Raw genomic sequence first — 115,343 nt, 5'->3', positions numbered from 1 at the left:
CTTGCGGTCGAACGGACCGAGGATCGACAGCGGGTCGGAGATGTTGGTGCCGCCCCAGCCGGTGCCGGGCTCGGCGACCTGGAAGTAACGGCCCGGCGTCGAACGCCGGCCCTTGATCTTGATGCCGGTGTCGGGCACGCCGAGCACCTTGCCGGCCTGGTGCTCGGACAGCACGCCGGTGATGTGATCGTCGACCACCACCACGTCGTCGACGAGGCCGAGCCATTGCTTGGCGAACATGCCGATGGTCGCCGAGCCGCAGCCGACCCGCATCCGCTCTTCCTTGACGCCGTTGACGATCGGCGGCTGGCCGGCCTGCACGACCACGGTCGAGCCGCCGTCGATGGTGAGTTCGACCGGCTTTCCGTTGCACAGGTCGAGCAGGACCTCGCAGGTGACGCGGCCTTCCTTCTTGCTGCCGCCGGTGAGGTGATGCACGCCGCCGAGCGACAGCATCTGCGAGCCGTATTCGGAGGTGGTGACGTGGCCTACGGCTTCGCCCGAAGCGCGCACGGTGGACTGCTCGGGGCCGAGGAAGCGGTCGGTGTCGATCTTCACCTTGACGCCGCAATAGCTGAAGATGCCCTCGGTGACGACCGTCACCATGTCGACGCCGTCGACTTCGGACGAGACGATAAACGGCGCGGGCTTGTAGTCCGGATAGGTGGTGCCGGCGCCGATCGCGGTGACGAAGGTCTCGGGCGGCGCGATCAGTTGGCCGTCCCAGGAGCCGTCGCGGTGAAACGGCACCACGGTGCCGCCATGCGCCAGCGCGCGATCGAGCACGATATGCGGATCGACGCGCACAAGGTCGCCGTCGTGATTGGCGTAGCGATCGCAGGCGCCGCTCATGCCGGGCTTGATGTAGCACATCACCGGACAGGCATCGCAGCGGATCTTTCCGTCGCTCGCTCCGTCGGTCCCGGCAGTGGTTTCGTCGGCCATGTGGCTCTGCTCTTCGCTCCGGTCGCCGGCCCGACGTCGTCGTCGCCGCCGCAGTTTGTATGTATACTAATGAAAAGCGGGACCCGATCCAAGTCAAGCATAAGGAATGGGCAGCGTCTGCCCAAACCATCATCGCAGTGCAAAACGGCGCTTGACGAGTTTTGTTGGTATAGAAACAATCACGACAGCAGGATCGCCGCGAATGCAGGGTGTCGGACGTGTCGGGACGAAGTAGATTTGCAGCGCACACTGCCCGAACCGGTCACATGCCGTTTGCTGCAAGGCACAATTGACATGGCGTCTTCGGCTCTCACCGGCGAACCCGTCGTGCTGATCGTCAACGGCAAGACGTGCAGTTTCGATCTGCCGCGCGACACCAGGCTGATTTACGTGCTGCGCAACGATCTCGGGTTGAACGGTCCGAAGTTCGGTTGTGGGCTCGGGGAATGCGGCGCGTGCACGGTGCTGATCGACGGCGTCGCGGCGCGGTCATGCGTGGTGACGCTCAGGACCGTCGAGGGACGCGCCGTCACCACGCTCGAGGGCCTGGGCGAACTCACTGCATTGCACCCGGTGCAGGCGGCGTTCATCGAGGCGCAGGCGGCGCAGTGCGGCTACTGCCTCAACGGCATGATCATGACCACCGTGGCGTTTCTCGCCCGCAATCCGGCGCCGACGCTCGAGCAGGTGCGCGAGGCGTTGCGCTACAATCTGTGCCGCTGCGGCACCCATGTGGAAATCATGCGCGCCGTCATGGCCGCTGCCGGCCTGACGGCGATCGACGCAGATCCTGATACGAGCGATGCAACGTCGGGTGGCCGACGATGAGCGAGCCCACGCCGGTCGCCTCGGAGCTCCTCGCGCGCATCGGCACGCTGGCGGTGCTGCGGCCGTCGCAGCACGTCAAGGGCCTGGTGCCGACAGCGCCGCCGCCGGAGGGCGCGCGCGACCTGTTCCTGTTTCTCGACGATGCCGGGCAGGTGCTCGCCTTCAATGGCCATGTCGACCTCGGCACCGGCATCCGCACCGCGCTGGCGCAGATTGTCGCCGAAGAGCTCGACGTTCCGTTCGCAGCCGTCACCATGGTGCTCGGCCACACCTCCGGCACGCCGAACCAGGGCGCCACCATCGCCAGCGACAGCATCCAGGTTTCGGCCTTGCCGCTGCGAGCGGCCGCAGCGCAGGCGCGGCATCATCTGATCGCTTTGGCCGCGGCTGAACTCGAGATTCCGCGAGACGAACTCGCCGTCACCGACGGCGTCGTGCATCCGCGCGGCGGCTCCAATATCGGCGTGTCCTACGCGACGCTGCTGCAAGGTCGAAGCGACCGGCTGATGCTCGCCGACGATGTGGCGGTGAAATCGGTGGCCGAGCATCGCATCGTCGGCCAACGCATCGCGCGCTCGGATATTCCTGCCAAGGCGACCGGCGATTTCGTCTATGTGCACGACGTGCGCGTGCCCGGCATGCTGAACGGTCGCGTGGTGCGGCCGCCTTATGCCGGAATCGATGCCGGCGAGTTCATCGGCAACAGCCTGATCGGCGTCGATGAGGCATCCATCGCCCATCTTGCCGGCGTGGTCGGTGTCATCACCATGGGCGACTTCGTCGGCGTCGTCGCCGAGCGCGAGGAGCAGGCGGCCGAGGCCGCGCGCATATTGAAGGTGGAATGGAAGCCGCCGCCGCCGCTGCCGGATCTCGATGATCTTGCCACGGCGCTGCGCGCCAATCCGGCGACGACGCGCACGCTGCACGACAAAGGCGACGTCGATCGCGCCCGTGCCGATGCCGCGGTGCCGATGGATCGCAGCTATGTCTGGCCGTATCAGATGCACGGCTCGATCGGCCCGTCCTGCGCGGTCGCCGACGTCCGCGATGGACGTGCGACGATCTGGTCCGGCACGCAGAATCCCTATCCGCTGCGGCTCGATCTCTCGGTGCTGCTCGGCATCCCCGAGCCCGATATCGAAATCCTGCGCTACGAGGCGGCGGGCTGCTACGGGCGCAATTGCGCCGATGACGTTTCTGCGGATGCGGCGCTGCTGTCGCGCGCGGTGGGGCGGCCTGTCCGCGTCCAACTGACCCGCGAGCAGGAGCACGCCTGGGAGCCGAAGGGCGCCGCGCAACTGATGGAAATTTCCGGCGGGCTGAACGCCGACGGCAGCCCCGCCGCCTATGATTTCGCGACGCGCTATCCGTCGAATGCGGCGACCACGCTGGCGCTGCTGCTCACCGGGCGCGTGCCGGCGAACAATCCGGTGTTCGAGATGGGCGACCGCACCGCGATCCCGCCTTACGCCTACGACAACATCCGCGTGAAGGTGCACGACATGGCGCCGATCGTGCGCGCCGCCTGGCTGCGTGGCGTGTCGGCGCTACCGAATTCGTTCGCGCATGAGAGTTACATCGACGAACTCGCCGCCGCGGCCGGGGTCGATCCGGTCGACTATCGCCTGCGCTATCTGCACGATCCGCGCGCGGTCGATCTGGTCAAGGAAGTCGCCGCGCGCGCCGGCTGGGTGCATCGCACCGGCCCGCGGCAGGAAGTCGTCGATGGCGACGTCGTGCGCGGACAGGGCATGGCCTATGCGCTCTACGTCCACTCGAAATTTCCCGGCTATGGCGCGGCGTGGTCGGCGTGGGTCGCCGATGTCGAGGTCAACAAGGCGACCGGCGACGTCGCGGTCAAGCGGGTCGTGGTCGGCCAGGACTCCGGATTGATGATCAATCCCGCCGGGATCGAGCACCAGATCCACGGCAACGTCATTCAGTCGACCAGCCGCGCGCTGAAGGAGCAGGTCAGCTTCACCGACACCGCGGTGGCCGACAAGGAATGGGGCGCGTATCCGATCCTGACGTTTCCGGAAGTGCCGGTCATCAATGTCGTGCTGATGCCGCGCCCGAACGATCCGCCGCTCGGCAGTGGCGAGTCGGCGTCGGTGCCGTCGGCGGCCGCAATCGCCAATGCGATCTTCGACGCCACCGGCGTGCGGCTACGCGAGCCGCCGTTCACGCCGGAGCGGGTGCGGGCTGCGCTTGGCAATCCGATGCTGCCGCCGCCGCCGGCGCCGGCGCCGGAGAGGCGGTCGTGGTTCGCGCTGGCCGGCGCGGCGCTGGTCGGCGCGCTCGGCATGGCGAGCGTCGCGCTGCCGATCCGCAGCGCGCTCGCGCCGATCGCGCCGCCCGATCCGGCGAGCTTCTCGGCCGAGATGATCTCGCGCGGACGGCAGCTCGCCGCGCTCGGCGGCTGCGCGGTGTGTCACACCGCGATCGGCGGCGTCACCAATGCCGGCGGTCGCCCTGTCGAAACGCCGTTCGGCACGGTGTATTCCACCAACCTCACGCCGGATCCGGAGACCGGCATCGGTCGCTGGTCCTACGCGGCGTTCGAGCGCGCGATGCGCGAGGGCATCGCCCGCGACGGCCGGCATCTGTATCCCGCGTTCCCCTACGCCTCGTTCACGCGAACCAGCGACACCGACCTGCAGGCGCTGTACGCGTATCTGATGTCGCAAACGCCGGTGGTGGCGCCGACGCCCGAGGCGCGGATGGCATTTCCGTTCAACATCCGGCCGCTGATGGCGGGCTGGAATACGCTGTTCCTGCGCACCGGCCAGATGCAGGCGGACCCCGCCAAAGCCCCACAATGGAATCGCGGCGCCTATCTGGTCGAAAGCCTCGGCCATTGCGGCGCCTGCCACACCCCGCGCAATGCACTCGGCGCCGAGAAAACCCGAACGTCCTACTTGAGCGGCGGGGCCGTCGACGGCTGGCACGCCCCCGCGCTGAATACGCTCTCCAGCGCGCCGATTCCGTGGACGGAGGCCGAATTGTTCTCCTATCTGCGCACCGGCTTCTCCCAGTTCCACGGCACGGCGGCCGGGCCGATGGCGCCGGTGGTGGAGCAACTCGCCGCGCTGCCGGATGCCGATATCCGCGCGATGGCGACCTATCTGGCCTCGTTCGCGCCGGCGCCCGAACAGCAGCCGGCCGAACGCGCCGCGGCGTTGCAGGCCGAGGCGGCAGCCACGCTGCGGCCGCTGGATTCGCTCGGCGGCAGGCTCTATGAGGGCGCCTGCGCCTCCTGCCACAGCGACAGCGGGCCGACGCTGTTCGGCGTGCGCCCGGCGCTGGCGCTCAACACCAATGTCCACGCCGCGACGCCGGACAACCTCATTAGGGTTATTCTAGACGGCATTCCGCGGCCAGCGGCCGCCGAACTCGGGGATATGCCCGGGTTCCGCCACAGTTTCGACGATAACCAGATCGCGGCGCTGGTCCGTTATCTCCGCGCCTCCTTCGCCCCCCAGGCGCCCGCCTGGGGCGGCGTGGAACAAACGGTGTCGCGCCTGCGCGCTCACCAGGGATCTCACTGATCGTCGTTTTTCCCTTCAGGTTGCCCGTTAATTCGGCGCGATTGCCTGAAATGTCCGCGCGGCACGGGCGTTTGCCGCGTTGACAGGGGCCGGGCGCCGATCCTATTTTCATTCGTGTACAAATGAATTGGCCGCGACCCGCACGCACTGTTCTGCCGTGCCCTCCCGGCCGATCACACACCAACTCCGGAGTTCTCCCGTGAGCAATCTGATGGAAGAGCGCGTTCTCTCCGTTCGCCACTGGACCGATCGTCTGTTCAGCTTCACCACCACCCGCGAGGCCGGCTTCCGGTTCAGGAACGGCGAATTCACCATGGCCGGCATCCGGGTCGATGGCCGCCCGCTGCTGCGCGCCTATTCGGTGGCGAGCCCGAACTACGAAGAGACGCTGGAGTTCTATTCGATCAAGGTGCCGAACGGGCCGCTGACGTCGCGCCTGCAGCACCTGAAGGAAGGCGACACCATCATCGTCGGCCGCAAGGCGACCGGCACGCTGGTGATCGACAATCTGCGCCCGGGCGCGACGCTGTATCTGCTCGCGACCGGCACCGGGCTCGCCCCCTTCCTGTCGATCATCCGCGATCCCGAGACCTACGATCGCTTCGAGAAGATCGTGCTGGTGCACGGCTGCAGGCAGGTGGCCGAGCTGGCCTACGGCGAGTCGATGGTGGCTGCGCTGCAGGATCACGAGTTCCTCGGCGACGACGTCAAGGCCAAGCTGATCTACTACCCGACCGTCACCCGCGAGCCATTCATCCACGAGGGCCGGATCTCGAAGCTGATGGACAGCGGTCAGCTCTATTCCGACATCGGCCTGCCGCCGCTCGACAGATCCCGCGACCGCGTGATGCTGTGCGGCTCGACGCTGATGATGGGAGACCTGAAGAGCCGGCTGGTCGAGCTCGGTTTCGAGGAAGGCAACCACGGCGAGGCCGGCGATTTCGTGCTCGAGAAATCTTTCGCCGAGCGCTGAGTGATTTCTTCGGCACCGCGTCAAAGCTGTTTTCAAGCGCCGTGCGGCCGCCTACAATTCGTATGCTTGCAAACGAACGGGCTCACCATTTTCGGAGACGTCAGACATGGCTCACGATGCCGCAGCTGAACCCAAGGGACCCACCAAGCTCGTCATTCGCAACATCGGTCTTCTGATCAGCGGCGACCTCGACAAGCCGATCCTCGATGCCGACACCATCGTCGCCGAGAACGGTCGCATCACCGCGATCGGCCGGCTGAAGGACGTCGACACCGAAGGCGCCACGACCATCGTCGATGCGCACGGCGCCGCGGTGACGCCCGGCCTGATCGACAGCCACGTGCATCCGGTGGCCGGCGACTGGACGCCGCGGCAGAGCCAGCTCAACTGGATCGACTCCTCGCTGCACGGCGGCGTCACCACCATGATCTCGGCGGGCGAGGTGCACTATCCCGGCCGGCCGCGCGACGTCGTCGGCATCAAGGCGCTGGCGATCACCGCGCAGCGCAGCTTCTCCGCCTTCCGCGCCAGCGGCGTGAAGGTCCATGCCGGCGCTCCGGTGATCGAGCACGAGATGGAAGAGAACGACTTCAAGGAACTGGCGGCGGCCGGCGTCAAGCTGCTCGGCGAGATCGGCCTCGGCGGCGTCAAGGACGGCCCGACCGCGAAGAAGATGGTGGCGTGGGCGCGCAAATACGGCATCCAGTCCACCATCCACACCGGCGGCCCGTCGATCGCCGGCTCCGGACTGATCGACAAGGACGTCGTGCTGGAAGCCGGCACCGACGTCGTCGGCCACATCAACGGCGGCCACACCGCGCTGCCGGACGGACAGATCCGCTGCATCTGCGAGGGCTGCAAGGCGGGCCTCGAACTGGTCCACAACGGCAACGAACGTTCGGCGCTGTACACGCTGCGGATCGCGCGCGAGATGGGCGATCTCAATCGCGTCATCCTCGGAACCGACGGCCCGGCCGGCTCCGGCGTGCAACCGCTCGGCATCCTGCGGATGATCTCGCTGCTGTCGTCGCTCGGCGATCTTCCCGCCGAACAGGCGTTCTGCCTCGCAACCGGCAACACCGCCCGTATGCGCGACCTCGACTGCGGCCTGATCGAGGTCGGCCGCGTCGCCGATTTCGTCATCATGGACGCGGCTCAGCACTCGGCCAGTTCGTCGCTGCTGGAAAGCGTCCGCCTCGGCGATCTGCCGGGCATCGGCATGACCATCATCGACGGCGTGGTCCGCAGCGAACGCTCGCGCAACACGCCGCCGGCGACGCGGTTTCCGAGCATCGTCAAGGCCTGACCTGGCTGGGTCCTGTTGCGCAGCGCGGTTGATCAGCCTGCCGTGATTCTGCTCTAAGTCTCTGCGACAGCCATCGGTCGAGGACGGCCGGGCCATGGCGGCCCGGCTGAGCCGGCGGCTTGAATCCGTCCGCAATTGGAAGCGCATCGGCTTGAAATCGCTCGGCATCATCGTTCTGCTCGCTTTGGCCGCGTTCGCCTATGGTCTGTACGCGGACATCACGATGACGCGCTGCGTTCGCGGCTCGGTCACGGCGATGCTGGGCATGTGCGCCAAGGGCGACTGAACATTCGCGCGTCCTGCAACCTTGGTCGACGCCCGACGTATCTGCTCTGAGATCCGCCGCGAGAGGCCTGCCACGATGGACGGGGACGACAGCGCCGCATTTTACGACAAGGTTGCGGTGTTCAGCGGGTTTCGCAGCCTGATGGACCCCGCTTTGTACTCGGCGCTGCCCGACGACTGGATCATCGGCAGCGCCGACATCGTCGCGTCCACCCGGGCGATCGCGGCGCAGCGCTACAAGGCCGTCAACATGGCCGGCGCCTCGGTGATCGCCGCGGTCACCAACGCGCTCGAGGGCCGCGACTTTCCGTTCGTGTTCGGCGGCGACGGCGCGAGCTTCGCGGTCGCGCCGGGCGATCTCGAGCGGGCGCGCGAGGCGATGGCCGCCTCTGCCGCCTGGGTCAGCGACGAACTCGAACTCACGATGCGGATCGCGCTGGTGCCGGTCGCTGCCGTCCGGGCGCAGGGGCTGGACGTCCGCGTCGCCCGCTTCGCGCCGTCGCCCAACCTGTCCTATGCGATGTTCTCGGGCGGCGGTCTCGCCTGGGCGGAGGCGGCGATGAAGCGCGGCGAATTCGCGGTCGCGCCGGCGCCGTCCGGTACGGCGCCGGATCTCACCGGCCTGTCGTGCCGGTTCGAGGAGATCCCCTCGGCGCAGGGCGTGATCCTGTCGGTGCTGATCGTGCCCGCGGCCGGTGCTGATCCGGCGGCGTTCCGCAGCCTGATCGAGGAGGCGGTGGCGCGCACCGAGCGCAGCCCGGACGCGGGCCGGCCGGTGCCCTCGCATGGCCTCGCGTTGAGATGGCCGCCGGCGGGGTTCGACCTTGAGGCGCGCGCGGCGCGCGGCGGTCCGCTGATCAAGCGCCGCATCGTCGTGCTGCTCCACACGCTGTTCATCTACGTGGTCATGCGCCTTCGCATCACCGTCGGCGGCTTCGTGCCACAGACCTATATCGCGGAGGTCGTGGAGAACTCAGATTTCCGCAAATATGACGACGGCCTGCGCATGATCCTGGACTGCACGCCCGAACTCGCCGATGCGCTGGAGCGGCTGCTCGCCGCCGCCGCGTCGGCCGGTGTCGCGCGCTACGGCCTGTTCCGGCAGGAGGCCGCGATGATGACCTGCTTCACGCCGTCGGCGATGCGCAGCGATCATGTGCACTTCATCGACGGCGCTGGCGGCGGCTATGCCTCCGCGGCGATCTCGCTGAAAGCGATGCAAGCCTGAGCGCGATGCGCGTCTGCGGGCCCGCGCCTTGGGCCGCTCAGCGCCCGGCGAACGTCCAGGTCTCGCCGCCGCACAGCGTGCCGACGCAGCCTTCGACATACAGCGTCGTCGGCCCGGTGTGGGAGATGCTGCTCTGGTAGGTCTTGCCGTCGTCGGCGTTGTAGATGTGGCCCGACCATTTACCCTGCGACACCGGCCGCATGTCGCCGAAGATCTGCAACCCGAGCACCGGCCGTGCGGCGCGGGCGGGGTCGGGGTTCTTGTCGTCGACTTGCGGTCGGCCGGTGTTCGGGTCGGTCGGCTGCCGCAGCCAGACCACGGTGCCGCACAGCGCCGCGCCGCAGCTTTTGATCCGCACCCTGGCGTCGCCGGCCTGCGTCAGCCAGGTGCCTTGCGGTCCGGGCGCCGATTGCGCGTCGGCAGCGGCGGGCGCCAGCACAGCGAGCAGCGCAGCGACAACGAGAGCAGTTCGGGTCGTCATTCGTCCTCCAGAGTATCGTTCAGGCGCCGCGCCGACCGGTACTGCGTCGCGTCGCGCTGAATAGCAGAGCAGGAGATTCGTGCCAAAGGTGTGGCCGTGAAGGCAAGTCGTCCGCCTGAGATTCACTTGACCCAGCGTGTCAGGTGAATCGCGGCCGCGGTGCCGAGCCCGTAGACCACCATCGCCACCAGCACCAGCGCGAACAACGTCCAGGCGGGAGCGCCGGAAGCGACCAGCGCGGTGCCGCCGATCGCGACCAGGACGAGCCGCGCGGTTGCGGCGAGCACCGGGCCGCCGACCTTCGCCGCGCCTTGCGACGCGAAGTACAGCGTCACGCCGAGTCCGAAGAAAGCGAAGCCGGGACCGGCCCAGTTGAAATAGGAACTCGCCGCCGTCGCCACCGCGGGATCGCTGGTGAACAGCGACACCCACAGCGACGGCCGGATCGCCAGGATGAGCCCGACCAGCCCGAGGATCAGCGCCGACACCGCACCTGCGGTCCAGGCGACGCGCCGTGCGCGCGCCACTTGGCCGGCGCCGATCGCCATGCCGACCATCGGGATCGAGGCGACGCCGAAGGCGAACGCGATCGGAATCAGCAGGAACTCGAGACGCGAGCCGATGCCGTAGCCGGCCAGCGTCGCGATGCCGTAGGTCGCGACGATCTTGGTGAAGATCAGGATCGTCAGCACCGATTGCAGCGGCGAGAGGCAGGCCATCGCGCCGACCTTGAGAATGTCGACGAACATCGGCCGCTGAAACACGAACGACTTGACCCGCAGCGTCAACCGTCCGTGGCCGCTCGCCATGTAGACCAGCAGGAACAGCGCGCCGAGCGAAAACGCGATCAACTGGCCCGACGCGACGCCCGCCATGCCGAGCCGCGGCAGGCCGAACAGGCCGAGCCCGAGTCCGCCGCCGATCACGATCTGCAGCGCCGCGACGCCGAGCAGCGTCGCCGACGGCAGCACCATGTCGCCGGTGCCGCGCAGCACCGACGCCAGCGTGTTGACCAGCCAGATCGACACCGCGCCCGAGAACAGCACCACCGAATAGCTGCAGGCCTGTTCGAGGACTTCGCCGCGCCCGCCGAGCAGCGCGTAGAGCGACCGCCCGAACAGCAGCATCAGCAGCGTGAAGACCAGCCCGGCGGCGATGCCGATGATGATCGCGTGCAGCGCCAGCACTTCGGCGCGGGTGCGATCGCCGGCGCCGAGCGCGCGGCTGACGGCGGAGGAGACGCCGCCGCCCATCGCGCCCGCCGACATCATCTGCGTCAGCATCGCGAACGGGAACACCAGCGCGATCGCGGCGAGCGGCTCGGTGCCGAGGCGGCCGATATAGGAGGTCTCGGCCACCGCGACGATCGCGGTGCCGACCATCGCGATCACGTTCGGAATCGCCAGCCGGATCAGCGTCGGCAGGATCGGCGCGCCCAGCAGCGGCTCGGCCGGGGCGGCGGGCGGCGGCCGGTCCGCCGGCGCGTCGATGGTCATGCGGTTTCCTGCCCGTGCGGACCGCTCCCGGGCGGCGGTCGATCATTGGATTATGATCAACATATTATCGGCGCGCAAGGCGGACGGTCGTCCCCGCGCAGGCGGGGACCCATAACCCCTGGCTTCTCGCGGGAAGGAAGGCCTTTGCCACTGTGCTCGGACCGAAACGACACGGCGTATGGGTCCCCGCCTGCGCGGGGACGACACTAGGGAGGCGAGGGCAACGCACGTGCCGAGGGCAGGAACTCGAGTTTACTTGGTGAAAGCGGCGGCTCGGGTCTCACCGGCTCACCTGACCGCCACCGCCGGGCCATTTCCGGTCGCATCAATCCGGTCGTGCCGGCCAACCCCTGCGTTCCGTGCAGAACCCCGATACCGGGCGCAAGGATGGTCAAACGCCGCATTTCAGGGCATGAGTATTCTCAAAATCGCGATGCGAGAGGAAACGATCCCATGAAGGCAGCCCAGCTCAGCTCGTTTCAGCGCTGGTCGATTCTGATCGGCGCGTCCGTGCTGCTCAGCCTCGCGATGGGCATGCGGCAGAGCTTCGGGCTGTTTCAGCCGTCCGTGATTCGCGACATCGGCATCACCAGCGCCGATTTCTCGCTGGCGACGGCGTTGCAGAACATCATCTGGGGCGTGACGCAGCCGATGGTCGGGCTGATCGCCGACCGCTACGGCACGCGCTGGGTGATGCTCGGCGGCGTCGTGGTCTATGCCGCCGGACTGGTGCTGATGATGGTCGCCGAATCGGCGCTGGTGTTCACGCTGGGCGCCGGCGTCTGCGTCGGCATCGCGCTGTCCTGCACCGCTTCCAGCATGACCATGACGGTGACCTCGCGCACGGTGTCGGCGGCCAAGCGCAGCGTGGCGATGGGCGCGGTGTCGGCGGCGGGTTCGCTCGGGCTGGTGATCGCGTCGCCGCTGGCGCAGACGCTGATCACCACCGCGGGCTGGCAGATGGCGCTGATCGGATTTCTCGGCCTCGTCGTGGTGATGCTGCCGTCGGCATTGTTCGCCGGCCGCGCCGACAGGATCGAGATCGAGAAGGCCGACGACCTGCAGCAGTCCGCCGGCGAGGTGGTGCAGAGCGCGCTCGGCCATTCCGGCTTCATGGTGATGGCGATCGCGTTTTTCGTGTGCGGGCTGCAGCTCGTCTTCATCACCACGCATCTGCCGAACTATCTGGCGATCTGCGGCCTCGATCCGTCGCTCGGCGCCAGCGCGCTGGCGGTGATCGGCCTGTTCAACGTGATCGGCTCCTACGCCTTCGGCTGGCTCGGCGGGCGCTATCCCAAGCAATATCTGCTCGGCGGCATCTACATCGTGCGCTCGCTGGCGATCGCGGCGTATTTCTACTTCCCGGCGTCGGCGACCACCACGCTGGTGTTCGCGGCGGTGATGGGCACGCTGTGGCTCGGCGTGATTCCGCTGGTCAACGGCCTCGTCGCGCAGCTGTTCGGGCTGCGCTACATGGCGACGCTGACCGGCATCGCCTTTCTCAGCCATCAGGTCGGCTCGTTCATCGGCGCCTGGGGCGGCGGCGTGATCTACGATCATCTCGGCAATTACGATCGCGCCTGGCAGGCCGCGGTTCTGATCGGGCTGATCGCAGGCACCGCGCAGATGCTGATGAACGTTCGTCCGCCGCAGCGGCGGGAAGGCCTCGCGGTGCCGGCGGCCGCGTGAGGTCGCTGGTGTGCTAACGTGCTCAGGCGGCAACGGTATCTGCAGATGCGGCGCCGCCGTGACATACTGTTGCAATTCAGAATAGATATTGGGTCCGTAGTCGGAACCTTCTATAAGGAGGCTCGTTAAGACGAAGTCCCCCACCATTGTGGAAATGATGACCCATGACCTTCACGCTTCCTGAATTGCCGTATGCCTACGACGCGCTCCAGCCCTACATGTCGAAGGAGACGCTCGAATATCACCACGACAAGCATCATCAGGCCTATGTCACCAATGGCAACAACCTGCTGAAGGGCACCGAATTCGAGGGCAAGTCGCTCGAGGAGATCGTCAAGGGCTCGTTCGGCAAGAACGCTCCGCTGTTCAACAACGCCGGCCAGCACTTCAATCACATCCATTTCTGGAAGTGGATGAAGCCGAATGGCGGCGGCACCAAGCTGCCCGGCGTGCTCGAGAAGAAGATCACCGAGGATCTCGGCGGGCTCGAGAAGTTCAAGGCCGATTTCGCCGCCGCCGGCGCCGGCCAGTTCGGCTCGGGCTGGGCCTGGCTGTCGGTCAAGGACGGCAAGCTCGAAATCTCCAAGACCGCCAACGGCGAGAATCCGCTGGTACACGGCGCCACGCCGATTCTCGGCGTCGACGTCTGGGAGCACTCCTACTACATCGACTATCGCAACCGCCGTCCCGACTATCTCAAGGCCTTCGTCGACAATCTGATCAACTGGGAATACGTCGAGGAGTTGTATTCCAAGGCGGTCTGATCGGGGCTGATCAGGCCCCCGGGTTCACGATTTGGGAATCGAAAGGCGGCCGGACAACGGCCGCCTTTTTCGTCTGCGGCGGCGATCGCCGGGCTGTTCGCCGGCCTTGCGCCGATCCGCGCGCCTGACCCGGCTCAATCCCGCTGCGCCATCGTGTGCAGCAGAAACGTCAGCGCGGTGTTCGCGAACACATGCATGTTGTCGAGCCGGTCGCTGCTCGCCGTCTCCAGCGTCATCACCGCCTGCGCCGGGCCCGCGACCGCGATGCAGGTGTGGCCGGCGGCATCGCCGTAGCGGTTGCCGCCGGGCCCGGCCGCGCCGGTCTCCGACAGCGCCCAGTCGCAGGAGAACCGGGCGCGCATCTGCCGCGCCAGCAGCTCCGCATAGGGCTCCGACGACGAGCGCAGCCCCTTCATCTGCGGATCGGGAATGTCCATCAGGATGCGCCGGGCCTCGCGGGTATAGACCACCGCGGAGCCGAGGAAATAGGCCGACGCCCCGGGCACCGCGAGCAGCGCCGCCGCGATCAGCCCGCCGGTCGACGATTCGGCCACCGCGATGGTCTGCTTCCGCGCGATCAGCCGCACCGCGACCTTTTCGGCGAGGGGGACGAGATCCTGCATCATCGTTTGTCTCCAGCTGTGCCCTCGACACAGCAGCCGCGGGTGCCGGTCGATCGCCGCGCCGCCATGATGACCATGGCGGCGCGTGCTGCGAGCGCGATCTAACTCACGAACGCCGGCGGTGGCTTGAAGCCGCCGAATTCGCGCTCGATCAGTTCGGCGAGTTTCAGCGGCGTGCGATCTTCCAGCCACGGGCCGACGATCTGCACGCCGATCGGCAGACCTTCGGCCGACATGGCGATCGGCAGCGCCGTCGCGGGCAGGCCGGGCAGCGTGGCGATGCCGGGCCAGACCAGTTGATCGACGTAAGGGTAGAATTTGTTGTCGATCTGGATGCGGCGTTCTTCCTGCGGCTCGTGGTGATCGTGCGGATAGGCCGGCGTCGGCATCAGCGGACAGATCACGGCGTCGAACTGCTTGAACAATTCCTGCCATTGCGCGCGCAGGCCGGTGCGGCGGCCGTCGGCGACCAGCCAGTCGCGATGGCTGAGCACGATGCCGCGCAGCCGTTCGGCGGCGAGGCTGTCGTCGGAAGCATCGAGCTGCGCCGCCATCGTCCCGGCGCCGGCGTAGATCTCCGGCGCGAAGCCCGCCGCGAGGAACGACAGCAGCATCCGCATATAGACGCGCGAAGTTTCCGCAAGATCGGGCAGCAGCGGCGACTGGCGGATGACGCTGACGCCGGCCTTGATCAATCCGGATTCGAGCGTCTCGATCGCGCCGCGCACGCTCGCGCCGGTCGGCAGCAGCGGATGCGTATCGAGCAGCAGCACGCGAAAATCCTTCAGCGCGGTGTGGCGCGGCGCGGGCATGTCGAGCTTGTAGCCGATGCCGTCGAAAATCGGATCCGGCCCGGCCATCACCTCGAGCAGCAGCGCGAGGTCGGCGGCGGAGCGCGCCATCGGTCCGATCACCGACAGGTCGCGGTTGGAGGGCAGCGGCGGCAGCGGCGGCGGGGTGTGGCCGCGCGCGGGACACAGCCCGAAGGTCGGCTTGTGCGCGTAGACGCCGCAATAATGCGCCGGCACGCGGAGCGATCCGCCGATATCGGAGCCGAGCGACAGCGCGCCGTAGCCGGCCGCGAGTGCCGCCGACGATCCGCCGGAGGAGCCACCCGGGGTGCGGCCGAGGTCGAACGGATTGTTGGTGATGCCGTAGATGTCGTTGTAACTCTGCCAGTCGCCGAGCGCGACCGGCACGTTGGTCTTGCCGACGATCACCGCGCCCGCGGCCTTGACCCGCTCGATCGCCAGCGCATCGTCCTGGGCGATGAAATCCTTGTGCGGGACGAATCCCCAGGTCGTCGGCAGGCCCGCGACATTGAAGCTCTCCTTCACCGTCATCGGAATTCCGAGCAGCGATCCACGGCCGCCACGCGACAGCGCGAGGTCGGCGGCGCGGGCGGTCTGCAGGGCCCGGTCGAAGTCGCGCACGCAGACCGCATTGATCTGGCCGTCATGCCGTTCGATGCGGGCGATGGCGTCCTGCGTCAGTTCGACGGAAGAGACCTTCTTCGCCTTCAGCGCGGCGCTGAGTTCGGTGGCGGACGCGAAGCTCCATTGTGATGCGGTCAAAGCCGGACTCCCTTTGTTGCGGCGGCGCATCATGACGCCAGCGGAACGAATTGCAATTCGGGGGCCGGCGCCCCGCGCGCGCGGCAGCGAGTCACATTTCGGCTGGAGAATCCCGTACAGCGGGATATCGTTGACGTGAATCAAGGATGTGGCCCGCGCCTGATGCTCTGATTGCGCGAGTTTCGGATTCCGGCCGAATCGATCGGTCGGTTCGTGTCTCCCTTGACTTAAAGCTCCGGCGGTTCCGGAGCTTTCTTTATGAGGGCCTGTATGACGGGCCTGCGCGCCCGGCGTTGCCGCCGGCGCGGCTGCCGATGGCGGTCAGTTCTTCCGGTGCAATGTCCTAACCGCCGCGGAAATCACGCGGCGTGAAGTCGATGTCGAGCACTTTCCATTCCCTGTATTTGTCGGCCGGCAGCATGCCATAGGGCTGGCACGCGGTCAGCGCAGCGATCGCGCCCTGCATCAGCGCCGGGCCCTTCGCCGAGGCGCTGGCCTCGATCAGATTCGGCTCCTGGGCCAATCGTCCGTCCGGAAGCAGCGCCACGCGCAGCACGATCTTCACATTATCGGACGGAGCAACGGCGGCCGGCAATGTCGCACACGACTTCAGGCGCTGCCGCAACGCCGCAATTGCGTCGGCGCTGATATCGGCCGCGATCTCTGCGGGTGCGTCGAAAGCGGGGTCCGTGGGTAGCCCGAGCGCCACCGAATATTTCACTGTGAGGTCCGGCTCCTGCGCAATCGCGGGTGGAAACGGCGCAGGCGCCGCCTGCTGGGCTTGCTGCTGGGCTTGCGGTGTCGCTGCGGGCGGAAATGGCTGGGGCGGTTCAGGCTTGGGTGGCTCCAGCTGCGGAGCATCGGCTTGTTGCTGAACAGGCTCCGGCTCTTTCTGAACAGGCTCCGGCTTTGCGGGGTCCGGCTTTTGCGCGGCTTCGGCCTTGGCTGGCGGTTGTTGTTGCGCGGCCGGCTCGGATTCGGTCGGCTTGAATTCGGGCAGTTCCAGCGCCGGCTTGCTCTCCGGCTTCGGTTCCGGCGCCGGCGGCGCTTCGTCGGCGGTGACGACGTCGACCTCGATCCGCTGCTCCGGCACCTCGGCGAACGGCCGTACCTCCGCGAACAGCAGCACGACGCCGACCAGCCCGAGATGGGCCAGAACAGACGCGGCGACGCCGGCACGGATCGGAAAACGCAACGTCATGGGAACCGGAGCGACCAAGGGAGCCGCAGCATAGCGCGCCCCGCGCGCCCGCGGGACTCGTTATCTTGGGCGCAGTCCGATCTTGCCCGGTCCGGCAGGGCCGTTCCCGCGACGATTCATCGAGGGAACGGGCCGATCATGCCATCGCCGCTTGCTTCTTCGGCCAGTAGCGGTCCTTGAGATGCCGCTTGACCAGCTTGCCGGTCGGCGTGCGCGGCAGTTCGGCCTCGAAATCGATCGAGCGCGGGCATTTGATCGCGGAGAGCCGCTCGCGGCAGAAGCCGATCAGTTTGGCTTCGAGCTCCTTGCTCGGCGTGACCCCGTCGCGGGTCTGCACCACGGCCTTGACCTCTTCGCCCATCTCCTCGTTCGGCACGCCGAACACCGCGACGTCGGCGACGTCGGGATGCGTCAGCAGCACGTCCTCGGTCTCCTGCGGATAGATGTTCACGCCGCCGGAGATGATCATGTAGCTCTTGCGGTCTGTGAGATAGAGGAAGCCCTCGGCGTCGAGATAGCCGACGTCGCCGAGCGTCGACCAGCCCTTGTCGTTGTAGGCGTTCTTGGTCTTGTCGGGATCGTTGTGATAGCTGAACGCCGGCGCGTCGGCGAAGTACACCGTGCCGATTTCGCCCGTCGGCAGCTCCTCGCCGGCCTCGTCGAGAATCTTGACGACGCCGACCACGGCCTTGCCGACCGTGCCGCGATGGCTCAGCCATTGCTGCGAGGTCGACACCGTGACGCCGTTGCCTTCGGATCCGGCGTAGTACTCGATCAGGATCGGCCCCCACCAGTCGATCATCTTGGCCTTGACGTCGACCGGGCAGGGGGCGGCCGCATGGATCGCGCCCTTCAGTGTCGAGACGTCGTAGCGCGCCCGGATCTCGTCCGGCAGCTTCAGCATGCGGACGAACATCGTCGGCACCAGTTGCGACTGCGTCACCTTGTAGGTCTCGACCAGCGCCAAGAACTGCTCGGCGTCGAAATGCTCCATGATCACCGAGGTGCCGCCGAGCGTGATCGCCATCATGTTGAAGCGCAAGGGAGCCGCGTGATACAGCGGCGCCGGCGACAGATAGATGCTGTCCCGGTTCATGCCGCACATCCGCTCGCACAGCAAACGCAGGAAGGGCGACGGCACGTCGATGGCGTTGCCTTCGAATTCGCGCTTGATGCCCTTCGGCCGGCCGGTGGTGCCCGACGAATACAGCATGTCGTAGCCGGCGACTTCGTCGGCGATCGGCGTCTTGGGCTGCGCGCCGGCTTCCTTGTCCCAGGAGCGGAAGCCTTGCGCGGGCTCGTCCACCATGAAGAATGCGACGCCGGGCAGGGTGCTCACCAGCGGCGCGATCGCGTCCGCGCCCTGCGGCGAGGTGATCACGACACGGGCGCCGCAATCCTGCACGATGTAGGCGATCTCGTCCTGCTTCAGGTAACGGCTGATCGCCGTGTAGTAGAGCCCGGCGCGCTGCGCCGCCCAGCAGATCTCCATGAACGCCAGCCGGTTTTCCATCAACAGCGCGATGTGGTCGCCGGCCTTGAGGCCGAGCGCGCGGAACAGCTGCGCGCCCTGGTTCGAGAGCTCGTCGAGCTCGCGATAAGTGATGGCCTTGCCGGTCGACGCCATCTGATAGGCGATCTTGTCGGGCTGGGTGCGGGCGTGAATCGACGGATGCGTCATGGCGTGTCCTCGGTGGTGATGCGGCGGATTGAGTCCGCTCTGAAATTGCTTTGGCTTGCGTGCCCCGGATGCTGCGCAGCGCGCCGCCCTTCGCGGCGTGGTGCGCTGCTGATCCGGGGCCCCGGTTTGTTGTCGGCGCTCAACCGGGGTCCCGGATCAGCGGCGGCGCGCTGGCGCGCTCCGCCTTGTCCGGGACACGGAGTGGCAGCTGGCTACAGCCGCTCGACGATGGTGACGTTGGCCATGCCGCCGCCTTCGCACATCGTCTGCAGGCCGTAGCGCTTGCCCGACTGCTGCAGCGCGTGGACCAGCGTGGTCATCAGCTTGGTGCCGGAGCCGCCGAGCGGATGCCCGAGCGCGATCGCGCCGCCGTTGACGTTGAGCCGGGCCGGATCGGCGCCGGTCGCCTTCAGCCACGCGGTCGGGATCGAGGCGAAGGCTTCGTTGACCTCGAACAGGTCGATGTCGTCGATGGTCATGCCGGCCTTCTTCAGCGCGCGTTCGGTCGCCGGCAGCGGCGCTTCCAGCATGATCACCGGGTCGCCGCCGATCATCGTCATGTGGTGAATCCGTGCCATCGGTTTGACACCGAGTTGCCGCAAGCCTTTTTCGTTCACGACCATCACCCCGGAGGCGCCGTCGCAGATCTGGCTCGCGGTCGCCGCGGTCAGCCGGCCGCCGTTCTCGTTGATCAGCTTGACGCCCTTGATACCGTCGAGCGTGACGTCGAAGCGGATGCCTTCGTCGATCGCGTGGGTATCGGTCGAGCCGTCGGCGCGGGTGATCGGCAGCGGGATGATCTCGTCCTTGAACTTGCCGCCCTGGGTCGCCGCGATCGCCCGCTGGTGGCTTTGATAGGCGTATTCGTCGAGCTGATCCTTCGACAGATCGTATTTGTGCGCAACCATTTCGGCGCCGGTAAACTGGTTGAACTGGTTGTTCGGGTAGCGCTCTTCCATCTGCGGGCTCTTGTAGGTGCCCATCCCGGCCTTGGCGGCGAGGATGGCCGGCGAGCCCATCGGCACCCGCGTCATGCTCTCGACGCCGGCCGCGATCACGATGTCCATCGAACCCGCCATCACCGCCTGCGCGGCGAAATGCAGCGCCTGCTGCGACGAGCCGCACTGCCGGTCGATCGAGGTGCCGGGCACGCTCTCCGGCAGCTTCGACGCCAGCACCGCGTTGCGGCCGATATTCACAGCCTGTTCGCCGGCCTGGCCGACGCAGCCCATGATCACGTCCTCGATCTGGTCGGGCGCCGCGCCGGAGCGATCCACCAGCGCATTCAGCACGGAAGCGGCGAGATCAGCCGGGTGCCAGCCGGCGAGGCGGCCTCCCTTGCGGCCACCGGCGGTGCGTGCGGCGGCGACGATATAGGCCTCGGCCATGCGTTTTCTCCCTGTTTCGTGGTTGTTTGGCGGGGCTGGATGGTGGCGGATTTAAGGGGCGGGCGCCGATTTAGTCAATCAATCAATTAACGCTTGAGCCCGGCCGCGCGATGGGCTAATTGCGACGTCGATGGCAGCGCAACCGACCCAGATTCTGGCGACCCGGCCCCCCGCGGTGAAGAATTCCACCGCCGACAAGCTGTTGGTCGCCGCCGGCGAATTGATGATCGAGCGCAATTCGGTCGAGATCTCGCTGTCGGACATCGCGCACAAATCCGGCGTTAACGCCGCGCTGGTGAAATATCATTTCGGCAACAAGGATGGCCTGCTGCTGGCGCTGCTCGAGCGCGACGCCGCCAACGAGATGACCCATCTCGACTATCTGCTGGCGCAGCCGCTGTCGCCGACCACCAAGATGAAGCTGCACGTCGCCGGCATCATCAAGGCGTATCACCAGTTTCCGTACATGAACCGGCTGATCCACTATCTGCTGCACGGTAGCAATCGCGAGGCCGCCGACGAGGTCACCAAATTCTTCGTCGGCCCGTTGCTCGATTTTCATCGCCGGCTGATCGCCGAAGGTATCGCGGCAGGTGAGTTCCGAAACGTCGATCCGGTGCTGTTCTACACCATGCTGATCGGGGCCTGCGATCACCTGTTCTTCGGTCGGCAGACGATGATGCGCGCGGCCGGCGTCGGACCGGTCACCGACGAGGTCTGTCGCGCCTATGTCGGCCACATCGAACTGATCATCCTCGGTGGGCTGCTGCTGCCCAATCGGCAAAGCAAGCCGCGGCAGGCCGCCACGGGATAACGGACTAATAACAAGAAGAGCCGGATAACGCGCTGACAACAACAAGAAACGACCCCAAGCAACTGCGAGACTTTCAAGCAAGACCCGGGATACGCCAAAGAAAATCCGAACAACAACAATAACGCCCAAGGATCGGTTCACGGAATCTGCCCGCAAGAGGCAGACGGAATGGAACTTCAGGCACCCCGGGACATCGTTTGAATTTGACGACAGAAGAAAAGACCAGGAAACGCCCGAGATTCTTTTTCCGGACATCGGATCAGGACAACTCATTCTTCGAGACGCATCCTGCGGATGCTCCTCAGGATGAGGATCGAGCAGTTCGGACGCTCCTCAGGCCGAGGGCTGACATAAAACCGATGGCCTCGCGGTCTGCGCGAAGTACCTTCGGAGCACAACAATCGGGGAAACGCCCAGGGAGCCGTTGATCAATCCGGCCTGAGAGCGCAAGAAGGCCACGCCGCAAGGATCCGTCCGAGGTCCGTTGAACCGTTCAGGAAACGCCCAAGGACCGGACCCGCCCGGCTTCGAACACGAAACTCCGGAAGCCCCAGACAAGTCCAAGGAAAGGGAAGTTACGATGCAGTTGAAAGACGTCTCCGTTCTCATCACCGGCGGAGGGTCGGGGCTCGGCGCCGCGACGGCGCAAGCGATGGCCGCCAAGGGCGCCAAGGTCGCGGTGCTCGACATGAACAAGGACAATGCCGAGAAGGTCGCGGCCGAGATCGGCGGCGTTGCCTGCGTCGGCGACGTGTCGCAGGAAGCCCCGGTCAAGGAAGCCATCGCCAAGGCCGAAGCCGCGCACGGCATCGTCCGCGTGCTGGTGAACTGCGCCGGCATCGGCGGCGCGGTGAAGACCGTCGGCAAGAACGGCGCCTATCCGCTCGACCACTTCTCGCGCATCATCAACGTCAATCTGATCGGCAGCTTCAACTGCATCCGGCTCGTCGCCGAGCGAATGCAGAACGCACCGACGATCGGCGAGGAGCGCGGCGTCTGCATCAACACCGCCTCGGTCGCGGCGTTCGACGGCCAGATCGGGCAGGCGGCTTACTCCGCCTCGAAGGGCGGCATCGTCGGCATGACCCTGCCGGTGGCGCGCGACCTCGCCTCGATGAACATCCGCGTGATGACGATCGCGCCCGGCCTGTTCCTGACGCCGCTGCTGATGGGCCTGTCGGAAGAAGCCCGCAAGAGCCTCGGCTCGCAGGTGCCGCATCCGGCGCGCCTGGGCGATCCGTCCGAATACGCCTCGCTCGCGGTGCAGATCGTCGAGAACCCGATGCTGAACGGCGAGACCATCCGCCTCGACGGCGCCATCCGCATGGCGCCGCGGTAGTCCGCGCTACTAACCCTCTCCCCTCGTGGGAGAGGGTGGCGAGCGAAGCTCGCCGGGTGAGGGGGCCGCGAATCCTAACCCCTCACCCTGCAGCACGCGCCGCCGATGCAATCCTGCCCTCTCCCACAAGGGGAGAGGGCGCAATAACGACCGCGGTGGTCCGCGGGACAAGAACAAGAAACCGGGAGTGATGCGTGACGCAGGTTCTGCTGATCGAGCACAAGGACGGCGTCGATTGGGTGACACTCAATCGCCCGGATAGCCTGAATGCGCTCGATCCGGACCTGATCGATGCGCTGAACGCTTACTTCGGCCAGCTCCAGCGAAACCGCGACACTCGCCTCGTCGTGCTGAAGGGCGCAGGCAAGAACTTCTGCGCCGGGCTCGATCTGAAGTCCGCGATGGCCCGCCGCGGCAAGCAGCAAGAGCCGCCAGGGGTCACAGAATCTCTCGACTCGCAGCGGAGGATCGCCGACATCGTGATGCTGATGCGGCGCTGTCCGCAGCCGATCATCGCGCTGGTGCAGGGCGCGGCTGCCGGTGGCGGCTTCGCGCTGGCGCTGGCGAGCGACATCCGCATCGCCGGCCGCAGCGCGCGGATGAACTGCGCCTTCATCAAGCTCGGCCTCGGTGGCTGCGACATCGGCACCAGCTACTTCCTGCCGCGCCTGGTCGGCGTCTCGGTTGCCTCTGAACTCATTCTCACCGGGCGTTTCATCGGCGCCGAGCGTGCGCTGATGACCGGACTGGTGTCGGAACTGGTCGAGGACGATCAGCTCGACGCTGCCGCATTGCCTTATGTCGATGCGATGATGGCGGCGTCGCCGGTCGGTTTGCGGCTGTCGAAGGAATGCCTCAACATGGCGGTCGATGCCGGGTCGATCGAGCAGGTAATCGCGATGGAAGATCGCAATCAGGTGCTGTGCTCGCGTTCGGAAGATTTCGCCGAGGGCATCAGCGCCTTTCTGGAGAAGCGAAAGCCGGTCTATATCCGGCGCTAGAGCCATAAGAACATCACGGCCCGGACAAGAGGCCAGGACAGCGGGAGACGAGACCAATGACTTCAAGCGCAGCCGCGGTGCTGACCAAGCCGGCCTTCCGCAAGGTGAACTGGCTGCCGCGCGAGATCGAGGTCGATCGCCGCGCCGATGGCGTTATCGTGATGAAGTCGCGGTTCCAGCTGCAGGACCACGATCCGAACCTGACCATGGCTCTGGCGAAATGGGCCAGGCTGCGGCCGGATCAAACCTGGCTGGCGCAGCGTGCCGGCCCGGAACGGCAATGGCGCAAGGTAAGCTACGCGGAGGCCAAGCGGACGATCGATTCGCTGACCCAGGCGCTGCTCGATCTGAAATTGCCGGAAGGCCGCCCGGTCGCAATCCTCTCCGGCAATTCGATCGAGCATGCGCTGATGCTGATGGCGGCGATGCAGGCGCGGGTTCCGACCGCGCCGGTGTCGCCGGCCTATTCGCTGATGAGCCACGATCATGCGAAGCTGAAATACCTGTTCGACCTGGTGAAGCCCGCCGTTGTGCTGGTGCAGGACGGCGCTGCCTTCGGCAAGGCGCTGCACGCGCTGGATCTGACCGGCGTCCATGTCGTGCACGTCGCCAATCCGGCCGAGGGCATCGCGAGCATGTCGTTCGCCGACATGGCCGCGACCCCGGTGACCGACGCCGTCGCGGAGTCGATCGCGCAGATCACGCCGGATACCGTGGCCAAACTGCTGTTCACGTCGGGTTCGACCGGGATGCCGAAGGCGGTCATCAATACGCAGCGGATGATTTGCGCCAACGCCGCGATGATGATGCAGGTGCGTCCCCGCGATCCGAACGGGCCGCTGCCGGTCAACCTCGACTGGATGCCCTGGAACCACACCATGGGCGGCAATGCATCGTTCAATCCGCTGCTGATCGAAGGCGGCACGATGTATATCGACGACGGCCGGCCGGTGCCGGGCATGATCGAGGAGACGCTGCGCAACCTGCGCGAGATCTCGCCGACCTACTACGCCAACGTGCCGGCGGGCTACGCCGCGCTCGCATCCGCGATGGAGAAGGACGATGCGCTGTGCCGCAACTTCTTCAAGAATCTCGGCCTGATGGCCTATGGCGGCGCGCGGCTGCCCGACGATCTCTACGAGCGGATGCAGGCGCTGGCGGTGCGCGCCACGGGCGAGCGGCTGGTGTTCTACACCGGCTGGGGCTCGACCGAGACCGCGCCGACCTCGACCGGCACCTATTGGGACACAGAGCGCGTTGGCCTGATCGGGTTGCCGTTCCCGGGCGTCGAACTGAAGATGCTGCCGATCGGCGACAAATATGAATTGCGGCTGCGCGGCGTTAATGTGATGCCCGGTTACTACGGCCAGCCGGAGCTGACCGAGAAGGCGTTCGACGAGGAGGGCTTCTACAAGATCGGCGACGCCGGTCAGTTCGTCGATCCGCAGGACCCGGTGAAGGGCATCATCTTCGCCGGCCGCGTGGTCGAGGATTTCAAGCTGATGACCGGCACCTTCGTGCATGTCGGCTCGGTGCGCACCGACGCGATCGCAGCGGCGACGCCGGTGGTGCAGGACGCGCTGGTGGCGGGCCAGGACCGCGAATTCATCGGGCTGCTGGCGTGGCCCAATCTGCACGCGTGCCGACAACTCGTCGGCAATCCCGAGGCGACGTTCGAGGACGTGGTGAAGCATCCTGCGGTGCTCGCGGCGCTGAAAGCGGGCCTTGAGAAACACAATGCCGAGGTGCGCGGCGTCAGCTCGATGCGGATTGCGCGCGCGATGCTGATGAGCGAGCCGGCCTCGATCGACGGCAACGAACTCACCGACAAGGGCTACATCAACCAGCGCGCCGGCCTCGAGCGCCGCGCGGCACTGGTCGAGCGGCTGTATGCGCAAGAGCCCGACGCGGACGTGCTGGTGCTGAAGTGAACACGCGTCGCGCGAACATATTCTCCGTCATTCCGGGTTCTCGCCTTTCGGCGAGCCCCGGAATGACGGTGCCCGATATCCGAGAACAACCAACAACAACGAGACCACGCTCATGAATTTCGATTTCTCCGACGACCAGAAGCAGTTGCGCGATCAGGCGCGGCGGTTCCTCGCCGAGAAGTGTCCGCCGAAGGCGGTGCGCGCCGTGCTCGAGGGCAAGGCGGATTACGACCGCGATCTGTGGAAGGGGCTCGCCGAGATGGGTTTCCTCGGCGTCGCGATTCCTGAGGAATTCGGCGGCGCGGGTGCGGGGCATCTCGAGCTTTGCGTGATCGCCGAAGAACTCGGCCGCGCGCTGGCGCCGGTGCCGTTCGCCTCGACCGTGTATCTCGCCGCCGAAGCGCTGCTGATCGCCGGCAGCGACGAACAGAAGCAGAAATGGCTGCCGAAGATCTCATCCGGCGAGGCGATCGGCACGCTGGCGCTGTTCGAAGGCACCGGCAATCCATCGGCGAAGGCAATCAAGGTCGCAGCCACGAACGGCGCGATCTCCGGCACCAAGAAGCCGGTCGCCGACGGCGCCATCGCCGATTTCGCGATCGTCGCGGCGCGCACCGGCAACAGCGGGCGCGAGGTCGATATCTCGCTGTTCCTGGTCGATCTCAAGGCCGGCGGCGTCACCGCCAAGCCGCTGCAGAACGTCGACCCATCGCGCCAGCAGGCCGAGCTCGTTTTCGACGGTGCCAAGGCCGAGCCGCTCGGTGCGGCCAACGAAGGCTGGAGCATTCTGTCGCGCGTGCTGGACCGTGCCGCTGTGCTGATCGCGTTCGAGCAGGTCGGCGGCGCCGACCGCGCGCTGGAGATGGGCCGCGACTACGCGCTCGACCGCATCGCCTTCGGCCGGCCCATCGGCTCGTTCCAGGCCGTCAAGCACATCCTCGCCGATATGTATGTGTCGGCGACGCTGGCGCGTTCGAATTGCTACTACGGCGCCTGGGCGCTCTCGACCGACGCGGGCGAGCTCGCTGAGGCCGCGGCTGCGGCGCGGATCAGCGCGACGCAGGCGTTCCAGCATTGCTCGAAGCAGAACATTCAGGTCCACGGCGGCATGGGCTTCACCTGGGAATTCGACTGCCATCTGTACTACCGCCGCTCCAACGCGTTGGCGCTGGCCCTCGGCAGCCAGTCGTATTGGGAAGACCAGTTGATCGATCGCATGCGCCAGAAGAACGCGGCGTAAGCACGGCCCCTCATCCTGAGGAGCGGCGTCTTCGCCGCGTCAGGATGAGGCTGTACATCCTCACGGTTCGAGACGCGCGCAAGGGCGCGCTCCTCACCATGAGGTTCTGAATTCGCCTCGACTGGAAAGGCTCGAACCGATGAATTTCGACGATACCCCTCAGGAAGCCGAATTCCGCGCCCAGGCGCGCGCCTGGATCGACGCCAATGCGCCGAAGCAATATGAGGACGACCTGCGCAAGGCCTCGCTCGGCCGCGTCGTGCTGAAGGGTGCCAACATCCTCGACGTCGCCAAGGCTTGGCAGAAGAGGAAAGCCGATGCCGGCTGGGCCGTGCCGCATTGGCCCAAGGAATATGGCGGCCGTGGCGCGTCGCCGATCGAGCGCGTGATCTGGCAACAGGAAGAGGGCGCGTTCGGCAAGCTCACCGCGATGTTCATCATCGGCCAGGGCATGTGCGGCCCGACGATGATGGCCTACGCCTCGGAAGAGCAGAAGCGGCATTACCTGCCGCCGCTCGGCTCCGGCGAAAAGGTGTGGTGCCAGTTGTTCTCCGAGCCGGCGGGCGGTTCGGACGTCGCCGGCCTGCGCACCCGCGCCGAGAGGGACGGCGACGACTGGGTCATCAACGGCCAGAAGATCTGGACCTCGGGCGCGCACTACTCGGATTACGGCATCCTGATCACGCGCACCGACCCGACCGTGCCCAAGCACAAGGGGCTGACGATGTTCTTCCTCGACATGAGGAGCAAGGGCGTCGAGATTAAGCCGATCAAGCAGGCCAACGGCAATTCCGACTTCAACGAAGTGTACTTCACCGACGTGCGGATTCCGGATTCGCAGCGCCTCGGTGCTGTGGGCGACGGCTGGAACGTGTCGCTGACGACGCTGATGAACGAACGGATGTCGATCGGCGCCAATGTGGCGACCGGTTTTCCGGAATTGTTCGACTACTGCAATTCGCTTATGCTCGACGACGGGCCGGCGATCGACGACCGCGCGGTGCGTAGCAAGTTGGCGAACTGGGCGGTGCGCGCCAGCGGGCTGAAATACACCAGCTTCCGCGCGATATCGGCGCTGTCTCGCGGCGAACGCCCGGGGCCGGAAAATTCGATCGGCAAGCTGGTCGCGGGCTCGATGATCCAGGACGTCGCGATGTATGCGCTTGATCTGCAGGGCGCAAAGGGCGTGCTGAGCGGCCCGGAGGATGCGGAAGTCGCCGGCAAATTCCAGGCGATGCTGCTGCGCTCGCCGGCGACTCGCGTCGAAGGCGGCACCGACGAGATTCTGCGCAACATCATCGCCGAGCGGGTGCTCGGCCTGCCCGGCGACATCCGTGTCGACAAGGACGTGCCGTTCAACCAGATCCCGACCAAGGGCCGAGCGTAGCTCGCCCCAAGTACGAATCTCATCCTGAGGAGCCCGGCTTAGCCGGGCGTCTCGAAGGATGAGATGAAGATGAACAACTCATGGTTCGAGACGCGCGCGTTGCGCGCTCCTCACCATGAGGGCCGTGCCGATTGAGAGGAAGCCGCCATGAATTTCGACGACACCCCGCAGGAAGCCGAGTTTCGCGCCAAGGCTCGCGCGTGGATCGACGCCAACGCGCCGAAGCAGTACGAGCAGGAACTGACCAAGTCCGGCCTCGGCCGCATCAGCCTGAAGAACGCCGACATCGTCGAGGTCGGAAAGGCGTGGCAGAAGAAGAAGGCGGAGGGCGGCTGGTCGTGTCTGACCTGGCCGAAGGACTATGGCGGCCGCGGTGCGACGCCGATCGAGAAGGTGATCTGGCAGCAGGAAGAGGGCGTCTACGGCAAGCTGACGCAGCCGTTCCAGATCGGCGAGGGCATGTGCGGCCCGACCGTGATGGCTTATGGCAGCGAGGATGATAAGCGCAAATATCTGCCGAAACTCGCCTCCGGCGAAAACATCTGGTGTCAGTTGTTTTCGGAGCCCGCCGGCGGCTCCGACGTCGCCGGGCTGCGCACGCGCGCGGAGAAGGACGGCGACGACTGGATGATCAACGGCCAGAAGATCTGGACCTCGGGCGCGCACTATTCAGACTACGGCCTGCTCATCACCCGCACCGACCCGAATGTGCCGAAGCACAAGGGTCTGACGATGTTCTTCCTCGACATGAAGAGCCCCGGCGTCGAGGTGAAGCCGATCAAGCAGGCCAACGGCATGCAGGAATTCAACGAGGTGTTCTTCACCAATGTGCGAATCCCTGACAGCCAGCGGCTCGGCGCCGTCGGCGACGGCTGGAACGTGTCGCTCACCACGCTGATGAACGAGCGAATGTCGATCGGCGCGCGCCTCGCCACCGGCTTCCCGGAAATCTTCGCGTACTGCAACGATCTCGTCACGGACAGCGGCCCGGCGATCGACGATCCGGCGGTGCGAAGCAAGCTGGCGAACTGGGCGGTGAAGGCCAGCGGGCTGAAGTACACGTCGTATCGCTCGATTTCGGCGCTGTCGAAGGGCGAGCGGCCGGGGCCGGAGAATTCGATCGGCAAGCTGGTCGCGGGTCCGATGTTGCAGGACATCGCCGCGTTCGCGATGGACCTCGAAGGCGCCGCCGGAATGCTCACCGATCCGGCGGAAGCCGAGGCCGGCGGCAGCTTCCAGGCGATGCTGCTGTCGTCGCCGTCGATGCGCATCGCCGGGGGCACCGACGAAATCCTGCGCAACATCATCGCCGAACGGGTGCTCGGCCTGCCGGGCGACATCCGCGTCGACAAGGACGTGCCGTTCAACAGGATTCCGACCAAAGGGCGGTGACGTCGAGGAACTGCGGTTACCATCTTCACCGTCATTCCGGGGCGCGGCAGCGAAGCTGGCGCGAACCCGGAATCTCCGTGCAGTTGGCACCCGAGTTCACGTGCGCGTTTCAGATTCCGGGTTCGCTCACTTCGTGAGCGCCCCGGAATGACGATCATCAAGCAATGAGGCCATCACTATGACCGACGCCGCTGCGACCGCCACCCCGATCGACGTCCTCGAAGACCTGATGGCCGCGCGCTACTCGTGCCGGGCGTTCAAGCCTGATCCGGTGCCGCGCGACACCATCGAGCGCGTGCTGGCCGCTGCGCAGAAGACGGCGTCATGGTGCAACAGCCAGCCGTGGCAGGTGCTGATCACCTCGGGCGAGGCGACGACGAAGTTTCGCGATGCGATCTACAAGGTCGCAGCCTCGGGCACGCCGTCCTCGGGGGACTTCGAGTTTCCGCGCGAGTATCGCGGCGTGTATCTGGAGCGCCGCCGCGAGAGCGGTTTCCAGCTCTACAACGCGGTCGGCGTCGCCCGCGGCGACAAGGCTGCCGCCGCCAAGCAGGCGCTGGAGAATTTCAATTTCTTCGGCGCGCCGCATGTCGCGATCATCACCACCGACGAGGCGCTCGGCGTCTATGGCGCGATCGATTGCGGCGGTTACGTCACCTCGTTCATGCTGGCGGCGCAGGCGCTCGGCCTCGCCACCGTGCCGCAGGCGGCGCTGGCGTTTCATGCCGCCGTGGTGCGCGCGCATTTCGGCCTCGGCGACGACCGCCGCGTGGTCTGCGGCATCTCGTTCGGCTTCGCCGATCGCGAACACAAGGCCAACAGCTACCGCACCAACCGGGCCGCACTCGGCGAGGTCGCGACGTTCGTGGAGTCGTAGCAGGCTCAGCGCGGTCGCTGCGGACGCTCCTCGTCTGCGGGGTCTGTGGTGCCGCGTAGCGTCGCCATATAGCGCCCGGGAGAAGCGCCGAGTGTCTTGCGGAACATGGTGACGAAGCTCGCCGTGCTCTGATAGCCGAGCTCGCTCGCCAGGCGCTGGATGGAGGCACCCTCCGCCATCCTCTGCAAGGCGACCATGATGGTCAGTTGCCGGCGCCACTTGCCGAAGCTCAGGCCGGTTTCGCGTTCCAACAGGCGGGCGAGGGTGCGCTCGCTCAGCCCGGCGCGCCTGGCCCAACTCGGCATGGTCCCGCGATCGGCGGGATCGGAGATCATCATGTCGACGATCCGCCGCAGGCGCCTGTCCGCCGGCATCGGCAGGAACAGGCGCTGCACCGGGCTCGCGCCGATCTCGTCCAGGATCACCGTGAACAGGTGGGATTCGCGGCCGCCTTCAGGATACAGCACGGGAAAACCGGCGGCGCGGATCAATAGTTCGCGCAGCAATGGCGTCGCCGACAAGGTGCAGCAGACGTTCGGCATCCCCGTCATCATCTCCGGTTCGATGAAGACGTCGTAGCCTTCGATCGTTCCGGAGGCCCGAATCGAGTGCATCGCGCCCCCGGGAATCCAGATCGCGTGCTGTGGTGGCACCAGCCAGAGGCCGCTCTGCGCTTCGCAGGTGAGGACGCCGCGCAGGCTGAACAGCAACTGGGCCTTCCGATGCCGATGCGGCGGCAGTTCCAGGTCTGAGCCCGTCAACGTGATGCCGTAGGCGACGACACGGCGGGGCGCGTCGTCGGGGTCGATCAGGTCGCCGGGAGCGAGCTGCTGGTCGAAGATCGGCATCGGCGGACGAAGCTCGGGTCGGAGTGTGCTCGGGTCGGAGTGTGGCGGGTTCTCGAAATAATCTGGCACATTTGCCGAATACAGCCAATCCCTCGAGGCTTATAGGGGTAAGCTGACGCCAGGCCGCATCTGGCGCTTATCACGAAGGGAGCGCTGAGATGAATGATCGCATCTGTTCGGTCGCCGACCTGGAAGCCGCTGTTGGAACCCCGCCGGATCTGATGAACCTCAAGGTGATCGATCACCTTGACGCCGGTGCCCTGCGTTGGCTTGCGGCTTCGCCGGTGACATTCGCCGGCTTTGCATCTGCGGGTGCGGTGGCGATCACCCTCGGCGGTGGCGATGCCGGTTTCGCGAGCGGCGACGCGGAACGGCTGCGGCTGCCCAAGGCCCTGCTCGACGATCCGGCTTTGGCGCAGCCCGGACTGGGATTCGGTTCGCTGTTCCTGCTTCCAGGCACCGTCGAGATGTTGCGCATCAACGGCACCATCGCGGAGGTGCGCGAACACGAGATCTGCATCGCCGTCGAGCAATGCTACGGTCATTGCGGCAAGGCGTTGCTGCGCTCGGAGTTCTGGACGGCGATGCCGCGCGTGACTGCGCCGCAGGACACGGCAGGCTTCGCCGCGGAGAGCCGCCTGATGGCGCTGGCGACGTGCGACGCAGCGGGGCGGACCGATCTCAGCCCCAAGGGCGATCCCGCCGGGCTGCTTCGGCTCGATGAGGGCGCCGCCTGGTTCGCCGATCGTCCCGGCAATCGCCGCACCGACAGCTTCCGCAATATCCTTGTTCAGCCGCGCGTCGCTGCTGTGTTGCTGATCCCCGGCGCGTGTACGATCGCTCGGTTGTCGGGGCGGGCGCGAATTACATCAGATGCGGCCAGACGGGCCGCGTTCGCGGTCGACGGCAAAGCCCCGAAGCTGTTGACCGCGATCGACGATCTGACGATCGAATTGCACGACAGTCCCGCGCTTCGCCGCGCCAAGCTCTGGCCGCTGCAGCCGCAGACCCACGGGATCGAGGCGGCCAAGCTTTTCGTCGAGCACATCAAGCTGAACAGGAACGCCGGCTTCGGCGCCCGTCTCGCGAGCGCCGCGCTGTCCGTACCCGGCGTGTCCGGTCTGCTGAAGAAGGGGCTCGACAAGGAGTACAAGGACAATCTGTACTGACGGACGACCGTCGCCGACCGTCCGTCATGTCGTACGATCCGAGGTGGCGCGCCGTCCTCAAAACCGCGGAGCGCGCTTCTCCTTGTAGGCGGCAATGCCTTCCTTGATCTCGTCGCCGCGCATCGACGCGCGGGCACGGCTGTCCGCGGCACCCTCGTCGAGGGCTTGTCTGGCGAACTCGTTGATGGCGCGTTTCATGCCGGCGACGGCCGTCGGCGCGTTGCCTGCGAGCGTCGCGGCCAGCGCCTCCACTTCGCGGTCGAGGCGGTCCATCGTCACCATCGCCGTCAGGTAGCCGATCCGCAGCATCTCGGCGGCGTCGATGCGTTGTGCAGTGAGAAACAGCCGCTTGGCATTGTCGATTCCGAGCCGCGTGACGTAGCGCTTGATGCCCGACGGGTAGTAATGCAGCCCGAGCCGCGCCGCCGGCATGAACATCTCGGCGGTGTCGACGCCGATGCGAAAATCGCAGGCGAGCGCCAGGTCGGTCGAGCCGCCGTAGACGCCGCCATTGAGCCGGCAGATCGTCGGCACCCGCAGATCCTCGAGCCGGTTGGCGACCACCTCGAACGCCGAGCCCGAGGATTCCCCCTCGACCTCGCTGGCGGCGCGCTCGGCGACCTTGCCGAGATCGAAGCCCGCCGAGAATGCGCGGCCCGTGCCGGTCAGCACCAGCACGCGAACCGAGGCGTCGCTCTCGATCCGGTCGAACTGCGCCAGCAGCGTTGCGAGGTCGTCGGGCTGCAATCGGTTGAGGTGGTCCGGCCGGTTCAGCCGAATGGTGGCGCGCGCGCCGTCGATGCTGAGGATCGGCGCGCTTGCGCTGTCCGTGTCCGACATGGATGGAGATCTCCGGGAAGTCGTGCTTGTGACGGCGTCGGGAGCGCGGCGGAAACGCTCCTGAAAACGGTCCGGCAAAGGGGGCGTGTCGTCAGGGCATGACGATCCGTGCAAACTGCCCGCGCCGGCCGCGGTCGTCAATGATGCCGCGGGCCGCTCCTCCGGTGCCCGGGCCGGTGGCGTTCCGGGTCCCGGATTGTTTATAATCCCGTCGGCTTCAACGTGTATGGCGTGCAATCCGTGACGGCGATCACCGTCCCGCCGTCGCCGCAGCATCTTATCGGTGTCGACGTTCGCATCTCGAAGGCAGGTTGATCCTCATGGACATGTCCCACATCGCTCAGCATGCCGGCATGGCCGGCAGTCTGTTCGCAACGATCTTCGTCGTCGCGACGGCCACGATGCGGACCATGATCCCGCTGCGCGTTTTCGGCATCCTCGCCAATGTCCTGCTGATCGCAATATCGATTCCGACGCACAACTATCCGACGATGGCGCTGCACGCGGTGCTGCTGCCGGTCAACATGTGGCGGCTGCACCAGATGCTGCAACTGGTGCGTGACGTGAAGAAGTCGGTCAACAGCGACCTGTCGATGGAGTGGCTGAAGCCGTTCATGTCCGAGCGCAAATGCGCGACCGGCGAGGAGCTGTTCTACAAGGACGAGAAGGCCGAGCACATGTACTACATCGTCAGCGGCCGGTTCCGCCTGGTGGAGTCCGGCATCGAGTTGCCGGTCGGCGCGATCGTCGGCGAGCTAGGCATGCTGTCACCGTCGAACACCCGGACGCAGACGCTGGAGTGCATCGAGGCCGGCGTCGTGCTCGGCGTCAGCTATCGTCAGGTCGAGGAACTCTACGTGCAGAATCCGGAATTCGGCTTCTACTTCCTGCGGCTGGCCAGCGCGCGGCTGTTCCAGAACATCGAGACGCTGGAGGCACGGCTGGCGCAGGCCCATGTGCCGGTCCCGGCCCAGGTCGTCAGCGATACGGCGTAGCGGCGAGGGCGGCAGCGGTGGCAGGTTATATCGATGCGATGCGCTCCACACTCGCCGAAATCATCGGCGAACGGGATCGCGTGGTGCCGCTCGCGCTGCCGGACGGCCTGTCGCCGGCTGTCGAGCCAGTGGTGAGCGATGCGATCGAACGATTGATCGTGTATCAGGGCCGGCGCTATGCGCGACTGTATCTCGATCGCATTCGCCGCTTCGTCGGGCGCCGCGACATCAGCGACGATCTGATGATCCGGATCGCGGAGCTGACGGCGGAGCGGATGGCGTACGAGGATCCGATCCGGATCGCGCAACTCGCGCTGATCGAAGCGGCGATTGGTCAGAGCGGCGTCGCCGCCGTCAGGGTCGACCGCAAATGCCGGTTTCGGATCGACGAGATGGTGTCGGCGCTACCGATCGTTTTGGCCAATCCGATGCTCAGGGTGCTGGGCGCTTTCGGCTGGCAGCACATGCACGTGAGGATGCGCTTCAACGCCACGTGGTGGCTCGGCATTCGCCGGCTGAAAATGGAGGCGTGGCTGCGGCGCTGGCGGATGCTGTCGATCCGTTATACGCGAGAGCGGGTCTGGGTCGAGCGCTGGCTGCATATGATCGACCGCTGCCTCGCCAAGCGGCCCGAGGCGGTGTGGGCGATCGTCGAGAGCGCCACCATGATCCGAGGCCATGGCGACACCTATCGTTACGGCATGGCGAACTGGACCCTGATCATCGACAGCCTGGTCAAGCCGGTGTTCGCCGGCACGCTGGCGCTGGACGATCTTTCGGCCGCGATCGCAGAAACCCGTGCGGCGGCGCTGCCCGACGGCCGGCAAACTGCATTGAAGCGCGCTATCGCCACGATCCGCACTCAGGCCAGCGCCGGAACGGTGCCGGCGTCGGCAATGCCCTGAAGGATGGGTCTACCCGGTTGCCGAGCAATCGACCATTCACTCCCGCCCGCAGTTCCGCCACGTGCATTCCGGAACCGAAAATGTCATAAAGGGACCCGCTGGCCGGTCCCCTGGCCGGTTGCGATGCTCAGCGCTCGCACGGGAACTCCGAGACATCAAACGGCGCGGTGCCGGTTGACGTCGTGATGCTCCCGTCGGGCCCAGGCAAAGGGCGTGAGCTTGATCCTTCCCGAATTGTCGTCGACGGTCGCCGTTGGTGCGCTCACCGGTTGGATGCTGATACTCACCGTCAAGCACGTCTTCGCGGATTTTTACTTGCAGAATGCCTGGATGGCGCTCGGCAAGGACAAGAAGACGGGCTGGGCACTGCCGCTGCTCGCGCATTGCGCCGTGCATCTGGTCCTCACCACCGCGGTGATGCTGATCCTCGCTCCGGGCTACTGGTTTATCGGGCTGATCGATTTCGTCATTCACCTGGCGATCGATCGCGCCAAGGGCTTCACCGTTGCGAAGTTCGACGTCACCCCGGACAGTCGGTGGTTCTGGTGGCTGATCGGAACCGACCAGGCGCTGCATCATCTCACCGGCTTCGGCTTGTCGGTGTTGCTGGCCGCGAACGTGTGATGACGTTGCGGATGTGCCGGCAGGACTCCGAGCCGCCCCCCTCCGCCCGCCCAGGTAGTTTTACGGAGTGCGGCATTAACCGCCGGATGAGCAGCTTCGCGTAGTATCCACGCGGACCGCCGCCCGGATATCCGCCGGCGTGCCGACCCAGTTCGGGATCCGATGGCCAGCTATCTCGAATCACAACTCGATTTTATCTATTTCTTCTACGGTCTGGCGTTCATTCTGCTGGGCGCGCTCGGTCTCGCCATCGCCCAAGGCCTGCCCGGCCGATTTCGCAATGTCCGTCTGATTGGTCTGTTCGGCTGCCTTCACGGAGCAACCGAATGGATGGACATGGCCGCCTTGACGGCGGGCAATTCCGACGAGTTCGCGGTCTTTCGCGCGGCGGCGATGACGCTGTCCTTCGTGCTGCTTAGTGAATTCGCCCGCAGGGGGCTGGTGAAGCTCGGCGTCTGGATGCCGGGTCCGTGGATCTACGTGCCGCTGTTGTTGTTGCTGTGCGGCGTCGGCTATGTCGGCGGACTGGATACGGCCGAGGCGTTGGCTCGCTATGGTTTCGGCGCGACCGGTGCGTTCGGCGCGGGGGTGGTGCTGTTCGCGCGGCGTGGCAGGGCTTCCAGAGCGGCACGGCCGATGGTCGTCGCGCTGGCGGCGACGTTCTGTCTCTATGCGGTCGCCGCCGGCATCGTGGTCGAAGCCTCTCCGTTCTGGCCGGCCAACACAATCAACCAGACCTGGTTCGTCGAGGCGACCGGTGTTCCAATTCAGCTGGTTCGCGGCCTGATCGCCGTCCTGCTGGTGGCGCTGATGTGGGGGGCATGGGGCAAGCGGCTGAAGCGCACCTTCGACTCGCCGCGCTACTCAGCCTACCTGCGTCGGCAGTTTTTCAGCGTTCTGATGACGATGGCCGCGGTTTTGGTTTTCGGGTGGTTGCTGACCAATTTCCTCGGCGGCATCTATCGCAATGACGTCGAAAAGGAAGCAACGGCCGATGCCGACCTGCTGGTCAGCGGGATCGTCGGCGCGGTCGGAACCACTGACGCGATGATCAGGCTGTTGGCCGGCTCTCCCGCGATTGCGCTCGCCCTGACGAAGAAGGACGCGGCAAACCGAGCGGAAGCAAGCTCCATCCTCGACCTCCATGTCGAAGCGGCCGGCGCATCGCGCGGGCTTATCGTCGACACGGCGGGGCACGTCGTGGACAGGTCCGACCGGAACACTGCGCAAATCGGCGGGCCTAATCGGCAGGCCGCCGAATGGTTCGAAGGGTCGATCAGCGGCGGCGGGAGCCGCGAACTCGAACTCGACCCGGTGAGCGGCCAGCGTTCCTACGTAACCAGTCAGCCGGTTCGTGACGGGGCTGGGTCGATCGTGGGCGTGGCGGCGCTCGAGGTGCCCCTCGATCGGCTCGGTTCCCGTGTGCGCGGCTTCGATCGGGCGTTTTTCCTGATCGATGCCCGTGATGTCGTCGTGCTGACCAACCGTCCGTCCGAACTATTCCGGACGTTGTGGCCGCGACCGGAGCTTGCGCCAGTGGCTCTGAAACAAAGACTCGGCGCGCCTGACTCACCTCCGATGCTCCGACGCCAGATCATCGGCGGCGATTGGACCAGCTTCGCCGGCTGGCGCGCCTATGTGATCCGCCGGGAGGTCGGCGATACGCGCTGGTCGCTGGTGTTGGTGCAGCCGGTCACCGGAATTGCCGCGAGTCGCTTGCTCGGCATCATCATCACATTGCAAATGGCGATCACTGCGCTGTTCTATTTCTTCGGCCGGGAGCGGGGCGTCCGTGACCGCATCCAACAGCTGCACCGGGTCGAATTGCAGGAGCGCGCCTTCACGCTGGCGCGCCAGGCTGCCACCGATCCGCTGACCGGTCTTCACAACCGGCTTGGTTTCAATGAGCGACTGGAGGAGGAACTCGAGGGCGCGGTCCGCACCGGCCGGCCGGTGGCGTTGATCATCTATGACGTCGATCACTTCAAGGAGGTCAACGATCGGTTCGGGCATCCGACCGGAGATCAGGTGTTGATCCGGCTTTCGATGAAGGCGGCAGCCAGCGTGCGCCAGACCGATCTACTGGCGCGCTGGGGTGGAGAGGAATTCGCAATCCTGCTGATCGACACTAACCTGCTCGCTGCCGCCGAGGTCGCCGAAAAGCTGCGGCAATTGTTCGCAAGTACATCGTTCGGTGAGGTTGGTCGCGTTACCGCAAGCTTTGGCGTTGCCGAGTCTCGGGTCGGGGATTCGGCCGAAAGCTTGATGGCCCGCGCCGATATCGCGCTCTACCGCGCCAAATACAACGGACGCAATCGCGTGGAACTCGATGCGCCGGTGATGGAAGATGTCGGGCTTTCGCCGGCCGCGGACCGCGACGATCTGCAGCCACGTTCGGACCACAAGAACCCTACGCGCGCATGAATCATGCGCGCCGTTCAATGTGACAACAACGTCAGACGTCCATCGCCGAGGTCAGGCGCTCAGGCGGCCGTCCTCTTCTGGCGCCGACGCCGGCGCTTCTGCGCTGGCGGCGTGCGGCAGATGGGGCGCCAGCCGGGCGTTGGCTTTCATGAAATGCTGCTGACAGGCCATGCCGTCTTCCAGAACGCGGGCCATCGCGCCACTGAGCCAGTCCTGATACTCGCGGACCGCATCCAACGGCGTGGCTGCTTCTCCCATCCGGCGCGCCGTTTCCAGCGCAGCGTGGGTTCCAATCCGCCGGCGCTCGAACCAGCCGTCGGAAAACTCCTTCATTCCGGCGAGGATGGCTTCCTCGCCTTCCCAGAATTTCACGCCGACGGGGGCATAGCTTCTGGCGGCAGGCTGTAACAGGTTCGGGAACAACGACACGGGATCGCTCATCTGAAATCTCCGTCGTGACCGGTGAACTCAATATCGCTTGGCCGAAGCCAGGACATTAAACGCCGATTGCGGCCTCTAAGTGATCACAACCCGGCGATCGGAAATTCCCTGCTCGCGTTTTCGTTCCATGCGATTCGCGCAAGCCTCAGAAGAGGTATCAGGAGGCATAGTTAAGTGCTCATTAATAAGTTCGGCCGCATCCTCATTATCGAAATCGCCTCGGAGTAACGCCGATGTTGTCGAGCCGTGAAGCCTTCGAAAACGACCTCTGCCCGGTCCGCGACGATCTCCTCGGTGCGATGTATCGTGCCAATGAGAACGGTCTGCCGGCGCTGGTGGAAAGTGTATCGTCCGACGTTCGTGCCCAACTCGCATTGTTCTGTTATCGCCGCGCCCATTTGCACGCACTTGCGCTGACGATCGCCGCGAGCTGCGACGCGCGCGATCTGATCCATCACGGTGGCCGGGTCGGTTCCGTCCTGGTCGCGCTGTCGCGCGAGAGCGCGGCGCCGCGGCATCGGACGCCTGCGGCGAACTATAGTCATCGCAAAGCGATCACCCTGTCGACGAAGCCGTTGTCCAGCATCGCGCCGCTCGACCAGGACGATCCCGAGGACGACGAAATCCTGCCGACATCTAACTAGTCGGCTGTGTCGGTCAGTCGCCGCCTCTCAGCGGCGGCAGCCCGTGCCTGCGCCGAGCCATCCCGCACTCGGGATCGCCCGGCTGACATTCGCGGCACACCTCCGGTCGCAATGCATAGATCGTGCAGGCCGTCGCTTGTCCGATCGTCCCGCTCAACGCACAGCAGCGATCTTCCTCGCAACGCATCCCCGACAGGCGCGCATTGACGAGTTCCGCCGGAATCGCGTCGAGAGCGCTGTCATCCTCCACGGTGAATCGGGGCCAGTTCGCCGAATAGGCGCAGCACGCGCCGCAGCCCTGGCACGGGCTCGCCGGGTCGATCGGGGCGGAACTGATCATCGCTTTGCTTTAGCCCGACGCGGCCGACCGCGAAACCGCCTTTCCGGGTTTTCGTCAGGCTCACGCCGGGCGGGGCCCCGGTGCAGCGAGTTCGGCTTCGAGCTGGGCGATCCTGGCGTCGCGTTTGGCAAGTGCCTCGGCGACATCGGCGGCGTCGAATTTCTGCGGAATGTGCTGCGGACAGTTTGTGTCCCACGCCTCGACCTTGAACAGGATCGCCTGCTCCGGCCGCGCCTTGTAGCCCTTCGGCATCAGCGATGCGATCAGCGCCGGGTCGTCTTCGATCACCCGGGCACTGCCCCAGATCTTGATCCGGCGGCGATGCGCGTAGTCGATCACGAAGATATAGGCCTTCGGGTTTTCTGCGAGATTGCCCTGGGTAATGAACTGCTTGTTGCCGGTGAAGTCGGCAAAGCCGAGGGTTTGCTCGTCGAGCACGTGCAGAAAGCCCGCCGGTCCGCCGCGATGCTGAATGTAGGGCTGGCCGTCGGCGCTGGCCGTTGCTAGCAGGATGCTGGTCTGCGCCGACAAATAGGCGGCAAGATCGTCGTCGATCACGTTGCGCCAGCCGCCGTTCTGTTCAACCCGGGCATAGGCGCTGCGTGAGCCCTTGCGGGCCTGGATCGCCTTGACTTGTGGCGTGAAGGCAATGTCGCTGGTGAAGTGGAGTGCGTCACTCATGAAAGCCTCCCGGCCGACGTCGCTGGAATTTGTTTCTCTGCCAAGGTGCGCATTGTCCTCAGCCGCGGCAATAAGTTGATTTGACACTTCATTGTTGCGCGTACTGGAATAATGCGATGGATCGCCTCGACGCTATGGCTGCCTTCGTGGCGGTTGCCGATCTGCAGGGCTTCGCCCCTGCGGCGCGCAAACTCGGGCTCTCGCCTTCGGCGGTGACCCGGCTGGTTGCCGCGCTCGAGGAGCGCGTCGGTGCAAGGCTGCTGCAGCGGACCACCCGTTCGGTGGCGCTGACGGACATTGGCGCGCGCTATCTCGAGCGGACGAAGCGGATCCTGTCCGATATCGAGGAGGCGGAGGCTTCGGTTTCCGCGGAGCGCAGCAAGCCGTCGGGGCGGCTGGTGGTGTCGGCGCCGGTGGGGTTCGGCCGGCTGCACGTCGCGCCGCTGCTGTCGGACTATCTGAAGCGGTTTCCAGACATCACCGGTGAACTGCGGCTGTCGGACCTGATGATCAATCTGGTCGAGGACGGCGTCGATTGCGCGGTTCGCATCGGGAAACTCGCCGATTCCAGCCTGGTGGCGAAGCAGCTCGGCGCGATGCGGCGGATCGTGGTGGCGTCGCCGGACTATCTGAACGCGCGTGGTTCGCCGACCACGCCGGCGGACGTCGCCGCGCACGACATCCTCCATTTCGGCACGAGCGCGTCCGCGGTGACGTGGCGTTTCGTGGTCGATGGGCGCGACGTCCGTGTGAGCTGTACGCCTCGCCTCGCCACCAATTCTGCCGACGCCGCGATCCTGCATGCCGAGCGGGGCGGTGGTCTCACGCGCGTGCTCGCCTATCAAGCCGCCGATGCGATCCGGGGCGGACGCCTGCAGATCGTGTTGGCTGACTACGAGGAGCCGCCGCTGCCGATCGCGATCGTCTACCCGACATCGCGGTTGCTGTCGGCCAAGGTCCGTGCCTTCGTCGATCTCGCCGCGGAGACCTGCGACTGGCGGTTCGGCGCATGACGATGTGATGAAAGGAAATTTGCATTGGTGGCAGATCTGTTCGAGAATCTGTTCGATGAGCTGCGGCGCGAGGACATCGCGCCCGGCGCGGCGCTGCTGCACGGCTTCGCACGGGCGCAGCAGCACGAACTGATCGCGGCGATCGACGCCATTGTCGCGCGCGCGCCGTTCCGCCACATGATGACGCCGGGCGGCCACACCATGAGCGTGGCGATGACGAGCTGCGGCAGCGCCGGCTGGGTGACCGATCGCGGCGGCTATCGCTACGCGGCGAACGATCCGGCCAGCGGTCAGCCGTGGCCGGAGATGCCGGCGGTTCTGCGGGACCTGGCGCGCAATGCGGCCGCCGAAGCCGGCTTCGCCGGGTTCGATCCCGACGCCTGCCTGATCAACCGCTACGCGCCCGGCGCCAGGATGGCGCTGCATCAGGACAAGGACGAGCGGGATTTCAGCGCCCCGATCGTGTCGGTGTCGCTCGGCCTGCCGGCGATCTTCCAGTTCGGCGGGATGGCGCGCAGCGACAAGCCGCGCCGCTACGAATTGCGTCACGGCGACGTGCTGGTGTGGGGCGGCGAAACCCGGCTGGTGTATCACGGCGTGCTGGCGCTGAAGGATGGCGAACACCCGTTGCTCGGGAGGCAGCGCATCAATCTGACGTTTCGCAAGGCACTGTGAGTGGGATACATCACTTTTGCCGCAACGCAATCTCCTCTATCCTGACATCGGGAGAGGGCTGATGACCGACCTTGCGATCGACGACGCCAACGCCGCGAGCGGCACCCGCATCAATCGCGCCGGCGTCTATATCGCGTTGCTGCAATTGTTGTTTGCGCTGTGCTGGACGATCTATGTGGTGTTCCTGCCGAAGCTGGCCGCCGAGGTGGGCATTGCGCCGGGCGCGGTGATCCTGATCCTGATGCTCGACCAGGCGATCTTCACCATCGCCGACACCGCAATGGGCATCGCCGCGGATAAAGTCGGGTCGCTCGCCGGCCGGATCGGCCTGTTCGTCGGCATCGCCACCGCAGTGTCCTGCGCCGCGTTCGTCGCGCTGCCTTTCGTCACCTCGGGCGGTCCTTCGGCGCAGCTGGCGTTCATTGCGCTGATCGTGGTGTGGGCCGCGACGTCGTCGGCGCTGCGCGCGCCGCCGCTGACGCTGTTCGGCAAATACGGCGCGCGGCCGTCGCTGCCGTGGCTGTCGGCGCTCACCATGCTCGGCTACGGCCTCGCCGGCGCGGTGTCGCCCTATCTCGGCGTGGTGATGAAGGACATCGACGCGCGGCTGCCGTTCGTGATCTCCAGCGTCGTATTGCTGATCACCACGCTGGCGCTGTCGCGGGTCGAGCGCGGGCTCTCGACGGCGCAGCCCGTGGCGAAGCCACGCAACGCCGGCAAGGCGCCGGGACGCCTGCCGGCGTTGTTCATCGCGGCGATGGTGTTGCTCGCGCTCGGCTATCAGATGCATTTCGGCCTGAACAGCGCGCCGCTGTTCCTGCGCTTCGCCAAGCCCGACGATCTGCAATGGCTGATGCCGGTGTTCTGGATCGGCTTCAACATCGCGTTGTTTCCGGCCAGCGTCGTGGTCAAGCATCGCGGCGGGGTGATCGTGATGGGTGTCGCAGGATTGCTGGGAGCGCTGGCAGTGGCCGGCGCGGAATACGCCGGCCATCTCAACGTGCTGATCGCCGCGCAATTCCTCGCCGGTGCGGCGTGGGGCTGCATGCTGATGAGCGCGGTGTCGGCGGCGCTGGCGATCGGCCAGACCGGCGCCGAGGGCCGGCTCACCGGTCTGGTGTTCTCGGCACTCGCGCTCGCCACTTTCGCCCGGATGGCGGCGGCGGCCGGCGGCCTGCAGAAGCTGCCGGACTACACGCCGCTGCTCTACTGGGCGCCGGTGGCGTGCTGGTCGGTGGCGGGCACGGGGCTTCTGGTGCTCGCGGCGTCGCGGCTGCGGACGGGAGTCTCCCAGGCGCCTTAGCACGCGACCCGAGTTCGTCATTCCGGGGCGCGCGCAGCGCGAACCCGGAATCCATGCGCCCTGTGAGCGCGTTCAGGCACGGCGTACGATACCCGTGCACAAACGGGAGAAATTGTGGCTATGGATTCCGGGTTCGCTCGCTGCGCGAGCGCCCCGGAATGACGAACGAGAGGTTTCTCACGCCGGCTTCGCCGGATGAATGAACGGCCAGGGGCTGGCTTCGCTGTCGCGCGGGACGTCGATCGCGATCAGATAAGGCCCGCCATGGGCCAATGCCTTTTCCAGTGCGGCGCGAAAATGATCGGGCGAGGTGACGCGCGCGGCACCGACGCCGAACGATTCCGCGAGCCTGACGAAATCCGGATTGACCAGATCGGACGCCACCACGCGGCCTTCGAACTGGGTGACCTGATCGCGCCGGACGTTGCCGTAAGCCGAATTGTCGAACACCAGCGTGACCACGCCGATGCCGAACTGCACCGCCGTGGCGAGCTCCTGCACCGCGAACATGAAGCCGCCGTCGCCGGTGATCGCGACCACCTGTTTGTCCGGGCACGCGACCTTGGCGCCGAGCGCGGTCGGGAAGCCGGAGCCGAGCGTGCCCTGATAGCCGGAGGTGAGAAACGTCCGTGGCTGGTAGATCGGGAAGCCGTACCACGATGCGAAGCCGACCTGCGACAACTCGTCAGTGACGATGGCGTCGTCCGGCAGCACCTCGCGCAGGATCTTCAGGTAAGCCATCTGCGGCTGCACCGACTGGATCGCCTCCAGCGTCCGCGCGGCCGCGTCGCGGATCACCTCGCGGCGGCCCTTCGTCTTGCTGTAGCCGTGCTTGCTCACGGCGTCGACCAACGCGCGCGTGCCGGCTTTGGCGTCGGCGACGACGGCGGCGTCCGGCGAAAAGCGCCGCATCTCGGCGGGGTCGATGTCGATCCGCACCGATTTCTGGCCTTCCGGCCGAAACGGCCAGCGGAACGTGGTCGGCAACTCCATCCGCGTGCCGATGCCGATGATCAGATCGGTCTGCGGCCACAGCTGATACGCGGCGGCGAAGGTAAGGCCGAGTTCATGCGCATTGCTGACGATGCCGCGGCCGCTTCGGAACGCGACGACCGGCGCGTCGATCGCTTCGGCGAGTTCGAGGATCTCGTCGCCGGCCTCGATCGCGCCGGAGCCGACGAAGATCATCGGCGTCTTGCTCGCGGCGATCAGTTTCGCGGCCGCGGCGATGCGATCCGGATCGGGCAGCGGCGGCGCGAGCGGATCGAGCTTGATCGCGCTGGCGGTCTCGGCGCGCTGGGTGAATACTTCCCACGGCATTTCCAGCGCCACCGGGCCGCGCCGGCCGCTCGTCATCTCCTGGAACGCGCGCGCGACGAGCGCCGGCGCGTTGCCCGGATACTCGATGCGCTCGGCCCATTTGAGGAAGCTGCGCAGCGTCGCGAGTTGATCCGGCATCTCGTGCAGATGGCCGCGGCCCTTGCCCAGATAGGCGCTCGGCACCTGTCCGGTCAGGCACAGCACCGGCTCGTTGCAGCCGAACGCGGTGAGCATCGCCGCGCCGGCATTCAGCACGCCGGGGCCCGGCACGACGCTGAACACGCCGGGTCGGCCCGAGGCGCGGGCATAGCCGAACGCCATGTAGCCGCAGGCCTGCTCGTGGCGCGCGCCGATGACGCGCAGCTGCGCCTTGGCGAAGCCGTCGAACAATCCGTAGATCTGCGCGCCGGGCAGGCCGAACACGGTGTCGATGCCGTGCGCGACGAGGCCCTGCACGATCGCTTCGCCGCCGGTCATGATGCTCATGGAAAGGTCCGTTGCTGGTGAGAAACTAACTACGCGACTTCGTCGACCACGCCGTTACGCAAGGTCCCGATGCCGTCGGCCTCGACCTCGATGATGTCGCCCGGCGTCAGATACACCGGCGGGTCGGAGCGTGCGCCGGCGCCGGCCGGGGTGCCGGTGACGATCAGATCGCCCGGCATCAGCGTGGTGAAGGTCGAGATGTAGTGGATCAGGTAGCGGAAGCCGAAGATCATCCGCGAGGTGCGGTCGTCCTGCCGCGTCTCACCGTTGACGCGCGTCGTCAGGCGAATGTCCGCGATTTGCTCTTCTCCGGTGAACGGCACGATCCACGGGCCGAGGCTGCCGGTGTGATCGAAGTTCTTCCCCTGGGTGACGTTGAATTTGGCGTGACGCACCCAGTCGCGGATCGTACCCTCGTTGCACAGCGTGATCGCGGCGACGTGGTCGAGCGCGTCCTTCTCCGCGATGTGGCGGCCGGGTTTGCCGATCACCAGTGTCAGTTCGCCTTCATAGTCCAGCAGCTTGGACGCGCGCGGCCTTACCAGCGGAGCGCCGTGGCCGACGAAGGAGCGCGCCGTGCGCATGAACATGCTGGGGAATTTCGGCGCCTCACTACCGTCCTTGTATTCGGCATTGCGTTCCGGATAGTTGACGCCGACGCAGATGATCTTCTCCGGCTGCGGGATCGGCGGCTGAAACACCACCTTATCGCGGGCGAAGTCGGGCGCGGTGTGTTCGGCCTCGTCGACGATCCGCTGGAGCGCACCGGCGGCGATCACCTCGCGCAGCGTCGGATAGTCGTTGGCATGACGCGCCGACAGATCGACGACACCATTATCGCACACCGCGCCGTAGCGGGTGAGGCCGTTGACGGTGAAGGTGGCGAGGCGGGGAGTGGTCATGGACGGCGTTCCTTGGCTTTGTCGTCACCCGCGAATGCGGGGTGACCCAGTATCCCAGAGCGGTCGTGTTTCGAACCAGCGCTCTCGCATACTGGATCGCCCGGACGAGCCGGGCGATGACGGAGGTCAATCCGCAATCATCACATCGGCCACGAACACCGGCTCGCGAACCTCCTCGCCGAGGAAGTCCGAGCCCTGCTCGAACCAGGAACGCGGCGCCGGCGCGCCCCACAGGGTCTGGCGGCGTGGGTCGCGCAGCGACCAGCGCAGCGGCTCATGGTCGTGATCCATGGTCTGGTAATCGCTGCAATACAGTTCGATGCGGTGGCCGTCTGGATCGCGGACGTAGAGGAAGAACGCATTGGAGATGCCGTGGCGGCCAGGGCCGCGCTCGAGGCTGAGCCCGCGCGATGCCATCACGTCGCAGAGGTGGATGATGTTGAGTGGACCGGGCACCCAATAGGCGAAATGATGCAGCCGCGGTCCGCGGCCGTTGGTGATCGCGAAATCGTGGACGTTGCCCTTGCGGTGCAGCCACGCCGCGGCGATGCGGCCGTTCTCGCCGTCCTCCTCGGCGTATTCGGTGAGGCGGAAGCCGAGCCGCGCGTAAAAGTCGATGGTGTCCTGGGTCTCGGCCGCGAACACGTTGAAATGGTCGAGCCGCTGCGGATGACAGCCTTTGTAGAGTTCGTAGCGGCGCAACAGATGCGGCCGCTTCTCCATGCTGGCGCAGAATTCGAGCCGGAATCCGAACGGATCGGTGACGTGCAGCGTGCGGCCCTGAAACGGCCGATCGACGAAGCTGTAGATCAGCCCGTTTTCCGCAAAGAAGCTCCCGGCCTTGTCGAGATCGGCCTCGTTGCCGACGCGAAAGCCGAGCCGCGCCGCGGCCGGCCTGTCGGCCTTGCGCAGCACCAGCGAGTGATGCTGATGCTCCTCGCTGCCGCGCAGATAGGCGGTGGCGTCGTCGCGATCCTCGACATGCAGGCCGATGATCTGGTCGTAGAACTCGACGCTGCGGTTCAGGTCGACGACGTCGAGCACCACATGGCTGGAGCGAATGATGTTGAACGGCGGATCGAACACGTGTTGCGGCACCGGCATGACGGGGGTCCCCAGAGAGTTACTTCCATTCCGAAAGTCTAACGTTCGTCATTCCGGGGCGCGCCGTTAGGCGCGAACCCGGAATCCATAACCCCTGTATTGGCGGCTGTGCAAGAACGCGTGCACGGGGATTATGGATTCCGGGTTCGCTCGCTGCGCGAGCGCCCCGGAATGACAAACGCAGAGATCTTGCACTACTACACCGCCCCCAGCTTCTGGATCTTGTGGGTGCCGCGCGCGAGCGAGACGTGCTTGGTCTCCATGTAGAACTCGAACGAGTAGTCGCCGCCGTCGCGGCCGATGCCGGATTGTTTCATGCCGCCGAACGGCGTCGGCAGGTGGCGGACATTCTCGGAGTTGAGCCAGATCATTCCGGCTTCGAGCGCGTCGGCGACGCGGAGCGCGCGGCCCATGTCGCCGGTCCAGACATAGCCGGCGAGGCCGTAGCGGATGTCGTTGGCGATAACGATTGCGTCGTCTTCGTCCTTGAACGGAATCACCGTCAGGAACGGGCCGAACACTTCCTCCTGTGCCACCTTCATGTCGCCGCGAGCGCCGGTCACCAGCGTCGGCTGCACATAATGCCCGCCGCCGGGCCCATCGAATCGCGCGCCGCCGACCGCGACGGTGGCGCCGTCCCGTTTTGCGATATCGAAATAGGAGCAGACCTTGTCGAGATGGCGCTGATGGATCAGCGGCCCCACTTCGGTCGCGGGATCGAGCGGGTGGCCGACCTTCAACGCGCGCACGCGGGCGGCGAGCCTGTCGATGAAACTGTCGGCGATGCTGTGCTGGATCAGCAACCGGCTCGACGAGGTGCAGCGCTCGCCATTGAGCGAGTAGATCATGAACACCACGGCGTCGAGCGCGCGGTCGAGGTCGGCGTCGTCGAACACGATCACGGGGTTCTTGCCGCCGAGCTCGAAATGCACCCGCTTCAGCGTCGGCGCGCCCTGCGCCATGATCGCGGCGCCGGTCGCGGTTTCGCCGACGAAGGCGATCGCCTTGATGGCGGGATGCTCGGTCAGCGCCTTGCCGGCCTCTTCGCCGAAGCCGTGCACGGTGTTGAGCACGCCGTCGGGAAGCCCGGCCTGCTTGCAGATCCGCGCCAGCAGATCGGCCGTCACCGGCGACCATTCGGCGGGCTTGTGCACCACGGTGCAGCCGGCGGCGAGCGCTGGGGCGATCTTCCAGGTCGACAGCATGAACGGCGTATTCCACGGCGTGATCACGCCGACGGGACCGATCGGCACCCGGGTCGAGACGTTCCAGTGCTCGTCACTCGGCGTGCTGAGGCCGTCGCGCGCCTCCGTGCATTTGTCGGCGAAGAACCGAAAGTTCTCGGCGGCGCGGATCGCGGCCTTGGCCATGAAGCGATGCGCCTGTCCGGTGTCGATGCATTCCAGCACGGCGATGTCGTCGGCGCGGGCCTCGATCGCGTCGGCGACCTTGTGCAGCAGCTTGCGCCGCGCTGGCGCGGTGATGTCGCGCCACGCCGGAAATGCGCGCTTGGCCGCCTGCGCCGCGCGGTCGATGTCGTCGGCCGTGCCACGTGCGACTTGCGCCAGTATCGCGTTGTCGATCGGCGACTGCGTCTCGAACATCTTGCCGGACGACGACGACACGATCGCGCCGTCGATGACGTGGCCGATGCCGTCGGCGCGCAGCTTCTTCAACAGCGGCGCGGCGCGGTCGAGATTGGCCTGAAACGCGAAGGCGGCTTTGGGAGCAGGGGCGGCGTCAGCCATGGCGGGCCTCGGCGATCAACAGGTCGTGGATCGAGTTTCGCTTCCAGGATGTCTCCTTGTCGTTGATCTGCATATCGAACGACAACGCGAAGCCCTCATCGGCGAAGAGCGGGTCGAGATAATGCGACAGCGCGGCGAAGATGTGCTCGCCGGCGCGCTTGCGCGCGGGCAGGTCGCGGCCCTCGCCGAGCCGAAGCAGCATCGCGAGAAACGCAAAGCCGTCGCGGCCGTCGGCGATGGCGTAGGTCTCGCAGCGAAGGGCGCGGACGCGAATTCCGCCGACCGGAAAAATTCCGGTCTCGATCGCGCTGGTGCGCACCAGCTCGACGATTTCGGCCATGTCGACGCGGTCGTCGAGATTGGCGGAATATTCGATGGTGAAATGCGGCATAGATGCGCTCGCTCGATGATCAGCCGAAGTAACAACTCACGGTGCCGTAGGGACCGTAATCGGCCTGAATCGTGTCGCCCTTGCGGCATTCGATGGCGCGGATGAACGATCCCGCCAGCACGATCTGCCCCGGCTCCAGCGCCAACCCCTGCAGTGCAAGTGTGTTGGCGAGCCACGCCACCGCATTCGCCGGATGATTCAGCACGCCGGCGGCGAGGCCGGTCTCTTCGAGTTGGCCGTTCTTGCTCACGAGCGCGCCGATCCAGCGCAGATCCGTCTCCTGCGGCCGGATCGGCCGGCCGCCGACCACGATGCCGGCATTCGCCGCGTTGTCTGCGATGGTGTCGAAGATCTTCCGCGTCGCCTTGGTCTCAGGATCGGTGCGCTGCACGCGCGCATCGAGAATTTCCAGCGCCGGCACCACGAAATCGGTGGCGTTGAGGACGTCGAACATCGTGCAATACGGGCCTTCGATGCGATGCCTGATGACGAAGGCGAGTTCGGCCTCGATCCGTGTCGCGATGAAGCGGTCGGTCGGCACCACGCCGCCGTCGGCGAAGAACATGTCGTCGAGCAGCACGCCCGAATCCGGCTCGTCGATGCCGAGCTGGCTCTGCATCGCCTTGGACGTCAGCCCGATCTTGTGGCCGCGGACGATCCGGCCCTCGGCGAGCTTGATCGCTATCCACGCCTTCTGAATTGCGTAGGCGTCCGCGATCGTGATCGCCGGATGATCGAGCGAGAGCTGGCGGATCTGGATCTTGGTCTTTTCAGCCTGATGCAGCCGTTCGGCCGCGGCGCGAATCTCGTTGGTCGACAACGCCATGGTCGGGCTTCCGTCCCCACGCGATCGTTCGAACAAAGTCGTCGCGTGAAAAACGATTAACATGTTAAATGATGAGGCTCAAACCGAAACAGTTCGTGTTGCGATGCAATAGAATTTGGCCATCACAGCCGGGCGATCACCCATGAAAGCGCCGAAGCGACCCGGAGGCAAATCGTCGACGGATCATCGTGTCCCGATGCGCGAGTTCTCGCGCTCGCTGCCGATGGCGCTGCTGCGCGGCCGCGAGGCGGTGATGCGGCATTTCCGGCCGCTGCTGCGCGCGCATGGCCTGAGCGAGCAGCAATGGCGGATCCTCCGCGCCCTGACGACGGTCGATGCGATCGAAGCCACGGAACTGGCGCATGATGCTTATTTGCTGGGGCCGAGCCTGTCGCGGATGCTGCGCGATCTCGAGGCCCGCAGGCTGATCGCGCGCAAGCCTGCGAAGCAGGATCATCGACGCAGCATGGTGTCGATCACGGCGAAGGGCCTGACCCTGATCGAGACGGTGGCGCCGTTTTCGGAGGCGATCTACGCCGCGATCGCGCGGCGCCACGGCGCTGCAAGACTCGCCGAGTTGCAGGAGATGCTGCGGCTGCTGGAAGCGAGCCTGTCGACGATGCCGGTGCGTCATGCGACCGAAGCGGTGGACAGCCCGGAGAATTTTCGCTCAACTCCCAAGCGCAAATGACGGCCATGGCCAAAGGTCCGGCCGCGACGGGAGGACGATGATGGATCTGATGCAGGGCAGGGCCGCGCGCGCCCGCCACGACATGGCCGTGCCGACATGGTGACGATCCAGGCCGACCGACTGATCGATTTCGTCGCCCAGGTGTTCGAGCGCGCCGGTTCGTCGAAGGAGGAGGCGCGGCGGATCGGCAGCTATCTCACCACGGCCAATCTCACCGGCCACGACAGCCACGGCGTGATCCGCGTGCCGGTGTACATCCGCTGGCGCAATGCCGGCGCGGTGCATCCGGATCAGACCGTGGACGTCCCGGTCGATCTGCCGTCGCTCGCGGTGGTCGACGGCAAGTTCGGCTACGGCCAGACCGTCGGGCCGCAGGCGGTGCGGATCGGCATCGACAAGTGCAAGGCGCAGGGGCTGTCCGCGGTCGGACTGAAGAACGCCGGCCACATCGGCCGGATCGGCGACTGGGCCGAGATGGCGGCGGCGGAGGGGCTGGTGTCGATTCACTTCGTGACGGCGGCCGGCTCGATTTTGGTCGCGCCATATGGCGGCGTCGAGAGAAGGCTGTCCACCGCGCCGTATTGCGTCGGGGTGCCGCGGCCGGGCGCGCCGCCGGTGGTGCTCGACTTCGCCACCTCGATCGTCGCCGAAGGCAAGGTGCTGGTCGCCGCCCGCGGCGGCAAGAAACTGCCGAAGGGCGCGCTGATCAATCCCGACGGCACATTCAGCGAAGACCCGGCCACGCTTTACGGCCCGTTCGAACAAGACGGCCCGATCAATCATGTCAACGGCGAGGGCGCGATCCGCGCGTTCGGCGAGCACAAGGGCTCGGGGCTGGCGCTGATCTGCGAGTTGCTCGGCGGCGCATTGAGCGGCAACGGCGCCACCGGGCCCGACCGGCCGTTCGCCAACGGCATGTTCTCGATCTATGTCGACCCGAAGCGGATCGATCCCGAGCATGTGTTCGACGCCGAAGTCACGCGCTATGTCGATTACTTCAGGAGCGCGAAGACGGTTGCCGGCACCGAACAGGTGCTGATCCCCGGCGATCCGGAAATGCGTAACCGCGCCGAGCGTACCGCAAACGGCGTGCCGCTGCCCGACGACACCTGGGCCGCGATCGTCGCGACCGCGCGCGAGGTCGGCGTCGACGAACGCGCGATTCAGCAGGCTGTTGCGTGATTTTCCGTCATTGCGAGCGAAGCGAAGCAATCCAGGCGCCACGCGCGCGGCGCTGGTTTGCTTCGTCGCGGAGCCTGTGCTCGGACGGCGCGGAGCGCCGATCCGAGTGCTCCTCGCAATGACGGAGCGAGGATCTCGATAACTAATAACCGACTGCGGCAGGAAAGACGGCAATGGCAAACAAGGTGAAACAACTCTGGGCCGACGGCAAAGTCGTGGTCAACGGCTGGCTGGCGATCCCGTCCGGCTTCTCCGCCGAGGTGATGGCGCAATGCGGGTTCGACAGCGTCACTGTCGACATCCAGCACGGCGTGCAGGACTATCAGTCGATGGTGGCGTGTTTCCAGGCGATGAACGGCCATCCGGTGACGCCGATGGTGCGGGTGCCTTGGAACGAGCCGGGCGTCATCGGCAAGGTGCTGGACGGCGGCGCTTACGGCGTGATCTGCCCGATGGTCAACACCAGGGAAGAGGCCGAGGCCTTCGTCCAATATTGCAAATACCCGCCGCGGGGAACGCGCAGCAACGGACCGATCCGCGCAGGGATGTACGGCTCAGGCGGCAGCTATCAGGACACGGCGAACGACGAGACGCTGTGCATCCCGATGATCGAGACCCGCACCGCGGTCGACAACATGGAGGCGATCCTCGACGTCGAGGGCATCGCCGGCATCTATGTCGGGCCGAGCGACCTCGGCTATTCCTACGGCTTGGTGCCGAAGCTCGACCGCGAGGAACCGGAGATCCTGAAGATCTACGACAAGCTGCTGAAGGAATGCGACAAGCGCGGCATCTATCCCGGCATCCATTGTTCGGGCCCGGCCGGCGCCGCCAAGAACATCGCAATGGGCTTCAAGCTGGTGACGCTGCTCAACGACAGCGGCATCATGGCGACGGCGGCGAAAGCCTGGGTCGGCGAGACGCGGAGGAATTCCGGCGGCAAAGCGTAGCTGCTGCTCCTCCGCAATCGTCATCCTCCGCGAAAGCGGAAGATCCAGTATTCCAGAGCGTCGCCGTTCTGATCATCGACCGATCCAGATGCGGTCGAGGTCGTTCGTCTTGAACACCGGCGCTCCGGGATACTGGGCCGTCCGGTCGAGCCGGACGATGACGGCTGGGGTCGGGGGCGGCTTTGCCCGAACAACGCGTGTCCACGTCACATCAGGCCTTGAAACGCCCCATCCCTGGGCATCCCTTGCCCTTTGTTAGCGCTTGATCCCCCCCGATTCCGGTGTTCTGCTCAAAATGAATGCTGGAGTTGCCCTGTGTCGATCTTCGTCGCCCTTCATCACGTCACCCACTATAAATACGATCGCCCGGTCGACATCGGCCCCCAGACCATCCGGCTGCGCCCGGCGCCGCACACCCGAACGCCGATTCTGTCGTATTCGCTGAAGGTCACGCCGGCGAACCACTTCATCAACTGGCAGCAGGACCCGCAGGGCAACTGGCTGGCCCGGTTCGTGTTTCCGGAGAAGGCGAACGAACTCAAGATCGAGGTCGATTTCTCCGCGGCGATGACGGTGATCAATCCGTTCGACTTCTTCGTCGAAAGTTACGCCGAGACCTTCCCGTTCGCCTATAGCGACGATCTGCAGACCGAACTGGCGCCCTACATGGCGACCACGGAGCCCGGGCCGCTGTTCAAGGAGTATCTCGCGAGCATTCCGCGCGAGGCGGAGAGCACGGTCAATTTCCTGGTCGATCTCAACGCCAAATTGCGCGAGCGCGTCAGCTATATCATCCGGATGGAGCCCGGCGTGCAGACGCCGGAGGAAACGCTCGCCGCCGGCGCCGGCTCGTGCCGTGATTCGGCCTGGCTGCTGATCCAGACGCTGCGCCATATCGGCCTGGCTGCGCGATTCGTCTCCGGCTATCTGATTCAATTGCGGCCGGACATCGATCCGGTCGAGGGCCCGCGCGAGGTCGAGAACGATTTCACCGATCTGCATGCCTGGTGCGAAGTCTATCTGCCGGGCGCCGGCTGGATCGGCTTCGACGTCACGTCGGGCATGCTGGCGGGCGAGGGCCACATCCCGGTCGCGGCGACGCCGCATTATCGGACCGCGGCGCCGATCTCCGGCGTGGTCGGCTTCGCCAATGTCGATTTCAATTTCGAGATGAGCGTCAAGCGCATCCGCGAGGCGCCGCGGATCACCCGGCCGTTCTCCGACGAATCCTGGGCGCGGCTCGATGCGCTCGGCGAAAAGGTCGACGCCGATCTCATCGCCGGCGACGTGCGGCTGACGATGGGCGGCGAGCCCACTTTCGTGTCGATCGACGACATGGAATCGCCGGAGTGGAACGTCGCCGCGGTCGGCGGCGCCAAGCGGATGCTTGCCGATGATCTGATCCGCCGGCTGCGGACGCGGTTCGCGCCGGGCGGTTTGCTGCATTTCGGCCAGGGCAAATGGTACCCCGGCGAAAGCCTGCCGCGCTGGGCGTTCGGCCTGTACTGGCGCAAGGACGGGTTGCCGATCTGGAAGAACGCCGACCTGATCGCCCCGGTGTTCGGCCAGCGCCCGGCGAAGGTCGAGCAGGCCGAGCAGTTCGCGATCGGCACGGCGAAGCGACTCGGCATCGACACCGACTACGTGCTGCCGGCGTTCGAGGACCCGAGCCATTGGCTGCAGAAGGAAGCGTCCCTGCCGCCGAACGTCGATCCGCTCGACAACAAGCTGGCGGACCCTGAAGAGCGCGCGCGGATGGCGCGGATCTTCGATTCCGGCCTGACCACGCCGAAGGGTTTCGTGCTGCCGATCCAGGCCTGGAATGCCGAAGCGCCGACGCCGAAGAAGCGCTGGCGCAGCGAGCGATGGAAGCTGCGCCGCGGCAACCTGTTCCTGATGCCGGGCGATTCGCCGATGGGCCTCCGGCTGCCGATCGCATCGCTGCCTCACATTCCCGAGGAGGACTATCCGTTCATCAACGAGCGCGATCCGCTGGACGAGCGCGGCCCGCTGCCTTCGTTCGCGCCGCCTTCGTTCGCGCCAGCTTCGTTCACAGCGCCTTTGTCCGCAGCGCCCGCAATGGCGGAACAGCTGTCGCTGTCCGAGGAAGCGTCCGCGCCGGGTGGCGCCACCCAGATCGTCGAGGAGCAGAAGCTGCGCAAGGGCGGCGTGCGTACTGCGATGTCGATCGAGATCCGCGAAGGCGTGCTGTGCGCCTTCATGCCGCCGACAGAGACCATCGAGGACTATCTCGAACTGGTGTCCGCGGTCGAGGCCACAGCGGAAGAGATGCAGCTGCAGGTCCACGTCGAGGGCTATCCGCCGCCGTTCGATCCGCGCATCGAAGTCATCAAGGTGACGCCCGATCCCGGCGTGATCGAAGTCAACATCCACCCGGCGCAGAGCTGGCGCGAGGCGGTGCAGACCACGTTCGGCCTGTATGAAGAGGCGGCCCAGGTGCGGCTGGGCGCCAACCGCTTCCTGATCGACGGCCGTCACACCGGCACCGGCGGCGGCAATCACGTCGTGATCGGCGGCGCCAAGCCCGCCGATTCGCCGTTCCTGCGACGTCCGGATCTGCTGAAGAGCCTGGTGCTGTTCTGGCAACGACATCCGGCGCTGTCCTATATGTTTTCCGGCATGTTCATCGGTCCGACCAGCCAGGCCCCGCGGATCGACGAGGCGCGGCACGACTCCCTCTATGAATTGGAGATTGCGCTGGCGCATGTGCCGCCGCCGGGCGTCAAAGGCCCGCTGTGGCTGGTCGACCGGCTGTTCCGGCACATCCTGGTCGACATCACCGGCAACACCCATCGTGCCGAATTGTGCATCGACAAGCTGTATTCCCCGGACAGCCCGACCGGCCGCCTCGGCTTGGTCGAATTCCGCGCGCTCGAGATGCCGCCCGACCCGCGAATGTCGCTGGCGCAGCAGCTCCTGATCCGCGCGCTGATCGCGAAGCTGTGGAAGGAGCAGCTCGACGGCAAGTTCGTGCGCTGGGGCACCGCGCTGCACGACCGCTTCATGCTGCCGCATTTCCTCTGGGAGGACTTCCGCGACGTGCTGGCAGAGCTCGGCCGCGCGGGCTACGCATTCGAGCCGGAATGGTTCACCGCCCAGCTCGAATTCCGGTTTCCGGTGTTCGGCAGCGTGTATCATGGCGGCGTCACGCTGGAGCTGCGCCAGGCGCTGGAGCCGTGGCACGTGCTCGGCGAAGAGGGCAGCGCCGGCGGCACCGTGCGCTATGTCGACAGTTCGGTGGAGCGGCTGCAGGTCAAGGCCGAAGGCTTCGTCGAGGGGCGCCATGTCATCACCTGCAACGGCCGTCGCCTGCCGATGACGCCGACGGCGCGGGTCGGCGAGGCGGTCGCCGCGGTGCGGTTCAAGGCCTGGCAACCGGCCTCAGGCCTGCACCCCACGATACCGGTGCATTCGCCACTGGTGTTCGACATCGTCGACACCTGGAACGGCCGCTCGCTCGGCGGCTGCGTCTATCACGTCGCCCATCCCGGCGGGCGCTCTTACGAGACCAAGCCGGTGAATTCCTACGAGGCCGAGGCGCGGCGGCTGGCGCGCTTCCAGGACCACGGCCATACCCCGGGGCGGATCGATCCGCCGCAGGAAGAACGCACACTTGAATTCCCCCTGACCCTCGACTTGCGCACGCCGCTGCTGCATTGATGCAGGGGCATGGGAGTTGAGGGATTGGCGCAGCAGAACAGTCAGGCGAAACGCGCCCGTCCGCGTGACCGGAAGGTCGCGCAGTGGACCCGCGACTATGCGCGGCTGCCCGGCATCCCCGACGAATTCATCGGCGACGACGGCGTGCCGCGCGCGGTGTGGACGCGTTATTTCGACGCCTTCGCAGGCCTTGCGCCCGACGAGATCGAGCGCCGCTTCCGTAATGCCGACCGGCACCTGCGCGACGCCGGCGTCACCTATCGGGCGCCGGGCGATGCCGCCGAGCGCGCCTGGCCGCTGAGCCACGTCCCGCTGCTGATCGACGATGCCGAATGGCAGCAGATCGCCGCCGGCATCGCGCAGCGCGCGACCCTGCTCGAATGTGTGCTGCAGGATCTCTACGGCGAAGGGCGGCTGGTCGCGGAGGGCGCAGTGCCGGCCGCGGCGATCGCCGGCAGCCCGGAATATCTGCGCGCGGTCGCCGGCATCAAGCCGCCGGGCGGGCGTTATCTGAATCTCTACGCTGCCGATATCGGCCGCGGGCCGGACGGCCGCTGGTGGGTGCTCGGCGATCGCACCCAGGCGCCGTCGGGCGCGGGCTATGCGCTGGAAAACCGGCTGGTGCTGTCGCGCGCCTTCACCGATCTGTACAAGTCGATGAATGTCGAGCGCGTCGCGCCGTTCTTTGAGGCGTTTCGCGACTCCTTGCGCGCCAGCGCCGACCGTGACGAGCCGCGGATCGGCGTGCTGACGCCGGGACCTTTCAGCGAGACCTATTTCGAGCACGCCACGCTGGCGCGTTATCTCGGGTTCCTGCTGGTCGAGGGCGACGATCTCGCGGTCTCCGGCGACCGCGTCCACATCCGCACCGTTGCCGGATTGAAGCGGCTCGACGTCCTGTTGCGCCGGGTCGATTCCAATTCGCTCGATCCGCTCGAGCTCGACGCCTCGTCGCAGCTCGGCGTGCCGGGGCTGATCGACGTGCTGCGCAAGAACGGCGTCGTCGTCGCCAACATGCCGGGCGCCGGCGTGATCGAGGCGCGATCGTTGCTCGGCTTTCTGCCGAGTCTGAGCCGCCGCCTGCTCGGCGAGGACCTGACGATGCCGCACATCGCCACCTGGTGGTGCGGCCAGACCTCGGCGCGCGAAGAGGTGCTGTCGCGGCTCGACGAATTCGTCATCGAAGGCGCCTACGGTCCGACCGTGCCGGGATTCCCGAACAGCGGCGCTGTGCTGCCGGCGGAATTGCCCCCCGCCGTGCGCGACCGGTTGCGCGATGCGATCGCGACCCGCGGTATCGACTATGTGGCGCAGGAACAGGTGCGACTGTCGACCACGCCAGTGTGGGACGACGGCAAGCTCGCGCCGCGCCCGTTCGTGCTACGCGTGTTCGCGGCCGCGACCGAGCACGGCTGGACCATCATGCCCGGCGGGTTCTGCCGGATCGCCGAGCGGCTCGACTCGCGCGCGGTGTCGATGGGCCAGGGCGCCCGCGCCGCCGACGTTTGGGTGGTGTCCGATCACGCGGTGTCGACGGCGTCGCTGCTGCCCGCCGTCGACAACGTCCGGATTCGGCGAATCACCGGCCTGCTGCCGAGCCGCGCCGCCGACAATCTGTTCTGGCTCGGGCGCTATCTCGAACGCGCCGAAGCGACGCTGCGGCTGGTGCGCGCACTCAGCGCGCCGCAGCGCGACCCCGGCAAGGGACCGCTGCATCATGCGATCGAGCGGATTCAGCGGTTGCTGATGAGTTGGGGCGCGACCTCGCTCGGCGCCCGCGCGCAGACCGCGAAGATCGCCGCCGACGCATTGCAGAGCGAGGAGGAGTTCGGCTCGGCGCTGTCGCTGATCCGCGCCGCCCAACGCAACGCCTCGTCCTTGCGCGAACGGCTGTCGCCGGACGCCTGGCAGGTGATCACGCAAACCGCCGAGCGGCTGGGCAAGCCCGCCGAGGACGAAGAGGCGGTGACGGGCCTGGCGGAAATCACCTTGCAGGAGCTCGCGAGTTTCTCCGGCCTGTCTCAGGAAAACATGAATCGCGCCGCCGGCTGGCGCTTCCTGCGGATGGGGCGTCGGATCGAGCGCGCCGTCAATACGGCCAGGTTTGCGCGGCAGTTCGCCCCCGACGACGCCAGCGCCGAAGATCTCGACCTGCTGCTGACGCTGGTCGATTGCCAGATCACCTATCGCTCGCGCTATCTGCTGGCGCCGCTGCTGGCGCCGGTGCGCGATCTCGCGGTGCTCGATCCCTACAATCCGCGTTCGGTGGCGTTCCAGGTCGAGGAACTGAACGAGCACATCGGCAGCCTGCCGTCGCTGAAGGAGGGCGGACTGATCGAGCGGCCGCAGCGGCTCGCGGTCGCGCTGCAGGCGACCTTGACCACAGCGGAGGCCTCCGCGGTCGACGCGCGCTGGCTGTTCGCGCTGGAGCAGGATCTGCTGTCGCTCGCCGACGCGATCGGGTCACACTACTTCCCGCACGGCGCCAGCGCGACACGGCCTGAGAAGCTGACGGGGCTGGCTTGATCTACGATATCCGTCACGTCACGAGCTACAATTACGGCAGCCAGGTCAGCTACGCGCGCTGCTCGCTGCGGCTGAAGCCGCTGAGCGACGCCAGTCAGACGCTGATCTCGCACAGCATCGAGATCAAGCCGCGGCCGGCGACGCGCGCGTCCCGGATCGATTTTTTCGGTATCCCGACCGAGAGTATCGTGATCGAGACGCCGCACAAGATGCTGCGGATCGACAGCCGCTCGCGCGTCGAGGTCGATCGCACGCCGCCCGCGCGCGACAGCGGCAGCGCGGCGTGGGAAAGCGTGCGCGAGGCGGCGCTGGATTGCGCCAGTCTCGATGCGGACGCGCCGGTCGGCTACGTCTTTCCGAGTTCGCTGGCGCCGATCCAGCATGCCGTCACCCGCTATGCGGCCAAGAGTTTTGCGCCGGCCCGCGGCATTCTTGCCGCAGCCGCCGATCTGATGCGCCGTATCCACACCGAGTTCAAATACGATCCGAAAGCGACGGTGATCTCGACCCCGCTCGCCGAAGTGTTCGAGAAACGCCACGGCGTCTGTCAGGATTTCGCGCATGTGATGATCGCCGGCCTGCGCGGGCTCGGCGTGCCGGCTGCTTATGTCAGTGGTTACTTGCGGACCTATCCGCCGCCGGGACAGGAACGGCTGCAGGGCGCCGACGCCACCCACGCCTGGGTCTCGGTGTGGTGCGGCAACGAGATCGGCTGGCTCGGATTCGATCCGACCAATGATCTGCTGATCGGCAACGACCACATCGTGCTCGCGGTCGGCCGCGACTTTTCCGACGTCTCGCCGGTCGACGGCGTGATCGTCGGTTCGCGCAGGCAGAAGCTGTCGGTCGCGGTCGACGTCATTCCGGTCGAGTAGTTGGGTCCGCTGTAGCGGCGGCACGGGTGCGGGCAACCCGGGTCACGCGGAAGCCCGTTCCCGCTGCGGGTTGCCAAAATTTCGCGCACCGTCCGGGTCGCCTCCAATTCGGACCGATGCTACCCTGCGTGTCATCACTCTCGCCGTTCGTCACGCGGGTGCCGCCGGGGATGCCATGATCTATCGACACACGATCGGCAACGTCACTTACGTCTTCGACGATCTGCGCGACCTGCTCGCGAAGGCGACGCCGCCGCGGTCGGGCGACCGGCTGGCCGGCATCGCCGCCGACAGCGCCGAGCAGATGGTCGCGGCGCGAATGGCGCTGGCCGAGGTGCCGCTGCGGCAGTTTCTCGACGAGACCGTCATCCCTTACGAGGACGACGAGGTGACGCGGCTGATCGTCGACGGCCACGACGCCGGCAGCTTTGCGCCGATTGCCTCGCTCACCGTCGGCGGCTTCCGCGACTGGCTGCTGTCGGACGCCGCATCCTCCGCGACGCTCGAAGCGATCGCGCGCGGCGTCACGCCGGAAATGGCCGCGGCGGTCAGCAAGCTGATGCGCAATCAGGACCTGATCCTGGTCGCCAAGAAGTGCAGCGTCGTCACCAGATTTCGCAACACCATCGGGTTGCCGGGTCGGATGAGCGTGCGGCTGCAGCCCAACCACCCGTTCGACGATGCCCGCGGCATCACCGCCTCGACGCTGGACGGCCTGCTGCTCGGCGCCGGCGACGCCTGCATCGGCATCAATCCGGCGAGCGACGATCCCGCGGTGCTCGGCCAGTTGGTGCGGCTGCTCGACGACGTCATCACGCGGCTGGCGATCCCGACCCAGAGCTGTGTTCTCACCCACGTCACCACCTCGCTGAAGCTGATGGAAGAGGGCGCCCCGGTCGATCTGGTGTTCCAGTCGATCGCCGGGACGGAGGCCGCCAACCGCAGTTTCGGCATCGACCTCGCGATCCTTCAGGAGGCGCGCGAGGCCGGTCTGGCGCTGAAGCGCGGCACCGTCGGCGACAATGTGATGTATTTCGAGACCGGGCAGGGATCGGCACTGTCCGCCAACGCCCATCACGGCGTCGATCAGCAGACTTGCGAGGCGCGGGCCTATGCGGTGGCGCGGGCCTTTGCGCCGCTGCTGGTCAACAGCGTGGTCGGCTTCATCGGGCCGGAATATCTCTATGACGGCAAGGAGATCATCCGGGCCGGGCTGGAGGATCATTTCTGCGGCAAGCTGCTCGGGCTGCCGCTCGGCGTCGACATCTGCTACACCAACCACGCCGAAGCCGACCAGGACGACATGGACACGCTGCTGACGCTGCTCGCCACCGCCGGCGTCAGCTTCATCATGGGCGTGCCCGGCGCCGACGACGTCATGCTGAATTACCAGTCGACCTCGTTTCACGACGCGCTCTATGTCCGCGAACTGCTCGGCCTGAAGCGGGCCCCGGAATTCGACGAATGGCTGGTGCGCACCGGTCTGGCGCAGGCCGATCTGCGCCTCACCGCCGCCGACGGCCGGCTGCCGGACTTCGCCGCCCGGCTGATTGCCTGAGCCGCTCCGGCGGGCACGACGGATTCATCATCGAAGAATTCGGTGGCCGGGCGGATTTTGCCATGATTAGATCGGCCTAGCGTGCCTTAAGCGGTATTGTTCGCATCAACTCGGAACCAGATTTGTGGTTGGGAAGTTATGCCGGACGGCTTGAATTGTGCCCGTCGTTCGAACCGTTCCGGATCTCCGGTTCACACATCAAAGACGGTTTCCAAGAATTGTTCCCCGAGGGAGTCTGATGAGAGCTGAATCCGGCCAGACCAGCCGTCGCATTCTGTGCGTTTTCCCGCGTTACACCAAGTCCTTCGGCACGTTCCAGAATTCCTACCCGCTGATGGACGGCGTCGCCGCGTTCATGCCGCCGCAGGGGCTGCTTCTCATCGCCGCCTATCTGCCGGAAAACTGGTCGGTTCGCTTCATCGACGAGAACATCCGAACCGCCACGCATGATGATTTCGCATGGGCCGATGCGGTCTTCGTCAGCGGCATGCACATCCAGCGGCAACAGATGAACGACATCTGCCGGCGCGCCCACGCCTACGACCTGGCGGTCGCGATCGGCGGTCCCTCGGTCAGCGCCTGCCCGGACCATTACCCCAGCTTCGACTATCTGCATGTCGGCGAACTCGGCGACGCCACCGACCAGTTGATCGCCCGGCTGGCGCACGACGTGACAAGGCCGGAGCGGCAGGTCATCTTCACCACCGAAGACCGCCTCGACATGACGCTGTTTCCGATTCCGGCCTACGAGCTGGCGGAATGCAGCAAATATCTGCTCGGCAGCATCCAGTATTCATCGGGTTGCCCGTATCAGTGCGAGTTCTGCGACATTCCCGGTCTCTACGGCCGCAATCCGCGGCTGAAGACGCCGGAGCAGATCATCGTCGAACTCGACCGCATGGTCGAGTGCGGCATTCGCGGCTCGGTGTATTTCGTCGACGACAATTTCATCGGCAACCGCAAGGCCGCGCTCGACCTGCTGCCGCATCTGGTGGAGTGGCAGAAGCGCACCGGCTTCGCGGTACAGCTCGCCTGCGAGGCGACGCTGAACATCGCCAAGCGCCCGGAGATCCTGTCGCTGATGCGCGACGCCTATTTCTGCACGATCTTCTGCGGCATCGAGACGCCGGATCCGGTGGCGCTGAAGGCGATGCAGAAGGACCACAACATGATGGTCCCGATCCTCGAAGGGGTGCAGACGATTTCGAGCTACGGCATCGAGGTGGTGTCGGGCATCATCCTCGGGCTGGACACCGATACGCCGGAGACCGGCGAATTCCTGATGCAGTTCATCGAGCAGTCGCAGATCCCGCTCCTCACCATCAACCTGCTGCAGGCGTTGCCGAAGACGCCGTTGTGGGACCGGTTGGAACGGGAAGGTCGGCTGGTGCACGACGACGGCCGCGAGTCCAATGTCGACTTCCTGCTGCCGCACGACCAGGTGGTGGCGATGTGGAAGGACTGCATGGCGCGCGCCTATGAGCCGGAAGCGTTGCTGAAGCGCTACGAGTATCAGATCGCCCATGCCTATTCGACGCGGTTGCATCCGGCGACGCCGCAGCGCTCCTCGAAGGCGAACATCAAGCGTGCCCTGGTCATGCTGCGCAACATCATCTGGCAGATCGGCATTCGCGGCGACTACAAGCTGGCGTTCTGGAAGTTCGCGCTGAAGCGGCTGGTCCGCGGCGACATCGAGAACCTGCTGCTGGTGATCGTGGTTGCGCATCATCTGATCGTCTACGCGCGCGAAGCGTCGCGCGGCCAGGCCAACGCCTCGAACTATTCGCTCCGGCTTCGGGAGGCCTCGGTGCCGGCGGAGTAGGGCGCTGGTGATCGACGCCACTCCCTCATTCTTCCCTCTGCGGTCGCGAAAGGTTGGACCATGACGCCGTCGCCGATGACACCGCGCGCGCTTGCGGATCTGCGCCGTCTCACCCCGGCGCGGGTCGCGCTCGGCAGGTCAGGCGTCAGCCTGACCACCGACGCGCTGCTGGAGTTCACACTGGCTCATGCGCGCGCGCGCGACGCGGTGCATGCCGCGTTCGACGGCAATGCGGTGGCTGCCGAACTCGGCACACTCGGCCTGACGCCGCTGCCGGTCGCGAGCCGGGCGCAAACGCGCCGCGACTATCTCGCGCGACCCGATCTCGGTCGCCTGCTCGATCCGGCGTCGCGCGCAATGCTCGAAGCTCAACCGTCGACGGCCGATCTCGCTCTGGTGATCGGCGACGGGTTGTCGCCGGTCGCGGTGACGGCCCAGGCGGTCGAGGTGGTGCGCCGGCTGCTGCCGCGACTTGCGGCGGCCCGTATCGGCATCGGCCCGGCCGCGGTCGCGACCGGGGCCAGGGTCGCGTTGGGCGACGAGATCGGCGCGCTGCTCGGCGCCAGGATCGTGCTGGTGCTGATCGGGGAGCGGCCGGGCCTGTCCGCGCCGGCCAGCCTCGGGGCCTATGTGACGTTCGGCCCGAAGCCGGGCCGGACCGATGCCGACCGCAACTGCGTGTCCAACATTCATGCCGCCGGCATCAACGCCGGCGAGGCGGCGTTCAAGATTGCGTGGCTGGTACGTGAGGCGATGGCGCGCGGCGCCTCCGGCGTCGCCTTGAAGGACGAAAGCGGCGAGGGGGGCTCTGCACCGGCGGAGCTGTCCGGGCCGGGATAATGGGCGCTGGGCTGGATCGCGTCGACGCTGCGAATCTGGTGAACTGTGCCCCCGGCGCTCCAGCTGCCGAGCCACGGGGGCTGTAAATCCAGCACACGATGAATTCATCGCAAGTCGTCACGGATGAGCGTTCCCCGAGCGCGGCGATGTCGCAATCGTGCCCGATATCTTGCTTTATTGAGTGGTCGCCAGAACGGAACAGCGGATGCTGCACAAAAACGTCAAAGATGCCGAAGTCGACGAACTGAAACGGCGCCGGGTCAGCATCGCCTTCGGACTGGAGCGCTTGGGGCTGGTCGCGGTGCGCGCGCCGATCCTGTCCTGCGTGATCCTCGTCGCTCTGATCGTCGGAGCGATCTTCGGCATCCAACGTATCAAGGTCGACGATTCGCTGAGCCAGCTGTTCCGGTCCGACACCAAGGAATTCCATCAGTACGAACAGGTCACCAAGCGGTTTCCCTCGTCCGAATATGACGTGCTGGTGGTCGTCGAAGGCAAGAATCTGCTCGCGCGCGACAATCTCGAGAAGCTGCGCGATCTGGTCACCGACCTGCAACTCGTCGACGGCACCCGCGGGCTGATCTCGCTGTTTTCGGCGCGGCAGGCGCCGGAGCCCGGCAAGCTCCCGGCCGCGCTGTTTCCCAACGAATTGCCGGAAGGCGAAGCCTACGACAAGTTCATCGAGACGGTGAAGAGCAACGAGATCATCCGCGGCAAGCTGATTTCGGAGGACGGCACGCTGGCACTGATCGTGCTGTCGCTCGATCCGGAGATCGTCGGCAACAACAAGCTGTCGAACACGATCGGCGAAATCCGCAAGGTGATGGACGAGGACCTCGAAGGCACCGGCCTGTCGCGGCAATTGTCCGGCGTGCCGGTGATGCAGCTCGAGATCCGCAACGCGGTCGAGCGCGACGGCCTGATCTACAACATCGCCGGAATTCTCGCCGGCTGCATCATCGCGATCCTGTTCTTCCGCAAGATATCGTTCATGGTGGTCGCGGCGTTTCCGCCGCTGCTCGCGATCCTGCTGTCGCTCGGCGTGCTCGGCTGGGCGGGCTTCAGCCTCAATATGTTCCTGAACGTGATGACGCCGCTGATCATGGTGATCAGTTTCGCCGACTCGATGCAGCTCACCTTCGCCGCGCGCGACCGGCTGATCGCCGGGGAGGACAAATACACCGCGTTCCGAAACGCCGTGCTGGTGGTCGGCCCCGCTTGCGTGCTGACCCACGCCACCGCCGGCATTTCCTTCATCGCGCTGCAGTTCTCCGATTCCGATCTGATCCGCGCGTTCGGCGAGGCGGGCCTCGTCGCCACCGTGATCGCGCTGATCGCGGTGCTGTCGCTGGTGCCGGTGTTCGGCGTGCTGCTGGTGCGCAACGAACAGGCGTTCGCGGCCAAGTTTCAGAGCGCCGATCTCGGCGTCAACGCGCTGCGCCGGTTCTGCGCCTGGATCGCGGTGCGGATGGTCGGCCGGCCCGGCCTGTTCAGCCTGCTCGCGCTGCTGCTGGTCGGCGGGCTCGGCGTGATCTACGCCAATCTCGAGCCGCGCTATCGTTTGGCCGATCAGGTCCCCGACAAGCAGCAGGCGGTGGAGGCCAGCGACCGGCTCGACGCCAAGCTGACCGGCGCCAATCCGATCGATGTGCTGATCGAGTTCCCCAAGGGCCAGACGCTGTATTCGCCGCAGACGCTGCAGACCATCGCCGACGTCCACGCCATGGTCGAGAAGCAGGCCGGCGTCGGCAACGTCTGGTCGCTGGAGACGCTGCGTCGATGGCTCGCCGAAAAGGCGCATACCGACGACGTCGCGACGCTCAAGGAATATGTCGACGTCATCCCCGAGCATCTGGTGCGGCGCTTCATCTCGGCCGACCAGACCGCGGTGGTCGTGTCCGGTCGCGTGCCGGATCTGGATTCCAGCGAAATCCTGCCGGTGGTGCAAAAGCTCGACAAGGCGCTGGATGCGGTGCGCGCGGAACACCCGGGCTATGAGGTCGCGGTCACCGGCCTGTCGGCGATCGCGGCGCGCAACAGCGCGGACATGATCTCCAAGCTCAACCACGCCCTGACGATCGAATTCGTGTTGGTGGCGATGTTCATTGGACTGGCGTTCCGTTCGGTGGTGGTAATGCTAGCCTGCATCCTGCCGGGGATCTTTCCGGTGGTGTTGTCGGGCACGCTGCTGTGGGCGATCGGCGAGGGGCTGCAGTTCGCGAGTGCGATCGCGCTGATCGTGTCGTTCGGTCTCGGACTCAGTGCGACGATCCACTTTCTCAACCGGCTGCGGCTGGAGAGCTCGCCGGGTACCAGCGCCGCGGTCGCGGTCGAGCGCGCCACCGTGCTGGTCGGGCCGGCGCTGATCCTGACCACCGTGGTGCTGGCCTGCGGCCTCGGCGTCACGGTGTTCTCGGACCTGCCGTCGCTGCGGCTGTTCGGCTGGCTCAGCGCGTTCGCGATGGTGGCGGCGCTGATCGCCGACCTGTTCATCCTGCGCCCGACCGCGATGTGGCTGATCAGCACGGCCGAGCGCCTGCGCGGCGACCGCAAGCCGGGGCCGGTGGTGTAGTTCGAGCCCGTTCAATGCGACGCAAACGAAAACCCCTCGGACCTGCCGGTCCGAGGGGTTTTCGATGTTATCATGGGAGGGAAATCAGCCCTTCGTCATGCTGATGTTGACGCCGCGGATGTCGCCCTTGGAGCTGATCGCGACCGACTGCTTGTTGCCGCGCGTGGTCAGCGAGATGCTCGCCGCAAAGCCCGCGGCCTCGACGAACACCTCGATGTTGCCGCCGCCGGCCTTGCCCTGCAGATTGCCGTTGATGTTGCGGCTGGCTTCGCTCCAGTTGCCGGAGATCCGGTCGCCATTGCTGGCGACGGCGGCGGTCAGATCGAACTTGTAGCTGTCGCTGGCGCAGCGCAGCGTCTGCGCGAGCTGATTGCCGCCGCCGCCGATCTTGTAGGTCGCCTTGCAACGGATCCGCTCCTTCGAGCCATCGGACAGCGCAACCGTGCCGGTGCCCGACCACGCACCTTCGAATCCGGAAAAGGGCCCGTCGGCGTAGCTGGCCGAGGCCGACAGCAGCATCGTCGCCGCGACGCCGGCCGCCTTCAAGGCATGAAGCGAAGATGATGACCGAAGCAATTTCATTCTTGTTGACCCCTGAAAATTCGTGCCGAAACGACGCTTCGCCGCATCAGCCTGTTAGTGTCGTCGAGCAACGACAGGTTCAAATCAAATAGTATCCCGGTTTGTTCCCCGCAAACCCGGATGCGTTCCCGGGTGGGCGACCGTGGCCCGCCGGACACTTACGCAACGCGGCGGAATCCTCGCTCAATTGTCGTAAATTCGCAACGCTCCGCGAAGAAATGTGCCACGGTTCCGAAGATATTTGGAAACATCGTCGCAACTGTCGCAGTATTGGCGCGAATTTGGCCGCATTTGCGCGGCCAGATGGCGGCTTGCACATTCGTGTCGATCGAGGCTTGACGGCCGGTCCGGGCGTCGCTTTGACGTTGATCGACGACGGATACCGAATTCCCCAGCATCTCGAAGGAAGAAAATGCAGAAGACTTTGGTTGCGCTCACGCTGCTGCTCGTCTCGATGTCGACCGGCGCCGATGCCCAACAGCAGCAACAGCGTAGCGGTACTGCAGAGGAGCAGGCCGCCTGCTCACGCGACGTGTCGCGTCACTGTCGCAAGCTGATGGATCAGGGCGATTTCGCCATCCTGGCCTGCCTGAAGGAAAACCGCCCCAAGATCAGCCGCGCCTGCAACCAGGTGCTGGTCAATCACGGCCAATGATCGCCGGCCCCGGCCGGGGAGGGTGTCGGAACACCCGCCTCGCCGGTGATGCCGTGAGCCAGGGCCGTGGCGGCTCTGCACAATCGGCGTCAATACCGTTGGTTTAACCGGCGGTTTTCCCTTATATGGCGTCGCGAACGGAGCTGCCCGGGATGCCGGGCAGGTCCGTTCGCGACGTTTCCGTGCCTGAAATCCGGAAACATCCATGTCCGAAACAAGCGTTGGCCGGTGCCGATGACGTCTGCGAGTGAACTGCGATCCGGCAAGACCCACCGGGACGAGAATTTTCCGGTCGCGTCGTGGATCATCCATCCACGACATCGCGAGCTGATTCTGGCGTTCTACAATTTCGTCCGTACCGCCGACGACATTGCCGACCATGCGATGCTCGATGCCGCGACCAAGCTGAATTATCTCGATCTGCTCGAGGCGGAACTGCTCGGCCGCGGCACGACCCAGCCGGAGGCGGTCGGACTGCGCCGCGCGCTGGCCGAGCGCGGGATGCCGCCGCGCCACGCGCTCGATGTGCTGATCGCGTTCAGGATGGACGTCACCAAGCTGCGCTACGAGGACTGGGACGAGGTGATCCATTATTGCCGCTATTCGGCGATGCCGGTGGGGCGGTTCATGCTCGACGTCCATGGCGAGAGCACCTCGACCTGGCCGGCTTCGGACGCGCTGTGCGCCGGGCTGCAAATCAACAATCATCTGCAGGATTGCGGCAAGGACTATCGCAATCTCAACCGCGTCTACCTGCCGCGCGACGCGCTGGATGCGGTCGGCGCCAAAGTCGAGGAACTCGGCCATTTGAAATCCTCGCCGGCGCTGCTGCGCTGCCTGCAGGGGCTCGCCGAACGCACCGACGTGCTGCTCGGCGAGGGCCGGCCGCTGGCGGCCGAGATCAAGGATTTCCGGCTCGGCCTCGAAGTCTCGGTGATCCAGGCGTTCGCCGATCGCATCGTGGAAATGCTCAAGGTGCGCGACCCGCTCAGCGAGCGGGTGCACCCGAAGCCGATCGAATTCCTGATGTCGACCATCGGTGCGGTCGGATCGGAAATCGGCCGCCGCGCCTTCGGCAAGAGGCCGGTCTCGAACCCGGCGCCGCGCGCATGACCATGCAGTCCACGTCGGAGCCCGCCGAGCATCAGGGCGTCGCGGTCGGCAGCTCGTTCTACGCGGCGATGCGGATCCTGCCGCGTCCGCAGCGCGAGGCGATGTTCCAAGTCTACAGTTTCTGCCGCTATGTCGACGACATCGCCGATTCCGACGAGCCGCGCGACGTGCGGGCCTCCGGACTGCAGCGCTGGCGCGACGATATCGACGCACTGTATCGCGGCGCCCCGCCGCCGCGGCTGGCCGACTATCAGGGCTCGGTACGGGCCTTCGGCCTGAAGCGCGAGGATTTTCTCGCGATCATCGACGGCATGGAAATGGACGTCGCGGCCGACATTCGCGCACCGGCCGACGCCACGCTCGATCTGTATTGCGATCGTGTCGCCAGCGCGGTCGGGCGGCTGTCGGTGCGGATCTTCGGGCTGCCCGAGCAGGACGGCATCCTGCTGGCGCACCATCTCGGCCGCGCGCTGCAGCTCACCAATATCCTGCGCGACATCGACGAGGACGCCGGCCTCGGACGGCTGTATCTGCCGCGCGAGGGTCTGCTCGCCGCCGGCATCACCAGCGTCGATCCGTCGACCGTCGCCGCGGATCCGGCGGTGCCGAACGTCTGCGCGCCGCTGGTGGCGCGCGCGCTGAAGCACTTCGACGCCGCCGATGTGGTGATGAGCCGCAATCCGCGCCGGGTGGTCAAGGCGCCGCGGATCATGGGCAAGTACTATTTTTCGATCCTTCAACTCCTGATCGCGCGGGGCTTCGCGCCGCCGCGTGCGCCGGTCAAGCTCGGCAAGGCGTCGAAGATCGCCATCCTGCTGCAATACGCGATCGTCTGATGCCCAAAACTGTTCACGTCATCGGTGCTGGAATCTCGGGTCTCGCGGCCGCCACGAAGCTCGCGCGCGAGGGGCTGACCGTCCACGTCCACGAAGCGATGCAGCAGGCCGGGGGCCGCTGCCGCTCCTATTTCGATGCTCAGACCAATCTGGTCATCGACAACGGCAACCATCTGCTGCTGTCGGGCAACCACGCCGCGCGCGACTATGCGCGGTCGATCGGCACCGAGGCCGGGCTGGTCGGGCCGGAGCGCGCCGAATTCGATTTCATGGATGTGAGATCGAATGCGCGCTGGAAGCTCGACCTCGGCAGCGGCCGGCTGCCGATGTGGCTGTTAGATGCCAGTCGCCGCGTGCCCGACACCTCGATCGGGGATTATCTCGGACTGGCGCCGCTGCTGTGGGCGCCGACCACCAAGCTGATCGGCGACACCATCCCGTGCCGCGGTCCGCTGTACGACCGGCTGGTGCAGCCGTTGTTGCTGGCCGCGCTCAACGTCGATCCGCCGGAAGGCTCCGCCGGGCTTGCGGGCGCGATCGTGCGCGAGACGCTGCTGGCCGGCGGCCACGCCTGCCGTCCGCTGATCGCCCGCGACGGCCTCAGCGCGGTGCTGGTCGAGCCGGCGGTCGAACTGCTGGCGCGAGGCGGCCCGGGCGTGCAGTTTGGTCACGAATTGCGGGCCTTGGCGCCGTCCGGCGACCGCGTCGGCGGCCTGAATTTCGGCGGCGAGGACGTGGTCGCGGTCGGCTCGGACGATGCGGTGGTGCTGGCGGTGCCGCCTCGGCCGGCGGCCTCGTTGCTGCCGGGGCTGAAGACGCCGCAGGCCTACCGGGCGATCGTCAACGCGCATTTCAATTACGCGCCGCCGGCCGGGGTGCCGGCGCTGACGGGCGTCATCGGCGGGGTGGTGGAGTGGTTGTTCGCCTTCCCGAACCGGCTGTCGGTGACCATCAGCAATGCCGACCGGCTGGTCGATGCCCCGCGCGACCAGCTCGCCGCGTCAATCTGGGCCGAAATCTGTCAGGTGGCTGGAATCACGGCGAATCTACCGCCGTGGCAAATTGTCCGCGAGCGTCGGGCAACCTTCGAGGCTACACCGGCGCAGAATGCCCTGCGTCCGGGGCCGGTCACCCAGTGGAAAAACCTGTTCCTCGCAGGCGATTGGACTGATACGGGGTTGCCGGCCACCATCGAGGGGTCAGTGCGGTCCGGGAACCGGGCCGCAGACCTGGTGCTGGCGCTGGGTCAGGCCTGAGCGCGAGCGCCGGCCGACAAGCACGGAGACTAGCAAGTCAATGAATTCCGGCAATACCAATCCGGGTGCGGAGCGCGGCAGGACGCTCGACGCCTCGATCGATGCGGCGCGCGCCGCGCTTCTCGGCTATCGGCGCGATGACGGCCATTGGGTATTCGAGCTCGAGGCCGATTGTACCATTCCGGCCGAATACGTTCTGCTGCGGCATTATCTCGGCGAGCCGGTCGACGCCGTGCTGGAGGGCAAGATCGCAGTCTATTTGCGGCGGACCCAGGGCGCGCATGGCGGCTGGCCGCTGGTGCACGACGGCGAGTTCGACATCAGCGCGACGGTGAAGGCCTATTTCGCCCTGAAGATGATCGGCGACAGCATCGACGCGCCGCATATGGCGCGGGCGCGCGAAGCGATCCTGTCGCGCGGCGGCGCCATCCACGTCAACGTTTTCACGCGGTTTCTGCTGTCGATGTTCGGCATCCTGACCTGGCGCAGCGTGCCGGTGCTGCCGGTCGAGATCATGCTGCTGCCGATGTGGGCGCCGTTCCACCTCAACAAGATCTCATACTGGGCGCGCGCCACGATCGTGCCGCTGATGGTGCTGGCGGCGGTGAAGCCGCGCGCGGTCAACAAGCTCGATATCGGGCTCGATGAATTGTTCCTGCAGGACCCGCAATCGATCGGCATGCCGGCCAAGGCGCCGCACCAGAGCTGGGGGCTGTTCACGCTGTTCGGATCGATCGACGCGGTGCTGCGGGTGATCGAGCCGCTGATCCCGAAGAAGCTGCGCAATTACGCCATCGGTCGCGCCGTCGCCTGGGTCGAGGAGCGGCTGAACGGCGAGGACGGGCTCGGCGCGATCTATCCGCCGATGGCCAACACCGTGATGATGTACAAGGTGCTCGGCTATGGCGAGGACCATCCGCCGCGTGCCATCACCCGGCGCGGAATCGAACTGCTGCTGGTGATCCACGACGACGAGGCCTACTGCCAGCCCTGCGTGTCGCCGATCTGGGACACCGCGCTGACCTGCCATGCGCTGCTGGAGTCAGGTGGCGCCGAGGCGGCCAAGCCGATGCGGCAAGGCCTGGACTGGCTGGTGCCGAAGCAGGTGCTCGACCTCAAGGGCGACTGGGCGGTGAAGGCTCCCAACGTCCGCCCCGGCGGCTGGGCGTTCCAGTACAACAATGCCCATTACCCCGATCTGGACGACACCGCGGTGGTGGTGATGGCGCTCGACCGCGCCCGCCGCGATCAGCCGAGTGCGGCCTACGACAATGCGATCGCGCGCGGCCGCGAGTGGATCGAGGGGATGCAGAGCGACGATGGCGGCTGGGCTGCCTTCGATGTGAACAACACCGAGTATTATTTGAACAACATCCCGTTTTCGGACCACGGCGCGATGCTCGACCCGCCGACTGAGGACGTGACCGCGCGCTGCGTTTCGATGCTGGCGCAGCTCGGCGAGACCCCGGAGACCAGCCCGGCGCTGGCGCGAGGCGTCGCCTATCTGCGCAAGACCCAGCTTGCCGATGGCTCGTGGTACGGCCGCTGGGGCATGAATTACATCTACGGAACATGGTCGGTGCTGTGCGCGCTGAATGCCGCCGGCGTCGACCATCAGGATCCGGCGACGCGCAAGGCAGTGGCCTGGCTGGCGTCGGTCCAGAACACCGACGGCGGCTGGGGCGAGGACGCGGTCAGCTATCGGCTCGACTACAGGGGCTACGAAAGTGCATCGTCCACGGCGTCGCAAACGGCATGGGCTTTGCTAGCATTGATGGCTGCCGGGGAAGTCGATCATCCGGCGGTGGCGCGCGGGGTTGAGTACCTAAAAACCACACAGACCGAAAAAGGCGTGTGGGACGAGCAGCGCTACACCGCTACGGGCTTTCCGCGGGTGTTTTATCTGCGATATCATGGCTACTCAAAATTCTTTCCGCTCTGGGCGCTGGCGCGGTATCGGAATTTGAGAGCCACGAACAGCAAGGTCGTAGGGGTCGGAATGTGATTCTGGGGGCTAGGGGCGACGCGGCCGCGGAGCGAGATCCGCGACCGGTTCTGATTGTGACGGGGCTGATCCAGGAAGCGAAAATCGCTGAAGGGCCGGGTCTTACGGTCATCTGCAGCAGTAGCGACCCGAAGCAGTTGCGGCTGTTGATGGCGAATTTCGATGCTTCGTCGATTCGCGGCGTCATCAGCTTCGGTGTCGCCGGCGGTCTCGACCCTTCGTTGCGATCCGGCGATATCGTGATCGCAACCGACGTGACGGCGGGCAAACGCCGTTGGCAGTCCGAAACCGCCCTCAGCGACGAATTGCTGCGCAGCGCAGGTCTGCGCCGGCAGCGCGTGGTGCGCGGCGGGCTGGTCGGCGTCGAGCAAGTGGTCGCGGCCCGCGGTGCGAAAGCGGCGCTGCATTTGGAGACCGGAGCCGCAGCGGTCGATATGGAAAGCCACATCGCCGCCGACTACGCCGCTGCCGCCAGGCTGCCATTTGCGGCGCTGCGTGTGATCAGCGATCCGGCCAGCCGCAGCCTGCCGCAGGTGGTGTCCACCGCGATCAAGCCGAATGGCGACATCGATCTGCGCAAGGTTCTGGGCGGGCTGGCGCGCCACCCGACGTCGATCCGGTCGCTGGTCTCGACCGGGATCGATTTCAATCGGGCGCTCCGCAGCCTGCGCGGCTGTCGCAGTTTCGTGCTCGACGCCGTGATCGGCGGCGGCCTCGTCGCGGAGCTCTGAAGAGCGGGCCGGTGGCTCGACCCGACCTCTCAGCGAAGTCCCTGAGCGAATCGGACTTGGCCCTCTGGAACGCTTACAACAGGCACAACCTCATGGTGAGGAGGCGCGAAGCGCCGTCTCGAACCATGTGCCGCGGGCCATGCATCGTCCCCATTCTTCGAGACGCCGGCTTCGCCGGGCTCCTCATCAGGATGAGGGAGCCGTGCATTTGCGAAAGGCCATGTCGCTTCAATCATCCATGGAGCGCTCCAGGTCCGAGCCGCATCGCGAGTCGCTTTGGCGGGGGCGCCCGACGTCACCTCTTGATCTCGTCCCTGAGCCAATCGAGGAACCGGCGGAGATAGCGGGGATCCGCGCGCGACGTCGGGTGAGCGAAGTACTTCTCGCCCTTCACGACGAGGTCGGGAAAAGGGCAGACGAGGCGCCACTCCGGCTGGCCGGGGAAGATCTCCTTGGGCGCCACGATCGAGCCGAAGCCTTCGCGCACGGCATGCATCGCGACGAACATGTGGTCGAAACGGTGACCGCCTTCGAAAACATGGTCGCGCATGCCGGCGTTCTGAAGCCATGCTTCCCAGTGCCCCGGCCGGGTTGCTGACGTGATCAGGGGAAACGCCAGAAGATCCTCCGGCTTGTCGATGGGATTCTTCTGAAGAAGATCGACGCTGCAGACCGGCGTCAGATTCTCTTCAAACAGTGGCGTCGAGGCTTTCGAGTGGCCCCCGATCCTCTCGCTGCTGCCGCGCGTGATCAGGAGATCATGTGAGGAGACGTCCGGCGTTTGTCCGGTCATGCGCGTCGAAATCCACACTGACAGATCGGGATTCGCCGTCTCGAACCGTTTGAGCCGCGGCATCAGAAAATACATGGCGAAGGTCGACGGCGCCTCGACCGCCAGCACCGCCTTGCCGCGGCGGCGTCGGACTTCGTGGCAGGCGGCCTCGATATCGCGGAACGACTGGCTGAGTTGCTCCGCGAGGACCCTACCGTAGGGCGTGAGCGCCAGGCTGCGACCCTCGCGGGTGAAGACCTGCTGTCCCAGCTAGGCCTCCAGGAGACGCACCTGCTTGCTGACGGCGCCGTGGGTGACCCCGAGTTCTTCGGCGGCCGAACTCAAGCTGTCGCTGCGCGCCGCGACCGCAAACGCCCGAAGCGCGCTCAGCGGCAGTTCGCGTTCTTTCACCATGACCTCCGTGTGACAACAGACAACATCAGTGGCGCTTCATGTACGACTTATTCTCACACGATTGTAGGTTTTATTCGATCGATTCTCACATTCAGGCGGCCTACCTCCGGGCGCATCAGCCGGCCCAATTGCCGGCGCTCAGCACCGGGACGACACCATGACGAAACCTACTCAATCCGACAGGCCGCCGACTCCGATCGAGGCCAATGGGCGCAGCTACGCCGTGCCGCAAAGGCCTGTCGTCGTGATTTGTCTCGACGGTTTCGACCCCGACTATCTGCAGCGCGGGATTGCCGATGGCGTGTTGCCGACCATCGCCGCGTTCAGGTCGGCAGGCTATGTCGGCACGGCGCTGGCCACGGTGCCGACCACCACCAACACCAACAACACCTCGATCGTCACCGGCGTGTCCCCCGCCGTCCACGGCATCAACGGCAACTACTATCTCGACGCCGAGACCGGCGAAGAGATCATGGTGACGGACGCGAGGCGCCTGCGCTGCGGCACCATTCTCGGCGCCATGAGCAAGGCGGGCGTCAAGACCGCGGTGGTCACCGCCAAGGACAAGCTGCTGAAGGTGCTCGCCTACGAGATGGACGGCATCGCCTTCTCGTCCGAACACCCGAACGCCGCCGATCTCACCGCGCTCGGTTTCAAGAGCGGTGAAGACATGGTGGGCCGCGCCAAGCCGGATCAATATTCCGCCGACCTCTCGCTGTTCGCGCTGGACGCCGGCATCAAGCTGCTGGAGACGGCCCAGCCGGACCTGATGTATTTGTCGACGTCGGACTATGTGCAGCACAAATACCAGCCCGGTGAGGCGGAATCGAATGCCTTCCACGCCGCGGTCGACAGCCGCATCGCGCGCCTGATCGAGCTCGGCGCGACGGTCGCGCTGACCGCCGATCATGGCATGGCCGACAAATCGGATGAGGCTGGACAGCCGAACGTCATCTATCTCGAGGACGCGCTGAACGAAAAGTTCGGGGCCGGCACCGCGCGCGTGATCTGTCCGATCGCCGATCCGTTCGTTCGCCATCACGGCGCGCTCGGCGGCTTCGTCCGCGTCCATCTGCTGGGGCCCTGCGACGTCAAAGCCATGATGGCCTATGCGCGTTCGCTGCCCGGCATCGAACTGGTGCTCGATCGCGCCACGGTGTGCGAGCGCTACCAATTGCCGCCGGATCGCGAAGGTGACTTCGCGGTGTTCAGCGATCGCGCCACGGTGGTGGGGGCGCGGCGCCGAGACCACGATTTGTCGGCCCTCGGCAACCACCGCTTGCGCTCGCATGGCGGACTCGGCGAGCAGCGCGTGCCCTTCCTGGTGTCGCGCCCGCTCACGCGGAGCTACCGGGAACGCGCGGCGACCGGCGTGCTGCGCAACTACGACATCTTCGACTTCGCCCTCAACGGCGTCGAATAATCGCTTCATCGGCAGCTCAAAGGACAATGGACATGCGTGCACTTCGTATCGCCACGGTGGCGCTCGCCATCACCGCGGCCGGCCTCAGCGCCGGTCACACCGAGACGTCGGTGATGGGGACCGGGTCGGCCTTCGCCGCTCCGATCTACCTCAAATGGGCAGAACAACAGAGGTCGACCACGGGCCTGGCGATCAACTATCAACCGTCCGGATCCTCCGTCGGACAAATGCAGGTCCTGAAAGGCCTGACCGACTTCGGCGCGTCGGACGTCCCGATGGACGACGCCAAGCTGAAGGAGGGCGACATCCTGCAGTTTCCCACCGTCGCCGGCGGCTATGCGGTCGTGGTCAACATTCCTGGCGTTGCGCCCGGCCAACTCCGGCTGACGGCGCCGGTCCTGGCCGACATTTTCATGGGGCGCATTGCGTCGTGGGATGACAAACGGCTGGTGCAGCTCAATCCCGGTCTCGCCTTGCCCAAGCTGGCGATTTCGCTGCTCTATCATGCCGGCGGATCGGGCGGCACCTACGCAATCTCGCGCTACCTGTCCAAGACCAGCGACGCCTGGCGCGACAGGATGGGGATCGGCATGACCCTGAATTGGCCGGTCGGCGCCGGCGTCAAGGGTAGCTATGGCGCATCGTCGACGGTGCCGATGACCCCCGGCGGGATCGGCTATGCCGAACTGTCCTATGTGCTCGCCAACAATCTTGCGACCGTCCAGTTGCAGAACAAGGCGGGCCGTTTCGTGGTTCCGAACGGAGATAGTTTCGCGGCCGCCGCCGAGAATGGCGATTGGTCCGTGCCCAACTATGCCGTCGATCTCACCGATATGCCGGGCGACCAATCCTGGCCGATCGTCACCGCCACCTTTGCGCTGGTCCCCAGAAGCCCGGCCAAAGCCGCAACGTCGGGGGCGGCCCTGCAATTCTTCAAATGGGCCTGGGCGCATGGCGACGCCACGGCCCGGTCGATGCAGTTCGTTCCCCTGCCGAGCAAAGTCAAAGCTGATCTTGTGAAGACGCTGAGGAATTGAACCGCCGTCGTTGTTGACGCCGAACGCAGTTCCTCGGCGACTTCAACTGTCGACAGCCCAAACAAAAAAGCGCGGTAGCTTTTGCCACCGCGCTTTGATCGTGACCGGTCGCCCGGTTAGGCCGCGGTCGAGGTCTGACGCTTGTGTTCGGCGGCCTCGTCGCGGCGGATCTCCGACAGCGTCTTCTGGACCTGCTCGGTGAAGATGTACTGAGCCGGACGCTGCTTCGACAGGTCGATCTCGGGCGCCATCGGTCCCGAGGTCCGGATGCCGCGCAGCGCGACCCACGCCGCCTTCAGCGGGTTGCTCAGCGACGCCGTCGCAGCGGTCGGCTCGTAGCCGCAATGCGCCATGCAGTCGGCGCACTTTTCGTATTTGCCGGTGCCGTAGGAATCCCAGTCGGTAGTTTCCATCAGCTCCTTGAAGGTCTTGGTGTAGCCTTCGCCGAGCAGATAGCACGGCTTCTGCCAGCCGAAGATGTTGCGCGCGGGCATCCCCCACGGGGTGCACTCGAATTCCTGATTACCGGCGAGGAAGTCCAGGAACAGGCCGGAATGCATGAAGTTCCACTTCTTGCCCTTGCCGAGTTCGAACACCTTGCGAAACAGGTTCTTGGTGTTGGTGCGGTTCAGGAAGTGTTCCTGATCCGGCGCCCGCTCGTAGGCGTAGCCCGGTGACATCGAGACGCCGACGCCCAGCTCCGCGGTGAGGTCGAGGAACTTGGCGATCTCTTCGGCCGGATGGTTGTCGAAGATCGTCGCATTGACGTTGACGGTGAATCCCTTGGCCTTGGCCGCCTTGATCGCCTTCAGCGCGCGGTCGAACGTGCCGGGCTGCGACACCGCCTTGTCGTGGTGCTCCTTGAGGCCGTCGAGATGCACCGAGAAGAACAGATAGGGCGAGGGTTCGAACAGATGCAGCTTCTTCTCGAGCAGCAACGCGTTGGTGCACAGCGACACGAATTTCTTGCGCGCCACCAGGCCACGCACGATCTCGCCGATCTCGCGATGGATCAGCGGCTCACCGCCGGGGATCGCCACCATCGGCGCGCCGCATTCTTCGGCCGCGTCCCAGCATTCCTGTGCGCTCATGCGGCGATCCAGGATGGCGTCGGGATAGTCGATCTTGCCGCAGCCGACGCAGGCGAGGTTGCAGCGGAACAACGGCTCCAGCATCAGCACCAGCGGGTAGCGCTTGCGGCCCAGCAGCTTCTGCTTGAGCAGATAGCCGCCGATCACCAGCTCTTTGTGAAACGGTATTGCCATTACGTGTGCTTCTCTTTCGTACAGATCATCAAGATGCGGATCCGGCTTTTCAGGGTCAGGCCGTGGCCAGTTCCGCAGGTAGGACGAATTCGATGTTTTCCTCGCGGCCCGGCAGCACCGACACGGTGACCGGGACGATCCGGCGCAGCGCTTCGATCACATCGTCGACCAGCACTTCCGGGGCGGACGCGCCGGCGGTGATGCCCACCGCCTTTTTGCCTGCGAGCCATTCGGGGTTGAGCTCGCTGCCGTCCGAAATCAGATAACTCGGAATGCCGGCTTCGGTGCCGATTTCCCGGAGCCGGTTGGAGTTGGAACTGTTGTTGGCGCCGACCACCAGGATCAGATCGACCAGCTTGCTCATGGCCCGAACCGCAGACTGTCTGTTCTGCGTCGCATAGCAGATATCGCGCGTATCCGGGCCCTGGATATCCGAGAATCGCTTTGAAAGTGCCGCGATGATGTCCCGGGTGTCGTCGACGCTGAGCGTGGTCTGGGTGATGTAGGCGACCGGGGTGTCGGAGGGCAGCGTCAGCGCTGCGACGTCGTCGAGATTCTGCACCAGCAGCACCGGGCCGGGCACCTGGCCCATGGTGCCCTCGACCTCGGGGTGGCCGGCGTGGCCGATCAGGATCAGGGTGCGGCCCTTGGCGGTATAGCGCTTGCCCTGATTGTGGACCTTGGTGACCAGCGGGCAGGTGGCGTTGAGCACCGGCAGGCCGCGCGAAGCGGCCTCTTCCTCGATGCTGCGGGCGACGCCGTGGGCGCTGAACACGGTCACGGCCTTCGGCGGAACCTCGGAGAGCTCCTCCACGAAGATCGCGCCTTTCGCCTTCAGGCTCTCGACCACATATTTGTTGTGAACGATTTCATGCCGCACATAGACCGGCGGGCCGTACTTCTCCAGCGCGCGCTCGACGATCTCGATCGCGCGGACGACGCCGGCACAAAAACCACGGGGCTGGGCAAGAAAAACTTCGAGAGGGCGAACGTCAGACAAAGGGCACCACACTCATGATTGATCCGTCTCCTGACGCATTATGGGCAATTCCCGTACCATGATCTAGCTGGTATGAGGACACCCGCTAGAGCAAGGGTCGCAGGGTTCCCATGGGCGGCGTGCAAAACGCCCTTGGCAATCCAGCTCAGTGAGATTACTTCCGGCCACGACACCCCGCGGGCCTCATGGGTTATTTCGCAGTCTTTGGTCGCTGGAAGGCAGAAACCAGTTCGATCGACTCGATGCCCGGCGAAGCCGACGCATTCTAGGCAAGCCGGTAGCAATAGAAAGAGCAAATGTGCTGAAAAGTGCCATCGTTTCCGTTGTGAAAGCCAGCACCCGTTTTGCGTCTTTTACTGTGCTGATCGGCGTATTTCTCGCGATCGCCAGCGGCTTCTATACTTACCAGAACTTCGGGATCAACACCGATATCAATCATTTGATCTCGTCGGATCTCGATTGGCGAAAGCGCGATATTGCTTTCGAGAAGGCATTTGATCAGGAAAGATTGATCCTGGCGGTGGTCGAGGCCCCCACGCCGGAATTCGCGAACGCCGCAACGGCCGCCCTTACGGAAAAATTAGCGAGCAATCGCAAGAACTTCGACTCCGTCAAGCGGCTTGGGGGGGGCGAATTCTTCGATCGGAACGGGCTGCTGTTCCTGCCGACCGAGGAGGTCGCCAAGGTCACGGGCCAGTTCCAGTCGGCGGTTCCGCTGATCGAGATCATGGCCGGGGATCCGAGCATTCGCGGTCTCACCGCGGCCCTCGAGACCGGCCTGCTCGGCGTCAAGCGGGGGCAGATCACGCTCGACGGGACTGCCGCACCGTTCAACACGGTCAGTCAGACCGTCGAGGACGTCCTCGCCAAGCGCGCGGCGTTCTTTTCCTGGCGCGGTCTCAGCAGCCCCGAGCCGCTGACCGACGGCGACAAGCGGGCGTTCATCGAAGTGAAGCCGATTCTCGACTTCACCGAACTCGAGCCGGGGCGCGCCGCGACTGACGCGATCCGGGCGGCGGCGGCGGACCTCAAGCTGGAGCAGCAGTTCGGCGCCAGGGTGCGGCTGACCGGCCCGGTGCCGATCGCCAACGAGGAATTCTCCACCGTCAAGGAAGGCGCCGTCGTCAATGGCATCGGCACCGTCGCGGTGGTGCTGCTCATCCTGTGGCTGGCGCTGCACTCCTCGAAGATCATCTTCGCCGTGGCAGCCAACCTCTTCATCGGTCTGGCGATCACCACCGCGGTCGGCTTGATGCTGGTCGACACGCTCAATCTGCTGTCGATCGCCTTCGCGGTTCTGTTCGTCGGCCTCGGCGTCGATTTCGGCATTCAATTCAGCGTCCGCTATCGATCCGAGCGCCACAAGACCAACGACCTCGACAAGGCGCTGGCGCAGGCGGCGGAGTATTCCGCGGTGCCGCTGTCACTGGCCGCGATGTCGACGACCGCCGGCTTCCTGTCGTTTCTGCCGACCTCCTACAAGGGAATTTCCGAACTCGGCGAAATCGCCGGCGCCGGCATGGCGATCGCGTTCATCTCCAGCATCACGGTGCTGCCGGCGCTGATCAAGCTGCTCAATCCGCCCGGCGAGAAAGAGCCGCTGGGATACGCGTTTCTGGCGCCCGTCGATCGCTTCCTGGAAGTTCACCGCGTCAGCATCATCGCCGGCACGATCGGCGTCGCATTGGCCGGTCTGCCGCTGCTCTACTACATGCATTTCGACTTCAACCCGATCAATCTGCGCAGCCCGAAGGTGGAGTCGATCGCGACCTTCCTCGATCTGCGCAAGGATCCGAACACCGGTGCCAATGCCATCAATGTGTTGGCCCCGTCGGAACAGGCCGCCAGGGAGATCCAGGCCAAGCTGGCGAAGCTGCCCGAGGTGTCGCGGACGCTGTCGCTCGACACCTTCGTGCCCGACGACCAGCCGGCGAAGCTGAAGCTGATCGAGGCAGGCGCCAGGGTGCTGGAGCCGGCGCTGAATCCGGAACAGATCGATGCTCCGCCGACCGATCAGGAAAACATCGAGTCGCTGAAAAGCTCGGCGGAAGCGCTGCGCAGAACCGCCGGCGACGCCACCGGACCGGGCGCCGAGGCTGCCCGACGGCTCGCCACCGCGCTCGGCGCGCTCGCCGGCGTCGATCAGGCGACCCGCGACCAGGCGCAGGCGGTGTTCGTGACGCCGCTGAAGCTCGCCTTCAATCAGCTCCGCAGCCTGCTGCAGGCGCAGCCGGTGACGCTGGACAACCTGCCCCAGGACATCGTCTCGTCGTGGAAGACCAAGGACGGCCAGGTCCGCGTCGAAGTGCTGCCGAACGGCGATCCGAACGACAACGATACGCTGCGCAAATTCGCGGCGGCGGTGCTGCAGGCCGAGCCGACTGCGCTCGGCGGGCCGGTGTCGATCCTGAAGTCCGGCGACACCATCGTTGCCTCCTTCATCCAGGCCGGCCTTTGGGCGCTGCTGTCGATCTCGGTGCTGCTGTGGCTCGCGCTGCGGCGCATCTCGGACGTGCTGCTGACGCTGGTTCCGCTGCTGGTCGCGGGCGCGGTGACGCTGGAAATCTGTGCGCTGATCGGCTTGCCGCTCAATTTCGCCAACATCGTCGCGCTGCCGCTGCTGCTCGGCATCGGCGTCGCATTCAAGATCTACTATGTGGTTGCATGGCGCGCGGGTCGCACCAATCTGCTGCAATCGGCGCTGACGCGGGCGATCTTCTTCAGCGCGCTGACGACCGCAACCGCGTTCGGAAGCCTGTGGCTCTCGAGCCACCCCGGCACCGCCAGCATGGGCAAGCTGCTGGCGCTGTCGCTGCTGACGACGCTGGGCGCGGTGCTGTTGTTCCAGCCGGCGCTGATGGGCAAGCCGCGCCATATCGACGAGACCGGCGACACCGACCTCTGAGGCCAGCGAGGTCGCCTGCCGGTCCGAGGCCGGCGGGCCGCCGCGATTGACGCCGAACCATCGAGCATAAGTTCGGGAATCTGCCCTGCCGATGCGGGGCTGGCGCCCGGATGGTGGATCGGACTATACCGCTTGCGGGCAGGGTGTTGTGCCGGCGTTCATCTCGGCACTGCCACAGGTTTCGCGCGGGGGCTGTAAGCCTTTGCCGGGACGCACGGGTCAAAGCGACGCAACCCGCGTTTTGGGTTGACGACGCACTCAACAACCGACGTAAGTAGCCGATGCCATACCCTCAGATTGACGTCGCCGAGCTGTTCGCCGACCGCGAGTCGCAGCGCAGTGCAATGCATACGCGCCATCTCAACGAGCAGCTCGTGCGCGTGCTCAAGACGATCGGCTACGACGTCGGGTTCCAGAAGGGCAGCGGCCAGTATCTGTTCGATCGCGACGGCGCCCGCTATCTCGACCTGCTCAGCGGCTTCGGCGTGTTCGCACTCGGCCGCAATCATCCGGTGCTGCGCGACGCGCTGAAGAGCGTGCTCGACAGCGAGCTACCCAATCTGGTGCAGCTCGACGTCTCGACGCTGGCCGGCGTCCTCGCGGAGCGCCTGCTGGAACTGGTGCCGTATCTCGACAAGGTGTTCTTCGCCAATTCCGGCGCTGAGAGCGTCGAGGCGGCGATCAAGTTCGCGCGCGTGGCGACCGGCCGCACCGGCATCGTCAATTGCGATCACAGCTATCACGGCCTGACCTATGGTGCGCTGTCGCTGACCGACGACCAGAATTTTCAGGGCGGCTTCGGGCCGCTGCTGCCGGGCGTCACCACGATCCCGTTCAACGATCTCGCCGCGCTGGAGAAGGTGCTGTCGACCCGCGAGATCGCGGCCTTCATCGTCGAGCCGATCCAGGGCAAGGGCGTCAACATGCCCACCGACGAATTCCTGCCGGGCGCTGCCGCGCTGTGTAAACGCTACGGCACGATCTTCGTCGCCGACGAGATCCAGACCGGCATGGGCCGCACCGGCCGCTTCCTCGCGGTCGAGCACTGGAACGTCGAGCCCGACATGGTGCTGCTGTCGAAGGCGCTGTCGGGCGGCCATGTCCCGGTCGGCGCGGTACTCACGCGCAAGGCGATCTTCGACAAGATCTTCAACCGGATGGATCGTGCCGTGGTGCACGGCTCGACCTTCGCCAAGAACGATCTGGCGATGGCCGCCGGCATCGCGACGCTCGACGTGATCAAGCAGGAGAAGCTGATCGAGGCCGCCGCCAAGCGCGGCGCCGAGCTGCGGCTGGCGCTGACCCGCATGGTCCCGGGCTACGAGATGCTCAAGGAAGTCCGCGGCAAGGGGCTGATGATCGGCGTCGAGTTCGGTCCGCCGAAATCGCTGCGGCTCAAGGCGTCGTGGACCATGCTGGAGACCGCCAACAAGGGGCTGTTCTGTCAGCTCATCACCGTGCCGCTGTTCAGGGATCACAAGATCCTGACGCAGGTGGCCGGCCATGGCCTCCACACCATCAAGCTGCTGCCGCCGCTGACGATCACCGAGGACGACTGCAAGTGGATCGAGCGCGGTTTCGACGACACCATCGCCGCCAGCCACAAGGTCCCCGGCGCGATCTGGTCGCTGGGCAAGACGCTGGTCGACAACGCGGTGCGCAAGTCGGCGTGATCTGAAGCCCGCCCCCGCAGGTGGGCGCGTCAGGGCGCCGCATGCATGCGGCGCACAGCTTGACTTGAAGCAAGTCTCTCGCGACCTGTTGGGCTAATCTCGGCTCAGGCGTCGCGGGACGACCGGCCTCCAACAACGGCGAGCGGAATGTCACTCAGATCACTGGTCGTCTTCGTCGATCCGACGGCTGTCTGCGAGGCGCGGATTCGCTATGCCGCGCGGCTGGCCGTGCAGCACGGTGCGCATCTGATCGGTGCGTTCGTGATGCCGAACGCCTGGCAGAACGATCGCTCGAGCTCTTTCATTCAGGGCGGCGGCGCGATCCGGGAGATGCTGGAGCGTCACGGCCTCGCCGAACGCAAGGCGTTGTCCGACGCAAACCAACGCTTCGAGGCGCTGGCCGGGCGCGACTCGTCGTCATTCGAATTCCGCGTCATTCGCGACGACGAAGTCACCAATCTCGCGCAGTTGCACTGCATGCACACGGACCTCGTTCTGGTGGGCCACCCCGCGCCGGGCGGGCTGCCCTCGGCATGGTCGCCGGAGCGGATGCTGCTGTCGTCCGGGGTTCCGCATCTCATCATTCCGCAGGGCTGGCGCGATGGGCCGGTCGCGACCAACGTGCTGCTGGCCTGGAACGCGAGCCGCGAAGCGCGGCGCGCGATCACCGATTCGCTGCCGATCCTGCAAGCGGCGGCTTCCGTTGCCGTCGTCGTCGTCGATGCCGAGAAGAATCCGCTGCATGGACACGAACCCGGCGCCGGCATCGCGCATTTTCTCAGCCGTCACGGTGTGAAGGTGCGCGTCGAACAATTGCAGTCCAGGGGGAAGCCGGTCGTTGAGGTGATTCGCCGCTTCGCCGTCGACGATCAGTCGGACCTGATGGTGCTCGGCGCCTACAGCCATTCCCCGAAACGGGAATTGCTGTTCGGCGGCGTGACGCGGTCGTTGCTGAGCGAAGTGACGATCCCGACGCTGATCTCGCATTGAGGGAAGCGAGCGACCGCTCCCCCCGAGGCATTTCCGCGATCTCTGAGTCGTCATCCTGAGGTGCGCGCGTTTGCGCGCCTCGAAGGATGCGGACACGGGTGCAAGCGACTCATCCTTCGAGGCCGCCGCGAGAGCGGCGGCGCCTCAGGATGACGATCTGCCCGCGGTGCCCTCAGTCCCGCCGAACTCATCGTCGCGCTTACTTGCCATCCTCCACGATCATCGTCGCGCCTTTCTCGGCGATCATCGCGGTGGGCGTGTTGGTGTTGCCCGAGGTGATCGTCGGCATCACCGAGGCGTCCACGACGCGCAGGCCCGCGAGGCCGTGCAGCCGCAGCCGGTCGTCGACCACCGCCAAGGGATCACTGGCGAGGCCCATCTTGGCGGTGCCGACCGGATGGAAGATGGTGGTGCCGATGTCGCCGGCGGCCTTCGCCAGCGAGGCGTCGTCGTCGCCGACGGCGCGGCCGGGCAGATACTCCTCGGGTTGAAACCGCGCCAGCGACTTCTGCTGCATCAGCCGGCGCGTACAGCGGATCGCGTCGGCAGCGACGCGGCGGTCGTCGTCCGTCGTCAGATAATGCGGCGCGATCGAGGGCGCGGCGTCGAGCGCGGTCGACTTGATACGAACTTCGCCGCGCGAGGTCGGGCGCAAATTGCAGGCGCTGACGGTGATCGCCGGAAACCGATGCAGCGGGTCGCCGAATTTATCCAGAGACAATGGCTGGACGTGAAACTGGATGTTGGCGCGCTCCTGATGCGGGTCGGAGCGGGTGAAGATGCCGAGTTGCGACGGCGCCATCGTCAGCGGCCCGCGCCGGCGCAGCGCGTAGTCCATGCCCATCCAGGCGCGGCGCGGCAGCGAGTGATAGATCTCGTTCAGGGTGCGGCCGCCGCTGACGCGGTAGATCGCGCGCTGCTGCAGATGGTCCTGCAGGTTGCGGCCGATGCCGGGGCGATCGAGCACCGGGGCGATGCCGAGCGGCGTGAGCCATTCCGCCGGCCCGATGCCGGAACGCTGCAGCACCTGGACCGAGCCGATCGAGCCCGCGCACAGCACCACCTCGCGCCGCGCCCGCGCCTCGACCACGACGCCGCCCTGTAGGAAGCGGACGCCGACCGCACGGCCGTTCTCGACGATCACGCTGTCGGTGACGACGCTGGTTTCGAGCCGCAGGTTTTTCCGATGCAGCGCCGGCTTGAGAAAGCCGCGTGCCGACGACCAGCGCCGGCCGCGCTTCTGGTTGACGTGGAAGTATCCGACGCCCTCATTGTCGCCGGTGTTGAAATCGGCGCTGCGCGGGATGCCCATTTCGCCGGCGGCGTCGGCGACCGCGTCGAGGATCGGCCAGGACAGCCGCGCCGCCTCGATCCGCCAGCCGCCGCCGGCGCCGTGATGCTCGCTGTCGCCGAGGAAGTGGTCCTCGAGCCGGCGGAACACCTGGCGGACGTCGTCCCAGCCCCAGCCGCTCATGCCGAGCTGGCGCCAATGGTCGTAATCGGCCGCCTGGCCGCGCATCGAGATCATGGCGTTAATCGCCGACGAGCCGCCGATCACCTTGCCGCGCGGATAGGCCAAGGACCGGCCGTTGAGGCCCGGCTCCGGCTCGGTCATGAACATCCAGTCCGAGCGCGGATTGCCGATCGCGAACAGATAGCCGACCGGGATGTGAAACCAGATCCAGTTGTCGCGGCCGCCGGCTTCCAGCAGCAGGACCCGGCAATTCGGGTCGGCCGAGAGCCGGTTGGCGACGATGCAGCCGGCGGTGCCCGCGCCCACGACGATATAGTCGAATTCGCCCTCTATCCGCGCCGTCATCCGTTCCGTCCCGCTGCTGCATCCACGATTTCTTGATTGCGCAGACGCTTAGACCCACGCCGGGGCGCTGTACAGTTGCTGCGGAGCGGCAGGCCGGCTAGCCTGCCGTATCAGGATAATGAACCGCCCTTGGAGCCCCGTCAGCCAAATGCCCGTGATCAACCGCGTCGCCGACCTGCAACCCGACATCATGGCCTGGCGTCACGACCTGCATCAGCATCCCGAGCTGATGTATGACGTCGACCGCACCGCGGATTTCGTCGCCGAACGATTGCGCGAATTCGGCTGCGACGAGGTCGTGACCGGGCTCGGCCGCACCGGCGTGGTCGGCGTCATCCGGGGCCGCAAGCCGGCGAATGGCGGCGACCTCAAGGTGATCGGCCTGCGCGCCGACATGGACGCGCTGCCGATCGAGGAGGCGACAGGTCTGCCCTATGCCTCCAAGGTGCCCGGCAAGATGCACGCCTGCGGCCATGACGGCCACACCGCGATGTTGCTCGGCGCCGCGCGCTATCTCGCCGAGACCCGCAATTTCGCCGGCGATGTGGTGGTGATCTTCCAGCCGGCCGAGGAGGGCGGCGCCGGCGCCGCGGCGATGATCAAGGACGGTCTGATGGACCGCTTCGGCATCGAGCAGGTCTACGGCATGCACAATGGCCCCGGCATTCCGGTGGGCGCCTTCGCGATCAGCCCGGGGCCGATCATGGCGTCGACCGACGCGATCGACATCCGGATCGAGGGCGTCGGCGGCCATGCCGCCCGGCCGCATATGTGCGTCGATTCGGTGCTGGTCGGCGCGCAGCTGATCACCGCGCTGCAGTCGATCGTGTCGCGTACCATCGATCCGCTGGAATCGGCGGTGATCTCGATCTGCGAATTCCACGCCGGCAACGCCCGCAACGTCATTCCTCAGGTCGCGGAGCTGAAGGGGACGGTGCGGACGCTGACGGCCGAGGTTCGCGATCTGGTCGAGAAGCGGATTCATGAAGTCGCGGCGGGCGTCGCGCAGATGACCGGCGCGAAGATCGACATCGATTACGAGCGCGGCTACCCGGTGGTGGTCAACCACGCCGAGCAGACCACGGTGGCGCAGCGGGTCGCGCGCGACATCGCCGGCGAGACCAATGTGTTGTCGATGCCGCCGCTGATGGGCGCCGAGGACTTCGCCTACATGCTGGAAGCGCGGCCGGGCGCCTTCATCTTTCTCGGCAATGGCGACAGCGCCGGGCTGCATCACCCGGCCTATAACTTCAACGACGATGCCATCGTCTACGGCACCTCGTACTGGATCAAGCTGGTCGAGAGCCAGCTCGCGGCGTGACGCCGTAGTCGTAGCTCACTGCGGCCGTGCGATCGCGGGTCTCGATCCGTCGTGGTTCCGCGACGGACGGGAACATGCGCTGGCTACCTGATCAGGCCGATACGCTTCATGAACAGCCAGGCCCCGAACGACGACAGCGCCATCGCCAGCAGCGCCAGGATGAACCCGCCGTCGCCTTCGGCGAACGGCAGACCACGCAGGTTCATGCCGAACATGCCGCTGACCAGCGTCGGCGGCATCAGCAAGGCGGTGAGCATCGATAGCACCCGCAGGCTGCTGTTGCCTTGTTCCTCGATCTTCAGATGCAGTTCTTCCTGCAGCAGCCGGCTGCGTTCGCGCATCTCGACCACCGAATGGTCGAGCGCGTCGAGCCGCTGCGCCAGCTTGCCGGCGCGCGGCCGCAGCGACGGCTTGAGGGCGGCGCTGTCGTTGCGGTCGAACCGGTGCAGCACGATGCGCAGGCCGGACAGGTGACGGTGCAGCCGGACGCAGGTCCGCCGCACCCGCCCGAGCCCCTGGCGCAAATCGTCGGTGTCGTCCGACAGCAGCTTTTCCTCGATCCTGTCGAGCGTCTCGAAGACGTCGTCGGCGATCCTCTCCATCGCATCGGCGACATTGTGGACGATGATCTCGAACAGCGCCGCACAGCTCTCGACCCGATGTCCGCCTTCGAGCGTGCGCCGGGCGGTGTCGACCGCGCACAGCGCCTGATAGCGGCCCGTAATCAGCAGCCGTTCGGTCATCACGAAGCGCAGGAAGCCTGTATCCTCGGTGGCGTCGGCGATGTCGCGCATCAGATCGGCGATCACGCCGTAGACGCAGCCGTCGAGGCTGTGCATCTGCTGATAGGTGTCCTTGGACTGCAGCAGCGCCCGGGCCGGCGGAGGCAGTTCCATTTCGGCCAGCGATTGCTGTGAGCGCTTATCGGCGAGGTTGAAGTGCAGCCAGTGGCAACCGTCGGGCTCGAAGTCGAGCGGTGCGTCGTCCGGCAGCAATTGCGGGGTTCCGTCGGGACCGATCCTGAATCCCCATACCAGTCCGGGGATCGCTGCGCCGTGGCGCAGGGCATCCGTGGTGGTGGGCGACGGCGGCGTAGCGCGCTCGTCAGCACGCACCGGCCGGCCCTGATCGTGCCGCAGGCCCCGGCATGTGCCCGACGTCGACGGCGCCGCTCGCGGCGCAAGGGGCCGGGATGCGCATCGCCGTTCGGGATGTCTGGACGTCCATCGTAGCTGTCTCGCGTGACTAATTACCTTGCCGGACCGATTTGAAATCTGGATGACACCAGGCGATCGTCAGGAACAATCATTCGAAGGCCGCGTTGGGCGCAGGTCTGAGACCATGCACACCAACCGGAGACCACCATGGCTGCCGCCAAAGACAAGAATCTCAACGATCTCTTCCTCGACACCCTCAAGGACATCTACTACGCCGAAAAGCAGATTCTGAAGGCGCTGCCGAAGATGGCCAAGGCGGCCACCTCGGACAAGCTGCGTGCGGCGTTCGAGAAGCACGAAGGCGAGACCGAAGGCCAGATCGAGCGGCTGGAACAGATCTTCGAGCTGCTCGACAAGCCGGCGCGCGGCAAGACCTGCGACGCGATCATGGGCATCCTCGACGAGGGCAAGGAGATCATGAGCGAATACAAGGGCACCGAGGCGCTCGATGCCGGGCTGCTCGCCGCGGCGCAGGCCGTCGAGCACTACGAGATCTCGCGCTACGGCACGCTGAAGCAGTGGGCGACCCAGCTCGGCATGAAGGACGCCGCCAAGCTGCTCGACCAGACCCTGCAGCAGGAGAAGACCACCGACGTCACGCTGACCAAGCTCGCCGAGAGCGCCGTCAACCTCGCCGCGGCGGCCTGACGATTCGACCGAACAGGCCTTCGTCTGTTCGGTCGACCATTGAAATAACCACATCGTCATGGCCGGGCTCGTCCCGGCCATCCACGTTTTCTTTCGATGCACAGGCTGAAGACGTGGATGCCCGGCGCAAGGCCGGGCATGACAATGGTGTGGAACGTGCCTAAAGCACGAGCCTTGTGGATGAGGGGCTCAGCCGCCGACGTCGGCGCTGATCACGTCGCCGAACAGCTCCCACTTCTCGCCCTTGAACCGCATCAGTTGCAACTGGCTGATCGGCGCGAAGTCGGTCGCCGAGGTGTTGATCTTGATGCCGGGCAGCAGCGCTTCGGTCCGGAAGTCCTTCAGGCTCGCGGCCTGCTTCATGACGTTGGCGCGGGTGAGGTTGTCGCCGCTCTTCTTCAGCACCTCGACCAGGGTCTGCGCCACGCCGTAGCCGACGATGGTGCCGGCGTCGAGCTTGTTGCCCTCCGGAAACTCCTTGTCCATGAAGGCCAGGAACTCCTTCATGCCGGGGTCGTCCTTCCACTGCGGATCGGAGACGTCCTTCATGTAGGCGGCCGAGATGATGCCCTGCGCATTGTCGTAGCCGGCCGGCTTGATGACGCTGCCGACCGAGGCGGAGACGTTGTTCAGGAAGTGGGTCGGCTTCCAGCCGATCTCGGCCAGCTTCTTGATCGCCTGGGCGGCGAATTTCGGCGTGGTGATGTTGATGAAGACGTCGGCGCCGGTCGACTTCAGCTTGACGATCTGGTTGTCGATCGTCGGCGAGGAGACCTCGTAGCTCTCCTTCATCACGATCATCGAAGCGCCCTTGGCGCCCAGCCCGTCCTCGAGGCCCTTGAGATAGTCCTTGCCGTAATCGTCGTTCTGATACAGCACGGCGATCTTGGCGTTGGGCATCTCCTTCATGATGTATTTGGCGTAGATCTGGGTCTCGCTCTGGTAGTTGGGCTGCCAGCCCATCGTCCAGGGGAAATCCTTCGGATCGTTCCACTTGGTCGCGCCGGTGGCGACGAACAGTTGAGGCACCTTCTTGCTGTTCATGTATTTGTGGATCGCCGAATTCGGCGGCGTGCCGAGCGAGTTGAAGATCAGCAGCACCTCGTCGCTCTCGACCAGCTTGCGCGCCTGTTCGACGGTCTTCGGCGGCGAATAGGCGTCGTCGTAGGTGATGAAGTTGATCTTGCGGCCGTTGATGCCGCCCTTGTCGTTGATCATCTTGAAGTACGCGGCTTCGGTTCTGCCGATCACGCCGTAGGCGGAGGCGGGTCCGCTGTAGGGCATGATGTTGCCGATCTTGATCTCGGTGTCGCTGGCGCCGGTGTCGTATTTCTTCTGCGCGAGCGCGCCGCTCGAGGCTGCGAGTGTCACCGCGAGCGCAGCCGAGATGGCAGCCGCGTGCGAACGGAGTGAAGGCATTTCGGACTCCCTTTTCTTGATGTGTGATTGTTGTGTGTGATCGCGGAGCTCTTGGCGGCCCCTGCCTGCATTCAACACCTTTCGGCGGTTAGCAGCAAGGAAAAGCCCGGGCGAGAAAGCCGCAGGCAGGCTTGCTGCGCTGCGAAGTAACTGGCTGTGCGTGTTGCAGCGCGGGGCGAGGTTCGGCTTCTGGACAGCGCGTTCGCCTGCCGGCCGTCGTGGCGAGGCTGCGGCCCGGATGGGGCGGCCCGGCGCGAACCGGCAAACAAAAACCCCGGCAACTGTGTTGCCGGGGTGATCGTTCGGGCTGGAGGCCGGAGCTGCGTCCGGACGCCGATCCTTACTGCGTGATATCACCGGAGATGATCTCGCCGAACAGCTGCCACCTGTCGCCCTTGAAGCGCATCATCTGGAGCTGGCTGATCGGCGCGAAGTCGGTCGACGAGGTGTTGATCTTGACGCCGGGCAGCAGGGTGTCCGGCTCGAAATCCTTCAGGCTCGCGGCCTGCTTGATCAGGTTGGCGCGGGTCAGGTCGTCGCCGCACATCTCCAGCACCTTGTGCAAGGTCTGGGCGGCGCCGTAGCCGTAGACCATGTTGCTGTCGCTCTTGTTGGAGCCGGGCATGTATTTCTCGACGAAGGCGTGCCACTTCTTGAACTTCGGATCGTTGTCCCACTGCTGGTCCGTCGGATCCTTCGCGTAATTCGCCGACAGCACGCCCTGAGCGTTCTCGAAGCCGGCGGGCTGCATCACGCTGCCGACCGAAGCCGAGACGTTGGTGAGAATCACCAGCGGCTTCCAGTTCAGCTCGGCGATCTTCTTGATGGTCTGCGCGGCGAATTTCGGCGTGGTGTAGACGAGAACCACATCGGGATTGGCCGATTTCAGCTTGACGACGTTGCTGTCGATGGTCGGTGCCGAGATTTCGTAGGTCTCTTCGGCGATGATCATCGAGGCGGCCTTGGCGCCGAGGCCGTCCTTGGTGCCCTTGAGATAGTCTTTGCCGAAATCGTCGTTCTGATAAAGGATGCCGATCTTGGCGTCCGGCTTCTCCTTCAACAGGTACTTCGCGTAGATCTGCGCTTCGCTCTGGTAGGACGGCTGCCAGCCGATCGTCCAGGGGAAGTTCTTCGGGTCGTTCCACTTGGTGGCGCCGGTGGCGACGAACAGTTGCGGCACTTTCTTGGCGTTGAGATACTTCTGGATCGCCGTATTCGACGGCGTTCCGAGCGGGTTGAACACCGCCAGCACTTCGTCGCTCTCGACCAGCTTGCGCACCTGTTCGACCGCTTTCGGCGGCGAATAGGCGTCGTCGTAGCTGATGAAATTGATCTTGCGGCCGTTGATGCCGCCGTTGTCGTTCACCATCCGGAAATAGGCTTCTTCGGTCTTGCCGATCGTGCCGTAGGCCGACGCCGGGCCCGAATAGGGCATGATGTTGCCGATCTTGATCTCGGTATCGGAGGCGCCGGTGTCGTACTTCTTTTGAGCGAAGGCAGCGCCGTTGAACGCTGCGAGGCTGACCGCGACGGCTGCTGAAAAGACGAGCGCGCGCGAAGGCATAGTTGGCATTGCAGAAGGCTCCTTGGTCGTGGGTTTTTTCTTGTTCGAACTTCGTTGAGTTCGAAACGAATTGAACACGGTTCTCGCGCGTGCAGCAATAGTCGGCAGCGGCGACATCGTCGCCGGCCCCGTTGCGGATATCCCGTGTCGCGGATTATGCGGCGGATCAGTTGCGCAGATCGCCGTCGATCACCGGTCCGAACAGTCGCCAGTGGTCGCCTTCGAAGCGCATCATTCGAAGCTGTTCGATGGGATGAAAGTCGTTTGGAGCGGTCCTGATCGTGATGCCCGGCAGCAGCGTGTCGGGCGCGTAGCCGTCGAGATTGGCGGCTTCGCGCATCACATTGGCGCGCGTCAGGGTGTCGCCGGCGCGGCGCAGGACTTCGACGAGGCACTGCGCCGCACCATAGGCGTACACCACCGAATTGTCGCTGCGATTGACGTCCGGCGCGTAGGCGTCGAGGAAGGCGTGGAACCGCTTCATGCCCGGATCGCCGATCCATTGCGGATCGGCGGCGTCCTTGTTGTAGGCCGCGGAGACCAGTCCCTGCGCGTTGTCGAGTCCGGCCGGCCGCAACACCGCGCCGATCGAGGCCGACACCAGCGCCTGCAGATAGAGCGGACGCCACGCCATCTCGGCGGCCCTGCGAATACTCTGCGCGGCGAATTTCGGGGTGGTGATGCTGACGAATACGTCGGCGCCCGAGGCTTTCAGCCGGGCGATGTGATTGTCGGCCGAGGGCTCGGCGACTTCGTAGCTCTCCTCGGCGACGATCTGCGAAGCGCGGTCGCCGAGGCCGTCCTTCAGGCCCTTCAGCAGGTCGCGTCCCAGATCGTCGTTCTGATACAGCACCGCGATCCGCGGTTCGGGCTTGTTGGCGAGGATGTATTTGGCATAGACGCGGCCCTCGACCTGGTAGGGCGGCTGCCAGCCCATCGTCCAGGGAAAGCCGTTCGGGTCACCGAACCGCGTCGCGCCGCTCGCGGCGAAGAGTTGCGGGACGCCCCGGCCGTTGAGATATTTCTGGATCGCGGCGTTCGAGGGCGTGCCCATCGCGCTGAACATCAGCAGCACCTCGTCGCCCTCGACCAGCCTGCGCGTCTGCTCGACCGCCTTGGCCGGGCTGTAGGCGTCGTCATAGGAAATGAACTCGAGTTTGCGGCCATTGACGCCGCCCTGATCGTTGATCATCCGGAAATAGGCCTGCTCGATCCGGCCGACGATGGCATAGGCCGAGGCCGGGCCCGAATACGGCATCAGATTGCCGATCCGGATCGCGGTGTCGCTGGCGCCGGGATCGTAGCTCTTCTGGGCCAGTGCGGAGGATGCGGCGGCGAGGGAAGCGAGGGCTGAAACAACGGCGAGCATCGCGGTGAACGGCGCGCGCCGGAAAACATCGGAAGGCATGGTCGGGACTCGCATCAGGCCGCGTCTCGCGGCGGAATCCGGTCTGCATACGCCGGATCGCGCGGCGCGACCCATCCTCCGATCGTGGGGCAGCCCCGCGTCACCGGCGGGTGCCGGCATCGAGGAGATGCGTGCGCGCGACGGCTGAAGCGGCCCGCAAGAAAATGGCCCCCTGCGAGAGTTTCGCAGGGGGCCGAGGCCGTCGCGTCCGTCAAGCGAGACGGATCATTTTCTGAGTTTGTGGACCCAACCCTGTACCGTGTAGGCGACCTGTCGCGAACCGTGCGGCAGGACGAAGATGATCAGGATCAGGATCAGGCCGAACACCGCGCCGGACAGGCCCTTGGAGAAGTGTTCGGCGATGTTCGGCACGAACACGATGAAGGCCGCGCCGACGATCGAGCCAGGCAGCCAGCCGACACCGCCGACCACCATGCCGAGGAACAGCGCGATGGCGAGCTGGATGGTGTAGCTGTCCGGCGCCACGAACTGCACCGCGATGGCGCCGAGACCGCCGGCGACGCCGGTGATGCCGGCCGAGACGCCGAACGCCAGCGTCTTGTACCGCGCCACGTCCACGCCCATCGCCGAAGCCGCGATCTCGTTGTCGCGGATCGCCATCATGGCGCGGCCCGAGCGCGACTTCAGCAGGTTCACCGAAGCCACGTAGATCACCATCGAGACGGCAAGCACGAAGTAGTACAGCCACATGTCCTGCGACAGCGGCAGGCCGAACGGCGCGTCGGGCTTGGTGATCACCAGGCCCTGCACGCCGCCGGTCCACGCTTCGAAATAGTGCAGCTTCAGCAGTTGCGGCATCGCGGTGGCGAGCGCGAAGGTCGCGAGCGCCAGATAGATGCCGGACAGCCGCAATGCCGGCAGGCCGAACAAATAGCCCGCGATGAAGCACAGCCCGCCGGCGACCGGCAGCGTCAAAGCGTAGTTGACGCCGCCGACCTCCATCAGGATCGCCGAGGTGTAGGCGCCGAGCGCGTAGAACGCGCTCTGGCCGAGCGAGAACTGGCCGCTGCCGCCGGTGAGGATGTTCAGCGCCAGAACGGCGATGGCATAGATCAGAACCATCGTCATCTGGAAGATGACGAAGTTCTTGGCGATCAGCGGTGCAGCGCACAGCAAGATCACCACCACGATCGAGGCGTAATTACCCAGCGCCATGTACTTCTTCGGCGTGGCCTCGATCGGCTGAGTGTCGACGATTTCCTGCAGAGCGCTCATGATCAGACTCGCTTGACGATGGCACGGCCGAACAGGCCGGTGGGTTTGACGACCAGGACGGTGACGATCAGCGCCAGCGCGATCGGCAGTTTCAGTTCATTGCCGACGCCCGGGATATAGGTTCCGGCGAGGTTCTCGAAGATCCCGACCAGGAATCCGCCGATCACCGCGCCGAGCGGGCTTGACAGCCCGCCGAGAACCGCCGCGGCGAAGCCGTAGATCAGCACGCCGCCCATCATGTTGGGTTCGAGGAACACCACCGGGGCGATCAGCATGCCGGCGATCGAACCGATCGCCGCCGCCATGCCCCAGCCCAGCGCCACCATCCACGAGGTGTTGACGCCGACGAGCCGGGCGGACTCGGGTTGAGCCGCCGCCGCCCGCATCGCCAGGCCGATCCGGGTGAACTGGAAGAAGAAGTAGAGCAGCAGCAGCAGCACCAGCGTCACGCCGATCATGCCGGCCTGGTGCGTCGAGATCAGCTGGCTGCCGAGGAAGGGCGACGAGCCGAACGGCGACGGGAACTGCTTGATGGTGAAGTCCCAGGTCAGGCCCGCGACCGAGTTGACGATCGCGAACAGCGCGATGAAGCCCGCGACGTGGGTCAGCACCGGCGCGTTGCCGAGCGGCTTGAACAACGCCCGCTCGATGACGATGCCGCCCGCGAAGGACAGCGCCAGCGTCAGTACGAAGGCGCCCCAATACGGCACGCCCCACTGCAGCAATTGCCAGGCGATGAAGGTCGAGAACATCGCCATTTCGCCCTGGGCGAAGTTGAGGTGGTCGATCGCCTGATAGATCATCACCACGGCCAGCGCCATACACGCGTAGATGGCACCCGTGGCGATACCTGCCAGGACCTGATTCAGCAGAAGTTCCATGGCCGGTCTCCTCAGTATCCGAGATACGATTTGCGGACGTCTTCGTTGTTGGCGATGTCGTCCGCCTTGCCCGACATCACGATGCGTCCCGTCTCGATCACATAGGCCTTGTCGGCGAGCTCGAGCGCGAGCTGCGCGTTCTGCTCGACCACCAGGATGGTGACCTTGTCCTCGCGATTGATCTTGCCGAGGATCTTGAACAGATCGCGCACCACCAGGGGGGCGAGACCGAACGACGGCTCGTCGAGCAGCATCAGTCGCGGCCGCAGCATCAGCGCGCGGGCGACCGCGAGCATCTGCTGTTCGCCGCCGCTCAATGTGCCGGCCTGCTGGGTGTGACGCTGCTTCAGCACCGGGAAGTGCGCGTACATCCGCTCGATGTCGCCGGGGATCGCCTTGCGGTCCTTGCGGCTGATCGCACCGAGCTCGAGGTTTTCGTGCACGGTGAGGGTGGTGAAGGTGCCGCGGCCCTGCGGCACATGGGCGATGCCGAGCCGGACGATCGATTCGGTCGAGCGGCTGGACAGCTTGTTGCCTTCGAACTCGACCGAGCCGGTCGAGCGGACCATGTTGCAGATCGCGCGCAGCGTCGTGGTCTTGCCGGCGCCGTTGGCGCCGAGCAGGGTGGTGAGGCTGCCTTCCTGGAGTTCGAATTCGAGCCCGTGCAGCGCCTGGACCTGGCCGTAATAGGCGCGCAGGTCGCGAACGTTGAGCATCGCCGTCATTGGTCCTTGCTCCCCAGATAGGCCTTGATCACATCCGGGTCGTTCTGCACCTGCGCGGGCGTGCCCTCTGCGAGCTTGCGGCCGAAATTCAGCGCGACGACATGGTCGGCGATCGACATCACCAGACCCATATGATGTTCGACCAACAGCACGGTGATGCCGCGGTCGTCGCGGATCTTCCGGATCAGGTCGCCGAGGATGTAGACCTCCTCGTGATTGAGACCGCCGGCCGGTTCGTCGAGCAGCAGGATCTTCGGCTCGGCGGCCAGCGCGCGCGCCAGCTCGACGCGCTTCTGGGTGCCGAACGGCAGGCCCGACACCACGGTGTGCGCGACGCTGCCCAATTCGAGATAGTCGAGGATGTCGTGGACGCGCTTGTTCATCGCCTTTTCACCGTTGCGGATCCAGGGCAGGCGCAGCGAGTCCGAAACGATGTCGCTGTTGGTGCGCGAATGCGTGCCGACACGGACGTTGTCGAGCACCGTCAGATTCGGAAACAGCGCGACGTTCTGGAACGTGCGGCCGATGCCGACCTCGGCGATGCGGTGCGGCGGACGGGTGAGAATGCTGTCGCCTTCGAGCAGGATGTCACCCTTGCTCGGCTGATACAGCCGCGACAGGCAGTTGAACAGCGTGGTCTTGCCCGCGCCGTTCGGACCGATCAGTCCGAGGATCTGGCCCTTCAACATGTCGAATGAAATGCCGTTCAAGGCGACGATGCCGCCGAACACGACGCTGACGTCGCGCACCGCGAGCAGCGGTGACGCGGTTTGTCCCGAATGTGCCTTCATCATTTGCTGCGGCCCTGAACCGGGCTGCTAAGCATGATCATCGGCGACGCTTCGCGACGACGGATGCTACCTGATCCCCTCGACGACACGCGCAACTTTCCCTCCTGACTTAGTTTTCTTGTTGTCGGATTTGTCTGGTCTTCTTGATTGCGGCGCCGCTGTCCCGCCGAGCGCCGCTTCGATTTTCCTTACCATCGCCACGAGACGAGGTCCAATGTCGTTGAGCAGACGATCTTCCGTGAAGCGGAATGCAGGCGCGCCGCAGTTGAATGCGTACGGACCCGTCCCGTCGTTCAACGTCAGCGCGACGCCGGCGGCGTGCACGTCGTCCTGCCATTCGCCGGCCGAAATAGCAAAGCCGTGTTTGGCGACCATCTCCTCGGAGCGCTCGATTCCTTCCTTGATGCGCGGCCAGCGGCTGCCGTAGTGCTCGCGCATGTCGCGCAGCAGGGACATGCGTTCATCGCCTTGCAGTGCACACAAGTAAGCGCGCCCCATCGCCGTGGTCGCGATCGGAATACGAGAGCCGACGTCGAGTTGCACGCCTACGGTGAGACTGGAGCGGGCCTGGCCGACATAGATCATGCTGATCCGGTCGCGCGCGCCGACCGCGACCGCTCCGCCGGTCTGCTGCATCAATTCGTCGCGGAACGGCTGCGACAGATGGCGGACGCCGAGATTGGCCAGCGCCGCATAACCCAGCGACATCGCCGCCGGCGCGAGCTGATACTTCTCGAATCGCGGCACCTGGGTGAGATAGCCGAGCTTGGTCAGCGTGTAGGTCAGCCGCGAAATCGTCGGCTTCGGCAATTTGGTGCGCGCCGCGATTTCCTGATTGCCGAGCAGGCCGTCATTGGGGCCGAATGCGCGCAGAACTTCGAGGCCGCGCGACAGCGCGACGACGAAACTGCGATCGGTCGCGGCTTTTTTAGGCGGACGTTTCATTCCCGGCACGTTTGATTGATTATGGTCGTCGTTGACAAGCGACGCTCTTCAAAATAACCCTCGCTGTCAAGATGTGAAACTAAATTTCGCACTGCGAAATAGATTGATCAATCAAGAAACGTAGCCCGAGGAGAATGCAATGAGCGAAGTCGTCACGCGCGAGCGGCATGATGTGATTGCGATCGTCACCGTCGACAGTCCGCCGGTCAATGCGCTCAGTGCGGCTGTTCGCCGCGGCATTCTGGAAAACGTCAACGCGGCGATCGCCGATCCGGACGTGCAGGCGATCGTGCTGACCTGTGCGGGGCGCACCTTCATCGCCGGCGCCGACATCACCGAATTCGGCAAGCCGCCGCAGCCGCCGGCGCTCAACGACGTCATCGCCGCGCTGGAGAATTCGCCGAAGCCGACCATCGCGGCGATTCACGGCACCGCGCTCGGCGGCGGCCTCGAAGTCGCGCTCGGCTGTCATTTTCGCGTCGCGGTGAAGGAGGCCAAGCTCGGCCTGCCCGAAGTCAAGCTCGGTCTGCTGCCGGGCGCCGGCGGCACCCAGCGGCTGCCGCGCGCGGTCGGCCCGGAGCTCGCGGTGCAGATGATCGTCGGCGGCAATCCGATCGGCGCCGCTGAAGCGCTGAAGCACGGCCTGATCGAGGAGATCGTCGAAGACCGCGTCGCAGGCGGCGAAGCCTTCGCGCGGAAGGTGCTGGCCGAGAAGCGTCCGGCGCGCCGGCTGCGCGACGATGACTCCAAGCTGGCCGCGGCAAAGGCCGATCGTTCGATCTTCACCAATGCGGTCGCGGCGATGACCAAGAAGGCGAGGGGCCTCGAAGCGCCGTTCGCCTGCGCCGACGCGATCGGCGCCGCGATCGACCTGCCGTTCGAGGAAGGGTTGAAGAAGGAGCGCGAGGGCTTCCTCAAGCTCGTCGTCAGCGACCAGTCGAAGGCGCAGCGCTACGCCTTCTTCGCCGAGCGCGAGGCCGCCAAGGTCGACGGCGTGCCGGACGGCACCAAGCCGCGCCCGGTGTCGCGCGTCGCGATCATCGGCGCCGGCACCATGGGTGGCGGCATCGCGATGTCGTTCGCCAATGCGGGAATTCCGGTGACGCTGATCGAGACCGGCAAGGAGCAGCTCGATCGCGGCATGGGCATCATGCAGAAGAACTACGAAGCCACCGCGGCGCGCGGCGGCATCCCGGCGGACGCGCCGGCCAAGCGCATGGGCCTGATCACCGGCATGGTCGGCCTCGAAAACGTCAAGGACGCCGACCTGATCATCGAGGCGGTGTTCGAGACCATGGCGGTGAAGAAGGAGGTCTTCACCGCACTCGATGCCTATGCCAAGCCCGGTGCGGTGCTGGCGTCGAACACCTCCTATCTCAACGTCGACGAGATCGCGGCGACCACCAGGCGGCCGCAGGACGTGCTCGGCATGCACTTCTTCTCGCCCGCGAATGTGATGAAGCTGTGCGAGATCGTGCGCGGCGCCAAAACCGCGCCGGACGCGCTGCTCACAGCGGTGTCGATCGCCAAGAAGATCGCCAAGGTGCCGGTCGTCGTCGGCGTCTGTGACGGCTTCGTCGGCAACCGCATGCTCGCGGCCCGCTCCAAGCAATCCGAGAAGCTGCTGTTCGAAGGCGCGCTGCCGCAGCAGGTCGACGCCGTCGTCACCAAATTCGGCATGCCGATGGGCCCGTTCGCGATGGGCGATCTCGCCGGCCTGGACATCGGCTGGCGGTCCCGCAAGGACCGCGGCATCAAGTCGGAAATCGCCGACGCGCTGTGCGAAGCGGGACGTTTCGGCCAGAAGACCGGCAAGGGCTACTACAAATACGAAGCCGGTTCGCGCTCGCCGCTGCCGGATCCCGAGGTCGAGACGCTGATCAACGACACGCTGACCAAGCTCGGCCTCAAGCGCCGCGAGGTCAGCGATGAGGAGATCCTCGAGCGCATGATGTATCCGATGATCAACGAGGGCGCGCGCATCCTCGAGGAGCACATCGCGGCGCGGCCGAGCGACATCGACGTGGTCTGGCTGTACGGCTACGGCTGGCCGATCTATCGCGGCGGCCCGATGCACTACGCCGACGGCGTCGGCCTCAAGCACATCGCCGAGCGGCTCAGCTACTACGCCAAGGCCACCAACGATCCGTCGCTGGAGCCGGCGCCGCTGCTGAAGAAGCTCGCCGACGAAGGCAAGACCTTCGCCTCGCTGGCGCAGCCCAACAAGGCGGCGGCGTGAGCCACCGGCTCCAGCCTCTCCACGAGTCATTCCGGGATGCGCCGAAAGGCGCAGACCCGGAATCCATAACCCCTGAGCTCTCTATTGGGCACCGCGCTGCAGCGTTCTTTGTGAGGCGCAAAGCCAGGGGCTATGGATTCCGGGTTCGTGCTGCGCACGCCCCGGAATGACGAGCTGTTAGTTCTGCTTTCATTACGATTGTGAACCCATGACCCATCCCGGTGAGCAGTACTACCCGCCCGGCGTTCGCTGGGATGCGGAGATCGCGAAGGGCACGTTGCCCGATCTCCTGGCGAAGGCGGCGGCGGACTACGCGGACCGGCCGGCGCTGGAGTTTCGCGATCGGCAGATGACCTATGCCGGGCTGCTGGAACGAGCCGACATCGCGGCGGCGGCGCTGCTTCGCGCCGGCTACGGCCCCGGCGCTTCGGTCGCGCTGTTTCTCGGCAACACGCCGGATCATCCGATCAATTTCTTCGGCGCGCTGAAATCCGGCGCGCGCGTGGTGCATCTGTCGCCGCTCGACGGCGAGCGCGCGCTGTCGCACAAGCTCTCTGATTCCGGCGCGCGCGTGCTGATCACCACCGATTCCGCAGCCTTGCTGCCGATGGCGGAGAAATTTCTCGCCAAGGGTCTGCTCGATCGCCTGATCGTCTGCGCCGACTCAGATTGGGGCGCATCGGCCACGCCGCTCGCGCCCTTGCCCGACGATCCGCGCGTGATCCGCTATGCCGACTTCATCGCGGACGCCGTGAAGCCGGCGAGCTGGCCGCAGATCTCGCCCGACGACATCGCGCTGCTGCAATACACCGGCGGCACCACCGGCCTGCCCAAGGGCGCGATGCTGACTCACGCCAATCTCACCTCGGCGGTGTCGATCTACGACGTCTGGGGCCTGGTGCGCGCGGGCGAGGGCGGCGCGCATCGCGTGATCTGCGTGCTGCCGCTGTTTCACATCTACGCGCTCACCGTGATCCTGCTGCGCTGCCTGAAGCAGGGCGACCTGATCTCGCTGCATCAGCGCTTCGACGTCGCCGCTGTGTTCCGCGACATCGAGGAGAAGCGCGCCACCGTGTTTCCCGGCGTGCCGACGATGTGGATCGCGCTCGCCAACGATCCATCGCTGGAGAGCCGCGATCTGTCGTCGCTGACGATGGCCGGCTCCGGCGGCGCGCCGCTGCCGGTCGAGGTCGCGCGGCTGTTCGAGCGCAAGACCAATCTCAAACTCAAGAGCGGCTGGGGCATGACCGAGACCTGCTCGCCCGGCACCGGCCATCCGCCGGACGGGCCGGACAAGCCCGGTTCGATCGGGTTGATGCTGCCGGGGATCGAACTCGACGTGGTGGCGCTGGACGATCCGAAGAAGGTTCTGCCGCCCGGCGAAGTCGGCGAGATCCGCGTCCGCGGCCCGAACGTCACCGCGGGCTACTGGAACCGGCCCGACGAATCCGCGCAATCCTTCGTCGGCGACCGTTTTCTCACCGGCGATATCGGCTATATGGACGGTGACGGCTATTTCTTCCTGGTCGACCGCAAGAAGGACATGATCATTTCGGGCGGCTTCAACGTCTATCCGCAGATGATCGAACAGGCGATCTATGAACATCCCGCGGTGCAGGAAGTGATCGTGATCGGCATCCCCGACGATTATCGCGGCGAGGCGGCGAAGGCGTTCGTCAAGCTGCGCGACGGCGCGAAGCCGTTCAGCGTCGAGGAACTACGCGATTTCCTCAAAGGCAAGCTCGGCAAGCACGAACTGCCGGCCGCGGTCGAATTCGTCGAGGAACTGCCGCGCACGCCGGTCGGCAAACTCTCGCGCCACGAATTGCGCAATCAGCTACCCAAATCCACCAACCACAGCCAACAGCAAACCGCACAGGGAGTCCGCCCATGACCGACGCCGTAATCGTTTCCACCGCGCGCACGCCGATCGGCAAGGCGTATCGCGGCGCCCTCAACGCCACCGAGGGCGCGACCTTGCTCGGCCACGCCATCGAGCACGCGGTCAAGCGCGCCGGGATCGACCCGAAGGAAGTCGAGGACGTGGTGATGGGTGCGGCGCTGCAGCAGGGCGCCACCGGCGGCAACATCGCCCGCAAGGCGCTGCTGCGCGCCGGCCTGCCGGTGACCACCGCCGGCACCACGATCGACCGGCAATGCGCCTCCGGCCTGCAGGCGATCGCGCTCGCGGCCCGCTCGGTGCTGTTCGACGGCGTCGAGATCGCGGTCGGCGGCGGCGGTGAGTCGATCAGTCTGGTGCAGAACGACAAGATGAACGGCTTCCACGCCGTCGATCCGGCGCTGCAGGCGATCAAGGGCGACGTCTACATGGCGATGCTCGACACCGCCGAAACGGTGGCCAAGCGCTACGGCATCTCGCGCGAGCGCCAGGACGAGTATTCGCTGGAGAGCCAGCGCCGCACTGCGGCCGCCCAGCAGGGTGGCAAGTTTGCCGACGAGATCGCGCCGATCGCGACCAGGATGGGCGTCGTCGACAAGGCCACCGGCGAGGTGTCGTTCAAGGACATCACGCTGTCGCAGGACGAGGGCCCGCGGCCCGAGACCTCGGCCGAAGGCCTCGCCGGCCTGAAGGCGGTGCGCGGCGAGGGCTTCACCATCACCGCCGGCAACGCCAGCCAGCTGTCCGACGGCGCCTCCGCCACGGTGATCATGAGCGACAAGACCGCGGCGGCGAAGGGCCTGAAGCCGCTCGGCATCTTCCGCGGCATGGTCTCGCACGGCTGCGAGCCGGACGAGATGGGCATCGGCCCGGTGTTCGCGGTGCCGCGGCTGTTGAAGCGCCACGGCCTGACCGTCGACGACATCGGCGTCTGGGAGCTGAACGAAGCCTTCGCCGTGCAGGTGCTGTACTGCCGCGACAAGCTCGGCATCGATCCGGACAAGCTCAACGTCAATGGCGGCGCGATCTCGGTCGGCCATCCCTACGGCATGTCGGGCGCCCGCCTGACCGGCCACGCGCTGATCGAAGGCCGCCGCCGCAAGGCGAAGTACGCGGTCGTCACCATGTGCGTCGGCGGCGGCATGGGCTCGGCCGGCCTGTTCGAGATCGTGCACTGAGGAAGTAACAACGGGCACCGACCTGAACCTCTCCCCGCGCGCGGGGAGAGGTCGGATTGCGCAGCAATCCGGGTGAGGGGGCGTCTCCGCGAGGCCGAGAGTTCTTGCTCGCGTCGCCCCTCACCTCAACCCTCTCCCCGCGAAGAGCGGGGCGAGGGAGCGCGCTGCCGGTGCCGCGACGACTGAGCTACAACTGATCTGATTGACCCCAGGAGGATCCGATGGATCTGAATTTCAGCAAGGAAGAAATCGCGTTTCGCGACGAGGTGCGGCAGTTCTTCAAGGACAACGTGCCGGCGAAGACGCGGCAGAAGCTGGTCGAGGGCCGGCATCCGTCGAAGGACGCCATGGTGGAGTGGTATCGCATCCTCCACAAGAAGGGCTGGGGCGTCACGCACTGGCCGAAGGAATATGGCGGCACCGGCTGGAGCAGCGTGCAGCACTACATCTTCAACGAGGAGCTGCAGGCCGCGCCCGCGCCGCAGCCGCTCGCCTTCGGCGTGTCGATGGTCGGCCCGGTGATCTACACCTTCGGCAGCGAGGAGCAGAAGAAGCGCTTCCTGCCGCGCATCGCCAGCGTCGAGGATTGGTGGTGCCAGGGCTTCTCCGAGCCCGGCTCCGGCTCCGATCTCGCCTCGCTCAAGACCAAGGCCGAGAAGCGCGGCGACAAGTGGATCATCAACGGCCAGAAGACCTGGACCACGCTGGCGCAATACGCCGACTGGATCTTCTGCCTGTGCCGCACCGATCCCGCGGCCAAGAAGCAGTCGGGCATCTCCTTCATCCTGGTCGACATGAAGACCAAGGGCATCACGGTGCGCCCGATCCAGACCATCGACGGCGGCAAGGAAGTCAACGAAGTGTTCTTCGACGACGTCGAGGTGCCGCTCGAGAATCTGGTCGGTGAGGAGAACAAGGGCTGGGACTACGCCAAGTTCCTGCTCGGCAACGAGCGCACCGGCATCGCCCGCGTCGGCATGTCGAAGGAGCGCATCCGCCGCATCAAGGAACTGGCCGCTTCGGTCGAATCCGGCGGCAAGCCGGTGATCGAGGACCCGAAGTTCCGCGACAAGCTGGCCGCGGTCGAGATCGAGCTGAAGGCGCTCGAACTGACGCAGCTGCGCGTCGTCGCCGATGAAGGCAAGCACGGCAAGGGCAAGCCGAACCCGGCCTCCTCGGTGCTGAAGATCAAGGGCTCCGAGATCCAGCAGGCCACCACCGAGCTATTGATGGAAGTGATCGGCCCGTTCGCCGCGCCCTACGACGTGCACGGCGACGACGACACCAACGAAACCATGGACTGGACCGCGCAGATCGCGCCGAGCTACTTCAACAACCGCAAGGTGTCGATCTACGGCGGCTCGAACGAGATCCAGCGCAACATCATCACCAAGGCGGTGCTCGGGCTGTAGGGCGCGTCACGAAGCGCTTCCTTTCACCTCTCCCCGCGCGCGGGGAGAGGTCGCTCGGCGAAGCCGGGCGGGTGAGGGGGCGCTTCGATGCAGCCGAGCCATCGAGACTCGCGGAGACGCCCCCTCACCCCGACCCTCTCCCCGCAAGCGGGGAGAGGGAGCAGGTCACCGAATTTCTGAAGGAAAGACATCACCATGGATTTCGATTTGTCGGAGGAGCAGCGCCTCCTCAAGGAAAGCGTCGAGGGTCTGTTGAAGTCCTCGTACGATTTCGACAGCCGCAAGAAATATGCCAAGGAAAAGGACGGCTGGAGCCGCGACATCTGGGGCAAGTTCGCCGAGCAGGGGCTGCTCGGCCTGCCGTTCTCGGAGGAAGACGGCGGCTTCGGCGCCGGCGCGGTCGAGACCATGATCGTGATGGAAGCGCTCGGCCATTCGCTGGTGCTCGAGCCGTATCTGCCGACCGTGATCATCGCCGGCGGCTTCCTGCGCCGCGCCGGCTCGGCCGCGCAGAAGGCCGCGCATCTGCCCGGCATCATCGACGGCAGCAAGACCTTCGCCTTCGCCCAGCTCGAGAAGAATTCGCGCTGGGATCTCGGCGACGTCTCGACCACCGCCAAAAAGAAAGGCGACGGCTGGATCCTCGACGGCGAGAAATTCGTGGTGCCGAACGGCGAGGCCGCCGACACGCTGGTGGTCACCGCCCGCACCGCCGGCGGCCAGCGTGATCGCAATGGCGTCGGCGTGTTCCTGGTGCCGGCCGACGCCAAGGGCGTGTCGCGCAAGGGATACCCGACCCAGGACGGCCAGCGCGCCGCCGACATCACCTTCACCGGCGTCGAAATCGGCGCGGATGCGGCGATCGGCGATCCGGCGAACGGCCTGCCGCTGATCGAGCAGGTGGTCGACGACGCCCGTTCGGCGCTGTGCGCCGAGGCGGTCGGCGCGATGGATGAATCGCTCACCACCACGGTCGAGTACATCAAGACTCGCAAGCAGTTCGGCGTGCCGATCGGCAGCTTCCAGGTGCTGCAGCATCGCGCCGCCGACATGTTCGTCGCCGCCGAACAGGCCCGATCGATGGCGATGTTCGCCACCATGGCGGCGGATTTCGACGACGCGAAAGAGCGCGCCAACGCCATCGCCGCCGCCAAGGTGCAGATCGGCAAGTCGGCCAAATTCGTCGGCCAGCAGTCGATCCAGCTCCACGGCGGCATCGGCATGACGATGGAAGCCAGGATCGGCCACTACTTCAAGCGGCTCACGATGATCGAGCAGACCTTCGGCGACACCGATCACCACCTCGCCCGCGTCAGCGAAGCCGGCGGGCTGATCTGAACGACACGCGCACGGCGTAACCTCTCCCCGCGCGCGGGGAGAGGTCGTCCGGCGGAGCCGGGCGGGTGAGGGGGCGTTTCCGCAAGGTCGAGCCTCAATGCTGGCGTCGCCCCTCACCCCACCCCTCTCCCCGCAAGAGCGGGGCGAGGGAGCAGGCCGGCGCAAGTTGGTCTGCCACAACCAACATGTTTGTCATTCCGGGGCGCGCGTAGCGCGAACCCGGAATCTCTCCTCGCAGTAACCTCTGGATTCCGGGTCTGCGCGCCGGTGGCGCGCATCCCGGAATGACGGCGAGAAACACACAAGCAAAAAGGGAGCAGTCATGACCGCCAACCCGTTCGATCTCACCGGCAAGGTCGCGGTGATCACCGGCTCGTCGCGCGGCATCGGGCGGGCGTCGGCGGAGCTGCTGGCGAAGCTCGGCGCCAAGGTGGTGGTGTCGAGCCGCAAGGCCGACGCCTGTGAAGAGGTGGCGGAGGCGATCCGCAAGGACGGCGGTGACGCCCATGTCATCGCCTGCAACATCTCGCGCAAGGCCGAGGTCGAGGCGCTGATCGACGGCGCCAACGCCAAATACGGCAAGATCGACATCCTGGTCTGCAACGCCGCGGTCAATCCTTACTACGGCCCGCTGCTCGACATCGCCGACGAGGCGTTCGACAAGATCATGGCCAGTAACGTCAAGAGCAACATCTGGCTGTGCGCCCGCGCAATCCCGCAGATGGCGGAGCGCGGCGGCGGCTCGGTGGTGATCGTGTCATCGATCGGCGGTCTGCGCGGCTCCACCGTGATCGGCGCCTACGGCATCTCGAAAGCGGCCGACTTCGCGCTGTGCCGCAGCCTCGCCGGCGAATGGGGCGAGAAGGGCGTGCGGGTCAATTGCATCGCGCCCGGCCTGGTCAAGACCGACTTCGCCCGCGCGCTGTGGGAAGACGAAGCCAATCTCAAGCGCCGCACCGCCTCGACCCCGCTGCGCCGGATCGGCGAACCGCACGAAATCGCCGGCGCCGTCGCCTATCTGGGCTCCGACGCCTCGACCTTCATGACCGGCCAGACCATCGTCATCGACGGCGGCGTGACGACGGCGTCGGTGTAGTCCGCTTTCGCGATACGCAACGCACGAGAAGGTCGAGGCGGTCGCCCCATGCGCACCTCTCCCCGCGCGCGGGGAGAGGTCGGATTGCGCAGCAATCCGGGTGAGGGGGCGCCTCCGCGCAGCCGAGCCTCCGTGTGCGCGTCGCCCCTCACCCCACCCCTCTCCCCGCGAAGAGCGGGGCGAGGGAGCAGGCCGGCGCAAGTTGTTAGTTCATCACACTGTCTCGCTGACCTTCGCCCCCGCCACGATCTTGCGGATCTCCGGCAGGCACGAGCCGCAATTGGTGCCGGCGCGGAGAGATTTGCCGATCGCGTCGACGCTGATGGCGGCGCCGCTTTCGATCGCGTCGCGGATGGTGGTGAGGCCGACGCCGAAACAGGCGCAGACGATCGGGCCGGAATCGGGGAGGCCGTCGGTCGAGCGGCCAGACAGCACCGCGCGGCGCTCGCGATCCTCCAGCGTCTCGGCCTCGAACACCGCCTTCACGGCGTCCCATTGCGGCGCGGCTTCGGCCGGCCCGACGAACAGGCAGCCGACCAGCCTTCCATCTTGAAACGCCGCCGCGCGAAAACTCTGCCGCGGCTCGTCGAGATATTCGGCGAGCTCGACGCCGTCGCCGAACAGCGCCCTGGCGTGGCCGCGCCAGGCGGACGCCGACTCGTCGCTCGCGATCAGCAGACCCGCGCCGTTGCGGACGGCGATCCGCGCCCACCAGCTGCCCTCCGGCAGCGTCAGCGACTGCCGCGACAGCGCGAAGCCGCGCAGCGCGTAGTCGACCGGCGCGATCGCCGCCGGCGTCGCCTTGGCTTCCGGCTGACCCGAGAAAGGATCGGTGACCGGCGCCACCAGCGCGCCGACGCGCGCCGTCGCCGCGGTCTCGCCGCTCCAATGGATCGGCGCGAACAGTGAGCTCTTGCGCTGGCCGGCGCTGATGATGACTTTCAGCACGCATGTGCCGTCCGTCGTCGTGATACGCGCGAAGCCGCCATCGTCGAGGCCCGCCGCCGCCGCGTCGATCGGATGCACCTCGACGAACGGCTCCGGCAGATGCGCGCCGAGCCGCGGGCTGAGGCCGCTGCGCGTCATGGTGTGCCATTGATCACGAATGCGGCCGGTGTTCAGCACCAGCGGGAACGCCGGCGAGGGCGCCTGGTGCAGCGCGGGCATCGCCGGCGCGATCAGCCGCGCCTTGCGGTCCGGCGTGTAGTAGCCGCCGGCCGCGAAGAAGCGCGAGTCGGCGAGCGGCTCTCCGGCGCGGGCCGGCCATTGCACCGGGTCGAGCGCGTTGAAGGCGTCGTCGCTCAGCGAAGCCAGCGCGCCGATGTCGAAGTCGCGGCTGCCGTCGTTCTCGAATGCCGACAGGGCGGCGTGTTCGCGGAAGATGTCGGCGGTGGACTGATAGGTGAACGCGTCGGCGAAGCCGAGGCGTTGCGCCACTTGCGCCACGATCCACCAGTCCGGCTTCGCCTCGCCGGGCAGCGGCAGGAACGCGCGCTGGCGTGAGATCCGCCGCTCCGAATTGGTGACGGTGCCGTCCTTCTCGCCCCACGCCGCGGCCGGCAGCAGCACGTGCGCGCCGCAGGCCACGGTGTCGTTGCTGATCACGTTTTCCGAAACGACCAGCAGGTCGAGCTTCGACAGCGCTTCCGCGACGGACCCCGCGCGCGGCAGCGACACCGCCGGGTTGGTCGCCATCACCCACAGCGCCTTGATCTCGCCGCGCGCGATCGCCTCGAACATCGCCACCGCCTTCAGCCCTTCGTGCTGCGCCATGTTCGGCGCGCGCCAGAACCGGCCGACGCGGTCGATCGCCTCCGGCGTGAAATGCATATGGGCGGCAAGCTGGTTGGCGAGGCCGCCGGCCTCGCGGCCGCCCATCGCGTTCGGCTGTCCGGTGAGCGAGAACGGCCCCATGCCGGGCCGGCCGATCCGGCCGGTGGCGAGATGGCAGTTGATGATCGCGCCGACCTTGTCGGTGCCCTGCGCCGACTGATTGACGCCTTGGGAATAGCAGGTGACGGCGTTGGGCGTGTCGCGGAACAGCGCGAAGAACCGCGCCACATCGGCTTCGCTGAGGCCGGTCGCCGCGGCAGTCGCGGCCGGCGTCGGAGCGATCTCGCGCGCACGCACCAGCGCGTCCGTCAGTCCGGTCGTGTGCTTGTCGAGATAGTCGAAGTTGAAGGACAACGTGTCGGCGAGATGCACCAGCAGGCCGCTGAACAAAGCAGTGTCCATTCCCGGCGCCACCGCCAGATGCAGATCGTCGTCCTCGACGCTGGCGGTGCGGCGCGGGTCGATCACCACGATTGTCGCGCCGCGATTGCGCTTGTTGGCGATGATGCGCTGATACAGCACCGGATGGCACCACGCCGCGTTGGAACCTACCAGCACGATCAGATCGGCCTGATCGAGATCGGCATAAGTCCCCGGCACGGTGTCGCTGCCGAAGGCGCGGCGATGGCCGGCGACCGAGGAGGCCATACAAAGCCGCGAATTGGTGTCGACATTGGCCGAGCCGACAAAGCCTTTCATCAGCTTGTTGGCGACGTAGTAGTCCTCGGTCAGCAACTGGCCCGAGAGATAGAACGCAACCGAGTCCGGCCCGTGCTTTGCGATGATCTCCGCAAAGCCGTTCGCGACGTTGTCCAGTGCCGTGTCCCACGACACCCGCGCCATCGCGCCGTCCGTCCCGCGCAGCATCGGGTGCAGCAGCCGCGTGCCGAGCGCCAGCGTTTCGCCCAGCGCCGAGCCCTTCGAGCACAGCCGGCCGAAATTCGCCGGATGCTCTGGATCGCCGCTGATCGTCGCGCCGCCCGTTCCATCGGGCTTGGCGAGCAGGCCGCAGCCGACGCCGCAATAGGCGCAGGTGGTGCGCACCGCCGGCGGATGTTGCGTCAGTGCATTCATCAATACACGTCCTGCTGGTAGCGGCCGTGTTTCTTCAGCTCGGAGACGAAGGCGGTGGCCTCCGCGGCGCTGCGGGCGCCGTGCTGCGCGACGATATCGACCAGCGCCAGTTCGACGTCCTTCGCCATCCGCTTGGCGTCACCGCAGACATAGATGGTGGCGCCCTCGGTGAGCCAGCTCCACAGATCGCGGCCGACTTCGCGCATCCGGTCCTGCACGTAGATCTTCTCGCCGGAGTCGCGCGACCACGCCAGCGACAGCCGCGTCAGCAGGCCGGCGCGTTTCATCGCGTTGAGTTCGTCGTCGTAGAAGAAGTCGCAGGCCGAGCGCTGATGGCCGAAGAACAGCCAGTTCTTGCCCGGCGCCTGGGTCGCCTGCCGCTCGTGCAGAAAGGCGCGGAAGGGTGCGACGCCGGTGCCGGGGCCGATCATAATGACAGGTTGATTGGGGTCGGCCGGCAGCGCGAAATTATGCGCCTTCTGCACATAGACGCGCACGCTGTCGCCCGGCGTCACGCGTTCGGCGAGGCCGGTCGAACAGACGCCGAGGCGTTGGCGCTTGCCGATGATGTAGCGCACGCAATCCACCGTCAGCGACAGCCTTCCAGGAAGGGTCTTCGGCGATGACGAGATCGAATACAGCCGCGGCTGCAGCGGATCGAGCGCCTCGACGAAGGCTTCCGGATCGGGGCGGATGCCGGGGAATTTCTCCAGTGCCGCCAGCACGTCGAGCGTCGCGGCGTCGCCGTCGGGGTCCTCGCCATTGGCGAGCGCGCGGGCTTTCTTTCGCTTGTCGCCGCCGGTGATGTAGCTGATGAGCTGGAACAGCATGTCCGGCGCCGGCGACAGCGAGACGCCGTCGATCAGCACCTCGCGCAGCGTGCGGTCGCCAATCGGGAACGTTGCAGGCGCGCCGAGCGCTTTGAGTACGAGATCGACCAGCACAGGATCGTTGGTCGGAAACAGCCCGAAGGAATCGCCGGCCTCGTAACTCAGTCCTTCCTCGAGTTCGAATTCGATGTGCCAGGTCTCCTTCTCGGAGCCGCCCTTGTTCAGCTTGCGGCGCGACAGCACCTTGGCAGTGGCCGGATTGTCGCGCGAAGTGCCGCGTGGCGGCAGCGCCGCGGCGGCGGCGGCAGCGTCGACCGCGAGCGGCGGCGCTTTGTCGAGCGTCGGCGCGCTGCCGATCTGCTCGGCCAGCGTCTTCACCATCCGCGCGGTGTCCTTGCCGCCCGGCGCGCAGAGGTTGAGCCGCTGCTCCTTGCCCTCGAAGATCGCCGCCGAGTAGTTCTTGCAGTCGTAGCCGCATTGGCCGCAATCCTGCTGCGCCATCGCCGCCATCAGCTTCCAGCGCAGCGGCTTGTCGTCGGCGAGTTGCATCCGCTCGGCAATCGGCAGCGTCTGGTCGTGCCACGGCGCGCCGCCGTCATCGTCGTCGGCCCCGGGGGCAGGGCCGCCGCCGAGCAGCGCCGCGGCTTGTTCGCTCGACAGCGCGGTGACGCCGGAACCGTCGAGCGAGACGAGGCCCGCGAAGAAACCATTGAGCCAGGCGCGCTGTTCCTCGGAAAACGGCGCGGTGTCCGGGATCAGCGTAGGGATCGGCGGCGGCATATTCTGGCTCATGCGCCGGGCTCCGAAGTCGTATCTATGGCGAAGATCCGCTGCAACGTCGCAGTGTCGTGGCGGCTGGCGAAGTCGAGGAAGGTCTCGTCCGGCGAGGCGCGCTGCGCGAGATAAGTGCTCAGCATGTGCGCGATCACTTTCGGCGCGTCGTCCTGCTTGACGTCGCGCAATATCTCGGCGCCGATCGCCGCGCCATCGCCGAACGCGCCGCCCACATGGATGTGATAGCCCTCGACGGTGTCCTCGTCCGAGACCGGCACCTTGGCGCCGATCAGGCCGATGTCGCTGATGAAATGCTGCGCGCAGGAATGGTGGCAGCCGGTGAGGTGGATGTTGACCGGGGTGTCGAGCGCCACGCGCGGTTCGCACCAGTCGGCGATCGCCTCTGCGCTCTCCTTGGTATGCGCGGCGGCGAAGCGGCAGCCGGTGGCGCCGGTGCAGGCGATCAGGCCGGCGCGGATAGGGCTGGCACTGATCGCCAGCCCCAGCGCCTCGATCGCAGCGGTCGCGTCGGCGACGCGCGCATCGGCAACGCCGGAGATCAGCAGGTTCTGCCACACGGTGAGGCGGATATCGCCGTCGCCGAAGCCGCGCGCGATCTCGGCGAGGCCGCGCATCTGCGCCGAGGTCAGCTTGCCGAGCGGCAGCCGCACGCCGAGATAGTTCAGCCCCGGCTGCTTCTGCGGATGCACGCCGATATGCGCGCTGCGATCCTGCGCCGGGCGCGGCTGCGCGGCCTCGGCAGCGACACGCACCAGCTTGCGGCCGAGCCTGTCCTCGACCAGCCCGAGAAACTTGTCGAAGCCGAACGCGTCGAGCACGTATTTCAAGCGAGACCTAGCGCGGTCGGTGCGGTCGCCGTGCTCGATGAACACCCGCACGACCGCGTCCGCGACATCGGTCGCCTCGATCGGCGGCACGATCACGCCGGTGTCGCGGGCAAAATCCTTGTGGCCGGTGATGCCGCCGAGGGCGAGCCGGAACCAGACGCCGGGCGCGACGCCGTGACCGTCTGTAATCATCACCGCCTGGAACGCGATGTCGTTGGTGTCCTCCAGCGTCGGGATCAGCCCGCCGCCGTCGAACGCGACGTTGAATTTTCGCGGGAGCCCATACAGGGCTCGTTCGTTCAAGATGTGGAAGTGCCATTCGCGCGCATATGGCCGGGTGTCGATCAGCTCCTGCGGATCGATGCCGGCGGTGGCGCTTCCTGTGACGTTGCGGATGTTGTCGGCGCCGGCGCCGCGCGCCCACAGGCCGAGGCTCTCGATGCCCTCGATCAGCGTCACGGCGTGCTTCGGCTCGATCTCGCGTAGTTGCAAATTGGCGCGGGTGGTGACGTGGGAGTATCCACCGGCGCAAGTATCAGCCAGATCGGCGAGGCCGGCCATCTGCCACGAGCTGAGAATGCCGTTGGGAATCCGCAGCCGGCACATATAGGAGGTCTGCGTCGGGGCGACGTAGAACAGGCCATAGTAGCGCCAGCGGAAATTGTCCGACGGCTTCGGCGGCGTATTCGTCCTGGCCTGTTGCTTCAGCCGCGCATAGGCGTCGAACGGATGCTCCTCGCGCTTCCATTTTTCCTGATCGACCAGCTTCTTGCCCGACACGAGAACGCGATCCTGAGCCGCAATATGAATCGCATCGGGGCCGGATGGCGTCGTGGCGCCGCCGGGCGCGGGCAGGGCGCCGCGGGCCGCGCGCGCGGCGGTGACGCCGGTGGCGAAGCCTTCGAGGTAGCGCTTCTGGTCGATCGTGAATTCGCTTCCCATCAGTCCCTCACGCGGCAACGGAGCGGCCGGCGCGCGCGACGAGTGCGCGGCCGAACATCATGTCGTTGCGGATGGCTTCGATCGATTGGCCGGACCGGATCAGGTCGAGATACCAGAGCCCGTCATTGGTATCGCCGAACAGCACGCAGCCGGTCAGCTTCTCGCCTTTGATCACCAGCTTCTTGTAGCTGCCGAGGCCGGGATCGGTGAACACGATCGCCTCGGTGCTGGGGCTGCCGAGGAAGTCGCCGGCCGAGAACAGATGGACGCCCGATACTTTGAGATTGGTCGCCAGCACGCTGCCGCGATAGGCGCCGTCGCCGCCGGCGAGATGTGACGCCAGCGCCCGGGCCTGCTCATAGGCGGGCTCGACAAGCCCATAGCAGGCGCCGCGATGCTCGGCGCATTCGCCGATCGCGTAGATGCCGTGCTGATTGGTCTGCAGATGATCGTCGACCAGAATGCCGCGGCCGATCTCAAGGCCGGCATCGCGCGCCAGCTCGACATTCGGCCGGATGCCGGCGGCGACAACGACCAGATCGGCGGTGAGTTCGCTGCCGTCCTTCAGGCGCACGGCCTCGACGCGGCCCTGGCCGGTGATCGCCGCGGTGTCGGCTTCGAGCCGCACCGCGATGCCCTTGCTCTCGACTGCGTTCTTCAGCATCGCCGAGGCGGTCGGATCGAGTTGCCGCTCCATCAGCCGGTCCATCAGATGCACCACGGTGACCTGCGCGCCGGCCTTGGCGAGGCCGTAGGCGGCCTCGAGCCCGAGCAATCCGCCGCCGATCACCACGGCGTTGCGGCCGCCTGCGGCGGCGTCCTCGATCGCCGCGACGTCGGCCAGATCGCGGAATGTGAGTACGCCGGGCAGGTCCATGCCG

At 65.9% G+C, this 115,343-nt stretch carries 92 protein-coding genes (2 of these 92 cut by a window edge); 54 read left to right on the top strand and 38 right to left on the bottom strand.

Features of this window, described 5'->3' with window-relative positions; genetic code table 11:
* Positions 1-945, bottom strand: the 5' portion of a protein-coding gene (locus ACTZWT_RS01760; protein ID WP_444767999.1) for a 6-hydroxynicotinate reductase. It extends 552 nt beyond the left edge of the window; only the first 945 of its 1,497 coding nucleotides appear in the window; it begins with the start codon at positions 943-945; its stop codon lies beyond the left edge, outside the window.
* 294 nt (positions 946-1,239) lie between these two features.
* On the opposite strand from ACTZWT_RS01760, the gene ACTZWT_RS01755 reads away from it, so the two are divergent.
* The 6 genes from ACTZWT_RS01755 (at position 1,240) to ACTZWT_RS01730 (ending at position 9,113) form a co-directional block, all read left to right on the top strand.
* The gene (locus ACTZWT_RS01755; RefSeq protein ID WP_444767998.1) at positions 1,240-1,773 is read left to right on the top strand and encodes a (2Fe-2S)-binding protein; all 534 of its coding nucleotides are present in this window, start codon (positions 1,240-1,242) and stop codon (positions 1,771-1,773) included.
* The gene (locus ACTZWT_RS01750; RefSeq protein ID WP_444767997.1) at positions 1,770-5,321 is read left to right on the top strand and encodes a molybdopterin cofactor-binding domain-containing protein; all 3,552 of its coding nucleotides are present in this window, start codon (positions 1,770-1,772) and stop codon (positions 5,319-5,321) included. The genes ACTZWT_RS01755 and ACTZWT_RS01750 overlap by 4 nt, the downstream gene beginning before the upstream one ends.
* Before the next feature lie 199 nt (positions 5,322-5,520).
* On the top strand, positions 5,521-6,294 hold the full coding sequence (locus tag ACTZWT_RS01745; protein WP_444767996.1) for a ferredoxin--NADP reductase: 774 nt from the start codon (positions 5,521-5,523) through the stop codon (positions 6,292-6,294).
* Between the two features lie 106 nt (positions 6,295-6,400).
* A complete protein-coding gene (locus ACTZWT_RS01740; protein WP_444767995.1) occupies positions 6,401-7,600 on the top strand; it encodes an amidohydrolase family protein in 1,200 nt (399 codons plus the stop codon).
* A gap of 94 nt (positions 7,601-7,694) precedes the next feature.
* The gene (locus tag ACTZWT_RS01735) at positions 7,695-7,886 is read left to right on the top strand and encodes a hypothetical protein (RefSeq protein WP_444767994.1); all 192 of its coding nucleotides are present in this window, start codon (positions 7,695-7,697) and stop codon (positions 7,884-7,886) included.
* A 75-nt stretch (positions 7,887-7,961) separates the two neighbouring features.
* Positions 7,962-9,113: a DUF3095 domain-containing protein gene (locus tag ACTZWT_RS01730; RefSeq protein ID WP_444767993.1), complete on the top strand. Its 1,152-nt coding sequence runs from the start codon at positions 7,962-7,964 to the stop codon at positions 9,111-9,113.
* Positions 9,114-9,150: 37 nt separating this feature from the next.
* Here the strand turns inward: ACTZWT_RS01730 and ACTZWT_RS01725 are convergent, their stop codons facing one another.
* Both ACTZWT_RS01725 and ACTZWT_RS01720 read right to left on the bottom strand, forming a co-directional pair.
* Complete coding sequence (locus ACTZWT_RS01725) at positions 9,151-9,594, bottom strand: DUF2147 domain-containing protein (RefSeq protein WP_444767992.1); 444 nt, start codon at positions 9,592-9,594, stop codon at positions 9,151-9,153.
* A gap of 122 nt (positions 9,595-9,716) precedes the next feature.
* Positions 9,717-11,090, bottom strand: a complete 1,374-nt coding sequence (locus tag ACTZWT_RS01720; protein ID WP_444767991.1) for an MATE family efflux transporter — start codon at positions 11,088-11,090, stop codon at positions 9,717-9,719.
* 453 nt (positions 11,091-11,543) lie between these two features.
* On the opposite strand from ACTZWT_RS01720, the gene ACTZWT_RS01715 reads away from it, so the two are divergent.
* Both ACTZWT_RS01715 and ACTZWT_RS01710 read left to right on the top strand, forming a co-directional pair.
* A complete protein-coding gene (locus ACTZWT_RS01715; RefSeq protein ID WP_444767990.1) occupies positions 11,544-12,779 on the top strand; it encodes an MFS transporter in 1,236 nt (411 codons plus the stop codon).
* A gap of 164 nt (positions 12,780-12,943) precedes the next feature.
* Positions 12,944-13,543, top strand: a complete 600-nt coding sequence (locus tag ACTZWT_RS01710) for a superoxide dismutase (RefSeq protein ID WP_444767989.1) — start codon at positions 12,944-12,946, stop codon at positions 13,541-13,543.
* Positions 13,544-13,677: 134 nt separating this feature from the next.
* Here the strand turns inward: ACTZWT_RS01710 and ACTZWT_RS01705 are convergent, their stop codons facing one another.
* The 5 genes from ACTZWT_RS01705 to ACTZWT_RS01685 form a co-directional block, all read right to left on the bottom strand.
* Positions 13,678-14,166 (bottom strand): CinA family protein, encoded by a 489-nt coding sequence (locus ACTZWT_RS01705; RefSeq protein ID WP_444768448.1) that lies wholly within the window; start codon positions 14,164-14,166, stop codon positions 13,678-13,680.
* Between the two features lie 101 nt (positions 14,167-14,267).
* Positions 14,268-15,740: an amidase gene (locus ACTZWT_RS01700; protein WP_444767988.1), complete on the bottom strand. Its 1,473-nt coding sequence runs from the start codon at positions 15,738-15,740 to the stop codon at positions 14,268-14,270.
* Between the two features lie 343 nt (positions 15,741-16,083).
* The gene (locus tag ACTZWT_RS01695) at positions 16,084-16,869 is read right to left on the bottom strand and encodes a hypothetical protein (RefSeq protein ID WP_444767987.1); all 786 of its coding nucleotides are present in this window, start codon (positions 16,867-16,869) and stop codon (positions 16,084-16,086) included.
* Positions 16,870-17,077: 208 nt separating this feature from the next.
* Positions 17,078-18,622, bottom strand: a complete 1,545-nt coding sequence (locus ACTZWT_RS01690; RefSeq protein WP_444767986.1) for an acyl-CoA synthetase — start codon at positions 18,620-18,622, stop codon at positions 17,078-17,080.
* Positions 18,623-18,834: 212 nt separating this feature from the next.
* Positions 18,835-20,010, bottom strand: a complete 1,176-nt coding sequence (locus tag ACTZWT_RS01685; RefSeq protein WP_444767985.1) for an acetyl-CoA C-acetyltransferase — start codon at positions 20,008-20,010, stop codon at positions 18,835-18,837.
* Positions 20,011-20,140: 130 nt separating this feature from the next.
* Between ACTZWT_RS01685 and ACTZWT_RS01680 the strand changes: the two genes are divergently transcribed.
* The 8 genes from ACTZWT_RS01680 (at position 20,141) to ACTZWT_RS01645 (ending at position 29,991) form a co-directional block, all read left to right on the top strand.
* Entirely contained in the window at positions 20,141-20,824 is a 684-nt protein-coding gene (locus ACTZWT_RS01680; protein WP_444767984.1) for a TetR family transcriptional regulator, read from the top strand.
* A 580-nt stretch (positions 20,825-21,404) separates the two neighbouring features.
* Complete coding sequence (locus tag ACTZWT_RS01675; RefSeq protein WP_011440580.1) at positions 21,405-22,163, top strand: SDR family NAD(P)-dependent oxidoreductase; 759 nt, start codon at positions 21,405-21,407, stop codon at positions 22,161-22,163.
* Positions 22,164-22,357: 194 nt separating this feature from the next.
* Positions 22,358-23,164 (top strand): enoyl-CoA hydratase/isomerase family protein, encoded by an 807-nt coding sequence (locus ACTZWT_RS01670; RefSeq protein ID WP_444767983.1) that lies wholly within the window; start codon positions 22,358-22,360, stop codon positions 23,162-23,164.
* Between the two features lie 56 nt (positions 23,165-23,220).
* A complete protein-coding gene (locus tag ACTZWT_RS01665) occupies positions 23,221-25,095 on the top strand; it encodes an AMP-binding protein (RefSeq protein WP_444767982.1) in 1,875 nt (624 codons plus the stop codon).
* Positions 25,096-25,207: 112 nt separating this feature from the next.
* Positions 25,208-26,335: an acyl-CoA dehydrogenase family protein gene (locus ACTZWT_RS01660; protein ID WP_444767981.1), complete on the top strand. Its 1,128-nt coding sequence runs from the start codon at positions 25,208-25,210 to the stop codon at positions 26,333-26,335.
* A gap of 139 nt (positions 26,336-26,474) precedes the next feature.
* Positions 26,475-27,722, top strand: a complete 1,248-nt coding sequence (locus tag ACTZWT_RS01655; RefSeq protein ID WP_444767980.1) for an acyl-CoA dehydrogenase — start codon at positions 26,475-26,477, stop codon at positions 27,720-27,722.
* 147 nt (positions 27,723-27,869) lie between these two features.
* Positions 27,870-29,114 (top strand): acyl-CoA dehydrogenase, encoded by a 1,245-nt coding sequence (locus ACTZWT_RS01650; protein WP_444767979.1) that lies wholly within the window; start codon positions 27,870-27,872, stop codon positions 29,112-29,114.
* A gap of 178 nt (positions 29,115-29,292) precedes the next feature.
* Positions 29,293-29,991 carry a nitroreductase gene (locus tag ACTZWT_RS01645; RefSeq protein ID WP_444767978.1) on the top strand — a complete coding sequence of 233 codons (699 nt, stop codon included), beginning with the start codon at positions 29,293-29,295 and terminating at the stop codon, positions 29,989-29,991.
* A gap of 5 nt (positions 29,992-29,996) precedes the next feature.
* On the opposite strand, the gene ACTZWT_RS01640 is transcribed toward ACTZWT_RS01645, so the two are convergent.
* Positions 29,997-30,839, bottom strand: coding sequence for an AraC family transcriptional regulator (locus tag ACTZWT_RS01640; protein WP_444767977.1), 843 nt, complete (start codon positions 30,837-30,839; stop codon positions 29,997-29,999).
* Between the two features lie 158 nt (positions 30,840-30,997).
* Here ACTZWT_RS01640 and ACTZWT_RS01635 point away from each other — a divergent pair, with 158 nt between their 5' ends.
* The gene (locus ACTZWT_RS01635) at positions 30,998-32,008 is read left to right on the top strand and encodes a pyridoxamine 5'-phosphate oxidase family protein (protein ID WP_444767976.1); all 1,011 of its coding nucleotides are present in this window, start codon (positions 30,998-31,000) and stop codon (positions 32,006-32,008) included.
* Positions 32,009-32,065: 57 nt separating this feature from the next.
* Here the strand turns inward: ACTZWT_RS01635 and ACTZWT_RS01630 are convergent, their stop codons facing one another.
* Entirely contained in the window at positions 32,066-32,848 is a 783-nt protein-coding gene (locus ACTZWT_RS01630; RefSeq protein ID WP_444767975.1) for an enoyl-CoA hydratase/isomerase family protein, read from the bottom strand.
* Between the two features lie 320 nt (positions 32,849-33,168).
* Here ACTZWT_RS01630 and ACTZWT_RS01625 point away from each other — a divergent pair, with 320 nt between their 5' ends.
* From ACTZWT_RS01625 to ACTZWT_RS01610, 4 genes are all read left to right on the top strand, one after another.
* Positions 33,169-33,843, top strand: coding sequence for a Crp/Fnr family transcriptional regulator (locus tag ACTZWT_RS01625; protein WP_444767974.1), 675 nt, complete (start codon positions 33,169-33,171; stop codon positions 33,841-33,843).
* A gap of 17 nt (positions 33,844-33,860) precedes the next feature.
* The gene (locus ACTZWT_RS01620) at positions 33,861-34,748 is read left to right on the top strand and encodes a DUF6537 domain-containing protein (protein WP_444767973.1); all 888 of its coding nucleotides are present in this window, start codon (positions 33,861-33,863) and stop codon (positions 34,746-34,748) included.
* A gap of 219 nt (positions 34,749-34,967) precedes the next feature.
* On the top strand, positions 34,968-35,372 hold the full coding sequence (locus ACTZWT_RS01615) for a DUF3307 domain-containing protein (RefSeq protein WP_444768447.1): 405 nt from the start codon (positions 34,968-34,970) through the stop codon (positions 35,370-35,372).
* A 162-nt stretch (positions 35,373-35,534) separates the two neighbouring features.
* Entirely contained in the window at positions 35,535-37,796 is a 2,262-nt protein-coding gene (locus ACTZWT_RS01610) for a diguanylate cyclase (protein ID WP_444767972.1), read from the top strand.
* A 51-nt stretch (positions 37,797-37,847) separates the two neighbouring features.
* Here the strand turns inward: ACTZWT_RS01610 and ACTZWT_RS01605 are convergent, their stop codons facing one another.
* On the bottom strand, positions 37,848-38,237 hold the full coding sequence (locus ACTZWT_RS01605) for a hypothetical protein (RefSeq protein ID WP_444767971.1): 390 nt from the start codon (positions 38,235-38,237) through the stop codon (positions 37,848-37,850).
* A 233-nt stretch (positions 38,238-38,470) separates the two neighbouring features.
* On the opposite strand from ACTZWT_RS01605, the gene ACTZWT_RS01600 reads away from it, so the two are divergent.
* On the top strand, positions 38,471-38,881 hold the full coding sequence (locus ACTZWT_RS01600; RefSeq protein WP_444767970.1) for a hypothetical protein: 411 nt from the start codon (positions 38,471-38,473) through the stop codon (positions 38,879-38,881).
* Between the two features lie 13 nt (positions 38,882-38,894).
* Here the strand turns inward: ACTZWT_RS01600 and ACTZWT_RS01595 are convergent, their stop codons facing one another.
* Complete coding sequence (locus ACTZWT_RS01595) at positions 38,895-39,221, bottom strand: YkgJ family cysteine cluster protein (protein ID WP_444767969.1); 327 nt, start codon at positions 39,219-39,221, stop codon at positions 38,895-38,897.
* 60 nt (positions 39,222-39,281) lie between these two features.
* Entirely contained in the window at positions 39,282-39,902 is a 621-nt protein-coding gene (locus ACTZWT_RS01590; protein ID WP_444767968.1) for a pyridoxamine 5'-phosphate oxidase family protein, read from the bottom strand.
* Positions 39,903-40,018: 116 nt separating this feature from the next.
* Here ACTZWT_RS01590 and ACTZWT_RS01585 point away from each other — a divergent pair, with 116 nt between their 5' ends.
* The 3 genes from ACTZWT_RS01585 (at position 40,019) to ACTZWT_RS01575 (ending at position 42,893) form a co-directional block, all read left to right on the top strand.
* Positions 40,019-40,915, top strand: a complete 897-nt coding sequence (locus tag ACTZWT_RS01585; protein WP_444767967.1) for a LysR family transcriptional regulator — start codon at positions 40,019-40,021, stop codon at positions 40,913-40,915.
* A gap of 24 nt (positions 40,916-40,939) precedes the next feature.
* Complete coding sequence (alkB, locus tag ACTZWT_RS01580) at positions 40,940-41,590, top strand: DNA oxidative demethylase AlkB (protein WP_444767966.1); 651 nt, start codon at positions 40,940-40,942, stop codon at positions 41,588-41,590.
* 61 nt (positions 41,591-41,651) lie between these two features.
* Positions 41,652-42,893, top strand: a complete 1,242-nt coding sequence (locus tag ACTZWT_RS01575) for an MFS transporter (protein WP_444767965.1) — start codon at positions 41,652-41,654, stop codon at positions 42,891-42,893.
* Between the two features lie 177 nt (positions 42,894-43,070).
* On the opposite strand, the gene ACTZWT_RS01570 is transcribed toward ACTZWT_RS01575, so the two are convergent.
* The 6 genes from ACTZWT_RS01570 to hpaH all read right to left on the bottom strand — a co-directional run bounded on the left by ACTZWT_RS01570 (position 43,071) and on the right by hpaH (position 49,670).
* Positions 43,071-44,699, bottom strand: coding sequence for a thiamine pyrophosphate-dependent enzyme (locus ACTZWT_RS01570; RefSeq protein ID WP_444767964.1), 1,629 nt, complete (start codon positions 44,697-44,699; stop codon positions 43,071-43,073).
* A gap of 29 nt (positions 44,700-44,728) precedes the next feature.
* Positions 44,729-45,601, bottom strand: coding sequence for a fumarylacetoacetate hydrolase family protein (locus ACTZWT_RS01565; protein WP_444767963.1), 873 nt, complete (start codon positions 45,599-45,601; stop codon positions 44,729-44,731).
* A 126-nt stretch (positions 45,602-45,727) separates the two neighbouring features.
* Positions 45,728-46,705, bottom strand: coding sequence for a 3,4-dihydroxyphenylacetate 2,3-dioxygenase (gene hpaD, locus ACTZWT_RS01560; protein WP_444767962.1), 978 nt, complete (start codon positions 46,703-46,705; stop codon positions 45,728-45,730).
* Between the two features lie 197 nt (positions 46,706-46,902).
* The gene (hpaE, locus tag ACTZWT_RS01555) at positions 46,903-48,453 is read right to left on the bottom strand and encodes a 5-carboxymethyl-2-hydroxymuconate semialdehyde dehydrogenase (protein ID WP_444767961.1); all 1,551 of its coding nucleotides are present in this window, start codon (positions 48,451-48,453) and stop codon (positions 46,903-46,905) included.
* Positions 48,446-48,844, bottom strand: a complete 399-nt coding sequence (locus tag ACTZWT_RS01550) for a 5-carboxymethyl-2-hydroxymuconate Delta-isomerase (protein ID WP_444767960.1) — start codon at positions 48,842-48,844, stop codon at positions 48,446-48,448. Before ACTZWT_RS01550 ends, hpaE begins: the two co-directional genes overlap by 8 nt.
* Before the next feature lie 19 nt (positions 48,845-48,863).
* Positions 48,864-49,670 carry a 2-oxo-hept-4-ene-1,7-dioate hydratase gene (gene hpaH / locus ACTZWT_RS01545; protein ID WP_444767959.1) on the bottom strand — a complete coding sequence of 269 codons (807 nt, stop codon included), beginning with the start codon at positions 49,668-49,670 and terminating at the stop codon, positions 48,864-48,866.
* A gap of 196 nt (positions 49,671-49,866) precedes the next feature.
* Here hpaH and hpaR point away from each other — a divergent pair, with 196 nt between their 5' ends.
* The 10 genes from hpaR (at position 49,867) to ACTZWT_RS01495 (ending at position 66,367) form a co-directional block, all read left to right on the top strand.
* Complete coding sequence (gene hpaR / locus ACTZWT_RS01540) at positions 49,867-50,361, top strand: homoprotocatechuate degradation operon regulator HpaR (RefSeq protein ID WP_444767958.1); 495 nt, start codon at positions 49,867-49,869, stop codon at positions 50,359-50,361.
* Between the two features lie 96 nt (positions 50,362-50,457).
* Entirely contained in the window at positions 50,458-51,543 is a 1,086-nt protein-coding gene (locus ACTZWT_RS01535; protein ID WP_444767957.1) for a malate/lactate/ureidoglycolate dehydrogenase, read from the top strand.
* Positions 51,544-51,716: 173 nt separating this feature from the next.
* Positions 51,717-52,493, top strand: a complete 777-nt coding sequence (locus ACTZWT_RS01530; protein WP_444767956.1) for an HpcH/HpaI aldolase family protein — start codon at positions 51,717-51,719, stop codon at positions 52,491-52,493.
* A gap of 315 nt (positions 52,494-52,808) precedes the next feature.
* Complete coding sequence (locus ACTZWT_RS01525; RefSeq protein WP_444767955.1) at positions 52,809-56,174, top strand: transglutaminase family protein; 3,366 nt, start codon at positions 52,809-52,811, stop codon at positions 56,172-56,174.
* A gap of 9 nt (positions 56,175-56,183) precedes the next feature.
* Entirely contained in the window at positions 56,184-58,700 is a 2,517-nt protein-coding gene (locus tag ACTZWT_RS01520; protein WP_444767954.1) for a circularly permuted type 2 ATP-grasp protein, read from the top strand.
* Positions 58,697-59,575: a transglutaminase family protein gene (locus tag ACTZWT_RS01515; protein WP_444767953.1), complete on the top strand. Its 879-nt coding sequence runs from the start codon at positions 58,697-58,699 to the stop codon at positions 59,573-59,575. The genes ACTZWT_RS01520 and ACTZWT_RS01515 overlap by 4 nt, the downstream gene beginning before the upstream one ends.
* Before the next feature lie 175 nt (positions 59,576-59,750).
* Complete coding sequence (locus ACTZWT_RS01510; RefSeq protein WP_444767952.1) at positions 59,751-61,133, top strand: ethanolamine ammonia-lyase subunit EutB; 1,383 nt, start codon at positions 59,751-59,753, stop codon at positions 61,131-61,133.
* Between the two features lie 238 nt (positions 61,134-61,371).
* Positions 61,372-62,955 carry a hopanoid C-2 methylase gene (hpnP, locus tag ACTZWT_RS01505; RefSeq protein WP_444767951.1) on the top strand — a complete coding sequence of 528 codons (1,584 nt, stop codon included), beginning with the start codon at positions 61,372-61,374 and terminating at the stop codon, positions 62,953-62,955.
* 60 nt (positions 62,956-63,015) lie between these two features.
* Positions 63,016-63,795, top strand: coding sequence for an ethanolamine ammonia-lyase subunit EutC (gene eutC / locus ACTZWT_RS01500; RefSeq protein ID WP_444767950.1), 780 nt, complete (start codon positions 63,016-63,018; stop codon positions 63,793-63,795).
* A 205-nt stretch (positions 63,796-64,000) separates the two neighbouring features.
* Positions 64,001-66,367, top strand: coding sequence for an efflux RND transporter permease subunit (locus ACTZWT_RS01495; RefSeq protein WP_444767949.1), 2,367 nt, complete (start codon positions 64,001-64,003; stop codon positions 66,365-66,367).
* Between the two features lie 84 nt (positions 66,368-66,451).
* Here ACTZWT_RS01495 and ACTZWT_RS01490 read toward each other — a convergent pair whose 3' ends face one another.
* Positions 66,452-66,949: a hypothetical protein gene (locus ACTZWT_RS01490; RefSeq protein WP_444767948.1), complete on the bottom strand. Its 498-nt coding sequence runs from the start codon at positions 66,947-66,949 to the stop codon at positions 66,452-66,454.
* A gap of 412 nt (positions 66,950-67,361) precedes the next feature.
* On the opposite strand from ACTZWT_RS01490, the gene ACTZWT_RS01485 reads away from it, so the two are divergent.
* The 6 genes from ACTZWT_RS01485 to ACTZWT_RS01460 all read left to right on the top strand — a co-directional run bounded on the left by ACTZWT_RS01485 (position 67,362) and on the right by ACTZWT_RS01460 (position 73,545).
* Positions 67,362-67,604 (top strand): hypothetical protein, encoded by a 243-nt coding sequence (locus tag ACTZWT_RS01485; RefSeq protein WP_322516215.1) that lies wholly within the window; start codon positions 67,362-67,364, stop codon positions 67,602-67,604.
* Between the two features lie 234 nt (positions 67,605-67,838).
* Complete coding sequence (gene hpnC / locus ACTZWT_RS01480) at positions 67,839-68,717, top strand: squalene synthase HpnC (RefSeq protein ID WP_444767947.1); 879 nt, start codon at positions 67,839-67,841, stop codon at positions 68,715-68,717.
* On the top strand, positions 68,714-69,553 hold the full coding sequence (gene hpnD / locus ACTZWT_RS01475; protein WP_444767946.1) for a presqualene diphosphate synthase HpnD: 840 nt from the start codon (positions 68,714-68,716) through the stop codon (positions 69,551-69,553). The genes hpnC and hpnD overlap by 4 nt, the downstream gene beginning before the upstream one ends.
* Positions 69,553-70,809 carry a hydroxysqualene dehydroxylase HpnE gene (gene hpnE / locus ACTZWT_RS01470; protein WP_444767945.1) on the top strand — a complete coding sequence of 419 codons (1,257 nt, stop codon included), beginning with the start codon at positions 69,553-69,555 and terminating at the stop codon, positions 70,807-70,809. The genes hpnD and hpnE overlap by 1 nt, the downstream gene beginning before the upstream one ends.
* A gap of 40 nt (positions 70,810-70,849) precedes the next feature.
* Positions 70,850-72,814: a squalene--hopene cyclase gene (gene shc, locus ACTZWT_RS01465; protein WP_444767944.1), complete on the top strand. Its 1,965-nt coding sequence runs from the start codon at positions 70,850-70,852 to the stop codon at positions 72,812-72,814.
* Positions 72,811-73,545: a phosphorylase gene (locus tag ACTZWT_RS01460; RefSeq protein ID WP_444768446.1), complete on the top strand. Its 735-nt coding sequence runs from the start codon at positions 72,811-72,813 to the stop codon at positions 73,543-73,545. The genes shc and ACTZWT_RS01460 overlap by 4 nt, the downstream gene beginning before the upstream one ends.
* Positions 73,546-73,840: 295 nt before the next feature.
* On the opposite strand, the gene ACTZWT_RS01455 is transcribed toward ACTZWT_RS01460, so the two are convergent.
* Both ACTZWT_RS01455 and ACTZWT_RS01450 read right to left on the bottom strand, forming a co-directional pair.
* Positions 73,841-74,446, bottom strand: a complete 606-nt coding sequence (locus tag ACTZWT_RS01455) for a LysR substrate-binding domain-containing protein (protein WP_444767943.1) — start codon at positions 74,444-74,446, stop codon at positions 73,841-73,843.
* A 141-nt stretch (positions 74,447-74,587) separates the two neighbouring features.
* Positions 74,588-74,728: a LysR family transcriptional regulator gene (locus ACTZWT_RS01450; RefSeq protein WP_444767942.1), complete on the bottom strand. Its 141-nt coding sequence runs from the start codon at positions 74,726-74,728 to the stop codon at positions 74,588-74,590.
* Positions 74,729-74,888: 160 nt separating this feature from the next.
* Here ACTZWT_RS01450 and phnA point away from each other — a divergent pair, with 160 nt between their 5' ends.
* Together phnA and pstS are read left to right on the top strand one after the other, a co-directional pair.
* Complete coding sequence (gene phnA, locus ACTZWT_RS01445; protein ID WP_444767941.1) at positions 74,889-76,154, top strand: phosphonoacetate hydrolase; 1,266 nt, start codon at positions 74,889-74,891, stop codon at positions 76,152-76,154.
* A gap of 56 nt (positions 76,155-76,210) precedes the next feature.
* The gene (gene pstS / locus ACTZWT_RS01440; protein ID WP_444767940.1) at positions 76,211-77,191 is read left to right on the top strand and encodes a phosphate ABC transporter substrate-binding protein PstS; all 981 of its coding nucleotides are present in this window, start codon (positions 76,211-76,213) and stop codon (positions 77,189-77,191) included.
* A 116-nt stretch (positions 77,192-77,307) separates the two neighbouring features.
* On the opposite strand, the gene hpnH is transcribed toward pstS, so the two are convergent.
* Entirely contained in the window at positions 77,308-78,456 is a 1,149-nt protein-coding gene (hpnH, locus tag ACTZWT_RS01435) for an adenosyl-hopene transferase HpnH (protein WP_444767939.1), read from the bottom strand.
* Between the two features lie 55 nt (positions 78,457-78,511).
* Positions 78,512-79,456: a 4-hydroxy-3-methylbut-2-enyl diphosphate reductase gene (ispH, locus tag ACTZWT_RS01430; RefSeq protein ID WP_444767938.1), complete on the bottom strand. Its 945-nt coding sequence runs from the start codon at positions 79,454-79,456 to the stop codon at positions 78,512-78,514.
* Positions 79,457-79,754: 298 nt separating this feature from the next.
* Here ispH and hpnN point away from each other — a divergent pair, with 298 nt between their 5' ends.
* From hpnN to ACTZWT_RS01415, 3 genes are all read left to right on the top strand, one after another.
* Entirely contained in the window at positions 79,755-82,361 is a 2,607-nt protein-coding gene (gene hpnN / locus ACTZWT_RS01425; protein ID WP_444767937.1) for a hopanoid transporter HpnN, read from the top strand.
* Positions 82,362-82,642: 281 nt separating this feature from the next.
* Entirely contained in the window at positions 82,643-84,034 is a 1,392-nt protein-coding gene (hpnO, locus tag ACTZWT_RS01420) for an aminobacteriohopanetriol synthase HpnO (protein ID WP_444767936.1), read from the top strand.
* A 147-nt stretch (positions 84,035-84,181) separates the two neighbouring features.
* A complete protein-coding gene (locus ACTZWT_RS01415) occupies positions 84,182-85,024 on the top strand; it encodes a universal stress protein (protein WP_444767935.1) in 843 nt (280 codons plus the stop codon).
* A 199-nt stretch (positions 85,025-85,223) separates the two neighbouring features.
* Here ACTZWT_RS01415 and ACTZWT_RS01410 read toward each other — a convergent pair whose 3' ends face one another.
* Positions 85,224-86,843, bottom strand: a complete 1,620-nt coding sequence (locus ACTZWT_RS01410; RefSeq protein ID WP_444767934.1) for a GMC family oxidoreductase — start codon at positions 86,841-86,843, stop codon at positions 85,224-85,226.
* 148 nt (positions 86,844-86,991) lie between these two features.
* Here ACTZWT_RS01410 and ACTZWT_RS01405 point away from each other — a divergent pair, with 148 nt between their 5' ends.
* Positions 86,992-88,164: a M20 aminoacylase family protein gene (locus ACTZWT_RS01405; protein WP_444767933.1), complete on the top strand. Its 1,173-nt coding sequence runs from the start codon at positions 86,992-86,994 to the stop codon at positions 88,162-88,164.
* Between the two features lie 83 nt (positions 88,165-88,247).
* On the opposite strand, the gene ACTZWT_RS01400 is transcribed toward ACTZWT_RS01405, so the two are convergent.
* Positions 88,248-89,228: a transporter gene (locus tag ACTZWT_RS01400; protein ID WP_444768445.1), complete on the bottom strand. Its 981-nt coding sequence runs from the start codon at positions 89,226-89,228 to the stop codon at positions 88,248-88,250.
* Positions 89,229-89,528: 300 nt separating this feature from the next.
* Between ACTZWT_RS01400 and ACTZWT_RS01395 the strand changes: the two genes are divergently transcribed.
* Positions 89,529-90,029 (top strand): YciE/YciF ferroxidase family protein, encoded by a 501-nt coding sequence (locus ACTZWT_RS01395; protein ID WP_444767932.1) that lies wholly within the window; start codon positions 89,529-89,531, stop codon positions 90,027-90,029.
* Positions 90,030-90,218: 189 nt separating this feature from the next.
* On the opposite strand, the gene ACTZWT_RS01390 is transcribed toward ACTZWT_RS01395, so the two are convergent.
* The 8 genes from ACTZWT_RS01390 to ACTZWT_RS01355 all read right to left on the bottom strand — a co-directional run bounded on the left by ACTZWT_RS01390 (position 90,219) and on the right by ACTZWT_RS01355 (position 98,998).
* The gene (locus ACTZWT_RS01390; protein ID WP_444767931.1) at positions 90,219-91,448 is read right to left on the bottom strand and encodes an ABC transporter substrate-binding protein; all 1,230 of its coding nucleotides are present in this window, start codon (positions 91,446-91,448) and stop codon (positions 90,219-90,221) included.
* A 340-nt stretch (positions 91,449-91,788) separates the two neighbouring features.
* Entirely contained in the window at positions 91,789-93,021 is a 1,233-nt protein-coding gene (locus ACTZWT_RS01385) for an ABC transporter substrate-binding protein (RefSeq protein ID WP_444767930.1), read from the bottom strand.
* Positions 93,022-93,178: 157 nt separating this feature from the next.
* A complete protein-coding gene (locus ACTZWT_RS01380) occupies positions 93,179-94,420 on the bottom strand; it encodes an ABC transporter substrate-binding protein (protein WP_444767929.1) in 1,242 nt (413 codons plus the stop codon).
* Positions 94,421-94,645: 225 nt separating this feature from the next.
* Entirely contained in the window at positions 94,646-95,656 is a 1,011-nt protein-coding gene (locus tag ACTZWT_RS01375) for a branched-chain amino acid ABC transporter permease (RefSeq protein ID WP_444767928.1), read from the bottom strand.
* Positions 95,657-95,658: 2 nt separating this feature from the next.
* Positions 95,659-96,537 (bottom strand): branched-chain amino acid ABC transporter permease, encoded by an 879-nt coding sequence (locus tag ACTZWT_RS01370; protein WP_444767927.1) that lies wholly within the window; start codon positions 96,535-96,537, stop codon positions 95,659-95,661.
* A gap of 11 nt (positions 96,538-96,548) precedes the next feature.
* Positions 96,549-97,262 carry an ABC transporter ATP-binding protein gene (locus tag ACTZWT_RS01365; protein ID WP_444767926.1) on the bottom strand — a complete coding sequence of 238 codons (714 nt, stop codon included), beginning with the start codon at positions 97,260-97,262 and terminating at the stop codon, positions 96,549-96,551.
* Positions 97,259-98,056 carry an ABC transporter ATP-binding protein gene (locus ACTZWT_RS01360; RefSeq protein WP_444767925.1) on the bottom strand — a complete coding sequence of 266 codons (798 nt, stop codon included), beginning with the start codon at positions 98,054-98,056 and terminating at the stop codon, positions 97,259-97,261. Before ACTZWT_RS01360 ends, ACTZWT_RS01365 begins: the two co-directional genes overlap by 4 nt.
* 63 nt (positions 98,057-98,119) lie before the next feature.
* On the bottom strand, positions 98,120-98,998 hold the full coding sequence (locus ACTZWT_RS01355; protein ID WP_444767924.1) for an IclR family transcriptional regulator: 879 nt from the start codon (positions 98,996-98,998) through the stop codon (positions 98,120-98,122).
* A 139-nt stretch (positions 98,999-99,137) separates the two neighbouring features.
* Between ACTZWT_RS01355 and ACTZWT_RS01350 the strand changes: the two genes are divergently transcribed.
* The 6 genes from ACTZWT_RS01350 to ACTZWT_RS01325 all read left to right on the top strand — a co-directional run bounded on the left by ACTZWT_RS01350 (position 99,138) and on the right by ACTZWT_RS01325 (position 108,161).
* Positions 99,138-101,237, top strand: a complete 2,100-nt coding sequence (locus ACTZWT_RS01350) for a 3-hydroxyacyl-CoA dehydrogenase NAD-binding domain-containing protein (RefSeq protein WP_444767923.1) — start codon at positions 99,138-99,140, stop codon at positions 101,235-101,237.
* A 208-nt stretch (positions 101,238-101,445) separates the two neighbouring features.
* Complete coding sequence (gene pimA / locus ACTZWT_RS01345) at positions 101,446-103,131, top strand: dicarboxylate--CoA ligase PimA (RefSeq protein WP_444767922.1); 1,686 nt, start codon at positions 101,446-101,448, stop codon at positions 103,129-103,131.
* Positions 103,128-104,315 (top strand): acetyl-CoA C-acyltransferase, encoded by a 1,188-nt coding sequence (locus tag ACTZWT_RS01340; RefSeq protein WP_444767921.1) that lies wholly within the window; start codon positions 103,128-103,130, stop codon positions 104,313-104,315. Before pimA ends, ACTZWT_RS01340 begins: the two co-directional genes overlap by 4 nt.
* Before the next feature lie 221 nt (positions 104,316-104,536).
* The gene (pimC, locus tag ACTZWT_RS01335; RefSeq protein ID WP_444767920.1) at positions 104,537-105,727 is read left to right on the top strand and encodes a pimeloyl-CoA dehydrogenase large subunit; all 1,191 of its coding nucleotides are present in this window, start codon (positions 104,537-104,539) and stop codon (positions 105,725-105,727) included.
* A gap of 195 nt (positions 105,728-105,922) precedes the next feature.
* On the top strand, positions 105,923-107,065 hold the full coding sequence (pimD, locus tag ACTZWT_RS01330) for a pimeloyl-CoA dehydrogenase small subunit (protein WP_444767919.1): 1,143 nt from the start codon (positions 105,923-105,925) through the stop codon (positions 107,063-107,065).
* A gap of 322 nt (positions 107,066-107,387) precedes the next feature.
* Positions 107,388-108,161 carry an SDR family NAD(P)-dependent oxidoreductase gene (locus tag ACTZWT_RS01325; protein WP_444767918.1) on the top strand — a complete coding sequence of 258 codons (774 nt, stop codon included), beginning with the start codon at positions 107,388-107,390 and terminating at the stop codon, positions 108,159-108,161.
* Between the two features lie 213 nt (positions 108,162-108,374).
* Here ACTZWT_RS01325 and ACTZWT_RS01320 read toward each other — a convergent pair whose 3' ends face one another.
* The 4 genes in view from ACTZWT_RS01320 to ACTZWT_RS01305 are tightly spaced (at most 7 nt apart) and all read right to left on the bottom strand, a layout consistent with a single transcriptional unit that may run on beyond the window.
* Positions 108,375-111,068 carry a molybdopterin-dependent oxidoreductase gene (locus ACTZWT_RS01320; RefSeq protein ID WP_444767917.1) on the bottom strand — a complete coding sequence of 898 codons (2,694 nt, stop codon included), beginning with the start codon at positions 111,066-111,068 and terminating at the stop codon, positions 108,375-108,377.
* Positions 111,068-112,690, bottom strand: coding sequence for a sulfite reductase subunit alpha (locus tag ACTZWT_RS01315; protein WP_444767916.1), 1,623 nt, complete (start codon positions 112,688-112,690; stop codon positions 111,068-111,070). The genes ACTZWT_RS01320 and ACTZWT_RS01315 overlap by 1 nt, the downstream gene beginning before the upstream one ends.
* Positions 112,687-114,462 carry a NirA family protein gene (locus tag ACTZWT_RS01310; RefSeq protein WP_444767915.1) on the bottom strand — a complete coding sequence of 592 codons (1,776 nt, stop codon included), beginning with the start codon at positions 114,460-114,462 and terminating at the stop codon, positions 112,687-112,689. Before ACTZWT_RS01310 ends, ACTZWT_RS01315 begins: the two co-directional genes overlap by 4 nt.
* Positions 114,463-114,469: 7 nt before the next feature.
* On the bottom strand, positions 114,470-115,343 hold the 3' portion of the coding sequence (locus ACTZWT_RS01305) for an NAD(P)/FAD-dependent oxidoreductase (RefSeq protein WP_444767914.1). The gene runs 359 nt beyond the window's last position; only the last 874 of its 1,233 coding nucleotides appear in the window; its start codon lies beyond the right edge, outside the window; its stop codon occupies positions 114,470-114,472.

This window comes from Rhodopseudomonas sp. NSM (genome assembly GCF_052445935.1).
GTDB lineage: Bacteria > Pseudomonadota > Alphaproteobacteria > Rhizobiales > Xanthobacteraceae > Rhodopseudomonas.
Note: the sequence above shows the minus strand (reverse complement) of the source record. Positions and strands in the feature narration are given on the sequence as shown.

Excerpts from the sequence above, each read along its gene's own strand:
- ACTZWT_RS01755 (WP_444767998.1), top strand. The coding sequence starts at position 1,240 with ATGGCGTCTTCGGCTCTCACCGGCGAACCCGTCGTGCTGATCGTCAAC.
- ACTZWT_RS01750 (WP_444767997.1), top strand. The coding sequence starts at position 1,770 with ATGAGCGAGCCCACGCCGGTCGCCTCGGAGCTCCTCGCGCGCATCGGC.
- ACTZWT_RS01740 (WP_444767995.1), top strand. The coding sequence starts at position 6,401 with ATGGCTCACGATGCCGCAGCTGAACCCAAGGGACCCACCAAGCTCGTC.
- ACTZWT_RS01735 (WP_444767994.1), top strand. The coding sequence starts at position 7,695 with ATGGCGGCCCGGCTGAGCCGGCGGCTTGAATCCGTCCGCAATTGGAAG.
- ACTZWT_RS01730 (WP_444767993.1), top strand. The coding sequence starts at position 7,962 with ATGGACGGGGACGACAGCGCCGCATTTTACGACAAGGTTGCGGTGTTC.
- ACTZWT_RS01725 (WP_444767992.1), bottom strand. The coding sequence starts at position 9,594 with ATGACGACCCGAACTGCTCTCGTTGTCGCTGCGCTGCTCGCTGTGCTG.
- ACTZWT_RS01720 (WP_444767991.1), bottom strand. The coding sequence starts at position 11,090 with ATGACCATCGACGCGCCGGCGGACCGGCCGCCGCCCGCCGCCCCGGCC.
- ACTZWT_RS01715 (WP_444767990.1), top strand. The coding sequence starts at position 11,544 with ATGAAGGCAGCCCAGCTCAGCTCGTTTCAGCGCTGGTCGATTCTGATC.
- ACTZWT_RS01710 (WP_444767989.1), top strand. The coding sequence starts at position 12,944 with ATGACCTTCACGCTTCCTGAATTGCCGTATGCCTACGACGCGCTCCAG.
- ACTZWT_RS01705 (WP_444768448.1), bottom strand. The coding sequence starts at position 14,166 with ATGCAGGATCTCGTCCCCCTCGCCGAAAAGGTCGCGGTGCGGCTGATC.
- ACTZWT_RS01690 (WP_444767986.1), bottom strand. The coding sequence starts at position 18,622 with ATGACGCATCCGTCGATTCACGCCCGCACCCAGCCCGACAAGATCGCC.
- ACTZWT_RS01685 (WP_444767985.1), bottom strand. The coding sequence starts at position 20,010 with ATGGCCGAGGCCTATATCGTCGCCGCCGCACGCACCGCCGGTGGCCGC.
- ACTZWT_RS01680 (WP_444767984.1), top strand. The coding sequence starts at position 20,141 with ATGGCAGCGCAACCGACCCAGATTCTGGCGACCCGGCCCCCCGCGGTG.
- ACTZWT_RS01675 (WP_011440580.1), top strand. The coding sequence starts at position 21,405 with ATGCAGTTGAAAGACGTCTCCGTTCTCATCACCGGCGGAGGGTCGGGG.
- ACTZWT_RS01665 (WP_444767982.1), top strand. The coding sequence starts at position 23,221 with ATGACTTCAAGCGCAGCCGCGGTGCTGACCAAGCCGGCCTTCCGCAAG.
- ACTZWT_RS01660 (WP_444767981.1), top strand. The coding sequence starts at position 25,208 with ATGAATTTCGATTTCTCCGACGACCAGAAGCAGTTGCGCGATCAGGCG.
- ACTZWT_RS01655 (WP_444767980.1), top strand. The coding sequence starts at position 26,475 with ATGAATTTCGACGATACCCCTCAGGAAGCCGAATTCCGCGCCCAGGCG.
- ACTZWT_RS01650 (WP_444767979.1), top strand. The coding sequence starts at position 27,870 with ATGAATTTCGACGACACCCCGCAGGAAGCCGAGTTTCGCGCCAAGGCT.
- ACTZWT_RS01645 (WP_444767978.1), top strand. The coding sequence starts at position 29,293 with ATGACCGACGCCGCTGCGACCGCCACCCCGATCGACGTCCTCGAAGAC.
- ACTZWT_RS01640 (WP_444767977.1), bottom strand. The coding sequence starts at position 30,839 with ATGCCGATCTTCGACCAGCAGCTCGCTCCCGGCGACCTGATCGACCCC.
- ACTZWT_RS01635 (WP_444767976.1), top strand. The coding sequence starts at position 30,998 with ATGAATGATCGCATCTGTTCGGTCGCCGACCTGGAAGCCGCTGTTGGA.
- ACTZWT_RS01630 (WP_444767975.1), bottom strand. The coding sequence starts at position 32,848 with ATGTCGGACACGGACAGCGCAAGCGCGCCGATCCTCAGCATCGACGGC.
- ACTZWT_RS01625 (WP_444767974.1), top strand. The coding sequence starts at position 33,169 with ATGGACATGTCCCACATCGCTCAGCATGCCGGCATGGCCGGCAGTCTG.
- ACTZWT_RS01610 (WP_444767972.1), top strand. The coding sequence starts at position 35,535 with ATGGCCAGCTATCTCGAATCACAACTCGATTTTATCTATTTCTTCTAC.
- ACTZWT_RS01605 (WP_444767971.1), bottom strand. The coding sequence starts at position 38,237 with ATGAGCGATCCCGTGTCGTTGTTCCCGAACCTGTTACAGCCTGCCGCC.
- ACTZWT_RS01600 (WP_444767970.1), top strand. The coding sequence starts at position 38,471 with ATGTTGTCGAGCCGTGAAGCCTTCGAAAACGACCTCTGCCCGGTCCGC.
- ACTZWT_RS01595 (WP_444767969.1), bottom strand. The coding sequence starts at position 39,221 with ATGATCAGTTCCGCCCCGATCGACCCGGCGAGCCCGTGCCAGGGCTGC.
- ACTZWT_RS01590 (WP_444767968.1), bottom strand. The coding sequence starts at position 39,902 with ATGAGTGACGCACTCCACTTCACCAGCGACATTGCCTTCACGCCACAA.
- ACTZWT_RS01585 (WP_444767967.1), top strand. The coding sequence starts at position 40,019 with ATGGATCGCCTCGACGCTATGGCTGCCTTCGTGGCGGTTGCCGATCTG.
- ACTZWT_RS01575 (WP_444767965.1), top strand. The coding sequence starts at position 41,652 with ATGACCGACCTTGCGATCGACGACGCCAACGCCGCGAGCGGCACCCGC.
- ACTZWT_RS01570 (WP_444767964.1), bottom strand. The coding sequence starts at position 44,699 with ATGAGCATCATGACCGGCGGCGAAGCGATCGTGCAGGGCCTCGTCGCG.
- ACTZWT_RS01565 (WP_444767963.1), bottom strand. The coding sequence starts at position 45,601 with ATGACCACTCCCCGCCTCGCCACCTTCACCGTCAACGGCCTCACCCGC.
- hpaD (WP_444767962.1), bottom strand. The coding sequence starts at position 46,705 with ATGCCGGTGCCGCAACACGTGTTCGATCCGCCGTTCAACATCATTCGC.
- hpaE (WP_444767961.1), bottom strand. The coding sequence starts at position 48,453 with ATGGCTGACGCCGCCCCTGCTCCCAAAGCCGCCTTCGCGTTTCAGGCC.
- ACTZWT_RS01550 (WP_444767960.1), bottom strand. The coding sequence starts at position 48,844 with ATGCCGCATTTCACCATCGAATATTCCGCCAATCTCGACGACCGCGTC.
- hpaH (WP_444767959.1), bottom strand. The coding sequence starts at position 49,670 with ATGGCGTTGTCGACCAACGAGATTCGCGCCGCGGCCGAACGGCTGCAT.
- hpaR (WP_444767958.1), top strand. The coding sequence starts at position 49,867 with ATGCGCGAGTTCTCGCGCTCGCTGCCGATGGCGCTGCTGCGCGGCCGC.
- ACTZWT_RS01535 (WP_444767957.1), top strand. The coding sequence starts at position 50,458 with ATGGTGACGATCCAGGCCGACCGACTGATCGATTTCGTCGCCCAGGTG.
- ACTZWT_RS01530 (WP_444767956.1), top strand. The coding sequence starts at position 51,717 with ATGGCAAACAAGGTGAAACAACTCTGGGCCGACGGCAAAGTCGTGGTC.
- ACTZWT_RS01520 (WP_444767954.1), top strand. The coding sequence starts at position 56,184 with ATGGGAGTTGAGGGATTGGCGCAGCAGAACAGTCAGGCGAAACGCGCC.
- ACTZWT_RS01510 (WP_444767952.1), top strand. The coding sequence starts at position 59,751 with ATGATCTATCGACACACGATCGGCAACGTCACTTACGTCTTCGACGAT.
- hpnP (WP_444767951.1), top strand. The coding sequence starts at position 61,372 with ATGAGAGCTGAATCCGGCCAGACCAGCCGTCGCATTCTGTGCGTTTTC.
- eutC (WP_444767950.1), top strand. The coding sequence starts at position 63,016 with ATGACGCCGTCGCCGATGACACCGCGCGCGCTTGCGGATCTGCGCCGT.
- ACTZWT_RS01495 (WP_444767949.1), top strand. The coding sequence starts at position 64,001 with ATGCTGCACAAAAACGTCAAAGATGCCGAAGTCGACGAACTGAAACGG.
- ACTZWT_RS01490 (WP_444767948.1), bottom strand. The coding sequence starts at position 66,949 with ATGAAATTGCTTCGGTCATCATCTTCGCTTCATGCCTTGAAGGCGGCC.
- ACTZWT_RS01485 (WP_322516215.1), top strand. The coding sequence starts at position 67,362 with ATGCAGAAGACTTTGGTTGCGCTCACGCTGCTGCTCGTCTCGATGTCG.
- hpnC (WP_444767947.1), top strand. The coding sequence starts at position 67,839 with ATGACGTCTGCGAGTGAACTGCGATCCGGCAAGACCCACCGGGACGAG.
- hpnD (WP_444767946.1), top strand. The coding sequence starts at position 68,714 with ATGACCATGCAGTCCACGTCGGAGCCCGCCGAGCATCAGGGCGTCGCG.
- hpnE (WP_444767945.1), top strand. The coding sequence starts at position 69,553 with ATGCCCAAAACTGTTCACGTCATCGGTGCTGGAATCTCGGGTCTCGCG.
- shc (WP_444767944.1), top strand. The coding sequence starts at position 70,850 with ATGAATTCCGGCAATACCAATCCGGGTGCGGAGCGCGGCAGGACGCTC.
- phnA (WP_444767941.1), top strand. The coding sequence starts at position 74,889 with ATGACGAAACCTACTCAATCCGACAGGCCGCCGACTCCGATCGAGGCC.
- hpnH (WP_444767939.1), bottom strand. The coding sequence starts at position 78,456 with ATGGCAATACCGTTTCACAAAGAGCTGGTGATCGGCGGCTATCTGCTC.
- hpnO (WP_444767936.1), top strand. The coding sequence starts at position 82,643 with ATGCCATACCCTCAGATTGACGTCGCCGAGCTGTTCGCCGACCGCGAG.
- ACTZWT_RS01415 (WP_444767935.1), top strand. The coding sequence starts at position 84,182 with ATGTCACTCAGATCACTGGTCGTCTTCGTCGATCCGACGGCTGTCTGC.
- ACTZWT_RS01410 (WP_444767934.1), bottom strand. The coding sequence starts at position 86,843 with ATGACGGCGCGGATAGAGGGCGAATTCGACTATATCGTCGTGGGCGCG.
- ACTZWT_RS01405 (WP_444767933.1), top strand. The coding sequence starts at position 86,992 with ATGCCCGTGATCAACCGCGTCGCCGACCTGCAACCCGACATCATGGCC.
- ACTZWT_RS01395 (WP_444767932.1), top strand. The coding sequence starts at position 89,529 with ATGGCTGCCGCCAAAGACAAGAATCTCAACGATCTCTTCCTCGACACC.
- ACTZWT_RS01390 (WP_444767931.1), bottom strand. The coding sequence starts at position 91,448 with ATGCCTTCACTCCGTTCGCACGCGGCTGCCATCTCGGCTGCGCTCGCG.
- ACTZWT_RS01385 (WP_444767930.1), bottom strand. The coding sequence starts at position 93,021 with ATGCCAACTATGCCTTCGCGCGCGCTCGTCTTTTCAGCAGCCGTCGCG.
- ACTZWT_RS01380 (WP_444767929.1), bottom strand. The coding sequence starts at position 94,420 with ATGCCTTCCGATGTTTTCCGGCGCGCGCCGTTCACCGCGATGCTCGCC.
- ACTZWT_RS01375 (WP_444767928.1), bottom strand. The coding sequence starts at position 95,656 with ATGAGCGCTCTGCAGGAAATCGTCGACACTCAGCCGATCGAGGCCACG.
- ACTZWT_RS01370 (WP_444767927.1), bottom strand. The coding sequence starts at position 96,537 with ATGGAACTTCTGCTGAATCAGGTCCTGGCAGGTATCGCCACGGGTGCC.
- ACTZWT_RS01365 (WP_444767926.1), bottom strand. The coding sequence starts at position 97,262 with ATGACGGCGATGCTCAACGTTCGCGACCTGCGCGCCTATTACGGCCAG.
- ACTZWT_RS01360 (WP_444767925.1), bottom strand. The coding sequence starts at position 98,056 with ATGATGAAGGCACATTCGGGACAAACCGCGTCACCGCTGCTCGCGGTG.
- ACTZWT_RS01355 (WP_444767924.1), bottom strand. The coding sequence starts at position 98,998 with ATGAAACGTCCGCCTAAAAAAGCCGCGACCGATCGCAGTTTCGTCGTC.
- ACTZWT_RS01350 (WP_444767923.1), top strand. The coding sequence starts at position 99,138 with ATGAGCGAAGTCGTCACGCGCGAGCGGCATGATGTGATTGCGATCGTC.
- pimA (WP_444767922.1), top strand. The coding sequence starts at position 101,446 with ATGACCCATCCCGGTGAGCAGTACTACCCGCCCGGCGTTCGCTGGGAT.
- ACTZWT_RS01340 (WP_444767921.1), top strand. The coding sequence starts at position 103,128 with ATGACCGACGCCGTAATCGTTTCCACCGCGCGCACGCCGATCGGCAAG.
- pimC (WP_444767920.1), top strand. The coding sequence starts at position 104,537 with ATGGATCTGAATTTCAGCAAGGAAGAAATCGCGTTTCGCGACGAGGTG.
- pimD (WP_444767919.1), top strand. The coding sequence starts at position 105,923 with ATGGATTTCGATTTGTCGGAGGAGCAGCGCCTCCTCAAGGAAAGCGTC.
- ACTZWT_RS01325 (WP_444767918.1), top strand. The coding sequence starts at position 107,388 with ATGACCGCCAACCCGTTCGATCTCACCGGCAAGGTCGCGGTGATCACC.
- ACTZWT_RS01320 (WP_444767917.1), bottom strand. The coding sequence starts at position 111,068 with ATGAATGCACTGACGCAACATCCGCCGGCGGTGCGCACCACCTGCGCC.
- ACTZWT_RS01315 (WP_444767916.1), bottom strand. The coding sequence starts at position 112,690 with ATGAGCCAGAATATGCCGCCGCCGATCCCTACGCTGATCCCGGACACC.
- ACTZWT_RS01310 (WP_444767915.1), bottom strand. The coding sequence starts at position 114,462 with ATGGGAAGCGAATTCACGATCGACCAGAAGCGCTACCTCGAAGGCTTC.